The sequence below is a fragment of the Streptomyces sp. NPDC003077 genome, assembly GCF_040611095.1.
Taxonomy (GTDB): Bacteria; Actinomycetota; Actinomycetes; order Streptomycetales; family Streptomycetaceae; genus Streptomyces.
In genome coordinates, this window is the sequence record NZ_JBEXNM010000013.1 from 1 (window position 1) to 115,343 (window position 115,343).

General features: G+C 71.3%; 87 protein-coding genes, 4 tRNA genes and 3 pseudogenes. 68 read left to right on the forward strand and 26 right to left on the reverse strand.

All coding sequences use genetic code 11. The annotated features are described in order from the left end of the window. Positions 1-85: 85 nt before the first annotated feature. Positions 86-904, reverse strand: a complete 819-nt coding sequence (locus ABZX96_RS11790; RefSeq protein WP_355541842.1) for a hypothetical protein — start codon at positions 902-904, stop codon at positions 86-88. A 96-nt stretch (positions 905-1,000) separates the two neighbouring features. Here ABZX96_RS11790 and ABZX96_RS11795 point away from each other — a divergent pair, with 96 nt between their 5' ends. Both ABZX96_RS11795 and ABZX96_RS11800 read left to right on the forward strand, forming a co-directional pair. Beyond that, the gene (locus ABZX96_RS11795; protein ID WP_355541845.1) at positions 1,001-1,381 is read left to right on the forward strand and encodes a hypothetical protein; all 381 of its coding nucleotides are present in this window, start codon (positions 1,001-1,003) and stop codon (positions 1,379-1,381) included. A gap of 809 nt (positions 1,382-2,190) precedes the next feature. Then, positions 2,191-2,679 carry a hypothetical protein gene (locus ABZX96_RS11800; protein ID WP_355541848.1) on the forward strand — a complete coding sequence of 163 codons (489 nt, stop codon included), beginning with the start codon at positions 2,191-2,193 and terminating at the stop codon, positions 2,677-2,679. A gap of 391 nt (positions 2,680-3,070) precedes the next feature. Here ABZX96_RS11800 and ABZX96_RS11805 read toward each other — a convergent pair whose 3' ends face one another. Together ABZX96_RS11805 and ABZX96_RS11810 are read right to left on the reverse strand one after the other, a co-directional pair. Then, positions 3,071-3,403 (reverse strand): hypothetical protein, encoded by a 333-nt coding sequence (locus ABZX96_RS11805; protein ID WP_355541851.1) that lies wholly within the window; start codon positions 3,401-3,403, stop codon positions 3,071-3,073. A gap of 219 nt (positions 3,404-3,622) precedes the next feature. Further along, the gene (locus ABZX96_RS11810; RefSeq protein ID WP_355541854.1) at positions 3,623-6,694 is read right to left on the reverse strand and encodes a beta-N-acetylglucosaminidase domain-containing protein; all 3,072 of its coding nucleotides are present in this window, start codon (positions 6,692-6,694) and stop codon (positions 3,623-3,625) included. A 773-nt stretch (positions 6,695-7,467) separates the two neighbouring features. Between ABZX96_RS11810 and ABZX96_RS11815 the strand changes: the two genes are divergently transcribed. The 10 genes and pseudogenes from ABZX96_RS11815 to ABZX96_RS11860 all read left to right on the forward strand — a co-directional run bounded on the left by ABZX96_RS11815 (position 7,468) and on the right by ABZX96_RS11860 (position 20,239). Beyond that, on the forward strand, positions 7,468-7,782 hold the full coding sequence (locus tag ABZX96_RS11815) for a hypothetical protein (RefSeq protein WP_355541857.1): 315 nt from the start codon (positions 7,468-7,470) through the stop codon (positions 7,780-7,782). Between the two features lie 34 nt (positions 7,783-7,816). Beyond that, positions 7,817-10,612, forward strand: coding sequence for a 4-alpha-glucanotransferase (gene malQ, locus ABZX96_RS11820; RefSeq protein ID WP_355541860.1), 2,796 nt, complete (start codon positions 7,817-7,819; stop codon positions 10,610-10,612). Between the two features lie 350 nt (positions 10,613-10,962). Next, on the forward strand, positions 10,963-11,202 hold the full coding sequence (locus ABZX96_RS11825) for a hypothetical protein (protein ID WP_355541862.1): 240 nt from the start codon (positions 10,963-10,965) through the stop codon (positions 11,200-11,202). A 615-nt stretch (positions 11,203-11,817) separates the two neighbouring features. Then, on the forward strand, positions 11,818-12,792 hold the full coding sequence (locus tag ABZX96_RS11830) for an acyl-ACP desaturase (protein ID WP_355541864.1): 975 nt from the start codon (positions 11,818-11,820) through the stop codon (positions 12,790-12,792). Positions 12,793-12,958: 166 nt separating this feature from the next. Beyond that, positions 12,959-14,083 carry a DMT family transporter gene (locus ABZX96_RS11835; protein ID WP_355541866.1) on the forward strand — a complete coding sequence of 375 codons (1,125 nt, stop codon included), beginning with the start codon at positions 12,959-12,961 and terminating at the stop codon, positions 14,081-14,083. A 29-nt stretch (positions 14,084-14,112) separates the two neighbouring features. Further along, a complete protein-coding gene (locus ABZX96_RS11840; RefSeq protein ID WP_355541869.1) occupies positions 14,113-15,168 on the forward strand; it encodes a LysR family transcriptional regulator in 1,056 nt (351 codons plus the stop codon). A 147-nt stretch (positions 15,169-15,315) separates the two neighbouring features. Further along, positions 15,316-16,470, forward strand: coding sequence for an allantoicase (alc, locus tag ABZX96_RS11845; protein ID WP_355541872.1), 1,155 nt, complete (start codon positions 15,316-15,318; stop codon positions 16,468-16,470). A 305-nt stretch (positions 16,471-16,775) separates the two neighbouring features. Further along, positions 16,776-17,053 (forward strand): annotated as a pseudogene (locus ABZX96_RS11850) (helix-turn-helix transcriptional regulator). Positions 17,054-17,416: 363 nt separating this feature from the next. After that, positions 17,417-17,956 (forward strand): hypothetical protein, encoded by a 540-nt coding sequence (locus ABZX96_RS11855; protein ID WP_355541875.1) that lies wholly within the window; start codon positions 17,417-17,419, stop codon positions 17,954-17,956. 276 nt (positions 17,957-18,232) lie between these two features. Then, on the forward strand, positions 18,233-20,239 hold the full coding sequence (locus tag ABZX96_RS11860; RefSeq protein ID WP_355541878.1) for an ATP-binding protein: 2,007 nt from the start codon (positions 18,233-18,235) through the stop codon (positions 20,237-20,239). Positions 20,240-20,397: 158 nt separating this feature from the next. On the opposite strand, the gene pepN (ABZX96_RS11865) is transcribed toward ABZX96_RS11860, so the two are convergent. Continuing rightward, entirely contained in the window at positions 20,398-22,965 is a 2,568-nt protein-coding gene (pepN, locus tag ABZX96_RS11865; protein ID WP_355541881.1) for an aminopeptidase N, read from the reverse strand. A gap of 574 nt (positions 22,966-23,539) precedes the next feature. Between pepN (ABZX96_RS11865) and ABZX96_RS11870 the strand changes: the two genes are divergently transcribed. Further along, complete coding sequence (locus ABZX96_RS11870; RefSeq protein ID WP_355542137.1) at positions 23,540-24,043, forward strand: DUF1203 domain-containing protein; 504 nt, start codon at positions 23,540-23,542, stop codon at positions 24,041-24,043. A 181-nt stretch (positions 24,044-24,224) separates the two neighbouring features. Here the strand turns inward: ABZX96_RS11870 and ABZX96_RS11875 are convergent, their stop codons facing one another. The 3 genes from ABZX96_RS11875 to ABZX96_RS11885 form a co-directional block, all read right to left on the reverse strand. Beyond that, positions 24,225-25,256: an aspartate-semialdehyde dehydrogenase gene (locus tag ABZX96_RS11875; protein ID WP_355541884.1), complete on the reverse strand. Its 1,032-nt coding sequence runs from the start codon at positions 25,254-25,256 to the stop codon at positions 24,225-24,227. A gap of 406 nt (positions 25,257-25,662) precedes the next feature. Further along, entirely contained in the window at positions 25,663-29,004 is a 3,342-nt protein-coding gene (locus ABZX96_RS11880; RefSeq protein ID WP_355541887.1) for a S8 family serine peptidase, read from the reverse strand. Positions 29,005-29,211: 207 nt separating this feature from the next. Continuing rightward, positions 29,212-29,772: a flavoprotein gene (locus ABZX96_RS11885; protein WP_355542140.1), complete on the reverse strand. Its 561-nt coding sequence runs from the start codon at positions 29,770-29,772 to the stop codon at positions 29,212-29,214. Between the two features lie 198 nt (positions 29,773-29,970). On the opposite strand from ABZX96_RS11885, the gene ABZX96_RS11890 reads away from it, so the two are divergent. The 4 genes from ABZX96_RS11890 (at position 29,971) to ABZX96_RS11905 (ending at position 31,766) form a co-directional block, all read left to right on the forward strand. Continuing rightward, on the forward strand, positions 29,971-30,387 hold the full coding sequence (locus ABZX96_RS11890) for a recombinase family protein (RefSeq protein WP_355541890.1): 417 nt from the start codon (positions 29,971-29,973) through the stop codon (positions 30,385-30,387). 267 nt (positions 30,388-30,654) lie between these two features. Further along, complete coding sequence (locus tag ABZX96_RS11895; protein WP_355541893.1) at positions 30,655-31,044, forward strand: hypothetical protein; 390 nt, start codon at positions 30,655-30,657, stop codon at positions 31,042-31,044. Positions 31,045-31,054: 10 nt separating this feature from the next. Further along, positions 31,055-31,279 (forward strand): hypothetical protein, encoded by a 225-nt coding sequence (locus ABZX96_RS11900; protein ID WP_355541896.1) that lies wholly within the window; start codon positions 31,055-31,057, stop codon positions 31,277-31,279. Between the two features lie 298 nt (positions 31,280-31,577). Then, positions 31,578-31,766: a hypothetical protein gene (locus ABZX96_RS11905; protein ID WP_355541899.1), complete on the forward strand. Its 189-nt coding sequence runs from the start codon at positions 31,578-31,580 to the stop codon at positions 31,764-31,766. Positions 31,767-31,999: 233 nt separating this feature from the next. On the opposite strand, the gene ABZX96_RS11910 is transcribed toward ABZX96_RS11905, so the two are convergent. The 3 genes from ABZX96_RS11910 to ABZX96_RS11920 all read right to left on the reverse strand — a co-directional run bounded on the left by ABZX96_RS11910 (position 32,000) and on the right by ABZX96_RS11920 (position 34,075). Then, positions 32,000-32,536, reverse strand: a complete 537-nt coding sequence (locus tag ABZX96_RS11910) for a GNAT family N-acetyltransferase (protein ID WP_355541902.1) — start codon at positions 32,534-32,536, stop codon at positions 32,000-32,002. 118 nt (positions 32,537-32,654) lie between these two features. Next, positions 32,655-33,218 (reverse strand): CYTH domain-containing protein, encoded by a 564-nt coding sequence (locus ABZX96_RS11915; RefSeq protein WP_355542143.1) that lies wholly within the window; start codon positions 33,216-33,218, stop codon positions 32,655-32,657. 14 nt (positions 33,219-33,232) lie between these two features. Beyond that, positions 33,233-34,075, reverse strand: a complete 843-nt coding sequence (locus ABZX96_RS11920) for a helix-turn-helix domain-containing protein (RefSeq protein WP_355541905.1) — start codon at positions 34,073-34,075, stop codon at positions 33,233-33,235. Between the two features lie 516 nt (positions 34,076-34,591). Here ABZX96_RS11920 and ABZX96_RS11925 point away from each other — a divergent pair. The 3 genes from ABZX96_RS11925 (at position 34,592) to ABZX96_RS11935 (ending at position 36,936) form a co-directional block, all read left to right on the forward strand. After that, on the forward strand, positions 34,592-34,975 hold the full coding sequence (locus ABZX96_RS11925; protein ID WP_355541908.1) for a hypothetical protein: 384 nt from the start codon (positions 34,592-34,594) through the stop codon (positions 34,973-34,975). A 549-nt stretch (positions 34,976-35,524) separates the two neighbouring features. Continuing rightward, positions 35,525-35,848: a helix-turn-helix domain-containing protein gene (locus ABZX96_RS11930; RefSeq protein WP_355541911.1), complete on the forward strand. Its 324-nt coding sequence runs from the start codon at positions 35,525-35,527 to the stop codon at positions 35,846-35,848. Between the two features lie 632 nt (positions 35,849-36,480). Further along, positions 36,481-36,936 carry an HPP family protein gene (locus ABZX96_RS11935; RefSeq protein WP_355541914.1) on the forward strand — a complete coding sequence of 152 codons (456 nt, stop codon included), beginning with the start codon at positions 36,481-36,483 and terminating at the stop codon, positions 36,934-36,936. Between the two features lie 10 nt (positions 36,937-36,946). Here the strand turns inward: ABZX96_RS11935 and ABZX96_RS11940 are convergent. From ABZX96_RS11940 to pepN (ABZX96_RS11950), 3 genes and pseudogenes are all read right to left on the reverse strand, one after another. Further along, positions 36,947-37,747, reverse strand: a pseudogene (locus ABZX96_RS11940) (hypothetical protein); the annotation flags it as partial. 678 nt (positions 37,748-38,425) lie between these two features. Next, positions 38,426-38,695, reverse strand: a pseudogene (locus ABZX96_RS11945) (hypothetical protein); the annotation flags it as partial. 159 nt (positions 38,696-38,854) lie between these two features. Continuing rightward, on the reverse strand, positions 38,855-41,446 hold the full coding sequence (gene pepN / locus ABZX96_RS11950) for an aminopeptidase N (protein ID WP_355541917.1): 2,592 nt from the start codon (positions 41,444-41,446) through the stop codon (positions 38,855-38,857). 112 nt (positions 41,447-41,558) lie between these two features. Between pepN (ABZX96_RS11950) and ABZX96_RS11955 the strand changes: the two genes are divergently transcribed. Continuing rightward, positions 41,559-42,218, forward strand: coding sequence for a DsbA family protein (locus ABZX96_RS11955; RefSeq protein WP_355541920.1), 660 nt, complete (start codon positions 41,559-41,561; stop codon positions 42,216-42,218). Between the two features lie 250 nt (positions 42,219-42,468). On the opposite strand, the gene ABZX96_RS11960 is transcribed toward ABZX96_RS11955, so the two are convergent. Further along, entirely contained in the window at positions 42,469-42,681 is a 213-nt protein-coding gene (locus ABZX96_RS11960) for a hypothetical protein (RefSeq protein ID WP_355541922.1), read from the reverse strand. Positions 42,682-42,818: 137 nt separating this feature from the next. Between ABZX96_RS11960 and ABZX96_RS11965 the strand changes: the two genes are divergently transcribed. After that, the gene (locus ABZX96_RS11965) at positions 42,819-43,463 is read left to right on the forward strand and encodes a hypothetical protein (RefSeq protein WP_355541925.1); all 645 of its coding nucleotides are present in this window, start codon (positions 42,819-42,821) and stop codon (positions 43,461-43,463) included. 140 nt (positions 43,464-43,603) lie between these two features. Here ABZX96_RS11965 and ABZX96_RS11970 read toward each other — a convergent pair whose 3' ends face one another. The 3 genes from ABZX96_RS11970 to ABZX96_RS11980 all read right to left on the reverse strand — a co-directional run bounded on the left by ABZX96_RS11970 (position 43,604) and on the right by ABZX96_RS11980 (position 47,728). Next, complete coding sequence (locus ABZX96_RS11970) at positions 43,604-44,245, reverse strand: superoxide dismutase (RefSeq protein WP_355541927.1); 642 nt, start codon at positions 44,243-44,245, stop codon at positions 43,604-43,606. A gap of 181 nt (positions 44,246-44,426) precedes the next feature. After that, positions 44,427-45,890, reverse strand: a complete 1,464-nt coding sequence (locus ABZX96_RS11975; RefSeq protein ID WP_355541929.1) for an amino acid permease — start codon at positions 45,888-45,890, stop codon at positions 44,427-44,429. 425 nt (positions 45,891-46,315) lie between these two features. Then, positions 46,316-47,728 (reverse strand): amino acid permease, encoded by a 1,413-nt coding sequence (locus ABZX96_RS11980; protein ID WP_355541931.1) that lies wholly within the window; start codon positions 47,726-47,728, stop codon positions 46,316-46,318. Between the two features lie 358 nt (positions 47,729-48,086). Here ABZX96_RS11980 and ABZX96_RS11985 point away from each other — a divergent pair, with 358 nt between their 5' ends. Further along, positions 48,087-48,686, forward strand: a complete 600-nt coding sequence (locus ABZX96_RS11985; protein WP_355541933.1) for a biotin transporter BioY — start codon at positions 48,087-48,089, stop codon at positions 48,684-48,686. Positions 48,687-48,912: 226 nt separating this feature from the next. Here the strand turns inward: ABZX96_RS11985 and ABZX96_RS11990 are convergent, their stop codons facing one another. Continuing rightward, positions 48,913-49,623, reverse strand: coding sequence for a hypothetical protein (locus ABZX96_RS11990; protein ID WP_355541936.1), 711 nt, complete (start codon positions 49,621-49,623; stop codon positions 48,913-48,915). A 198-nt stretch (positions 49,624-49,821) separates the two neighbouring features. Between ABZX96_RS11990 and ABZX96_RS11995 the strand changes: the two genes are divergently transcribed. Then, positions 49,822-51,636, forward strand: a complete 1,815-nt coding sequence (locus ABZX96_RS11995) for a serine/threonine-protein kinase (protein WP_355541939.1) — start codon at positions 49,822-49,824, stop codon at positions 51,634-51,636. On the opposite strand, the gene ABZX96_RS12000 is transcribed toward ABZX96_RS11995, so the two are convergent. Next, positions 51,600-53,072: an amino acid permease gene (locus ABZX96_RS12000; protein ID WP_355541942.1), complete on the reverse strand. Its 1,473-nt coding sequence runs from the start codon at positions 53,070-53,072 to the stop codon at positions 51,600-51,602. The genes ABZX96_RS11995 and ABZX96_RS12000 overlap by 37 nt on opposite strands. 276 nt (positions 53,073-53,348) lie before the next feature. Here ABZX96_RS12000 and ABZX96_RS12005 point away from each other — a divergent pair, with 276 nt between their 5' ends. Then, positions 53,349-53,837 carry a ribose-5-phosphate isomerase gene (locus tag ABZX96_RS12005; RefSeq protein WP_355541945.1) on the forward strand — a complete coding sequence of 163 codons (489 nt, stop codon included), beginning with the start codon at positions 53,349-53,351 and terminating at the stop codon, positions 53,835-53,837. 257 nt (positions 53,838-54,094) lie between these two features. Next, the gene (locus ABZX96_RS12010) at positions 54,095-54,904 is read left to right on the forward strand and encodes a DNA-formamidopyrimidine glycosylase family protein (RefSeq protein ID WP_355541948.1); all 810 of its coding nucleotides are present in this window, start codon (positions 54,095-54,097) and stop codon (positions 54,902-54,904) included. Positions 54,905-55,226: 322 nt separating this feature from the next. Here ABZX96_RS12010 and ABZX96_RS12015 read toward each other — a convergent pair whose 3' ends face one another. After that, positions 55,227-56,516 carry a GNAT family N-acetyltransferase gene (locus tag ABZX96_RS12015; RefSeq protein ID WP_355541951.1) on the reverse strand — a complete coding sequence of 430 codons (1,290 nt, stop codon included), beginning with the start codon at positions 56,514-56,516 and terminating at the stop codon, positions 55,227-55,229. A gap of 127 nt (positions 56,517-56,643) precedes the next feature. On the opposite strand from ABZX96_RS12015, the gene ABZX96_RS12020 reads away from it, so the two are divergent. Further along, a complete protein-coding gene (locus ABZX96_RS12020; RefSeq protein ID WP_355541954.1) occupies positions 56,644-57,786 on the forward strand; it encodes a PP2C family protein-serine/threonine phosphatase in 1,143 nt (380 codons plus the stop codon). 370 nt (positions 57,787-58,156) lie between these two features. Continuing rightward, positions 58,157-58,351, forward strand: coding sequence for a hypothetical protein (locus ABZX96_RS12025; protein ID WP_355541957.1), 195 nt, complete (start codon positions 58,157-58,159; stop codon positions 58,349-58,351). 277 nt (positions 58,352-58,628) lie between these two features. On the opposite strand, the gene ABZX96_RS12030 is transcribed toward ABZX96_RS12025, so the two are convergent. Beyond that, positions 58,629-58,702: transfer RNA gene (locus ABZX96_RS12030), tRNA-Gly, on the reverse strand. Positions 58,703-58,861: 159 nt separating this feature from the next. Here ABZX96_RS12030 and ABZX96_RS12035 point away from each other — a divergent pair. The 5 genes from ABZX96_RS12035 (at position 58,862) to clpX (ending at position 63,981) form a co-directional block, all read left to right on the forward strand. After that, a tRNA-Pro gene (locus tag ABZX96_RS12035) sits at positions 58,862-58,938 on the forward strand. Between the two features lie 537 nt (positions 58,939-59,475). Further along, a complete protein-coding gene (tig, locus tag ABZX96_RS12040) occupies positions 59,476-60,870 on the forward strand; it encodes a trigger factor (RefSeq protein WP_355541959.1) in 1,395 nt (464 codons plus the stop codon). 328 nt (positions 60,871-61,198) lie between these two features. Further along, the gene (locus ABZX96_RS12045; protein ID WP_355542146.1) at positions 61,199-61,801 is read left to right on the forward strand and encodes an ATP-dependent Clp protease proteolytic subunit; all 603 of its coding nucleotides are present in this window, start codon (positions 61,199-61,201) and stop codon (positions 61,799-61,801) included. Between the two features lie 71 nt (positions 61,802-61,872). Then, positions 61,873-62,520, forward strand: coding sequence for an ATP-dependent Clp protease proteolytic subunit (locus tag ABZX96_RS12050; protein WP_355541962.1), 648 nt, complete (start codon positions 61,873-61,875; stop codon positions 62,518-62,520). Between the two features lie 171 nt (positions 62,521-62,691). After that, complete coding sequence (gene clpX / locus ABZX96_RS12055; RefSeq protein ID WP_355541965.1) at positions 62,692-63,981, forward strand: ATP-dependent Clp protease ATP-binding subunit ClpX; 1,290 nt, start codon at positions 62,692-62,694, stop codon at positions 63,979-63,981. Between the two features lie 73 nt (positions 63,982-64,054). Here clpX and ABZX96_RS12060 read toward each other — a convergent pair whose 3' ends face one another. After that, positions 64,055-65,056, reverse strand: a complete 1,002-nt coding sequence (locus ABZX96_RS12060) for a hypothetical protein (protein ID WP_355541968.1) — start codon at positions 65,054-65,056, stop codon at positions 64,055-64,057. Between the two features lie 245 nt (positions 65,057-65,301). Here ABZX96_RS12060 and ABZX96_RS12065 point away from each other — a divergent pair, with 245 nt between their 5' ends. After that, positions 65,302-67,923, forward strand: a complete 2,622-nt coding sequence (locus ABZX96_RS12065) for a valine--tRNA ligase (RefSeq protein ID WP_355541971.1) — start codon at positions 65,302-65,304, stop codon at positions 67,921-67,923. A gap of 81 nt (positions 67,924-68,004) precedes the next feature. Here ABZX96_RS12065 and ABZX96_RS12070 read toward each other — a convergent pair whose 3' ends face one another. After that, a complete protein-coding gene (locus tag ABZX96_RS12070) occupies positions 68,005-69,240 on the reverse strand; it encodes a hypothetical protein (RefSeq protein WP_355541974.1) in 1,236 nt (411 codons plus the stop codon). A 275-nt stretch (positions 69,241-69,515) separates the two neighbouring features. On the opposite strand from ABZX96_RS12070, the gene ABZX96_RS12075 reads away from it, so the two are divergent. The 11 genes from ABZX96_RS12075 to ABZX96_RS12125 all read left to right on the forward strand — a co-directional run bounded on the left by ABZX96_RS12075 (position 69,516) and on the right by ABZX96_RS12125 (position 82,207). Next, complete coding sequence (locus ABZX96_RS12075; protein ID WP_355541977.1) at positions 69,516-70,964, forward strand: penicillin-binding protein 2; 1,449 nt, start codon at positions 69,516-69,518, stop codon at positions 70,962-70,964. A 277-nt stretch (positions 70,965-71,241) separates the two neighbouring features. Next, entirely contained in the window at positions 71,242-72,768 is a 1,527-nt protein-coding gene (locus tag ABZX96_RS12080; RefSeq protein ID WP_355541980.1) for a folylpolyglutamate synthase/dihydrofolate synthase family protein, read from the forward strand. Positions 72,769-72,772: 4 nt separating this feature from the next. Next, positions 72,773-73,120, forward strand: coding sequence for a DUF4233 domain-containing protein (locus ABZX96_RS12085; protein WP_355541983.1), 348 nt, complete (start codon positions 72,773-72,775; stop codon positions 73,118-73,120). 178 nt (positions 73,121-73,298) lie between these two features. Then, positions 73,299-73,712 (forward strand): nucleoside-diphosphate kinase, encoded by a 414-nt coding sequence (gene ndk, locus ABZX96_RS12090; protein WP_355541985.1) that lies wholly within the window; start codon positions 73,299-73,301, stop codon positions 73,710-73,712. 292 nt (positions 73,713-74,004) lie between these two features. Continuing rightward, positions 74,005-75,024 (forward strand): rod shape-determining protein, encoded by a 1,020-nt coding sequence (locus tag ABZX96_RS12095; protein WP_003985182.1) that lies wholly within the window; start codon positions 74,005-74,007, stop codon positions 75,022-75,024. A gap of 528 nt (positions 75,025-75,552) precedes the next feature. After that, positions 75,553-76,491 (forward strand): rod shape-determining protein MreC, encoded by a 939-nt coding sequence (gene mreC, locus ABZX96_RS12100; RefSeq protein WP_355541992.1) that lies wholly within the window; start codon positions 75,553-75,555, stop codon positions 76,489-76,491. A 3-nt stretch (positions 76,492-76,494) separates the two neighbouring features. Then, positions 76,495-77,208 carry a rod shape-determining protein MreD gene (gene mreD, locus ABZX96_RS12105; RefSeq protein WP_355541995.1) on the forward strand — a complete coding sequence of 238 codons (714 nt, stop codon included), beginning with the start codon at positions 76,495-76,497 and terminating at the stop codon, positions 77,206-77,208. After that, the gene (gene mrdA, locus ABZX96_RS12110) at positions 77,205-79,553 is read left to right on the forward strand and encodes a penicillin-binding protein 2 (RefSeq protein WP_355541998.1); all 2,349 of its coding nucleotides are present in this window, start codon (positions 77,205-77,207) and stop codon (positions 79,551-79,553) included. Before mreD ends, mrdA begins: the two co-directional genes overlap by 4 nt. Continuing rightward, positions 79,550-80,758 carry a rod shape-determining protein RodA gene (rodA, locus tag ABZX96_RS12115; RefSeq protein WP_355542001.1) on the forward strand — a complete coding sequence of 403 codons (1,209 nt, stop codon included), beginning with the start codon at positions 79,550-79,552 and terminating at the stop codon, positions 80,756-80,758. Before mrdA ends, rodA begins: the two co-directional genes overlap by 4 nt. Before the next feature lie 214 nt (positions 80,759-80,972). Next, on the forward strand, positions 80,973-81,566 hold the full coding sequence (locus tag ABZX96_RS12120; protein ID WP_355542004.1) for an SUKH-4 family immunity protein: 594 nt from the start codon (positions 80,973-80,975) through the stop codon (positions 81,564-81,566). 68 nt (positions 81,567-81,634) lie between these two features. Further along, entirely contained in the window at positions 81,635-82,207 is a 573-nt protein-coding gene (locus tag ABZX96_RS12125; protein WP_355542007.1) for an SUKH-4 family immunity protein, read from the forward strand. 111 nt (positions 82,208-82,318) lie between these two features. On the opposite strand, the gene ABZX96_RS12130 is transcribed toward ABZX96_RS12125, so the two are convergent. Together ABZX96_RS12130 and ABZX96_RS12135 are read right to left on the reverse strand one after the other, a co-directional pair. Further along, entirely contained in the window at positions 82,319-83,932 is a 1,614-nt protein-coding gene (locus tag ABZX96_RS12130; RefSeq protein ID WP_355542010.1) for a SufS family cysteine desulfurase, read from the reverse strand. Between the two features lie 547 nt (positions 83,933-84,479). Continuing rightward, positions 84,480-85,862: a family 2B encapsulin nanocompartment shell protein gene (locus tag ABZX96_RS12135; RefSeq protein WP_355542013.1), complete on the reverse strand. Its 1,383-nt coding sequence runs from the start codon at positions 85,860-85,862 to the stop codon at positions 84,480-84,482. Between the two features lie 560 nt (positions 85,863-86,422). Here ABZX96_RS12135 and ABZX96_RS12140 point away from each other — a divergent pair. The 12 genes from ABZX96_RS12140 to ABZX96_RS12195 all read left to right on the forward strand — a co-directional run bounded on the left by ABZX96_RS12140 (position 86,423) and on the right by ABZX96_RS12195 (position 105,813). Continuing rightward, positions 86,423-88,057 carry a CYTH and CHAD domain-containing protein gene (locus tag ABZX96_RS12140; protein ID WP_355542016.1) on the forward strand — a complete coding sequence of 545 codons (1,635 nt, stop codon included), beginning with the start codon at positions 86,423-86,425 and terminating at the stop codon, positions 88,055-88,057. Between the two features lie 924 nt (positions 88,058-88,981). Then, positions 88,982-90,907, forward strand: a complete 1,926-nt coding sequence (locus tag ABZX96_RS12145; protein WP_355542019.1) for a TIGR03960 family B12-binding radical SAM protein — start codon at positions 88,982-88,984, stop codon at positions 90,905-90,907. A gap of 322 nt (positions 90,908-91,229) precedes the next feature. Further along, positions 91,230-91,973, forward strand: coding sequence for a TIGR03936 family radical SAM-associated protein (locus ABZX96_RS12150; RefSeq protein ID WP_355542022.1), 744 nt, complete (start codon positions 91,230-91,232; stop codon positions 91,971-91,973). Positions 91,974-92,220: 247 nt separating this feature from the next. Beyond that, positions 92,221-96,354, forward strand: coding sequence for an Rne/Rng family ribonuclease (locus ABZX96_RS12155; RefSeq protein ID WP_355542025.1), 4,134 nt, complete (start codon positions 92,221-92,223; stop codon positions 96,352-96,354). A gap of 738 nt (positions 96,355-97,092) precedes the next feature. After that, positions 97,093-97,413, forward strand: coding sequence for a 50S ribosomal protein L21 (gene rplU, locus ABZX96_RS12160; protein WP_355542028.1), 321 nt, complete (start codon positions 97,093-97,095; stop codon positions 97,411-97,413). Positions 97,414-97,427: 14 nt separating this feature from the next. Next, on the forward strand, positions 97,428-97,685 hold the full coding sequence (gene rpmA / locus ABZX96_RS12165; protein WP_355542031.1) for a 50S ribosomal protein L27: 258 nt from the start codon (positions 97,428-97,430) through the stop codon (positions 97,683-97,685). A gap of 231 nt (positions 97,686-97,916) precedes the next feature. Continuing rightward, on the forward strand, positions 97,917-99,353 hold the full coding sequence (gene obgE, locus ABZX96_RS12170) for a GTPase ObgE (RefSeq protein WP_355542034.1): 1,437 nt from the start codon (positions 97,917-97,919) through the stop codon (positions 99,351-99,353). A gap of 601 nt (positions 99,354-99,954) precedes the next feature. Then, the gene (gene proB / locus ABZX96_RS12175) at positions 99,955-101,073 is read left to right on the forward strand and encodes a glutamate 5-kinase (protein ID WP_355542036.1); all 1,119 of its coding nucleotides are present in this window, start codon (positions 99,955-99,957) and stop codon (positions 101,071-101,073) included. A 263-nt stretch (positions 101,074-101,336) separates the two neighbouring features. Continuing rightward, positions 101,337-101,834: a hypothetical protein gene (locus tag ABZX96_RS12180; RefSeq protein WP_355542039.1), complete on the forward strand. Its 498-nt coding sequence runs from the start codon at positions 101,337-101,339 to the stop codon at positions 101,832-101,834. Between the two features lie 95 nt (positions 101,835-101,929). Further along, positions 101,930-103,201, forward strand: coding sequence for a glutamate-5-semialdehyde dehydrogenase (locus ABZX96_RS12185; RefSeq protein WP_355542042.1), 1,272 nt, complete (start codon positions 101,930-101,932; stop codon positions 103,199-103,201). Between the two features lie 298 nt (positions 103,202-103,499). Continuing rightward, positions 103,500-104,111 (forward strand): hypothetical protein, encoded by a 612-nt coding sequence (locus ABZX96_RS12190; RefSeq protein ID WP_355542045.1) that lies wholly within the window; start codon positions 103,500-103,502, stop codon positions 104,109-104,111. Between the two features lie 403 nt (positions 104,112-104,514). Then, positions 104,515-105,813 (forward strand): hypothetical protein, encoded by a 1,299-nt coding sequence (locus ABZX96_RS12195; RefSeq protein ID WP_355542048.1) that lies wholly within the window; start codon positions 104,515-104,517, stop codon positions 105,811-105,813. On the opposite strand, the gene ABZX96_RS12200 is transcribed toward ABZX96_RS12195, so the two are convergent. Then, complete coding sequence (locus ABZX96_RS12200) at positions 105,776-106,870, reverse strand: M48 family metallopeptidase (protein ID WP_355542051.1); 1,095 nt, start codon at positions 106,868-106,870, stop codon at positions 105,776-105,778. The genes ABZX96_RS12195 and ABZX96_RS12200 overlap by 38 nt on opposite strands. Positions 106,871-107,004: 134 nt before the next feature. Between ABZX96_RS12200 and ABZX96_RS12205 the strand changes: the two genes are divergently transcribed. From ABZX96_RS12205 to phsA, 11 genes are all read left to right on the forward strand, one after another. Beyond that, on the forward strand, positions 107,005-107,268 hold the full coding sequence (locus ABZX96_RS12205) for a hypothetical protein (protein WP_355542054.1): 264 nt from the start codon (positions 107,005-107,007) through the stop codon (positions 107,266-107,268). Positions 107,269-107,522: 254 nt separating this feature from the next. Further along, positions 107,523-107,732, forward strand: a complete 210-nt coding sequence (locus tag ABZX96_RS12210) for a hypothetical protein (RefSeq protein WP_355542166.1) — start codon at positions 107,523-107,525, stop codon at positions 107,730-107,732. 52 nt (positions 107,733-107,784) lie between these two features. Beyond that, positions 107,785-108,423: a nicotinate-nucleotide adenylyltransferase gene (gene nadD, locus ABZX96_RS12215; protein WP_355542057.1), complete on the forward strand. Its 639-nt coding sequence runs from the start codon at positions 107,785-107,787 to the stop codon at positions 108,421-108,423. A gap of 91 nt (positions 108,424-108,514) precedes the next feature. Continuing rightward, positions 108,515-110,506, forward strand: a complete 1,992-nt coding sequence (locus ABZX96_RS12220) for an LCP family protein (protein ID WP_355542060.1) — start codon at positions 108,515-108,517, stop codon at positions 110,504-110,506. A gap of 327 nt (positions 110,507-110,833) precedes the next feature. Beyond that, positions 110,834-111,268, forward strand: a complete 435-nt coding sequence (rsfS, locus tag ABZX96_RS12225) for a ribosome silencing factor (protein ID WP_355542063.1) — start codon at positions 110,834-110,836, stop codon at positions 111,266-111,268. Further along, complete coding sequence (locus ABZX96_RS12230) at positions 111,265-111,918, forward strand: histidine phosphatase family protein (protein WP_355542149.1); 654 nt, start codon at positions 111,265-111,267, stop codon at positions 111,916-111,918. The genes rsfS and ABZX96_RS12230 overlap by 4 nt, the downstream gene beginning before the upstream one ends. Before the next feature lie 278 nt (positions 111,919-112,196). Beyond that, positions 112,197-112,269: transfer RNA gene (locus ABZX96_RS12235), tRNA-Ala, on the forward strand. Between the two features lie 200 nt (positions 112,270-112,469). Continuing rightward, a tRNA-Ala gene (locus tag ABZX96_RS12240) sits at positions 112,470-112,542 on the forward strand. A gap of 215 nt (positions 112,543-112,757) precedes the next feature. Further along, the gene (locus ABZX96_RS12245; protein WP_355542066.1) at positions 112,758-113,012 is read left to right on the forward strand and encodes a hypothetical protein; all 255 of its coding nucleotides are present in this window, start codon (positions 112,758-112,760) and stop codon (positions 113,010-113,012) included. Between the two features lie 3 nt (positions 113,013-113,015). Continuing rightward, positions 113,016-113,249 (forward strand): hypothetical protein, encoded by a 234-nt coding sequence (locus ABZX96_RS12250; protein WP_355542068.1) that lies wholly within the window; start codon positions 113,016-113,018, stop codon positions 113,247-113,249. 246 nt (positions 113,250-113,495) lie between these two features. Next, on the forward strand, positions 113,496-115,244 hold the full coding sequence (phsA, locus tag ABZX96_RS12255) for an O-aminophenol oxidase PhsA (protein WP_355542152.1): 1,749 nt from the start codon (positions 113,496-113,498) through the stop codon (positions 115,242-115,244). Positions 115,245-115,343 lie beyond the last annotated feature (99 nt).

Sequence of the window (115,343 nt, forward strand, 5' to 3'; positions counted from 1 at the left end):
CGTGCGGACCGGTCGGGTCCGCACGCGCGCCGCTGTGTGGGGGCCCGGGCCGGGGCCCCGTACGCGTTGTGTCGTCGGGCTGGGTTCAGTGGTTCCGGTGGCAGTCGGGGAGGTGGGTGGCCTCGACGTAGCCCCACCGGCGGGCGGCCGGGGCGTAGCCGTGCACGTACGCGTGAGGGCCGTGGACGACGCAGGTGCGGGTGCCGATGACGAAGCGGTCGCCGGGCCGCAGGTTCCCGATGACGAACGCGTGGACGGCGTCCCTCAGGGTCGCGTGGCCGCTGACGCGGAGGTGGGCCGCCTTGCGGCCGTCACCGACCGGGTTGAAGTCGACCCGCCGCACCGAGCCGTCGTTGCCGACCCCTTGCAGCGAGGGCAGCGGGAGCTGCTTGGCCAGGCAGGAGCGGTTGACGAACCCGTAGTGCGGGTTGACCTTCGGGCGCTGGGACGCGCGGTCGCGGTCCTGGACGAGGGCCCAGCGGTCGCCGACGTTGTAGCGGACCCCGACGCGGGCCCCGCGGTCGAGGTGCCAGGCCCGGTGCCGCACGCCCTTCATGGGGAAGTTCTCGTAGACCGCGCAGCCGCGCGTCAGGTGGGTGCCCATCAGCCAGTTCGGCGGGTAGGAGCGGACGGCGGGGACGAGGGGGGAGGAGGTGGCGCCCTTGGGGGACGCCGCGGGCTGGGCCGCGTTCGCGGTCGGCAGGGGGACCAGCAGGAGCGCGGCGAGGGCGCCCAGAAGCGTGCGGGCGCCGCGGAGGCCGGGCGCGGCCGGACCGGGGCGCGTACGGGCGGTGGCGGCGTCTCCGTGATGGGGGACGGGGAAGGGCATCGGGTTCTCCTGGCCGTCGGCGAGCGCCGCCCCTTGGTGGGCGGGCGTCTCGCGGACCAGTAAGGGGGCGCCCAATATGGGCGGCCACGGCGTCCGGCGGGGATCACTCGAATGGGCGAATGTCGTTCCGTGACGGAGGGGTACGGAGCGGGGCCGCCTATAAACAGCCGCATGAAACGACCGCTCGCGGGCCGCCCGTTAGGACGAACGAAGCCCGGACCTGAGCCCGTGATGTACCTGGTGCTGTACATCGGCGCGCTCCGCAAGGCACACGACATCACCTACGCCGATGTCGCCCGGTTCATGGGCCTGGAGTACCGGAAGCGGCGGGACATCTCGCGGGCGTTCGCGGGCGGGCGGCAGGTACCCAAGTGGGAGTACGTGGAGGCGACCGTCCGGTGCTGCTGCGGTTCCGGCGCCGAGGCGGAGTGGCGGCTGCGGCACTGCGCGGATCTGCACGCGCGGGCGCTCGCCGGGCGGGAGAGCCCGGACGTGGCGCCGGACGAGGTGAGGGTGGAGCTCGCGCCGTGGGTGTGGGGGAGAGCGGGGTGAGCGGAGCCGGCGGGAGGCGCGGGCGCCGGGGCGCGGGCGGGGAATGCGGGACCGGTGGGGAATCCCGGGGGCCGGTGGGGGAAGATTCCGCGGCGTTCGCCATGCGGCCGTGAGGTGCGCCATTGCGCACGCGTATCGCGGATTCCGATCAATTCACGCGGTCTCACGAAAACAAAAGCGGAGATTTGCTCGGAACCGTTTACTGGTCTGTGCGTACCGGGAATCATCGGCGGAGTGTCGGCGAGCGTAACCACGCGTCGACGGGGCGCGTCATACTAGTCGGATGCACCCGCCGGGTCCGATCGGCGGGGATCACCGCGCGAAGATCGATGCGTGAACGGCACTGTGTGAAACGGCAATGTGCGAACAGCACTGCATGAACAGCACTGCATGAACAGTACCGGATGAAGATCACCGCGTGAACAAGGATCTCACCGCAACGAGCAATCATGAATGAGAAAACGGGGAGGACGGGGCTCATCATGAGAATGGTGGCGATAAGGGAGTTACGGGGCTCCCTGCTGGAAAGGTGGTTCCAACGGGGGGAGATCGTCGGCATCCGGAGCAATCGCCTTCTTATAGCGGTTGTTGTTCCCATGTCGACTTCTTGGATAACACACCTGATTGAACTGAACTGGTCCCGCCTGCAACAAAGTATCGAGCAGGGGGAAGCCGAGCTGGCGGGTGACGGGCCGTTCGTTCCGCTGCGCAAGATAGTGGATCAGTCCGAAGCGGGAGAACGCGCACCGGAAACCGGGCTCCTGCCCCGGGTGGGCGCGTGCGAGGGCGGCGATGAGAATGAGGCGAGAATGGCCCTGGGCATCCCGGCGGAGGCCCTGGCCCGTTACACGGACCGCTTCGTGAGGGCCGCCGGCGGGGCGTCGGGGGGCGCCGGACGGACGGCCGTCCGGTGGTCGGACGAGGCGGCCGACGAGGATCCGGGCGCGGCGCCGACCGGCGGTGAGCCGGGGCGGCCCGTGCGGACCGTGCGGATCGGGGACGTGTCCGCGCACCTGATCGAGGAAGCCGGGCGGGCGGGCCGCTCTCTGGTCCTGACGAACGACCGCGTGGTCATCGGGATCATCGTGCCCATCACGCGTCACCTGGTGGAGTTCCTGGTCGAGGAGAACATGTCGCGGGTGCTGTTCAACATCGATCTCGGCGAGAAGGAGATCGAGGCCCAGTTGCCCTTCGCGTCACTGGAGGAGCTGCTGACCGGGCTCGCCGAGAAGGAGCGCGAGCAGGGGAGCGGGAGCGGGCAGGAGAGCGGGAGCGGGCAGGAGAGCGGGCAGCGCTAGGCGGGGCCGCCGGCCGGCGGTGGCCGCTCACTCCAGGAACGACCGGGGCGGGGGCGGCGCCGGTTGGCGGTTCCTCCGCCTCGGTGAGATCTCTTCCGGGATCTTCTCGGGGGTGGCCTCTTCGTTGGGGCTGCTTCGGCCTTCGGTGAGGCCCCGCAGGGAGGGCGCCGAACGCGGGTGGCGTGCGGTGAGCCGCCGAACGCTGACGGTCTTCGGCGAGGCGCCGAACCCGGGCGGCCTTGGGCGAGGCGCCGTATGCGGGCGGCGTTCGGCGAGCCGCCGAACCCGGGGGCCTTCAATGAGCCGCCGAACGCGGTCGGCCTTCGGTGAGCCGCCGAATACGGACGGCCGCCTTCGAAGTAAATGCCGAACGCGGGCGGCACCGCACGTATCAGATGCTCCGATTACGGAATCCCGAATCCGCTTTGAGGATATCCACGACGAGGAAGACCTTCTCGGCGATCTCCCGCTCCGCCTGATCCGCGTACCGTTTGCATTCGGCTTGAGTCAGCGGCCGGTGCACGGCCGTATACCCCTCAAAACTGAGCGGCGTCGCGACATAGCCGTTGTATCTGTCGATCGTCAATTCCGCGTCGCGGTTCGGGCCGTCGTCCAGCTCCTCCTCCAGGGCGTCCGCCAGCCCTTCTCGGTCGGCTTGGGAAGGCAGGCCGTACAGGACCTGCCGCGCCGCGAAGCCGAGTATCACCTCGTAACGTTCGCTCATCCCTCGTCACCCCACATGAGGAGAGTTGCCGCATCGGCGGCGGTTGCATCATAGCGAGGTGTCCGGTGGCGAGAAGTTCATCCTTCGGTATTGAGCAAGACTCTTTATATTTCCTTGCGTGGGCCGGGGCCGGGAGAAATGGGAGGGGGCTTTTGATTTCCCGGGTGCCGGAGTTCTTCGGGTTTTGGGTTTTCCGTGGGGCGGGGGCGGCGGCGCCGTTCATTGGGCGACCGCGTAGGCCTCCACGGACCAGAGGGAGTATCCGAAGCGGGTGGCCCGCTCGTCGCCCTGGATGCGGACGAAACGGACGTCGGGCGCGTCCATCCGGACCGATTCCCGGCCCCCCTCGCTGTCCCGCACCGTCGCCGCCGTCCGCCACTCCCGGCCGTCGGAGGAGACCTGCACGCGGTAGGCGGCGGCGTGCGCCTTCTCCCAGTGCAGGACCAGGCGGCCCAGACGGGCGGGCGCGGGCAGGGCGAACTGGAGCCAGGCGCCGTCCTCGGCGGGGGAGGACCAGCGGGTGGCCGGGTCGCCGTCGGTGGCGGCCCCGGCCGGGAAGTCGGGGGACTCGTCGCCGGAGGAGGTGGCCGCCGCGCCGCGGGCGAGGTCGGGGCCGCCGGCGCGCGGGTAGGTCCGCACCGTCAGGGTCTGCCGCTGGTCGCCGTAGGAGACGGGGATCTCGTACGTGCCGGACGGGGTGCCCGCCGGGACGGTCACCTCGATGCGGGCGGTGGCGGTGCTGCCGCGCGGGACGGTCAGGTGGCGCGGGGCGCGGACGGTGAGGCCGGGCGGCGCCTTGACCGTCAGCTCGCCCTCGACGTCGCCGGGGCGGCGGGAGAAGATCCGGGCGTCCACGGTCGTGGTGCCGCCGATCTCGGCGTCCGTCTCCGTGCGGGAGAGCTCCAGACCGGCCGGCGGCACGTCCTCGAACCACGGCGTCAGGGCGTGCACCGTGGGCGCCTTGGCGTCCTTGGGCCAGCTCAGCCGGATGGCGTCGGCGCGCAGGCCGCGCGCCTGGGCCTGGGTCCAGCCGGTGTCGGACAGCCCGGCCAGCCGCCGCCACCCCTCGCCCGGGACACGCGCCTCCAGGGAGACGCCGGCCGCCGAGGGGGTGGGGTCGGTCAGGGCGGTGACCGCGGTGAGCGGCCGGACGCGGTTGAACGGCACGGTCAGCGCGGTGGGCCGGTCCTTCTCCTTGGGCGCGGCCTCTGCGCTCTTGGGGCGGTTGTCCTGCGCGGCCCGGTCGTCCTTCCTGGGGGCCGCCTTGGGCAGCGGGGCGGCGGCGCGGGCACCCGTCCACGCGTCCGACTCGGTCATCGCGCGCTCCAGGAAGGGCGCCAGGACGCCCTTGCCGACGGTCGCCGAACTGCGGCCGATCTCCGCGCGCAGCTTCTGGACGGTGCGCTGGGCGGCCCACGCCGCCGCGCCGTCGCCGCGCGCCTGGGCGAGCAGCATGTCCACGGCGTTCTCGCCGGCCTCGCCGTACCGGGCGAGCTGCTGCGCCCAGGGCCCCACTTCGGCGGCGAGCGGGGCGGAGAGGTGGTCGGGGGTGCCGCTCATGGTGCGGAAGGCGGCGCGCAGCTCGCGCCCGGCGTCCGCGAACGCGGTGTCCCGCCCGGGGGCGCCGCTGTTGGTGGCGGCGGCGCGGGACGCCCAGAACGCGTCGATGAGGGGACGCAGGTAGGCGGACTCGTCGTCGTCCAATACGGAGGACGCGTCGTTGCCGGCCAGCGCGTGCACCGCGGCGCGCGCCCGCTTGTCCCCGCCCGACAGGTCGTCGATGGCGGCCTCCCAGGACTCCTGCGGGCGGTAGCCGCGCGGGTTCCAGGCGTAGTCGGCGGCGGTGAACAGCGGGATGCGGGAGGCGGTGGGCTGGGCCATGGCGTTGCTGAGCAGCCCGGCCGAGCCGGTGGCGACGGCGGGCTCGCGGCCGGTGTAGGGGCCGAGGAAGATACGGTCCTGCGCGTAGTCGTTGACCGGATAGTTGTCCATCGTGACCACCGGGTGGCCGAAGGCCTCGCGGGCCGTGGCCAGTTCCCCGCCGGTGATCGTGCGCGGGACGACGCCGACGCCCGTCCACGCCACCTCCACCCGGTCCGACAGCGCCTCGTTCAGCGCCTTCCGGTAGGCCGTCGCGCCGTCCTGGTAGTACTCGGTCGGCATCAGCGTCAGCGGCGGGGCGTCCGGGTGCCGGCGCGCCAGATGGCGGGCGAGCGCGTCGGCGACCTTCGCCTGTGCGGTCGCGGCGGCCTTCGGGCCGGAGCCGAAGGCGTCCTCGTCCCCGTCGCAGCGCCACTCGCTGTAGCTGACGTCCTGGAACTGGAGCTGGAAGGCCCGCACGCCCAGCGCCCACATGGCGTCCACCTTGCGGGTCAGCGCCCGGACGTCGTCCTGGGAGGACAGGCACATCGCCTGGCCGGGGGAGACCGCCCAGGCCAGCGTGACGTGGTTGGCGCGGGCGCGCTCGGCCAGCTCGCGGAACGCGGCCCGCTGCGCCGCCGGGTAGGGGTCGCGCCACTGGGACTGCCGGTACGGGTCGTCGCCGGGCGCGTAGAGGTAGCGGTTCTGCTTCGTCCGGCCCATGAAGTCGAGCTGTTCCAGGCGCTGCGCATGGGTCCACGGCTCGCCGAAGAACCCCTCGGCCGTGCCGCGCACCGCCGTCCCCGGCCAGTCCCGCACCACCACCGACGCCAGCCGCGCGCCGCCGCCGTCCTTTTGGGCGGGGTTGTTCTTCTGGGCGGGGTTGTCCTTTTGGGTGAGGCCGTTCTTGTGGACGAGCTGGCGCAGCGTCTGCGCGGCGTGGAAGAGGCCGTCCGGGCCGACGCCCTCCAGCGCGACGGTGCCCCGCCCGGCCACGTGTCCCACGGCGAGCCGGTACCCGCCGGAGGGCAGGTCGCCGCGCGCGGGCGCGCGCAGCGCCCGCAGGGCGTCCTCGGCCCGCTCCCCGCCGGCCAGCAGCACCGGGCCGGCGGCGGGCAGCGGCGCGCCGGGCCGGGGCTCGTGGACGGTGCGCACGCCGGCGGAGCGCAGCAGCGCGCGGAGCGCGTCCAGGGCGTACGGATCGGCGTCCGCGCCGGCCACGAGTGTGACGTCGGTCCCCAGGGCGACGGGGGTGCCCAGCGCCCGCAGCGACTGGGGGCGCGGCCAGACGGCGGGCGTCCGGTCGGCTTCGGCCGCCTGGTCGGGGGCGCCGACCGCGGGCTCGGCGGGCACCGCGGGCGCCGCCTGCGCGCCGGGCGCCCCGAGCAGCCCGCCGATGACGGCGGCGGCCAGCGCGGTGGCACCCGCCACCCGGGCCCCGCTCGCGCCGCTCCTGTAGGGCCGGCCGAATCGCCCGCCGCCCCGAACGCCACGGACTCGCACGGTCTCTCCTGTCCCCGTCGTCACCGTGCCCACCGATGGGCTCATCGGTGGGCCGCCGGGCCGCGGTCGTCCGCCGCCCGGCCGTGTTCCGTCGGCCGCTCTCCAGTGAGGTGGTCGCCCGCCGTGGCGCCCGTACCGATCGTGGCGTACGGGCGCGAGCCGGGTGGACGGTGCTCGTGGACGGCGGTCGACGCGGTCGCCGTGGGGGTGGCCGCCGGACTCCGCCGCGTTCGGCGGTGCCGCTTCGGAACCCCCGTCAGGGGCCCGTCGTGCGCCCGCCGGGGTTGCCGCCGGGTGTTCGCCGTGCCTCCCTGGGGCGCGCGCCGGGCGCTGCCGGAGCACCGGGGCCGGGCGCCGTCCGGAGTACCGTCCGGTCGTCGTTGCGGCCCCTGCGATTCCCTACCGGAAAAGCCTTCGGCTGTGAGCCCACCATTCGAGCGGTGAGGGTGTCAACGACGGTAACCGAAGTGCCTGCTTTGCCCGGTGTGATGATCGGTGCGGTTGGGGTGAGGGGCGAAGGAAAAATGCCGGTTGCCTGCCGTATATGCCCGTGTTCTCTCTGTGCGCAGGCGGTCGCGGCCGTGGAATCGCCCGCGCGGATGCCGGTGTGACCTGGACCACGTTGCTTCAATGGAAGGGTCTGTGCCGAGCCCCAGTGGGTAGGGCAGCCGTGTCCCACTGCCGACGAACGGGAGGCCCTCGTGGCCGCGTCCGCTCAACTCCTCCTCGACGCACTGACCCCCGATCCCCCGGAGGCCGAGCCGGTGTCCGGACCGGTGGCCGGGCCGGTGGCCGGGCCGGTGTCCGAGCCGGTGGAGCCGCCCCTCTTCGCCGGGCTCTCCGACCCGGACGTCCCGCTGACCGGCTCCGGCTCGGCCGGCTTCTCCGAGCCACCGCTGACCAGCGAGCCACCCCTCGCCGCACCGCTCACCAGCGAGTCCCCGATCGCCGCCGAACTCCCGCTGACCAGCGAACCCACCGCGGCCGGCCTCGGCGCGGAGCCCGCGGACGTCTGATGGGCCGCCGCCCGCGAGGACCGGAGGACACCTGATGGGCCGCGCGGAGGAACTCCCCGACCGCGTCCGGCTCGCCCGGCTGCACGGCGTGGCCACCTCCTACGAGCCGTCGCCGGGACGCACCGTCCACGTCGGCGACGAGACCGTCGTCGCCGTGCTGGCCGCGCTCGGCGTCGACGCCTCCACCCCGCGCGCCGTCCGCGCCGCCCTGGAGGCGTACACGCGGGAAGCGAGCCGCTCACTGCTGCCGCCCACCGTCGTGTGGCGCCCCGGCCGCCCGCCCGGCCGCTCCCGGCCCCCGGACTTGGCCCGGCCTCCCGATCCGGCCCGGGTGACCCCGTTCTCCCCGGCGTCCGACCTCTCCGGCCTGCCCGAGGGCACCGAGCTTCGGGTGGAGACGGGGGAGGGGCGGACGTACGAGCTGCCGCCGGGGTCCTGGGACGGGCCGCCGTCCTCGACTCCGCACGGGCCGCCGCGCAAACCTCCCTCGTCCGCGGCTTCGTACGGAACCTCGGCCTCGGCTCCGTACGCATCCGGCGCGAAGGCCGGGACGGGCCGCGCGCCCGAAGGGGACGAAGAGGACGAAGCCCCCGGCGACCGCTACCGGCCCCCGCTCGGCGTGCACGCCCTCCACGCCCGCGCACCGGACGGCCGCACCGCCCGCGCGCACCTCGTCGTCGCCCCCGACCGGATGCCCGCGCCCCCCGAACGCACCCACGGCTTCATGGTGCAGCTCTACTCCCTCCTCTCCGCCCGCTCCTGGGGCATGGGCGACCTCGGCGACCTCGCCGACCTGGCCGCCTGGTCGGGGCGCACCCTCGGCAGCGGCTTCCTCCAGATCAACCCGCTGCACGCGGCGGTCCCCGGCGCCCCCACCGACCCTTCCCCGTACCGCCCGTCCTCACGGCGCTTCCCCGACCCCGTCCATCTGCGGATCGAGGACATTCCCGAATTCACCCGGTTGGCGGGTCCCGCTCGCGCCCGGGCGCAGGAACTGCTCGCCCGAGGCGGTCGGCTGCGCGAGGCGGCCCTGCGCCCGGACGGCCGGATCGACCGCGACGCGGTGTGGGCGCTGAAGAAGGAAGCCCTGGAACTGCTGTACGAGGTCCCGCTGAGTCCCGGCCGCCGCGCCGCCTACGAGGACTTCCTCGCGGAAGAGGGCCGTTCGCTGGAGGACCACGCCACCTGGTGCGCGCTCGCCGAGGTGTACGGCCCGGACTGGCGCGCCTGGCCCGCCGGGTTGCGCGACCCGCGCTCGGCGCACACCGCGCGCGAGCGGGGCGCACTCCACCGCCGCGTGGACTTCCACCGCCGCCTCGCCTGGCTCACCGATCAGCAACTCGCCGCCGCCCAGCGGGCCGCGCGGGACGCAGGCATGGGCATCGGGCTGGTCCACGACCTGGCCGTCGGCGTGCACCCGACCGGCTCCGACACCTGGGCCCGGCAGGACGCGTACGCCGCCGGCATGTCCGTCGGCGCGCCCCCGGACGCGTTCAACTCCCGCGGCCAGGACTGGGGCCTGCCCCCCTGGCGGCCCGACGCGCTCGCCGACGCCGGCTATGCCCCCTACCGGGATCTGCTGCGCGGCCTGCTGCGCCACACGGGAGCGCTGCGCATCGACCACGTGATGGGCCTGTTCCGCCTGTGGTGGGTGCCCGAGGGCCGGCCGCCGACCGAGGGCACGTACGTCCGGTACGACGCCGAGGCGATGCTCTCCGTCCTGGCCCTGGAGGCGCACCGGACCGGCACGACCGTGATCGGCGAGGACCTGGGCACGGTCGAGCCGGGCGTGCGGGACGCGCTCGCCGCCCGCGGGGTGCTGGGCACCTCCGTCCTGTGGTTCGAACGCGATTACGACCGGCCGGAGCACCCGCCGCTGCCACCCGAGACCTGGCGCCGCGACTGCCTGGCCACCCTCACCACCCACGACCTGCCCACCACGGCCGCTCGCCTGACCGGCGACCACACGGCCCTGCGCCACCGCCTGGGCCTCCTGGACGGCCCCCTCCAGGAGGAACGCGCGGCCGAGCGCGCGGAGGTGGGCGGCTGGCTGGTGTGGCTCCGCGCCCTGGGCCTCCTCCCGGGGCGGACGGCGGGGATCGAGGACCTGCCGGGTGCGTCCTGGGGGCGGCCGGTTACGCCCTCAGGGGAGACGGACGTCTTCCCTGAGGACGTCGACACGTTCGGGCGCGACCCGGAAGGACCGGAGGAGGAGGCGGCGGACCCGGACGCGCTGAGGGAGCCGCCGGACGAACTCCGGGGGCCGGGGTCGGGGCCGGGACCGCGTGGGGAGCCCGACGGCCTCACCGAGGCATTCGGGAACCTTCCCCGCGTTCCCGACGACGGCTTCGAGGACATGCCGCTGACCGAGGGGCCGTGGTCGGAGGAGGAGAAGCGGCTGACCGAGGGGCCGGGGCCGGAGGAGAAAAGCAGGCTGGTCGAGGGGCCGGGGTCCGCGCCCGGAGAGGCGGACGCGGGGCCTCGGGCCACCCCCGAGGAGGTGGACGCCTTGTTCGGCCGGTACGGAGGATCGGACGCGTTCCGCGCCGCTCTCGGCGAAGAGGCGGACGCGTTCCTCGGCGGGCCGGACGAGGAGGCGGCGGTCGCCGCGCTGCACCGCTACCTGCTGCGCACCCCGGCGCGCATGATCGGAATCTGGCTGCCGGACGCGGTGGGGGACCGCCGCCCGCAGAACCTCCCCGGCACGTCGGACGAGTACCCGAACTGGCGGCTCCCCATCAGCGACCCGGACGGCCGGCCGCTCACCCTGGAGGACATCGCCGCCTCACCCCGCCTGCGCCGCCTGATGCGGGCGCTGACGGAGGAGTGAGCGCGGGCGCGGGCGCTGGGGCGTGCGCCCGCGCCGAGGGGAGGCCGGGCGCGGGCGCGTACGTCGGCGCGGGAGTGCGGTCGAGCCCCGGCGGACGAGCGAGGGCAGGCACCGGCAGACGAACCGGCGCAGGCGCTGACGAACGAGCCGGGGTCGGGCTGACGAACGAGCCGACGCGGCGGTGACGAACGAGCCGACGCGGGCGCCCGGGCCCCATCCGGGAGGAATTCGGGGATAAAACGGGCGTCCGTGCGGCCGGAGCCCAAGGGCCGGGCGTGGCCGGGCCGTCCGGGCAGCCGTTAGGCCACCCCGGGCGCGCGGTCCGTACGTGCGTCCGATACGTTGAGGCCGTGAGCAATAAGGTCAACAAGAACGCCCTGCGCGCCGGAACGATCACCGCCGGCACCGCGTTGCTGCTGCTGATGTCGTCCTCCGCGTTCGCGCTCACCCGCGACGACGGTGACGACCCGGGTCCGGGCCTGAGCGTCGGCGAGACGCTCGGCCTCTACGTGGCCGCGCCCATCGTCCTGTTCCTGGTCATCGCCGGCCTGGTCATGATCGGCGACAAGTCGCGCAAGACCAAGGGCTGAGACCCGCACCCGACCTCCGGCTCGCCGGACCCGTGCCTTGCCGGGCGGCGCCTTTCCGGTTGCCCGATCAAGGTCGGCGTCCGCCCGCCCGCTTCCTCGGTCTGGTCCTCGACGTCCGGGACCCGGCTTCCCTGCGAGTTCCGATCCGCGGCTTTCCGCTGCCTTTTTCGGAGCGCCCCGGAGCCATCCGGAGCCATTCAGGACCACCGGGGGACTCTGCCTCCAACCCGCTCGGTGCTGCCGCGCCGCGCCGGTGACCCATACCCGTCACCGGGCTGTTCGCGACTACTGCCGTCAGGCCGTTGACCATGCCATAGGGCCGAGGGCCGTCCGGCCCTGTCGGCGATCGGTACTCAAGGCGCCTACTGGTTCGCACGAACCAGTAGGCGCCTTTTGCTTTCCCGGACCGGCCCCAACGGCCCACTGACGCACTCCACGCCCTCCCCACCATCTCCCCATCACCACTCCACCCGCGCAAGTGTGCCCAGATGCCTGCGGATTCCCGACGGAGGACGCTTTAACGCGAGCTAACCTACGATGTCGTAACCTACGGTTCCGTAAGCGTAAGTAGCTCTCTTCCCCGTAGCCCTCGTCCCTCTCGTCTCAGGAGTACGCGTGACCATCGCCCCCGCCCGCCACGACGGAGAGCGCGGCCAGGCCGCCTGGAGCGACACCCGACTGCTCTACGCCCTCGAAGAGGTCGTGGAGAAGGAGATCAACCGGCACCTGAAGGTCGCCAAGGACTGGATGCCGCACGAGTACGTCCCCTGGAGCGACGGGCGGAACTTCGACGGGGTGATGGGCGGCGAGCCCTGGGCGCCCGAGCAGTCCAAGGTCACCGACATCGGCCGGATCGCGCTCGTCGTCAACCTGCTCACCGAGGACAACCTGCCCAGTTACCACCACGAGATCGCCACCCTCTTCGGGCGCGACGGCGCGTGGGGGACCTGGGTGCACCGCTGGACGGCGGAGGAGGGCCGGCACGGCATCGTGATGCGGGACTACCTGCTCGCCAGCCGGGCGGTGGACCCGGTGGAGCTGGAACGTTTCCGTATGGCGCACATGTCGGCGGGCTTCGAGTCGGACAACGCGCACAGCATGCTGCACTCGGTGGCGTACGTGGCGTTCCAGGAGCTGGCGACGCGCATATCGCACCGGAACACGGGCCGCCACTCCGGCGACCCGGTCTGTGACCGGATGCTGGCCCGCATCGCCACGGACGAGAACCTGCACATGGTCTTCTACCGGAACCTGCTCTCCGCGGCGTTCGAGCTGGCGCCCGATCAGACGATGAGCGCCGTACGGGACGTCGTGGTGGGCTTCCGGATGCCCGGCCACGGGATGCCCGGCTTCGAGCGCGCCGCGGCCCGGATGGCGATCGGCGGCGTCTACAACCTGCGCATCCACCACGACGACGTCATCCAGCCGGTGCTGCGGTACCTGAAGGTGCTGGAGATCGGCGGCCTGGGCCCGGAGGGGCTGCGGGCCCAGGAGGAACTGGGGCTGTTCCTCGGCGGGCTGGACGACCAGGCCCGCAAGTTCGACGAGCGGCTGGCCGCGCGCAACGCCCGCAAGGCGGCGCGAGGCTGACGCGGACGGGGGGCGCCGGGCGTGCACCCGGGGTCCCGCGCACGCGCTTCCTTTCGCTTTCCCTTAAAGAAACGATCGAAAGTATTCGATAGACCTGATGAGTCCATTTCTGTCACGTTGATCTCCGACAGGCCGGAGTGATGAACGACGCGAGGGAGAGGCCGACGTGGCAGTCACGGACGCATCGATACGTACGGCGGAGGGCCGGGGCGCGGGCCCGGACGGGGACGCGAAGCCGGACACGAACGCGAACGCGAACCCGAACGGGACCGCGAACCCGAACGGGACCGCGACCCCGAACGGAGACGCGAAGCCGATCGAGCCCGCGAACCCGAGCAACGCCCCCCACACGCAAGCCCCCACTCCCACCAAGAAGACCCTCGCCCCCACCGCCCAGCTCATCGGTCTCGGCCTGGCGCTCCTGGCGACCGTCATCTGGTCCGGGAACTTCGTCATCGCCCGCGCCCTGCACGACACCATCCCGCCCGTTCAGACGGCCTTCTGGCGCTGGGTGATCGCCCTGTGCGCGGTCGCGCCGATCGCGCTGCCGCAGGTGCGCCGGCAGTGGCCGGCCATCCGCCGCCACCTCGGTTATCTGACGGTGGCCGCGCTGCTGGGCGTGACGCTGTTCAACACCCTCATCTACCAGGCGGGCCGCAGCACCTCCGCCACCAACATGGCCATGATCGCCGCCGCCTCGCCCATGATGATCGCGGTCTTCGACCTCGTCGGACGCCGTCGCGGCGAGGCACGCGAACGGCTCGGCGGCCGGCGGACCGCAGGCATGATCATCGCCCTGGCCGGTGTGGTGACGCTCGTCGCCAAGGGCTCCCCGGCGGCGCTGCTGGAGCTGGACTTCGCCACCGGCGACCTGTGGATGCTGGCCGCCACCGCCACGTTCGCCGGTTACAGCGCGCTGCTGCGCCGCAAACCCGCCGATCTGGGTGGTCTCGCCTTCCTCTTCATGACGTTCGCCCTGGGGGCCGTCATGCTGCTGCCCGCCTACGGGGTCAGCCTGGCCGTCGAGGGCGGGTTCGCGCCCACCGCCGGGACCGTCGGCCCGCTGCTCTACATCGGCGTCCTGTCCTCCGCCGTGGCCTACTTCACCTGGAACAAGGCGATCGCCACCGTCGGCGCCGCCCGCGCCGGGGTCATCTACTACCTCCAGCCGGTGTGCGTGGCGCTGCTGTCGCCGGCCGTGCTCGGGGAGGCGATCGGCGTCACCCAGGTGGTGTGCATGGCACTGATCGTCGCCGGGGTGGCACTGGGAGCCGCGGGCGGGCGGCGGTGAGCCCCGCGGGCGGTGCGTACGCTGCCCGCATGGCCGACTGGGACATCAAAAAGCTGCGCATCCTGCGCACCCTCCAAGAGCTGGGCACGGTCACCGCGACCGCCGAGGCGCTGCACATGACGCCCTCGGCGGTCTCGCAGCAGTTGACCGGCCTGGCCAAGCAACTCGGGGTGACCCTCTTGGAGGCCCACGGCCGGCGGGTCCGCCTGACGGACGCCGCCCACCTGGTGCTACGCCATGCCGAGGCCGTCTTCGCCCAGTTGGAACGCGCGGACGCCGAACTGCTGGGCTACCTCCGGGGCGAGGCGGGCCGGGTGCGGGTCGGCGCGTTCTCCACCGCGATCCCGGCGCTGGTCGTCCCCGCAGTCCAGGAACTGCGGCGCAGCCACCCGAACCTGTCGGTCTGCGTACGGGAGGCGGAGGCGGCGGAGGCGTACGCGCTGCTGTCCGAGGGGAGCGTGGACCTCGCGCTGTCGCTGGCCGCGCACGCCCCGACGCCGCGCGACCCGAAGTTCTCCCGGCTCTCGCTCCTCGCCGACCCGCTGGACGTGGCGCTGCCGGCCGGCCACCCGCTGGCCGCCGAGCCGGGGCTGCGGCTGGCCGATCTGGCGGGCGAACCGTGGATCTTCGGCAGCAGCGGCCCCTGGTCGCAGATCACCACGACCGCGTGCGAGCACGCCGGATTCGTCCCCGAGCAGGCGCACGCCGCCGCCGACTGGGGCGCGATCCTGGCCATGGTCGCGGCGGGGATGGGCGTCGCGCTGGTGCCCCGGATGGCGATGACGGGCGAGCGCAACGGCGCCGGCGTCGCCGTACGGGTCCTGCACGCCGACCAGCCGCGCCGCCACGTCGTCGCGGCCGTCCGCCGCGGTTCGGAAAGCGCCCCGGGCCTGGCCCGCGTCCTGGCGGCCCTCCAGCAGACCGCCGCCGTCCAAGCACGCACGCAAACGGGCCAGCCGGCCGCCACGGTCCACCCGTGTACGCAAACGGGCCAGCCGGCCGCCACGGTCCACCCGTGTACGCAAACGGGCCAGCCGGCCGCCACGGTCCACCCGCGTACGCAGACGGGCGAACCGGCCGCCTAAGCCCACAGCCACGGGCGGATCATTCACATCCCCTACAAACACATCTCAGAATCTTTCGATGGACCTGCTGTAACGCCTCTGCGAAAGTCGAAGTGCCCCGGCCCACCGACCGGAACGGAAGCCAGCAGTCCCCACCGAAAGGCAGAGATGACCACCACCCCGGCCGCCCAGTCCAACGATCCGCACGCCAACGACGCCAACCCGTACGGGGGCGGCGACCCCTACGCCGACTACCGCGGCGGGGACTTCGCCTTCACCTCGCTGGTCGACCTCGCCGACCGCCGCTTCGGCGCCGGCGTCATCGCGGCGAACGACGAGTTCTTCGCCGAGCGCGAGAACCTGCTGAAGCCCAACCCGGCGGTCTTCGACCCCGAGCACTTCGGCCACAAGGGCAAGATCATGGACGGCTGGGAGACCCGGCGCCGCCGCGGCGCGGACGGGGACCACCCCTTCCCGACCGACGACGAGCACGACTGGGCGCTGATCCGGCTCGCCGCCCCCGGCGTGATCCGCGGCGTCATCGTCGACACCGCCCACTTCCGCGGCAACTACCCGCAGCAGGTCACCCTGGAGGCCACCGCCGTCCCCGGCAGCCCCAGCCCCGAGGACCTGCTCGCCGACGACGTGAAGTGGGAGGAGATCGTCCCCCGCACGCCGGTGCGCGGCCACGCCGCCAACGGGTTCGAGGTCTCCGTCGAGCGCCGCTTCACCCACCTGCGCCTCAAGCAGCACCCGGACGGCGGCATCGCCCGCCTCCGCGTCTACGGCGAGGTCGTGCCGGACCCGGAGTGGCTGGACGTGCTCGGCACCCTCGACCTGGCCTCCGTCATGCACGGCGGCACCGTCGAGGACGCCTCCGACCGCTTCTACTCCTCGCCCACCCAGATCATCCAGCCCGACCTGTCCCGCAAGATGGACGACGGCTGGGAGAACCGCCGCCGCCGCGTCAAGGGCACCAACGACTGGGTGCGCTTCCGCCTCGCCGCGCAGGGCGAGATCCGCGCCATCGAGATCGACACCGCCTACCTCAAGGGCAACTCGGCCGGCTGGGCCGCCCTCTACGGCTGCGACGCGTCCGCCAACGACCCGAGCGACGACGCGTCCTGGTTCGAGATCCTCCCCAAGACCAAGCTCCAGCCCGACACCCCGCACCGCTTCAAGCTGGACACCCCCGCCACCGCCACCCACGTCCGCCTGGACGTCTTCCCCGACGGCGGCCTCGCCCGCATGCGCGTCCACGGCTCCCTCACCGAGTCCGGCCGCGCCGAACTCGGCCGCCGCTTCGACGAACTGAACGGCTGACACTCCCGACGAACTGAACGGCTGACACCCCCGACGAGCCGAACGGTTGACACCCCGACAAGCCGAACCGCTGACACACCCCCTTCCGCCGGGCCCTGACGAGGGGGCAGGGCCCGGTCCCCGGACTCGCCCGGCAGGCGGCGCGCACGAACGCCCGCCTGCCGGGCGGATTCATTTGGGGGCGTCCTTCAAGAAAGGGACGGGGCACGCTCCTCGCGTTGGTATGCCTCCACCGGGTGCCGTGCGCGTCCGCGGCGGCCGTGGCCCGCGCGCGGTGCCCACGCCCGGCGCGCGAAGGAGGCCCCGTGAACCACTCCCAGTGGAAAACCCGCAGGACCAGGAAACTCCTGGGCGAGACGGTCGAGGAACCCGCCGCCTACACCGAGGCCGGTTACGCGCTCGCGCTCGGCCAGGCCGTTTACGACCGGCGAACCGCCCTCGGACTCTCCCAGACCGAACTGGCCCAGCGCGCCGGAATGACCCGGACCCAGATCTCCCGCATCGAGGGCGGCGACACCGTGCCGACCCCCTGCCGCTGCTGACCCGCCTGACCAAGGCTCTGGACACCTCGCAGCAGCCCTGACCTGCCACGCGAAATTCGCCGGAATCGCCGGACGAAACGGCCTTTCAAAGGCAGGTATCGGTCCGCCCTCAGTAGTACCGAGGGCGGACCTTCGTGTGTTCGGAAGCCGTGACCGTTGCCTGCGCCCTCTCACGGCTCCACCCGCGTTGCACTCTTCGCTGCAATTTCGTCACGTTGCGTAGCGTCAGGCTGGTGCGCATGGAAGACCCGCGACCGCGCGAACGGTCTCGTGGTGTGACCAACGTGAGTAAGTGCCACGCCCATCGGGGGCCGCTCCGCCGAGGTGCTACGCCACCACGTCGCTGGGCAGGATGCCGCAGGGTTGAAAGGCTCGACCACTCTGGAGGATCGATGGGGGACGCCTTGATCGGGCTGACCGCGGCGATAGTCGGTGTAGCCGGCACTCTCAGTGCGCCGGTGTTATCGCAACGCCTGATGGGCCGCGTTCAAAAAGAGCAGTTCGACCGCCAACAGCAGGTCGAGGAAGCTCAGTGGATCCGTGAGCAGCAAGTCGCGGAGCTGAACCGCAGGCGCGACTGCTACATGTCGGTGAATGCGGTCTTCCGGAAGTACCGAACTCACCTGATGAACTTCCTGTGGCTCGTACACAAGGAAGGGGTAATACCAGAAGCCCGTGAAGAGATGGAGGAGGCCAGGCACGCCCACCATGCTGCCTTCGCCGAGGCTCAAATGATTGCCTCCCCAGAGGTGCTGATCGAGCTTGACGGGATGACGATGGCCCTCTCCGAGGTGTATCGCCGGACGATGTGCCTGGAGGAAGGGAATCCGGATCCGGACGGCTCTTTCAACGAGATCCGAGCGGACTTCCAACGACTTTGGCTTCGTTGGGAAAGGATGCGTGACGTCATGCGCGCCGACCTCGGAGTAGCTACAGGTTCCTGACACGGCTGGTCAGACCGGCCAGGCAAGCTTGGAGCCGTCTGGCCGGTCCGTGCGAACCCCATCTCGATCACAGAGTCGGATAGCTGGGGCACAGCGAAAACGGACGTGCGCAGACACTTTCGGCGGGACTGTGTCGATCAGGGCAAAGGTGGTGTCGCTGCCTCTCCTTCGGTGGACCCTCACGCTGAACAGCCAGGCACAAGTGGCTTGTTCGTCAGCAGGTGTACCGGTAGCTGCTCTCTACCGCCCGTTATGGACCGCTGTCACAATGACGCAATGAGACGAGTGCACTTGGAAGCGGCTGAAGACCACGTTGAGCGCCTCGCGCGCGAGGGGGATCCCGTCGGGGCGGTCAAGGAGCTGATCTGGAATGCGTTGGACGCGGATGCGACGCGCGTAGAAGTAGAGATCGAGCGTTCACCGACCGATGCAGTGGACAGGGTCGTCATCAAAGATGACGGTTCCGGCATGACGCCTGCGGTGTGCTCGTCCACGTTCGGCCGGATCGGCGGGAGCTGGAAGAAGGCCGCTCGTGTTTCTCCTGGCCGTGGACGCCCCTTACATGGACAGGCGGGGCAGGGGCGACTGAGGGCCTTCGCCCTTGGTGCTTTCGTGCGCTGGTCGACGGTGGCCGACGATGTCGATGGACGGCGGAAGACCGTAATCTCAGCCCATAATGCCTCACGAAATGACTTCCAGATTGCTGATCCGCAACCCACCTCTAAGGAAACAGGCACAGTAGTTGAAGCGTGGGGGCGCCAGTCGTCCGTGTTGAATAAGCTGCTGGTGGACAAGGCGCGCACTCAGATCACAACGGAATTCGCGCCTTACCTGGCGATGTATGCGGACGTAGAGATAATGTACGACGGTCAGAAGATCGTCCCTCAAGCTGTGATGCAAAAAGAAACCCCTTATGATATCGAGTTCGAGCACGATGGGGTGATGAATAGAGCGCTGCTGCGTGTCGTCGAGTGGGACATGCGTGTGGATCGCGAATTGCATTTATGTGATGCCGACGGGGTGACAGTGGACATCACTGAGATGCGCATACAGGCGCCGGGGTTCGACTTCACGGCGTACGTGCTCTGGCGTCACATGCCGGAGCATCGGGGAGATTTCCTCCTCGGAGAGGCATCTGATGGGCCGATCGCTTCTCTGCTCTCTTCGGTCCGCCAGTCCCTGCGTGATCACTTCAAGAGGCGCACAGTGGAGCGCCGCAGGGAAGTCGTCGAAAAGTGGAAGGATGGCGGCCTGTATCCCTATGAAGGGGAGCCGTCTTCGGAGGCGGAGAAGGTGGAGCGGGAGACCTTCGATATTGTCGCCACCACTGTGCAGAGGCATATGCCTCGTCCTGCTAAGCATCAGAAGGCAACGCTTGCGCTACTGAGGGAATCTGTAGCGCATCAGCCGTCGCATGTGAACAGGATCCTGGACGAGGTTTTTCGTCTTAATTCGGAGGATAAAACAGAGCTGGACCGCCTCCTTAACAGGACCAGCCTGTCGAGCATCATCAAGGCATCCAGCAGTGTCGCTGATCGGTTGGATTTTCTGGCTGCCCTGTCGCACATGGTCTTTGATGCGGAGGCCCGAAAACTTGTCAGGGAAAGAACGGAGCTTCACAAGATTCTGGAGAACGAAACTTGGATTTTTGGTGAGCACTATCAGCTCCTGGTGAGCGATAGGTCGCTCGATCAAGTGCTGGATCGCCACCTTCATGTCATGGGAAGAGATAATCGCGCCCCCGCGCCCGTCAAAAGGGAAGATGGGTCGGTCGGGATCGTCGACCTTATGTTGTCCAGGTCACGCAAAGATCATGACAGAAGGCAACATCTGGTCGTCGAGCTGAAGGCTCCCAAGGTCAAAGTCACAGACAAGGAACTGCAGCAGATCAAGAGCTACGCCCTGGCGGTGATCGAAGACTCTCAGTTTGCCGATGTTCGTGTCGAGTGGGATTTTTGGCTCGTCACAACGGAAATGAACAGGTTGGTGAGGGCTGAAACGCGCCAGAAGGACAAACCTCGCGGATTGGCGTGGGATATATCCGACGGAGAATATTCCGTGCGCGTGTGGGTGAAGACGTGGTCCGATCTGATCGAGGAGAGCAAGGGAAGGCTGCAATACTTCAAGGAGCACTTCGACCACGACCCCTCGGTTGAGCAAGCTATGGATTACCTTCGGCATGCCCATGCGCAGTACACGCCAGATGCTCTGGCGATTCCAGCGCAGCCGAGCGGGAGCAAAGCATCAGGGCAAGGCGGGAACGCCGGGGAAAATCCTGAGTAGGGAGCTTCGGAGTCTGGCTGACGACGGCCATTGCGTTTCCACGTCATCACCTTGAAAACTGCGCTTCTTCGATGTGCGCGGCCGGGCGCCCTCGCGCGGAGGGTTCCGTCCTTCGGAGTGGCCCGGAGCCCAAAAACCCCGGGCCACCCCTCGCTCTCTTACTCGGAAGCCGCGGCGTCAGCCGCCTGCGCCTTCAGCGCACGCTCGACGCCCGCGCGGGCCTCGGTCACCAGGCGGCGGAGGGCCGGGACCGGCTCGGTGGAGGAGAGCCAGGTGTCCGTGGCGTCCAGGGTGTCCTGGGAGACCTGGAGGGACGGGTACAGGCCCACGACGATCTGCTGGGCCATCTCGTGGCTGCGGGACTCCCAGACGCCCTTGATCGCCGCGAAGTACTTCGCGGTGTAGGGGGCGAGCAGTTCGCGCTGGTCGGTCTGGACGAAGCCGCCGATGACGGCCTCCTGGACGGCGTTCGGGAGCGTGTCGCTCTCCACGACCGACGCCCACGCCTCCGCCTTGGCCTCGGAGGTCGGGCGCGCGGCCCGGGCGGTGGCGGCGTGCCGCTCACCGGCCGAGGTCTTGTCGCGCTCCAGCTCGGCCGCGATGGCCTTCTCGTCCGCGCGGCCGGTGGCGGCCAGCCGCTGGAGCAGCGACCAGCGCAGCTCCGTGTCCACGACCAGGCCCTCGACCGTCTCCGTACCGTCCAGCAGACCCTGGAGCAGGTCGAGCTGCGCGTCCGTGCGCGCCGCCGCGGCGAACGCGCGGGCCCACGCGAGCTGGTGGTCGCTGCCGGGCGCGGCGGAGCGCAGGTGCTCCAGCGTGGCGTCAGTCCACTTCGCGAGGCCGGTCTCGCGCCAGTCGGGGGCCGCGTACAGGTCCAGGGCCAGCTTGACCTGGCGGTGCAGCGACTGGACGACGCCGATGTCCGACTCCTTGGCGATACCGGACAGCACCAGCTCCAGGTAGTCGCGGGTGGCCAGCTCGCCGTCCCGCGTCATGTCCCAGGCCGAGGCCCAGCACAGGGCGCGCGGCAGCGACTCGGTGAAGTCGCCGAGGTGCTGGGTGACCACGCGCAGCGACTCCTCGTCCAGCCGCACCTTGGCGTAGGAGAGGTCGTCGTCGTTGAGCAGGATGACGTCCGGACGCGGGGTGTTCGCCGGGAACGGGACCTCGGTCAGCTCGCCGTCCACGTCCAGCTCGATCCGCTGCGTGCGGACCAGCTTGCCGTCCTTGAGGTCGTAGCAGCCGATCGCGATCCGGTGCGGGCGGAGGACCGCCTCGCCCTTGGCGCCGGCCGGCAGTGCGGGGGCCTCCTGGCGCACGGCCAGGGAGGCGACCGTGCCGTCCTCGGCGAGGGTGATCTCCGGGCGCAGGACGTTGATGCCGGCGGTCTCCAGCCACGCCTTGGACCAGGTCTTCAGGTCGCGCCCGCTGGTCTGCTCCAGGGCGCCGAGCAGGTCGCTCAGCCGCGTGTTCTTGAACGCGTGCGCCTTGAAGTACGCCTGCACGCCCTTGAAGAACTCGTCCATGCCGACGTACGCCACGAGCTGCTTGAGCACCGAGGCGCCCTTCGCGTACGTGATGCCGTCGAAGTTGACCAGCACGTCGTCCAGGTCACGGATCTCGGCCATGATCGGGTGCGTGGAGGGGAGCTGGTCCTGCCGGTACGCCCAGGTCTTCATCGAGTTGGCGAAGGTGGTCCAGGCGTGCGGCCAGCGGCTGCCCGGGGCGTGCGCCTGGCAGGCGATGGAGGTGTAGGTGGCGAACGACTCGTTCAGCCACAGGTCGTTCCACCACTCCATGGTGACCAGGTCGCCGAACCACATGTGCGCCAGCTCGTGCAGGATCGTCTCCGCACGCACCTCGTACGCGGCGTCCGTCACCTTCGAACGGAACACGTACTGGTCGCGGATGGTCACCGCGCCCGCGTTCTCCATCGCGCCCGCGTTGAACTCCGGCACGAAGAGCTGGTCGTACTTGGCGAACGGGTACGCGTAGTCGAACTTCTCCTGGAACCAGTCGAAGCCCTGCCGCGTGACCTCGAAGATCGCGTCCGCGTCCAGGTGCTCGGCGAGCGAGGGACGGCAGTAGATGCCCAGCGGGACGGTGCGCCCGTCCTTCTCGTACGTGCTGTGCACGCTGTGGTACGGGCCGACGATCAGGGCCGTGATGTACGTCGAGATGCGCGGCGTGGGCTCGAAGGTCCACACGTCGTCCCGCGGCTCCGGCGTCGGCGAGTTGGAGATCACCGTCCAGCCCGCGGGCGCCTTCACCGTGAACTGGAACGTCGCCTTCAGGTCCGGCTGCTCGAAGCTGGCGAACACCCGGCGCGCGTCCGGGACCTCGAACTGCGTGTAGAGGTACGCCTGCTGGTCCACCGGGTCCACGAAGCGGTGCAGGCCCTCGCCGGTGTTGGTGTACGCGCAGTCCGCTACCACCCGCAGCTCGTTGCGGCCCGCGCGCAGGCCGGGCAGCGCGATCCGGGAGTCCGCGAAGACCTCCGCCGGGTCCAGCGCCGCGCCGTTGAGCACCACCTCGTGCACGGTGGGCGCCACGAGGTCGATGAAGGAGTCCGCCTCCTCGGCGGCGTCGAACCGGACCGTGGTCACGGACCGGTAGGTGCCCCCCTCCTGCGCGCCGGAGAGGTCGAGCTCGATCTCGTAGGCGTCCACCGTCAGCAGCCGCGCCCGCTGCTGCGCCTCGTCGCGGGTCAGATTCGTGCCAGGCACCCGTTCCACTCCTTCAAGCCATTGCTGGGGACTGTTTGGCCATCCTTCCACGCCGGTGGGCGGGCGAGCGGTGGCCCGGGGGCCGTGGCCGGGGTTGTCGTATGGGCTTTCACGGGGGTGGGCGGGGGCTGTACGGGACTTTCCGTATGGAATACCCGTACGGGTTTCTACTATCGGGGTTGGCCCTGGGGGGTTCCGGGTCGGGTTTGCCCTTACGGGATTCCCCCGCCGGGTTTGCCCTTACGGGATTCCACTACCGGGTTTGCCCCGCCGGGTTTGCCCCTACGGGGTTTCCCTGCCGGGTTTGCCCCTACGGGGTTTCCCTGCCGGGTTTGCCCTTACAGGTTCCCCCTGCCGGGTTTCCCCTGCCGGGTTTCCCCTTACTGGGCCGACGGGACTGGCGGGGCTGCGGGTCGGTGCGGGTCGGTGCGGGGCGGCGAGGGTCGCTGAGAGAAGCCGCGGGCGCTGCGTCGGGGCGGGCCGCCGCGCGCATCTCGACGTCCGAATACCGCCGGACCGGACGCCCCACGCCGCCGACCCTTGACGCATGAACGCGAACGCCTCGCCCAGCGACATGCCCCTCACCCACACCCCCCTCCCCATCCCACCCGCCACCCTGAAGGAACTCCGCACGGCGGACGACGCCGGGCGCGCCCTCCGGCCGTTCACCGATCCGGAAGGCGGCGATCCGCTGCGCTGCTGCCTGCGCCCGGCGCGGTCGGGGGAGCGGATCGCGCTGGTCTCGTACGCGCCCCTGCGCCGCTGGGCCGCCGAGACGGGCGCGGACCCCGGCGCGTACGAGGAACTGGGACCGGTCTTCATCCACGCCGACGCGTGTGCGGGCCCGGAGGCGGGCGCGACGGGTTACCCGTTCTCGCGGGCCGGTGCGCTGCGGAACGTCCGCCGTTACAACGCCGAAGGGCACATCGTCGGCGGGCGGCTGCTGGAGATCCCCGAGGACGAGCGTGCCGGGTTCGACCGGGCGCTGAGCGAGGCGTTCGCCGACCCGGAGGTGGTGCTGGTGCACGTCCGGGCGGTGGAGTACGGCTGCTTCCACTTCGAGGTGCGTCGGCCGTAGGAGTGCGCCGGCCGTAGGGGTGCGCCGGGCCCGGCCCGCCCCCTCAGCGCGGATGCCCGCCCGGAGAAACCTCCGGACGGGCATCCGTCACATTCAGGACCCACAGGCTCACCGGCCCGCAGGAGGGCCCCCGCGACTCAGCCGCGACCAGCCCCACGACCGACTCAGCCCCACGACCGACTCAGCCCCGCAGCTCCGCCGCCACCAGCTCCGCGATCTGCACCGCGTTCAGCGCCGCGCCCTTGCGCAGGTTGTCGTTGGAGACGAAGAAGGCCAGGCCGTTGTCCACCGTCTCGTCGGCGCGGATGCGGCCCACGTACGACGCGTCCTGACCGGCGGCCTGGAGCGGGGTCGGCACGTGCGAGAGCGCCACGCCGGGGGCGCCGCCCAGCAGCTCCTGGGCGCGCTCGACGCTGATGGGACGCTCGAAGCGCGCGTTGACCTGGAGGGAGTGGCCGGTGAAGACCGGGACGCGGACGCAGGTGCCGGAGACCTTCAGGTCCGGAATGCCCAGGATCTTCCGGCTCTCGTTGCGGAGCTTCTGCTCCTCGTCCGTCTCGTGCAGACCGTCCTCGACGATCGAACCCGCCATCGGCAGCACGTTGAAGGCGATCGGGCGGACGTACTTGACCGGCTCGGGGAACTTCACGGCCGAACCGTCGTGCGTCAGCCGGGTCGGGTCCTGCTCGATGGCCTCGCGGACCTGGTCGTGCAGCTCGGCGACGCCGGCCAGGCCGCTGCCGGAGACCGCCTGGTAGGTGGAGACGACCATGGAGACCAGCCCGGCCTCCTCGTGCAGCGGGCGCAGCACGGGCATGGCGGCCATGGTGGTGCAGTTCGGGTTGGCGATGATGCCCTTGGGGCGCTCGGAGATCGCCTGCGGGTTCACCTCGGAGACGACGAGCGGGACCTCGGGGTCGCCGCGCCAGGCGGAGGAGTTGTCGATCACCACGGGACCGGCGTCCGACACCTTGGGCGCCAGGGCCTTGGAGGTCGCGCCGCCCGCCGAGAAGAGCACGATGTCCAGGCCGGAGTAGTCGGCGGTGGCCGCGTCCTCGATCGTGATCTCGGTGTCCTGCCAGGGCAGCGTGCGGCCGGCGGAACGGGCCGAGGCGAACAGGCGCAGCTGCTCCACCGGGAAGTTCCGCTCGGCGAGAATGCCCCGCATCACGCTGCCGACCTGCCCGGTGGCGCCGACGATTCCGATCCTCATGGGACTCCTTCTTCCGTACCGGCAGCGATCTGCCTGGAAAAACCTGCTCCGAAGCGAGTCCATCATGCGTGTGCACCCCGTCTCTTTGTCCAATTGGTTGACGGGGACGGCGCTGGTGGGGGGCCCGGTGTCCACATGCTGGTCGTAGGGGCGGATCCGGCCCCTGGGGAACATCCCGGACGGGAGGGCGAGGGGGAGCGGAAGAGGGCGGGCGGCGCGGATACGGCGACGGGCGGGGTCCGTACCGCGTAACCGTGGTACGGGCCCCGCCCGCGCGGGAGGAAACCGGCTTCGACGGATCAGGAAGACGAATCAGACAGACGGATCAGACAGCCTGCCCGTCAGGCTCGGGGCGGGGCGAGCCCGTCAGGGACCCATGAGCCCCGGACTCGTCACCCCAGCCCCCTCAGCCCTCCGTCACCTTCCCGATCCGGACGCTGCCGGTGCCGGTGACCGTCCCGGCCGCGTCCACCAGCCGGACCTCGCCGAAGAGCTTGCGGCCCTCGGGCGTCGGGCCGGCGGCCACGACCTCGGCGGTGACCTTGGCGGAGACGCCGGTGCCCAGCTTGACCTGGTGCGCCGGGTCGGTCTTCACCTCGCCCAGCGTGGAGGAGTAGTACACGTCCTGGTAGTCGTAGGCGGTGCTGCCCGCGGGGACGGAGTAGCCGCTGACGACGACGGTGTAGGTGCCGGGCTCCGGCGAGGTCAGCGTGACCGTCTCGTCCGAGCCGCCGGAACCGGAGGAGCCGACGACCTTGCCGTCCTTCAGGACGCTCAGGTCCAGGTCGGCCTTCGGGTCGGCAGTGCCGCCGATGGTGACGTTGAACCGGGAGACGCCCTTGCCGATGACGACCTCGGTCTTCTGCTCCTCACCGTCCTTGATGGTGGGGCGGGTGACGTGGGACGAGCCCAGCTCGCCGCCCTTGAGGGTGCCGTTCACGGCCGCGAACCGGTTGTTCACCAGCCACTCGACGGGGGCCGGGGTCCCGGCCTTCGCCTCGGACAGGGTGGTCACCTCGGGGTCGAAGACGGTGCCCAGGGTGGTCGCGGTGACCGTGTAGCGGTTGTCCAGCAGCGGGGACGTGCGGCGCGCCTCGACCTCGATCTCCCAGACGCCCGGCGCCGGGTTCGCGTACGAGCGGCGGGTCGGGTCGCAGGTGTTGGACGGGTTCGGGTAGTTCGGGTAGCAGTTCGGCGTGCTGGTCGTGTCCATCGGGACGCCCTGGGGGCTGATGGCGATCCAGCGCGTCTGGCTGCCCTCGGCCAGGCCGCTCATGGAGACCTGGAGGGCCTTGGCGCCCTCGGGGACGGTCACGAAGTACGAGGTGGTGGAGTTGCGCTGGACCACGCCGGACTTGGTGACGGTGTGGCGGGGCGCCGCGATCGGGTCGGCGGCCACGACGGTCGCCAGGATCTGCCGGTCCACGCCCTCGGTGCGCGGGTCGTCCAGGTCCACGATGGTGCTGTGGATGCCGGCCGTCCGGGCCTTGGCGGTGATCTTGAAGGTCACCGGCTTGTTCAGCGGCAGGGAGATCCAGCCCTTGCCGGGCAGGTCGAAGCTGCCGTCGTTGTTGCGCAGGTCCAGCTCGTGGCGGACCGGGCGGTCCGGGCCGGTGGTACGGGTAACGGTCACGTCGTACGTACGCGACTCCCGGACCTTCAGCCCGCCCTCGCGGTCGTAGACACCGGTGCCGAAGCCGGGCGTCTTCAGGTAGGCGGACAGCGCGGTCTTCACCGGCGCCTTGACCGTGTACTCGTGCGCGGTGGCACCGTCGCGGATCGACTTCCACGCCTTGCGGATGTCCATCAGGCCCGAGCCCTGCTCGTACGCCTGGAAGCCCTTGATCTTCTTGGCGGTGGAGGTCAGCGCGGTGCGCAGGTCCGCCGGGGTCAGCTCGACGCGCTGCTGGCGGGCGGCCGACAGCAGCAGCGCGGCGGCGCCGGCGGCCTGCGGGGAGGCCATCGACGTGCCCTGGAGCATCCCGTAACCGGGCGGGAGCTGGTAGCCGGCCTCCGCGGTCGGGGCGCCGGGCTCCCAGGTCGGGGTGGTGTTGACGGACGCGCCCGGGGCGCTGATCGTCGGTGTGAACCCGCCGTCCTCACGCGGCCCGCGCGAGGAGAAGGGGAACATCGCGTACTTCTTCTCGACCGCCGAGCCGTAGTTGGCGGCCCAGGTCTCCTTGCTCACGGACGCGCCGACGCTGATGACCTTGTCGGCCAGGGCCGGGTCACCGATGGTGTTGGTGCCGGGGCCGCTGTTGCCCGCCGAGATGACGAGCTGCACGCCGTAGGTGTCGATGAGCCGGGTGTACAGCTCGGAACGCGCGTTGTTGCCGTCGTTGAGGGCCGGCAGGCCACCGATCGACATGTTGACAATGTCTACGCCGCGCTTGGTGACGAGGTCGATCATGCCCTCGGTCAGCGCGATGTTGGTGCAGCCACCGCTCCAGGTGCAGGCCCGCGAGGAGACGATCTTCGCCCCCGGCGCCGCACCGTTCATCTTCCCGCCGAACAGCCCGTTCGCGGCGGTGATGCCCGCCACGTGCGTGCCGTGCTCGGACTCGATCACACCAATATTGACGAAGTCCGCCTTGCCACCGGGCGCACCATTCAGCGGCACGTCCTTCCGGATTTCGATGGTGAACGGAATCCGCTCGGCAATCTCGGTCTTCGGATCATCCGTCCCGAAGTAACCGATATCAAACCGATCCTTGTACGGCTTCATCGGGGTCTCGTCGGTGAAGTCCCCGTCGTCGTCCAGGTCCACGCGGACCGTGCCGGCGGCCGGGTCGTACAGCACGCCCCACGAGTCGGTGGTGTCCCCGTCCCGGTTGAGGTCGCCCTTCATGTCGCCGCCGGTGGTGGCGCTCTCCGCGAACCGGCTGACGAAGTACGAGCCCGCCGGAGCCTTGTAGCTCCGCCCGCCATAGGTGAACTCCGGACCGGTCACGGCGCTGGTCATCGGACGCCAGGTCTGGTCACCGTCGATCACGGGGTCGGTCGCGGTCACCCAGTCGACGATCTTGCGCTCGCCGGTGGTCGTCTTCTGCAGCGCCGGGTGCCCGAGGTCCACACCCGAGTCCAGCACACCGATGGTGATGCCCCGCCCGTCCGCCTTCGGGTGCTCCCGGACGAAGTCCACGGCGCCCGTCTCGAAGGACGGCTGGTAGGGGTTCTTGGCCGGGGTGTTCTTCCCGGGCGCCGGGTAGCTGCCGGCGGTCCGGTGCCCCTTGGCCCCGTCCGCACGCGGCGTCGGGTCCGGAAGCTTGATCTCCTGCCGCAGGTCGATCGCGTGCACCGCGTCCGACTTCTGCAGCTTCGCGATCGCGGCATCCGCCTTCGCGATCGGCACGGTGACGCGAACGTAACCGAGCTTGTCGTCCTTGCGCCCGACCGTGGCACCGTCAATGGCGTCGATGTCGGCGGCCGGCCGCGCGGTCTGCCCGGGCGCGGTGGCGACCATCATCGAGACGGTCTTCGCCCCGTCCGTCTTGGCCTTCTCCAGCAGCGCCGCATCGGTCGAACCGAGCTTGTCCTGCCCGCTCTTGGGCGTCTCGCTCGGCAGGTTCCCACCGTTGGCCGGGCCGTTGCCAGTGCCGTTGCCCGTGCCGGGCGCGTCGGCGGCCATGGCGATCGACGGCCCGGTCGCGGTAGCGGCCACGACGGCCACGGCTATCGCGGTCCGCGCCAACCGTCTGGCACGTCCGGCCCCGCCCGTTCCGGGCGAGGATGGTGCGTCGGGGGTCATATGTCCCTCTCCCATACATACGGAAGGCTCCGGAATCCGGAGCCGTATGACCGCTCAATATGACGTATGGGAGGGGATTTTGGGGAGGGGGTGTGATCTTTTGGTGATGGGTGGGGGTGTCCCTGTCTGCCGGGCGCGGGCGGTTCGCGGGGCCTCAGCCCACTTTGCGACCCACGCCCTGCCGCCGCGCTCGCAAGCGGCGGGACGCTATGCGCCGTCCCGCTCCCTGCGCCCTTCCCCGATCATTCCCGTGACCGTTTCCAGAGCCAGCCGCCACGGATACGACGCCAGGTGCTCGCCCCCGGTACCGGGAGGGTGCGGCTCCCACTCACCCGGCCCATACAGAACCCGCACCCCCACCGCCCGCAGCACCCGCACCGCACGCCTCGTCGCCGGATGCCCGTCCAAAGCCGTCGACCAAAACGGCACCGCCACCACGGGCAGCCCGAGGCCGACCGCTTCCACCAGCAACCCGAGCGCGTAGGTGTCGGCGATGCCGGCGGCGAACTTGTTGGCCGTGTTCATCGTCATCGGCGCCACGATCACCGCGTCCGCGGGCGGATTCCGCTTCGCCTCCCCCGAGCGCCGCCAGTCACAGCGCACCGGCCGCCCGGTCGCCTCCTCGACGGCCCCCATGTCGACGAATCCCCCCTGACATGCGGCGGGAGTACCGATCACGCACACCTCCCAGCCGTCCGCGACCGCCGCCTCCACCAGGCGCGGCACCTCAGCCGCGGGCCCGGCAGCGCAGGCGCTCTTCCTGCGTATGAAAACCGGCTGTGATGCGTGCCCGAACGAGTGCTGGGTTTCCCGGCAGTGCTGCCATATGCGCCTCCGCATGGGGACTATCACTCACCGTAGGGGCCCACGAGAACCCAGGCCGCAAAAATGTCCTCCGCGATGTCCTGAAGAGTGGCCTCCTGCGTTACCTCGTCCTGCCACGCCTTCCTCGGTGTTCTTGGACCCATGGAGATTCCCGCACCACGACGGCCCACACCGCATATGCCGCCGCTCGCCTTCATTTACGACCGCAACGCCACCTTCAATCACCGGCTGCTGGACATGAGACTCGACGGCTGCCGCACCTACGCCGAACGGCAGGGCTGGGACATCGCCGGAACGTGGACCGACCACGGGGACGACGCCCTCGATTCCGACCGGCGTCCCGAGTTCGACCGCCTCCTCCACGCCATGCTCGAAGCATCCCGGAGCCGGACGGTGCTGTGCCTGATCCACAACTGGGATCGATACGCCCACAACGGTCCGTCGCGCACCACCTTCCAGCAGCGCGTCGCCCTGGCCGGTGGTTACACGGCGACCACGTTCGACGAAGCCGACCAAGGCGCGGTCGCCGTGCTGGTCGGCGAGCAGCACCCCCGCTGACCGACAGCTCCCGCCCGCTCCCATCCTCACGGCGGCGGCGCGAGCCAGGCCCGGTCGTCGGGCGGCGGCCGGCCCACCCCAGGAAGATCCACCGCTCCGTCTCTCCTGCCCGAACCAGCGGCTTCAGACGGCATCCCAGCCTCACCGCGGGGCATCCGCCGCCCCCGAACAGGATTCCCCGATCGACTTACGGAGGGCCCATTGCGACTTCTCACCGACACTCAGTTCCTATCCGTCCGGACCACTGTCCGGGACGCCAACCCCGGGATGGACGAGGACACGGCCGGCCGCGTCGTCACCGAAGGGGTCAAGTTCGTCGTGACCTGTGCCCAGGTGGGCCGACAGGTTCCCATGGCGCCGTCCCGCGTGGTGGACGAAGGCTGGCACGCTCTCCTTCTGCACTCGCAGCTGTACGCCGACCTGTGCGGACGCTTCGGCGAGTTCGTCCATCACTATCCGGGATACGACCCGACGCACTATGACCCCGAGATCTTGTCGCACACCCGAGAAATGATCACCAAGGTCGTGGGGGAACCGCCCGACCCAGACCTGTGGGGGCCACCCACTGAAGGGCTGGCGACCACAGTCGGTGCTCAGTGCCAGCACTCGCCGCCAGACTGCGCCATCCGGCCGATGCCCAAGCCTGAGTGGCCCTAGTGTGAGCGGCATGACCGAAAGCGAAGCCCGCCTGGTGCAGAAGTACGCCCGCCTCCAGGGCATCGCCGTGGAGGCGGGCCCGGCGGACACAGCACATCCGGAAGGACCATGGCGCCTCTATGGCCGAGTCGCGGAAACCCGAACGGATGTGACCGCGAGAGTGCTGCGCACGTTGAAGACCGGCCCGGCGGGGCCGCGCCACCCGGTTACGCCTTTCCGCGGATTCGTCATCTGAGGCTGCGCGGCATCAATCGGTGTAGCGCCCGGGGCGGCGGCCTTTCCCACAGGGACCTGCGCGGACGAACAGGCCACCGAGGAGAGATACGGGAGACGGAACAGCGGATTGAGACCGCGCTCGGGGGACGTCCGAGACCGTGCTCCTCAAACCGGAGGGGCTGAGTCGGAAGCTCAGGCAGAGCATTGCTTTGACCTGCGCTTTCCTCTGCATTCACGAGGCGGAACAGGTGAGTGCAGGTTGTCGAACCGGAGACATCTGCTTTGTAAGAGCAGCGCTCAATCGTTCCTGTTCCCGCGTGGACGTCGCTCGCCACGCACAGCTTTTCTCGTCCGAGCGCGGCCCGCTTGGCGCGCACGACGAATGGGTGACCGCCTTTGAGCGGCCAGGAGCCACGCTCGCCGACCTCACCACCCCCTCCAAAGCCCTCGCCGAGGCCGAGCTGACGATGTCCTCGCTGGAGTGGCAGAACAACTTCCTGCGCTGAGGTGCCGGGCGTGCGTAGACCGGCGATGGAGAGCCGCACCCGTGACTTCACGGTCTTGGGCGTTAGGAGTGGGACCGAACCCTTCCGGAAGCTGCTCGAACCTGCCGTGTGCTGTTGTTTCCCCTGATGAGAGCGATGCCGCCGGCGCAGCAATCCTGGCGACGGCGCTCTGCGCAGGACAATCCGCTCACGCGCGTAGTTTGGCTTGGCTCAAGGGTTGTGGTGTCCAGGTATCAGATGGCTCGGATCATCACCGTAAGCACCGGCGAGGCTGCCGACGGCTGGCTCCCCCCGATGTCCTCATACCCCCACGCCTTGTAGAGCGCGTGGACCTTTCCGTCCCCGGCGGCAGGGTTGACCATGAGCGTGACGAACGGCTCGTCACGTGAGGCGAGGAGGGCGTCGTGGATACGGCGAGCGGTGCCGGTCTTCCGCCAGGCCGCGCGGACGCCGATTTCCTTCAGGGCCAAGACGGGGCGCGCGGTGTACTTCTCGGCCGGCGCAGGGTTCGTCCGCTGCCAGTAGCGGTCGCCGTCCTCGATGACGTTGCCGTAGGCGTAGCCGACCGGATGCCCGTCGGCGTACGCGAGTACGGCCGTGAAGCCCGGCTCGGTGCCGTGCCGGTCAAGGCGCTCGCCGAAGGTGGTGACCGCGTAATTCGGCAGGTGAAGCAATGGGGCGCGCACGTCGGCGTACACGTCGAGGAGGTCGCCGCGGGCGGGGCCGAGGGTGATGAACGTGCGCAATTCGGTGGTGGGCGCCGTGGTCATGCCGTGGTCCTCCATGTGGCGGCGTGTAGGGGCCATGCCTGGGCTACGACCTGCTCCCGCTGGCAAATGGTTATGGGCGAGGCAAATTACTCACTCTGCCGCCAAGGGCTTCCATGCATTACGACCTGGTTGCACGTTTGGCTCGGACCGCATCGGTGTATTGCTCGGTCGTCAGGTCTGCCTCACCGATCCCCAGTTCTTCGAGGACGGCCCACACATCGTCAAGCGCATCTTGTAGCTCGTCTTGTTCTGCTTGCGTCTCCAGCTCGATAAAGGTCCCGGTGATCTCCGGCACGCGAACAAGAGTGGCGATCATCGCACGGCCACGCGCTACGAATTCGAAATTACGGCACCGCTTCTCGAAGGAAATCGCCTCAACGTAGCCCAGGCCCTGCAGCAAGGCGCGAATCACGCGAGGGTCGCTCACCTGGGTTTCATGCTCGGGCTTGGCCCCAGACGCCTCGTCTACGCGCGCCGTCTTGTACGTCAACAGAGACCGCGTCTCATTCGGCCCATGTACGGTGCGGACTCGCACCTCGCAGTCCATACTCGCCAACGCACCTTCCGGTGTGTCGAAATAGGTGTCCTGATACACCTCGGAGCGCCCGACGGCCCGCTCCTCAAGGCTTGTCAATACAGCCTCCGGTGCCCGCACCCGCGCCTTCAGCTCAGCTTCGATCACCATTGCCCCCAGTACTACACTGTGCGCTCCCCTTCAACCGTGAGCGCATCGAACATGCGCCGGAAGCCCCGATACAGCGGGCCGTGCGGCGTCTCCATCACCTTGTATGTCGCCGACTCGTGGCCTTCCCACCCAGTGTCGAACGCAGACACGAACAGGGTGGAATCCAACCGGATGATGCGCCATGTCGGTAGTGATCGATACCGGTACACCATCACGTCGCACTCTGCGGTCAGCTCGCGTAAGCGTGCCTCGGTAAGCCTGACGCCACTCGCCAGCGACTCAGCCGATTCTCCGATCTCCGCCGCCCGCTCGGCGAGCGCTGGGGACTCGGGGTCAAGTAGCAACACCCGAGCCTTCAAGCGTGGTCCCTCCCGGCGAATCAGAGCTGTCCGCAAAAGCGAGTCGTTCAATCCGATTAGGCCGAGCCCCCGCACGGCCAGGAGGTCCAGCGTGCTCGCGACAAGGGCTTGCTGCTGAATTTCTTCCGCTGCCGATGCTTGCGTTTGGTAGACGCGCACCACTTCGGGGAAAGCAGCGAGGTCGAATGCCGTCCCTCCAACACGCCTCTCACGACCGGCCGCCAGCCCCACCAAATGACGGGCGTCATCGGGCATGCGCAGGCCGTCGGTGATCCGCTCGTACACGTCCAGGCGCATCACTTGGCGTCGCCCGTTGATGACCTCGTTAACCCGGGCCTGTGTCATGCCGACTGCTGTGGCGATTCGCGCCTGGCTGGCACCGCCGTACTGCTGGACGTAGCGAAAGATCGCACCAACGTCCTGCCTACGCAGCGCCTGCCGCACCTCGGCGCGTTGCCATGCCCACTCGGGCACTTCGACCGGCACCGTTGCCATTTCCACTTTTACTGACCCCGCTTCGTCGCGGGATGGAAAGTCATCCCACCGTGAGATTACCGATCGGGGATCGAATCGTCCGGACTATCAGGAAGACCCTGACCGGGTGAGTGAAACCATCCATTCTCTCGACTGGCTGCCGTCCGGGCACGTTGTGGTCATGTGCGCTGCCGGCCAGTGGTGGGATGCCGTGCGTGTCCCCCGTCGGCTCGGCAAAGCGGCTCTACAGCAACTCGGTGACAACTCGGGAGCGGTCATCGAGGATCCACAGGGAGCGTTGTTGTACTGGCTGATCCCTGTAGGCGCCGCGTCCGATTGGCAGTTCGAACCGATTTCCGGTGTCCGGGTGGAAAGCGTTACCGCGTACATTGCCGTGCCAGGTCCCCGGCGGACAGCAGGGCCGCACTGGCGTGTTCCGCCCACCCGCACACGCGTCTTCACTGATGCGGCGGCACTGCATACTGCGCTTCGGGATGCCGTGAACAGCCATTTCGCCCCGCGAGGAGCAGGATCATCATGATGCGGCCCCTCGCCTTCATCTACGACCGCGATGCGGTCCGCTCCTGCCGTCTCCTCAACATGCGACTCAGCGGCTGCCGCAACTACGCCGAGCGGCAGGGGTGGGACGTCGCGGATGCCTGGATCGACCGAGGGGACGACGCCCTCAGCAACAGCCATCGTCCCCAGTTCGACGGTCTCCTCGACGCGATGCTCGAAGCGTCCCAGGGGCGGACGGTGCTGTGCCTGATCCACAACTGGGACCGGTACACCCACGACCTTCCGTCCCGCGTCGGCTTCCAGCAGCGCGTCGCCCTGGCGGGCGGCTACACGGCGACCACGTTCGACGAGACCGATCAGGGGTCCGTCGTCGAGCTGGTCAGTCGGCAGCAGTCCCGCTGACCCACAGTTCCCGCGCCCGTCCCACCCCCTGGCGGTGGCGCGGGACGGGCCGGCCGTCGTTCGGAGAAGGCGGTCGGCCCACATGCAGAAGGGAAGGGTTGTGAGCGACTACGACGACTACAAGGACAAGGCCAAAGAGAGGGGACATAAGAAGCCAGGCCCGGGCGGTGATCAGAGCCATGGGCAGACGAGCGGCTGTATGGTCGTGGGCCTACTGGCACTCCTGCTGTGGAAGGTGCGTGCGTATGGCCCACGGTCTTCGTGAGCATCGGTGCCCGGAGTGTGGCAGCCCGACGTGCAGCCTCCCGGACCCCGCGACGCTCGGCGTGCCGAACTGGGTCCTTGCCCTCGGCGCGATGGTGGCCGCAACGATCACCGTGATCACGTACACCGTCGTCAGTCGCTGACCGTCAGGCCAGCCTCTCGGCTCCTCGTGCCCGAGCCGGGCGGCTGTGCGGCGGAAGTCGAGCGTGCGCACCAGGCCCAGAAGGTCTGCGAGGCCGCGCATGATCATGCGCGGCACACGTACGAGCGGCGCAAGGAGAACTGATGAATCACAGTACGTGGAAGACGCGCCGGGCCCGGCAGCTTGCGGGTGAGGCGGTGGAGTACGACCAGGAGTACGTCGCCGCGCGGCTGGCCGGCGATCTCGGGCAGGCGGTCTACAGCCGTCGGATTGAGCTCGGCCTGTTCCAGACGGAGCTGGCGGAGCGGGCTGGGATGACTCAGCCGCAGGTCTCCCGGCTGGAGGGTGGCGACACTGTGCCGACTCTCTCGCTGCTGCGGCGCTTGGCCAAGGCGCTGGAGGGCACGCTGGACCTGACCATCGACGAAGGTGGTTCGCATATCACCTTCACTCCGCGCGCCGCCTGAGCCGCTGGCAGGCAAGCTGTCGGCCAGTCGGCCATATATCGCGAAGGGCACCTCCAAGGTTCGTAGGTGCCCTTCTTCTGCGTCCCGGTCCCGGCAGGTTTCGAACCCGCGACACCCGCTTTAGGAGAGCGGTGCTCAGCTGCTCCCATGCCTGCCCGGACACCCTTGATAGGCGCCCTTCCCCCCGCTTGACCGGGACCCGACACCCGATTCGCTCCAACATCTGGAAAAATGTTTCCAGAGGGACGTCAGGGAAGCCGTCCCGCGCCCGTGCGGTACAGCCGGGGGGCCCGTGATGAGTGTGGGCCTCCAGGCATCGTCGGCTTCCGGAGCGTCGTCGGCATGGCGGCCTGCGGACGGCCTGCCGCGTCGGGCGAGACCGCAGACCAACGCAGGGCCGTCCGGCCCGTTCGTCCCTGGAGAAAGAGCTCACCGTGCCGTCCGCCGCCGTGTCCGAGGTGCCCGCTGCCGTTTCCGACGTAGCTGTTGGGCGGTGTGCGCACTGTGGTGGGATGGCGTCCGGGGGTGGGGCCGATCCTGGTGTTTCGGAGGAGAAGGCGGACGCGCCCGAGGCCAGAGCTGGGCGGCGGCTGCGGTCGGGCGCGCCGCCTCGGCCGCGGCACCGTCACACGGTGGCCACGACCGGGATCGCCGTGCTGGCGTTTCTGCTGCTCACGGGTATCGGGGCGTTGATGGACCGGCCGCTGCTGATACCTCCGCTCGCGGCGAGCATGGCCTTGATCGTCAGCGTTCCCGATCTGCCGTTGAGCCAGCCGCGTAGCGTCGTCGGCAGTCACCTGCTGGGTGCGCTTACCGGCTTCGCGGCGGTGGCCGTGGCCGGGCCGGGGGCTTGGGGGGCGGCGGTCGCGAGTGGGGTGACGCTCGGGGTGATGGCGTTGGCTCGTACGCCGCACTCGCCTGCGGCGGCGACCGCGCTGTTCGTCGCCCTTCAGCCGCCGACCGGGCCGGTCCTTCCCGCGTATGCGACCTTCCTGGGGCTGCTCGTGCTGGCCACCTGCCTGGTGGTCGTGCTCGGGTGGGCGGGTAATCGCGTGCTCGGGCGGGCGTACCCGCGTTATTGGTGGTGAGCCGTCCGGCCTAACGCGGCAGGGCGCGTACGTACGGGCCCGGGTCGTTGTCCGCGGAGGCCATCAGGGCCGTACGGATCACCGTCGCCTGCTGGGCCGGGGCTTCGCGCAGGGCCTTGGGGGTGACTTCGATGAGGGTGATGCCTGCCTGGGCGAAGCGTTCGCGGCGGCGGGAGGTTCCCGGGCGGGTGACGTCGGGGGCCGGCTCCGGCGGATCGGTTTCGGGTGCTTCGGGTGGGGTGGCGTCCGACTGCTGCGTCGTCAGTGGGATGCGGATGACGATTTCCAGGGCCACCCCGTGGTCGGGCCAGTAGGCGTCCACGCCGCCCAGTGGTGGGCCGTCCGGGAGCCGTAGGTCCACGTTCCACAGCGGGTCCGGGAGGGCGTGGCCGGCCACCAGCATGTACAGGCGGCCCTCGGCGAGGGCGCGGCCTTCGGCCAGCATGGAGTCCACCGCCGCCGCCACGTACGGGCGGTCGAGCAGGCGGGCCCGGCAGAGTTCGCGGACGGCGGGTTGGGGTTCGCAGTGGCCGCCGCGTACCGCTTCGACCAGCAGGCGGCGCACGGCCACCGCGTCCGTCAGCCGGTCGACGGCGTCGGCGAGGGCTCTGGGGACGGGGGCGACCGGCACGCCGCCGATCAGTTCGGGGCGGGGCAGCACCTGGACGCGCAGGACGCGGGCGCAGCCGGCGGAGCGTACCCGGCAGGTGGCGGGTACAAGTACGTCGATGTGGTCGAGGCAGGCCAGTGGGGGGATGGAGCGGAAGCCGTGGAGGGCCAGTGCTGCGGCTCCGGTGATCACGGCTTCGGGCGCTGGTTCGGTGGGTGAGGGTGTGGCGGGGCCCTCGTTCGGCGCGGCCGGTCGCGCGGGGTCGGTGATGGGTGGCTCTGGCCCCGGACCCGGGGGTTGGAGCTCCGGTGACTGCGCCGCCACGGTGGCGTTTGGCTGTTCCGCGGTGGCGTTTGCCTGTTTCGCGGTGACGTTTGGCTGTTCCGTGGTGCTGCTTGGCTGTTCCGCGGTGACGTCCGGGTGTGGCGGGGGCGCCTCCGGCGTAGCGCCGTCCGTCTGCGTCGGGACTGCCGTTTCGGCCGGCTGTGCCGGAACGGTCACCGGCCCCTGACCGTCCGCCTGGGCCGGGATCGCCGTGTCGTTCTGGGCTCGGACCGTTGTCATGCCTTGACCGTCCGGCTTCTCCAGGAGCGCGCGCTGATCGTCCGCCTGGGCCGGGATCGCCGTGTCGTTCTGTGCCGGGACTGCCGTCGTCACCCCCTGACCGTCCGGCTTCTCCAGGAGCGTGCTCTGACCGTCCGCCTGCGCCAGGACCACCGTGTCGTCCTGTGCCGGGACCACTGTGTCGTTCTTCGCCGGGACCGCAGTCACCCCCTGACCGTCCGGCTCCTCCAAGAGCGCCCTCCGACCGCCCCCCTGCGCCGAAACTGCCGTGTGGCCAGGCTGCCCCGAACCCCCCGCCACCCCCCGCCCACCGACATACGCCAACACCGCGTGCACTCGTTCCTCCCCCGTAGGCGGCGCCGAGTGCAGCAGATACACCCCCGGCAGGAACTGCTGCCAGGGGCCGCCGGGGCGGCAGCGTTCGGTGGCCTCGGTGGGGGAGACGCCGTGTGCGCGCAGTTGTTCGGTGGCGAGGACGCGGAAGCCGGGGCCGGACGGGTGGCGCTGGGGGAGGGGCGGGAGCGAGGTGGAGGGGTGCTCCCCAGAGGTGAAGGGGTGGTCGCCGGAGGGGGAGGTGTGGTTCATGCCCGGGCCTTTTCCCGGGGCCGCCCCGCGCCCTAACCGCTGTGACAGGCTCGTCGACGAATCCGGACGAGCCTGTACTAAAGAACGGATGTTCGGTGGCCGAGGGGCGGGTGGGAGATGGGGGGCGGACCCTCGTCCGCCCCCTCATTTCCCTAACCCCTACGCTCCCGCGTCACACCCCTGCGCCCGCAGCGCCCGCGCCAGGTCGTCGCGGGACTCGGCGACCAGGCGGCGCAGAGCAGGAGCGGCCTGCTCATGGCTCGCCAGCCACTCATCCGTGGCCCGCAGCGTCTCCTCGTTGTCCTGGAGCATCGGGAACAGGCCGCGGACGACGGCCATGCCGATCTCGATGGATCGTTCCTGCCAGAGGCGTTCGATGGCGGCGAAGTAGCGCGGCGCGTACGGGGCCAGGAGTTCGCGCTGGCCGGGCTGGTCGAAGCCGGAGATGGTGGCCTCGACCAGGGCGTTGGACAGGGCGTCGGACTCGACCACGTCGGCCCAGGCGCGGGCCTTGACCTCGGGGGAGGGGCGGGCGGCCAGGCAGCGGACGTGGTGGCGCTTGCCGGAGGCGGTGTCGTCGCGGGCGAGTTCGGCGTCGAGCAAAGCTTCGTCGGCGGCGTCGTGGGCGGCCAGCGGTTCCAGGAGGGTCCAGCGCAGTTCCTGGTCGATGTCCAGGCCGTCGATGCGGGCCGTGCCGTCGAGCAGGCCGCGCAGGAGCTGGAGGTCGGCGGCGGTGGAGGCGACCGAGGCGAAGAAGCGGGCCCAGGAGAGCTGGTGGCCGCTGCCGGGTTCGGCGATCCGCAGTTCGTGCAGGGCGCCCTGGGCCAGTTCGCGGGCGGCCGTCTCGCGGTGGTCGGGCGCCGTGTAGTGGTTCAGGGCCGTGCGGGCCTGGGCGTGCAGGGACTGCAGGACGCCGATGTCGGACTCGCGGCCGGCGAACCGCAGGACGAGGGCGAGGTAGTCGCGGGCCGGCATCAGCCCGTCCCGCGTCAGCCCCCACACCGCGGACCAGCACAGGGCGCGGGCCAGCGGGTCGGTCAGGTCGCCGAGGTGGTCGCGCAGGGTGTCCAGCGAGCGCTGGTCGAAGCGGACCTTGCAGTACGTCAGGTCGTCGTCGTTGACGAGGATGAGGTCGGGGCGCTCGGCGCCGGCCAGCTCGGTGACGACGGTGCGCGGCCCGGAGACGTCCAGCTCGGCGCGGGCGTACCGGACCAGCGAGGAGTCCGCGTCCTGGCGCCGGTACAGGCCGACCGCGACCCGGTGCGGGCGCAGCTCGGGGTGGTCGGGCGCGGCCTCCTGGTGGAGGACGAGTTCGGTGATCCGGTCCTGGGCGTCGTACGTGGCCTGGGGCGTGAGGGCGTTGACGCCCGCGGTCTGGAGCCAGGAGCGCGACCAGGCGGCCAGGTCGCGGCCGGAGGTCTCCTCCAGGACGGACAGCAGGTCGCCGAGCTCGGTGTTGCCGTACGCGTGGCGCTTGAAGTAGCGGCGCGCGCCCTCCATGAAGGCGTCCCGCCCGACGTACGCCACGAGCTGCTTGAGGACGGACGCGCCCTTGGCGTACGTGATGCCGTCGAAGTTGAGCTTGGCGTCCTCCAGGTCACGGATGTCGGCCGTGATCGGGTGGGTGGAGGGGAGCTGGTCGGCGCGGTAGGCCCAGGCCTTGCGGCCGTTGGCGAAGGTGATCCAGCCGTTGGTGAAGCGGGTCGCCTCCACCAGGGACAGGGCGCCCATGTAGTCGGCGAAGGACTCCTTGAGCCACAGGTCGTCCCACCACCGCATGGTGACGAGGTCGCCGAACCACATGTGCGCCATCTCGTGCAGGATGACGTTCGCCCGGCGCTCGTACGAGGCCGTGGTCACCTTGCCGCGGAAGACGAACTCCTCGCGGAAGGTCACGCAGCCCGGGTTCTCCATCGCGCCGATGTTGTACTCGGGGACGAAGGCCTGGTCGTACTTGCCGAACGGGTACGGGTAGTCGAAGTGATCGTGGAAGAAGTCCAGGCCCTGCTTGGTGACGAGGAAGATGTCGTCCGCGTCGAAGTGCTTGGCCAGGCCCTTGCGGCAGAGCGCGCCGAGCGGGACCTCCAGCTCGGTGCCGTCCTCGAAGGTCCGCCGGTAGGTGTCGGAGACGTAGTGGTACGGGCCCGCGACGACGGCGGTGATGTAGGTGGAGATGGGGCGGGTGGGGAGGAAGCGGTGGGTCGTGCCCGGTCCGTCCCCGGCCGGGGCGGTGCTCTCGGTGGCGCCGTTGCTGAGGACCACCCAGCCCTCGGGGGCCGTCACCTCGAAGTGGAACGGGGCCTTGAGGTCGGGCTGCTCGAAGTTGGCGAAGACCCGGCGGGCGTCGGCCGGCTCGTACTGCGTGTAGAGGTAGACCTCGCCGTCCTCGGGGTCCACGAAGCGGTGCAGGCCCTCGCCGGTGCGGCTGTAGGCGCACTGGGCGTCGACGGTCAGGGTGTTCTCGGCGGCCAGGCCGTCCAGGGCGATCCGCGCGCCGTCGAACACGGCGGACGGGTCCAGCTCGCGGCCGTTGAGGGTCACGGCGGTGACGGACGGCGCGACCAGGTCCGCGAAGGTGGCGGCGCCGGGCTCGGCGCAGCGGAAGCGGATGGTGGTGCGCGAGCGGAAGGTGCGGGCGGCCTCGCCGCTCCCGACGGCCGACCGCAGGTCAAGCGCCACGTCGTACCCGTCGACGCGCAGCAGCCCGGCCCGCTCGTGGGCCTCGTCTCGGGTCAGGTTCTCTCCGGGCACGACGCGACTCCCTCGTCCTCGTCTCGTATCTCGAACACTGGGAATCATGGCACGCCCACCCATGGTTGAAGCGGCCGGTAACCGGCCCTCCTGAGGAAAGATCGTGTCTGTGATGTCTCCTGACGCCCCCGCCGCCCCGCAGACCCCCGTCACCCCCGCCGACTTCTGGTTCGACCCGCTGTGCCCGTGGGCGTGGATGACCTCCCGCTGGATGCTGGAGGTCGAGAAGCTGCGTCCCATCAAGGTGCGCTGGCATGTCATGAGCCTGGCGGTCCTCAACGAGAACAAGCTCGACACGCTGCCCGAGGAGTACCAGGAACTCATGAGCGGCCCCGCGTGGGGCCCGGTGCGGGTGTGCGTCGCCGCCGCGCAGCGCCACGGTGAAGAGGTGCTCGGCCGCCTCTACACCGCGCTCGGCACCCGCTTCCACAACCAGGGACTGCCGCAGAACCGCGAGACCGTGGTGGCCGCCCTCGAAGAGGCCGGGCTGCCCGCCGACCTGGCGGACTTCATGGAGTCCGAGGAGTACGACAAGGAGCTGCGCGCCTCGCACGAGGCGGGCATCGGCCTGGTCGGGCAGGAGGTCGGCACGCCCGTCATAGCGGTCCCCGGCCCGGACGGCGAGCGGATCGCCTTCTTCGGCCCGGTCGTCACCCCGGCCCCCAAGGGCGAGCTGGCCGCGCAGCTCTGGGACGGGACCCTGCTCGTCGCGTCCGTCCCGGGCTTCTACGAGATAAAGCGGACGCGGACGCAGGAGCCGATCTTCGACTGAGTCCGGGGTGTGGGGACGGGGACGCGGGAGCCGGGCTTCGGCTGAGGCTGTCGTGTGAGGGCTGGGACGGGGGAGTCGATCTTCGGCTGAGGCTGTCGTGTGAGGACGGGGACGCGGGAGCCGATCCGAGCTTGTCCTGTGCCTGTCCTGTGCCTGTCTTACAGGGACGAGGACGCGTGATCCGTCCTCGACCGAGCCCGGCCGGGGGAGCGGTCCGCCCGACCGGCCCCCCGGCCGCCGCCCGGGGCCGTCAGTCGAAGTCCGGCATCGGGATCGGCGGATCGTAGACCTTCCGGGCGTAGCGGACGTTGCGGCAGTCGGGGACGGTGCAGATCCAGTAGTCCTCGACGTATCTCTTGTGGAAGGTGTGCCGGAGCCATTCCCGTTCCCGCTCGGTCTCCGGCGCGCGGTGCGGCTCGTACGCCCCGCAGGTCGTGCAGTAGTACGGCTTCGTGTTCCCCATGGCGCCACCGTGCCACCCGTGTCCCCATCCGTTAAGACGGGACGGGACCACTCCGCCTCCCGGGCCCGGGAGGCGCCCCCACCCCCGGTCGCCCACTCCGACAGGCGCCCCCGTACGCCCTTGCTTAGGGTCCCGGCATGGGCACTTCCGAGGCCGGGCGGCCGGTGGGACGGGACGGTGGCCGGTCCGCGCCGGGGCTGCCGAGTGGGAACGCGCCCTGCGGGGCGCTGCCCGTCCGGCCGCGGGACCGGGTGGTGCGGGCGGTGTGCCGGGCGCTGCCGCCGCTGTGGGCGGCGTGCGGGTGGCGGCGGGCGGCCGGGATGCTGCGGCACTACCTGCGGGGTGGCGGGGAGCCGTACGAGGTGGACGCCGAGGAGGTGCTGCGGCTGCCGGTGGTGCGGGCGTCCGTGGCGCGGCATCTGCGGCGCTGGCGGGCGGAGGCCGCCGGGCGCGGCGTGGGCACGCACCGCGCGGACAGCGGCTGGCGCGGGGCGCTGATCACCCGGCGGGGGAGCGTGGACTGGTGGCTGGCCCTGCGTGGGGTGCAGTACCGGCTGAGCGGTACCGTCCGGGTGGCGGAGGACGGCCGTATGGAGGTGGCGTACCGCTTCCAGGTGCACAAGAGCTGGAACTTCGACCGGGGACAGTCGGAGTTCGGCGTGCCGTTCGCGCCGTTCGCCCGCCTCCACGAGACCGGGCTGGCCCGGGAGTTCGTGGTCATGGGTACGGCCCCCGCGCGAGTCGACCGCGCGGGGGCCGCACCACTTCCCCCTGCCGCGTGACGGGTGAGAAGACGATCACGAGCAGGGCGCTGTGGGGGGTGGCGTCTCCGGGTGCCGGGACAACCGGCTTACCGGGTTGCCGGGGTTGCCGGCGTTATCGCGGTAAACGGGGGTCACCGCGATAACAGGACTTACCGGTCTTACGGGGCCAGCAGCAGGTTGTTGGCGCGCTCCTTGGCGGCGGCGTAGCGCTTGGCGACGTCCTGCCAGTTGACGACCTTCCACATGGCCTCGATGAAGTCCACCTTCTGGTTCTTGTACTGCAGGTAGAAGGCGTGCTCCCAGGCGTCGAAGACCAGGATGGGCACCGAGCCCTGGCCGACGTTGCCCTGGTGGTCGTAGATCTGCTCGACGATCAGGCGGCCGGTGACGGGCTCGTAGGCGAGGACGCCCCAGCCGGAGCCCTGCGTGGTGGCGGAGGCCTTGCTGAGCTGGGCCTTGAACTTGGCGAAGGAGCCGAAGTTCTCGGCGATGGCGTCCGCGAGCTCGCCCACGCCGTCCTTCTCCAGCGGCTCGCCGCCGCCGTCACCGGTCATGTTGTGCCAGTAGATGCTGTGCAGGATGTGGCCGGAGAGGTGGAACGCGAGGTTCTTCTCCAGGCCGTTGATGGCGCCCCACTGGTCCTTGTCGCGGGCCTCGGCGAGCTGTTCGAGGGTGTCGTTGGCGCCCTTCACGTACGCGGCGTGGTGCTTGTCGTGGTGCAGCTCGATGATCTCGGGGCTGATGACCGGAGCGAGCGCCGCGTAATCGTACGGAAGTTCAGGAAGTGTGTAGGTGGCCATACCGGAACCCTCCAACTGCTTACGGCTTCTTATTGCAACTCAATTGCAGCAGCACGCTATCAGCAACAGTGATCATCGGCAGGACGCAGGGCCGGTCCTGGGACAAAAGAAGGAGGCGGTGCGGGACTCCGGAAGGAGATCCCGCACCGCCTCCGCGCGAACCGGGGCCGGTGCGTCCCTTTTATCCCCGCTCGGCCGGCTCCTGGGCCGCCGGTTCCTCGGTCCGGCCCCGCCCGGCCTTCTGCCGCAGCAGCCCGACGACCGCCAGGACGAGGCTGAACCCGCCGGTGAAGACCAGCTGCACCCGCTGGTCCTGGTCCCGCAGCATCAGCAGCAGCACGCCGACGATCCCGGCCAGCGCCACCCACGTCAGGAACGGGTACGCCCACATCCGCACGACGAGCCGCTCCGGGGCCTCCCGCTCGATCCGGCGGCGCATCCGCAGCTGCGAGACGGCGATGAAGCCCCAGACGACCAGCGTGCCCGCGCCGACGATGTTGAGCAGCCACAGGAAGACGGTGTTCGGCCACCAGTAGCTGAACAGCACCGCCATGAAGCCGAAGGCGGAGCACAGCACCACCGCGCGGCGCGGCACCCCGCCGCTCACCTTGGCGAGGAAGGCCGGGCCCTGACCGCGGGAGGTGAGGGAGAAGGCCATCCGCGAGGCGCCGTAGATGTTGGCGTTCATCGCGGACAGCAGCGCCACCAGGATGACCACGTTCATGATCTGCCCGGCCGCCGGGATCTTCAGGTAGTCCAGCACGGCGACGTACGGGCCGCTCTCGGCGATCGAGGGGGCGCTCCACGGGATGACGGTGACGATGATCGCCATCGAGCCGACGTAGAACAGGGCGATCCGCCACATGGCCGTGCGCACCGCCCGCGCCACGCCCCGGACCGGGTCCTGGGACTCGGCGGCGGCGATCGTCACCGTCTCCAGCCCGCCGTACGCGAACACGGACGCCAGCAGGCCGCTCACCAGGCCCTCCATGCCGTGCGGCAGGAAGCCGCCGTCCCCGGTCAGGTGCGAGACGCCGGGCGCCGAGGTGCCGGGCAGCAGGCCGAGGATCGCCAGCACGCCCAGGACCAGGAAGAGGCCGATCGCGGCGATCTTCAGGGCCGCGAACCAGAACTCGAACTCGCCGAAGTTGCCGACCGCCGCCAGGTTGGCGCCACAGAAGACGATCATGAAGAGCAGGACCCACATCCAGGGCTCACTGCCCGGGAACCAGGTCGTCATGATGCCGGCCGCGCCGATCGCCTCGGCGGCCACCGCCACGCACAGGATCGTGAAGTACATCCAGCCCGCCGTGAACCCGGCCCACGGGCCGATGGAGCGCCCGGCGTGCACGGAGAACGAGCCGGAGGCCGGGTTGGCAGCGGACATCTCGCCCAGCATCCGCATGATCAGCAGCACCAGACCGCCGGAGAGCGCGTACGCGATCACGACGGACGGACCGGCCGCCGCGATGCCCCCGCGCGAGCCGACGAACAGGCCCGCGCCGATCACGCCGCCCAGGGCGATCATCGACAGATGGCGTTGCTTGAGGCCGTTGGAGAGCGACGGTCCGCCGTCCAGGCCGGCGCCCGGGACCTCGTCGGTCCGCTCGTGCGCGGGCACGGCGGACGAAGGTGACCGATTCATGGGGGTACCTGTCCCAGTTGGTGAGAACGGAGCGGAGCGTGGTGTAAAGCGCGCTCAGTTTGTGGGCGCCTGTCCGCTGAGGGCAACAGTCGTGCAGCGAATGTTCGCTATTCAGACGTGATCGTGACCGTGCGTGCTCATTCCGTTAAGGAAGGGGCGAGAAGTGACGCAGCGCACCGCACGATCCGGCCGTTAAAAGATGGCGCGTAAACGGGGCGCGGGGCGGTGGGGCGCGAACGGGGCGTGCGACGCGGCGGTGGGTGGCAGGGCGGGCGCGCCCGGTCGCGAAGGGGGCGTACTCGGTCGCAAAGGAGTCGTACTCCGTCGCGAAAGGGTCGTACTCGATCGCGAACCCGCCGTGACGCGCCTCGAACCCGCTGCGGCCCGCCCCGGACCCGCCGCTCCCCGCCGCCCGTGGTCCCCGTTCAGTCGCGCACCCGCCGTGCGCGCAGCTCCCGGAGCCCCGCCACCGCCAGCACCACACCCGTCGCCACGCCCGACCACAGCACCTGCGGGCGCGACCCCTCGTCCATCAGCATCAGGACGAGGACGGCGCCCATGGCGGCCAGCGCGGCCCACGTCAGATAGGGGAAGCCCCACATCCGCAGGGTCAGCGTCTCCGGAGCCGTGCGCTCGATCCGGCGGCGCAGCCGCAGCTGCGAGACGGCGATCAGGCCCCAGACGAAGAGCAGCACCGCGCCCACCGAATTGAGCAGATAGAGGAAGACGGAATCCGGCCATTTGAGATTGAGCAGGACCGAGACGAAGCCGAAGGCGACCGATGCGAGCACCGCCCGGCGCGGCACCCCGCCGCCCGCGATCTTCAGCAGCGACCGCGGCGCCTCACCGCGCTCGGCCAGCGAGAAGATCATCCGCGAGGACCCGTACAGGTTGGCGTTCAGCGCGGAGAGCAGCGCCACGAACACCACCACGTTCATGATCTGGCCGGCGCCCGGCACCCCGACGCTGTTCAGCACCGCCACGTACGGGCTCTTGCCCGGCTGCTGCGAGGACCACGGCAGCAGCGTGACGATCACCAGCATCGACCCGACGTAGAAGAAGAGGATGCGCCACACGGCGCTGCGCACCGCCCGCGCCACGTTGCGCACCGGGTCGGCCGACTCCGCGGCGGCGATCGTGACGACCTCCAGGCCGCCGAACGAGAACACCACCGCCATCACCCCGGAGATCACCCCGTCCCACCCGCGCGGCAGGAAACCGCCCTGCCCGGTGAGGTTGGTGAAGCCGACCGGATCGGTGTCCGGCAGCACCCCGAAGATCGCGAGCAGGCTCAGCCCCAGGAACAGCACGATCGCGCCGACCTTCAGCGTCGCGAACCAGAACTCGAACTCGCCGAAGTTCTTCACCCCGGTCAGGTTGGCCGCCGTGAAGACGACCATGAACAGCAGCACCCAGCCCCACTGCGGCACCGCCGGCAGCCACCCGTTGGCGATCTGCGCCGCGCCGGTGGCCTCCACCGCCAGCACCACGACCAGCATGAACCAGTACAGCCAGCCCACGCTGAACCCCGCCCAGCGCCCCAGCGCCCGTTCCGCGTGCACCGAGAACGCGCCGGAGGCGGGCATCGCGGAGGACATCTCGCCGAGCATCCGCATGATCAGCATGGCCAGCGCGCCGGCGATCAGATACGAGACGACGATGCCCGGACCGGCCACCGAGATCCCCGCCCCGGACCCCACGAACAGGCCCGCGCCGATCACCCCGCCCAGGCCGAGCATCGTCAGGTGGCGCTGTTTGAGCCCGGCGGACAGCGGTTCTGCCTCGCCGGCGCCGCCGCCGGCAGAGGTCTTCCCGGCGGCGGTCGGTGCGTCGTGCATGGGCTCGTACTCTCGTAAGGGGCCAGGGGTCCTCGCCGAGGGCCGAGGGGCTGTCGTGCTCTCGCGCTCTCGTGCTTCTCGTCAAGGGCCTGGGACGTCGTCCGTCCCCGTATCGCCCTCAGTTTCCCCAAAAGTTCAGCGCTACCACAAAACGGGCCCCCGCCGACCGCACCCGTCGTGACGAGCATCACGTGACCTGCGCAAACGTGGTCGGGGCCGGGTCGCCCGGGCAGGCTCAGCGATGTTCGGAAGTCTCCAAGAGGGCCGGTGGGGCTTTGTCGCCGCCACACGATGATCGCCACGGGCCCGCTGGACTAACGTCGACGCGTCCCTTCCCGTCTCACCCCGCGGAGTCCCGATGAGCACTGCTGCCGCCCCCACCCGCACCGGAGCGGTCCTCGCCGACCTGCTCCCCGCCGCGACGGCCTCCCGCGCCCGCGTCCGCGACGCCGCGCTGGTGCTCGGCGGCGCCGCGCTGACCGGCGTCGCGGCGCAGATCGCGGTGCCGATCCCCGGCTCCCCGGTCCCGGTCACCGGCCAGACCTTCGCCGCCCTTCTGGTGGGCACCGCGCTCGGCGCCCGCCGCGGCTTCCTGTCCATGGCGCTGTACGCGCTGATCGGCGTGGCGGGGCTGCCCTGGTTCGCGGACGGCAAGGCGGGCGCCGGCGGCGCGTCCTTCGGCTACGTCCTGGGCATGCTGCTCGCCGCCACCGTCGTGGGCGCGCTGGCCCGGCGCGGCGGCGACCGGGGCGTGCTGCGCACCGCCGGCACCATGGCGGTCGGCACCGCGGTCACCTACGCGATCGGTGTCCCCTACCTGGCCCTGAGCACCGGCATGTCCCTCGGCCAGGCGGTCGCGGCGGGCCTGGTGCCCTTCCTGATCGGCGACGCGCTCAAGGCGGCGCTGGCGATGGGCGCCCTCCCGACGGCTTGGAAGCTCGCGGGGCGCCGCGGCTGAGCGGCCGGATCGGGTCGATAGCGGATCGGATCGAGATCAGGTCGGTACCGGATCGATCGTGACCGGGTCTCGTGCCACCGGGGGGTGGCGCGGGGCCCGGTTTTTTTCTTACGGGGATGTGGGCAACCCCCAGCGGAACGGGGACGGGAACGGGCTCCGCCCGCGCACGCGCGCCGGGTGGTCGGCCCGGCGCGCGCGGGCGGTGGCGTCCGGAGCGGGCGCGGCCTCAGTGGCGACGGGCCCTCCGGGAGGTCCACCACACCCCCGTGCCACCCGCCGCGACCAGCGCCGCGGCGAGCGCCGCCATCGGCAGCACGTCCGGCGCCCCGGTGCTGGGCAGTTTCTGGGCGGGCGGCTGACTCGACGGCGACCCGGCTCCCGGCGCGCCGGCCGGTACGTTCGCCGTGCCCAGGAGCAGCGGGGTGTCAGGGGCGTCGGGAATCGGCCTGGTGGTACCGAAGTCCACCGGTCCCTGCTGCCACAACAACGTGGTGGTGTTGCCCAGGGTCACCGGCAGGCAGATCTTCCCCTGTTTCTTCAGATCGAATCGCGCGGTGACGTTGTAGGAACGGCTCTTACCGCTGTCCAATTTGTCGATGGCACACACGAACCCGCTGTTCGACCCCTTGGGGAGCCTTCCTTCGGGTATGGGCATGCAGCCATCGACGTTTTTGACCGTCATTCCTTTGTAGCCGACCACCGACATCCGTATGGCATCGGTCGCCTTGTCCCCCTGATTGACGACTTTGGCAGTGAGTGTGGTGGCTCCGGAGTCGGTGTCGACATTGATGGTCTTCGGCAGTTCGGTCGTCACCCGATAACCGGACGGGGCGCTCGGGCCGGGCGATCCGCCCTGGCTGCTGCCCGGTGCGGGCTCGGCGGCCCACGCCACCGACCCCAGCGGCAGCACCAGCGCGGCAGTGCCTGCGGCCACCATGAACGCGTGTTTTCCCCGGTGTTTGACGAACATTCCTGAACCCCCCTATCTGCATCCTCTCCAGAGGTATTTGATGGGTACCACAAGATTCCGCCGGTGCTGTGGGGGCTGGGCATGGTGGGGAATTCGAGCGGTCTGGGTCACGGGCGTTTGGCTGCCGGTCGCTACCGTCTGACGGAATTGATCGGTCAGGGCGGAATGGGCCGCGTTTGGCGCGCCCGGGACGAAACCCTGGACCGGTGGGTGGCGGTCAAGGAAATCCGCATCGACGAACTCGCCGGCGAGGAGGGCGCGATCCAGCGCGAGCGCAGCCTCCGCGAGGCGCGCGCCACCGCCCGGATCGACCACCCCAACGTCGTCCGCGTCTACGACGTGGCCGAGGAGGGCGACCGGCTCTGGATCGTCATGCAGCTGGTGCCCTCCCGCTCCCTGGAGCAGGTCCTCGTCCAGGACGGGCCGCTCACCCTGGTCGAGGCCGCCCGGATCGGCCGCGGGCTGGTCCGCGCGCTGCGCGAGGTGCACGCGGTGGGCGTCCTGCACCGCGACATCAAGCCGGGCAACGTCCTGATCGACGACCGCGGCGGGGTCGTGCTGACGGACTTCGGCATCGCGGCCGTCCAGGACGCGGCGGCGCTGACCATGGCCGGGATGCTCATCGGCTCGCCCGACTACATGGCGCCCGAGCGGGTCGAGGGCCGCACCCAGGGCCCGCCGTCCGACCTGTGGTCGCTGGGCGCCACGCTGTGCGCCGCGCTGGTCGGCGAGTCACCGTTCAGCCGGGGGACGACCCTGGCGACCCTGCACGCGGTGCTGTACGAGGAGCCGCAGATTCCGCCCGCCGCCGGACCGATGACCGGCATCCTGACCGCCCTCTTCCGCAAGACCCCGGAGGACCGCCCGGACCTGGCCGCCGTCGAGGCGGCCCTGGCCCCGCTGGCCGAGCCGGTCCCGGACACCGCCGCCGCGCCCGCCCCCTCCGAGCCGCCGCAGGCCCGCACCCCGACGGTCACGGACGTACCGGCGGGGACGACCCCCGGGTGGGCGGAGCCGGAGCCGCCGGAGAAGGCCGAGGACGCGTACGAGAAGTCAGGCGGCACGGCCGGACGGGAGGGGACGGCGGACGAGACGGACAAGACGGACGAGACGGCGGCCGGGACGGGGCAGGCAACCGCACCCGAGCGCGAACGGACCGCACCCGAGGCCGCACCGACCGGCGCCCCCGCCGAACACGACGCCACCGTCAAACTCGGCCACCGACCCCCCACCGAGCCCCCGAGCCCCCCACCCGAACCAGCGGAAGCCGCCACCCCCGAAGCCCAGGCCACCCCACCCAAACCCGCCGAAACGCCTGAAACGCCAGAGCTCCCCGCCACCACCACAGCCCCCACTCCCCGCCGCCCCCCACGCTCCCGCCGCGGCAAGCGCACCGCCCTGGCCGCCCTCGCCGCGACGCTGGTCGCCGGGGCGGCGGTGGCCGGCATCCTCGTCACGCAGGACGACGGCCGGAAGGGCGCCCCGCCCGCGGCGGAGAGCAGCGGCCCGCAGAGCCCGCCCACCCGAACCGAGCCGAGCGCCGGCACCACCACCCCACGGGGCGAGCGGCGCACCGAGGACGGGTTCAGCTGGGTGCCGCCGGCCGGCTGGAACCGCACCGCGGAGTCGCCCAGCGACGTCACGTACAGCACCACCGACGGCGCCGTCCTGATCTCGGCCCGCCAGAACGCCTCCTCCGGCGGCGACCTCCTGGCCATCTGGCGGCAGTACGAGCGGGAGCAGCACGACGTGCCGGGCTACCGGAAGATCCGCCTGGAGCGCTCGACGTTCCAGGGGCACCCGGCCGTTGTCTGGGAGTTCGCCTACCTGAGGGACGGCGACAAACCGGCCCACGGGCGGCAGCTCGGCTTCCGCACGAAGTACCGGACCTACCAACTCAACGTCTGGTATCTCGACTCCGTCGAGGCGCCGGCCCTGCGCGCCTACGAGCGGGTCAAGGCGTCCTTCCGCACGTCCTGACCGGGCTCGCCGCCCGTGCCGCGCGCCCGGCGCCGCCGGTCCCGCACCAGCCCGACGGCCAGCACCAGCACGCCCGCCACCACGGACAGCACCATCTGCTCGCGCCCGTCAGGGTCGTAGAACATGTAGCCCACCACGAACAGGATCAGCGCGATCGTGGCGTACGTCAGGTACGGGTACATCCACATCCGCACGGTCAGCCGCTCCGGCGTCTCGCGCTCGATGACCTTGCGCATCCGCAGCTGCGAGAAGCAGATCACCAGCCAGACGAAGAGGGCCACCGCGCCCGAGGAGTTCAGCAGGAACTGGAAGATGGTGTCCTTCGAGGTGTAGCTGAAGATCGTCGCGACGAATCCGAAGGCGACCGAGGCCCAGATGGCGACCGCCGGCACGCCGCCCTTGTTGACCCGCGCGAACGACCTCGGCGCGTCCCCGCGCTCGCCGAGCGAGAAGGCCATCCGGGACGCGGTATACAGGCCGGAGTTCAGGCAGGACAGCACGGCCGTCAGCACGACCACGTCCATGACCGTGCCCGCGTACGGGATGTCCAGCGACCGCAGCACGGCCACGTACGGGCTCTCCGCGACCGCCTTGTCGTCCCACGGCAGCAGCGTGACGATCACCGTGATCGAGCCGATGTAGAAGAGCGCGATCCGCCAGATGACGCTGTTGACGGCCTTGCGGACGGCCCGCACCGGGTCCGGCGACTCGCTCGCCGCCAGGGTGACGATCTCGCTGCCCATGAAGGAGAAGACCACCAGCAGCATCCCGGAGAGGATCGCCCCGGGCCCGTTCGGCAGGAACCCGCCGTGTCCGGTGAGGTTGCTCAGGCCCACCGCCTCGTCCCCCGGCGGCAGCCCGAAGATCGCCAGCGCGCCGACCAGGATGAAGACGACGATCGCCACGACCTTGATCCCGGCGAACCAGAACTCGAACTCGCCGAAGGACTTCACCGAGACCAGGTTGGTGCCCGTCAGCACGATCATCACCAGCAGCGCCCAGGCCCACTGCGGGACGGCCGGCACCCAGTTGGTGAGGATCGCCGCGGCGGCGGTCGCCTCGACGGCCAGCACCACCGACCAGAAGAACCAGTACAGCCAGCCGATCGTGAACCCCGCCCAGCGCCCCAGCGCCCGGTCCGCGTACGCGGAGAAGGACCCGGAGGTGGGGGAGGCCGCGGCCATCTCGCCGAGCATCCGCATCACCAGGACGACCAGCAGGCCGGTCAGCGCGTACGAGATCAGGATGCCGGGACCGGCGGCGGAGATGCCGGCCCCGGAGCCGACGAACAGCCCCGCGCCGATCACGCCGCCGATGGCGATCATCGACAGGTGGCGGTTCTTGAGCCCGGCCTGGAGGCCGTCCGGCGGCGGGGAGCCGCCGCCGGTGTGCTCGGTCGTCCGGCCCGTCGTCGGAGCGGGTGGAAGCGCGCCCATGTGTACCGTCCTTGTGTGGATGGTCCGACTTGCGTGGATTCCTCCGCGTGGTGTGCGGGGTTCCCGCATTAGAAACCGGTTGGCGTCCGTTAAGGAAGAAACGATTCCAATTCGTTGTACGAATGTCCTGACGTGCACGGGCCGCCGAGCGGGTCGCGGGCCGCCCCGGACCGGCCTCCCCAGCCCCTCGCGTAACACACGTCACATTCCCCGGCCGTTCCCCGGTACGCCGACCCGCGGCGCCCGTCGCGCACGCTTCGTGCCACACTCGGACTCATGCGCGTGTATCTCGGCTCCGACCATGCCGGTTATGAACTGAAGAACCACCTCGTCGACTGGCTCAAGGCCCAGGGCCACGACCCCGTCGACTGCGGCCCCCACATCTACGACGCCCAGGACGACTACCCGCCGTTCTGCCTGCGCGCCGCCGAGAAGGTCGCCGCCGACCCGGAGGCCCTGGCCGTCGTCATCGGTGGCTCGGGCAACGGCGAGCAGATCGCCGCCAACAAGGTCAAGGGCGTCCGGGCCGCGCTGGCCTGGAGCGAGGAGACCGCCCGCCTGGGTCGCGAGCACAACAACGCGAACGTGGTCGCGGTCGGCGCCCGGATGCACAGCCAGGACGAGGCCACCAAGTTCGTCGAGGTCTTCCTCGCCACCCCGTACTCGGGTGACGAGCGGCACACCCGCCGCATCGACATGCTCGCCGCCTACGAGACCACCGGCGAGCTGCCCCCCATCCCGGCGCACCACCCGCAGCAGCCGTAACGCCGCCGCGCGCTCCGTAAGGAGCCGCGCCCAGCCGTGACGGGCCCCGCGCGCTCCACCGGGAGCCGCGCCCGGCCGTGACAGGCCGCGCGCCCCACCGCGAGCCGCGCCCGGCCCCGCGTTCCCGTCCGCCCACCGAGGCGGGCGGGAACGCGTCGCTCCGGCCCCCGACCCGCCGCCTCCGGCCCCCGACCCGCCCGCCTCCGGCCCCGAGCCCATCCGGCTCCGGCGCCGGCCCACCCGAGGAGCGCCGTCCCATGCCCGAAGGGCACACGATCCACCGCCTCGCGCTGGACCACCGTGCCCGCTTCGAGGGCGAACGGCTGCGGGTGAGCAGCCCGCAGGGCAAGTTCTCCGACGGCGCGGCGCTGCTGGACCGGCAGGTCATGACCACCGCCGAGGCGCACGGCAAGCACCTCTTCCTCGGGTTCGGCGGGACCGGCTGGGTCCACGTCCACCTCGGCCTCTTCGGCAAGCTGGACTTCGGCGCGGGCGCCGCGCCGCCGCCCGCCGAGACCGTCCGGCTGCGCCTGGCCACCCCCACGGCGTACGCGGACCTGCGCGGCCCCACCACCTGCGCGCTGATCACGGACGAGGAGAAGCGCGCGATACACGACCGGCTCGGCCCGGACCCGCTGCGCCCGGACGACGACGGCGAACGGGCCTGGAAGCGGATCTCCCGCAGCCGCACCACCGTCGCCGCCCTGCTGATGGACCAGAAGGTCATCGCGGGCGTAGGCAACGTCTACCGCGCCGAGGTCCTCTTCCGGCACGGCATCGATCCATACCGCGCGGGCCGCGACCTCACCCGGTCCGAATGGGACCTCATCTGGTCGGACCTGATCGAGCTGATGCGCGAGGGCGTCCGGAACAACCGGATCGACACCGTCCGCCCCGAACACACCCCCGAGGCCATGGGCCGCCCGCCGCGCGTGGACGACCACGGCGGCGAGGTCTACGTCTACCGCCGCGCCCGCCAGGCCTGCCACATCTGCGGGGACGAGATCCGCACCGCCGACCTCGCCGCCCGCAACCTCTTCTGGTGCCCCACCTGCCAGCGGCCCTGACGCACGGCCCGCACGGGCCGACACCGGACCTGAACGGCCCTACGGACCCGAACAGCCCACGGACCCGAACGGGCCTAAGGACCTGAACGGCCCCACGGTCGGTCACCGGCCGCCGCCGGGCCGCCGCGACCCCGCGACCCGCGACCCCGCGCCTGCGCCCCCGCCCGCAGGCCCGTCGGCGGCCACGCGAAACCCCACGGCCGACAGCGGCAACCGGCCGGCAGGCGCGCCCGCACGGGTCCTCCCCGGACCCGCGTCAGCCGCCCCGGCCCCGCGTCAGCCGCCCCGGACCCGAGCGGCCCGCCCGGCCCCGTCCACCGGCTCAGAACCCGTGCGGCAGCCACGGCTTGACGTCCGACCCGAAGGCCACCGACGCCTCCCGCAGCGCGCCCTGCCGCACCTCCCGCACCCGCCCGGCAGCCGCCAGCGCGGTCAGCGCGTAGCCGCCCAGGTAGACCGAGCCCAGGTCGCGGGCGGACAGCGTCAGCTCGGCCGGGTCCGAGGTGCGCTCGCACACCGCGCCCTTGCCGTCGCCGGACAGCCGCCAGCGGCCCTCGTTCCACGGGCAGAACGGGTCGGTGACGTCCAGCACCACGTCCACCGGCGTCGCGTACGTCCGCGCCGCCAGCGCCGCGCCGACGTCCACCGTCCGGACGAACATCGACTCGCGGACGCCGACCTGGCACCGGCGGATGTCCGACACCAGATGCAGCACCGGGTCGTCCGCGGGCAGGTTGCGTACGAAGACCTTGGTGGTCAGGTCGATACCGGCCAAGTAGCGCCACAGGGCCGCGTACACCACCGGATCCAGCGCCTCGACGTCCCGGACCAGCACCGTGCCGTCGGCCCCGCCCGGGCCCCAGTCCGACTTGATCGCGTACCGGGCGTAGCCGCGCGGTTCCCCGTCCACCTCGGCCAGCACGCACAGCAGCACGCCGGCGCCGTGGCGCTCGCTCTCCGGGTCGAGGATGGGCTCGCGCTCCCAGCCGGGCTGCCGGGCGAGCATTCCCGGCCGCCGCGGGACGAGCCGGGCGTAAACCCGCTCGCACGCCTCCAGCCCCTCCTCCGGCGTGACGAGCCGCATGCGTACCTCGTCCACGTGGTGGGCGGGACGGCCTCCGTCGGCGCCGTGGCCGTCGGGCAGGGTGCCGGGCTCCTTGATCTCCGGTGTGGCGAGCGTCACGCGCGTCGTGTCGACGGTCACCGAGATGGCCTCGGTCGCCGCGCCGTACCCGAATCGGCCGTAAATGGCCGGTTCCGACGCGGTCAGCACGGCCAGCGGCTCGTTCCGCTCCCGTACGTCCGTCAGTTGACGCCGCATCATCTGGCGCAGCAGCCCCCGCCGACGGTGCGTGGACTGCACGCTGACCATCGTCACACCGGCCGTCGGGACCAGCGCGCCACCCGGCACCGTCATCCGGAAGGAGAACGCCCCGGCCGTGCCGACGCACTCGTCACCGTCCCAGAGCGCGAGGGACCGCTCGGTCTCGGTCAGTTCTTCATACAGCCCGCGTTCCTCGGGCGACTCCACCACCGCTCCGAAAGCACGTTCCAACCTTCCGTACCAGTGGTCCCACTGTTCCGGCCGCAGTGTCCGTAACTCCGTCGTCATGCGTCATGGCTAGCAGGACGCCTTCCGTCCGCGCGACCGTATTTCGAACGTGATTTCCGCGGAAACGCCCGTAGAGGCGTGCCGCGAATCGACGCGTCCCCGAACGGGTGGATAAGGTCCCAGAGCAATGGCGAGCGGTACGGGAGCGGAGTCCCTGACGGCCCGGATGCGCAAGGCGATGCACCGGGTCCGCATCGGCGTGCGCAAGGCCGGGGTCGACTACTTCCGCGGCGACGGCTCCGACTGGGTGGCGCTGGTCGCCCTCCTGCTCGCCATTCCGGCCATCGCCTGCGGCACCATCTGGCGCCCCGACTGGATCGCGCCGGCCGCCCTCGTCCTCCCGGTGATCGCCGGCGGCCTGCTGCTGCGGCCCGCCAACCTGCTCACCCTGTACGGGACCTCGGCCGCCGCCCTGATCGTCGAGGCGTCGCTGCTCGGCCCGTACGACGAGGGCCCGGAACGCATCACTCCGGGCACCGTCCTGGTGATGGCCGCCGTCGGGCTCTTCGGCCTGCTCATCGCGCAGTTCCGCAGCCGGGTCGGGGTGCCCTGGCGGCGCGGCGGCACCATGCTCTTCGACCTGCGCGAACGCATCCGCGTCCAGAGCAAGCTGCCCAAGCTCCCCAAGGGCTGGCACCACGAGATGGCGCTGCGCCCGGCCGGCGGGCAGTCCTTCTCCGGCGACTTCGTGGTGGCCTCCCGCACCCACGGCGGCAACATCCTGGAGGTCGTCCTCACCGACGTCTCCGGCAAGGGCATGGACGCCGCCTCCCGCGCCCTCCTGCTGTCCGGCGCCTTCGGCGGGCTCCTGGGCTCCCTGCCCCCGCACGGCTTCCTCCCCGCCGCCAACGGCTACCTGCTGCGCCAGGACTGGGACGAGGGCTTCGCGACCTCCATCCACCTCGTGCTGGACCTGGAGTCGGGCGACTACGAGCTCCTGTCGGCCGGTCACCTCCCGGCCCTGCAACTGAGCGCGGGCACCGGCCGCTGGGAGGAGAAGGCCGCCGAGGGCCCGCTGCTCGGCGTGTACGACGGCGCCCAGTTCGACCCGGTGAAGGGGACGCTGCGCCCCGGCGACGTGCTGATGCTCTTCACGGACGGCCTGGTGGAGGCCCCGGACCGGGACATCGCCGAGGGCATCGACCGCCTGACGGGCGAGGCGGACCGCTACGTTCCCGGCGGGTTCGCGGGCGCGGCCTGGCACCTGATCGAAGCGGTGGCCAAGGACGTCAATGACGACCGTGCGCTCCTCCTGATCTGCCGGGACTGACACCGGCGCCCCCGCCGTCCCACCGGACGGACGGGTTCCGGCGTTCCCCGCGGCCCCATCCAGCACACCCGTAAAGGCCGATTTCCCCGGCCCGTCCGGTAATGTCCCACCGATTCCCGGCCAGCGGGAGCGAAACGATCCGGCCGATCACCCGAACCCGGTCTCCACCTCGTCACCACGCCCGCACGGCCCTCATGCACGCGTCTCAGGGGTCACAACTGCACACAGGATGTGCAAAGCCTTGGCCGATGATTCGCCACCCGCCTCCACTGGGCAGGGAGTTGGTGGCACGATGGGTGCCGAGCGGGGGTATGCGCGGCTGCATGCTTCCGAGGCCGGCGAGGCGATCCGACCAAGGGTGTGATGAGTTGTGGCTCTTTCGCTTTCAGTGGTGCTGCTGTTGGGGATCATCATGATCGTCCTGATACGGGGCAAGTCACTCAAGGCGGGACCGGCGTTCGTCGCCGTCCTTTTCGGTTTCTTCCTGGCGTCCACCGGCATCGCCCCGTCCATCAACCGGTTCTTCAACTCGGTCGCCGAGACCATCAACAACATCAGCTTCTAGCGCCTTCGCCTCCGCCGGCGCCCCGCCCCGCCCCGCCATCCGCACGACCCGCAGGACGTGCGGTTCGCCGGCGCCCCCGTTCCCGGACGCCGGGACGGCCACGGGGCGGACGACGAGAGGGCCGCGCCCGACCGGGGGCGGCCCGCCTTCCATGAAGGGCGTCCCGCAGTCCGGGGTGTGGTGGTTGCCACACCCCTCTTCCGTGCTGGTCGGGGCCGGGTGCCGCCTCCGGCCGCCGACGCGAGAAGGCCCCCTGGAACACCAGGGGGCCTTCTGCTGGAGCGGGCGACGGGAATCGAACCCGCGTAGCCAGTTTGGAAGACTGGGGCTCTACCATTGAGCTACGCCCGCGAGCGCCACCGGTCACAGGGACCTCGGCACGCACTGCATCGTAGCGGGTCCGGGCGGTTCATCGCACACCCCCTCCGTGTGCTTCCGTGCGCTCCCCCTCCCGTCGCAACAATTGGCGGTCGGGCAGCCCGCGGCCATGTACCCTACGTGTCGCACCGACGGGGTGTGGCGCAGCTTGGTAGCGCGTCCGCTTTGGGAGCGGAAGGTCGTCGGTTCGAATCCGGCCACCCCGACCAGGAAGCCGGGAGCTCAGGCTCCCGGCTTCACGCATGACGTCCTTCGCGAAGGATCGCGGACGTCCGAAACCATGCGGTCCCCTCGGGCCCATGGTGTATGGCGCACCGGCCCGGGTTTCCCGGTCCCGGCGCTCCGCACGGAGCCCTCGGACCGTACGGCACCGGGCCGCCGCCCGGTAGGGGCCGGATGGCCTACGCCGGGTCACCGGGGAGCGCGTCGCCCGGCGGCGGAGGGCCGCCGGGGCCAGGCCCGCGGGCGGCGCCCGGAAAGCGGCCCGTGAGGGCGTGTGACGGCGGAGCCCGCAGGCCGTGCGCGGGGCGCCGGCCGCCGCACGGGTGGCCCGGAGCCCCGGGAGGGGGCGGCCGGGTGCGGAGGCGGGCGAAGATCACGTTGTGGGGGGCCTCCCGCTTGCGGTTACTATGCAAGCTGCTTGCCCGTGTGTCTTTCTCCCGGGCGCGATCCGCCGGAAACCTGGCCGACAGGCACCGGAAGATCCCAAGCGAAACCCCAGAAGTCAGCCCCAAGGAGACCGAACCGTGAAGAGCGCCGTGGAGACCCTGAACCCGACCCGGGTTCGGCTCACTGTCGAGGTGCCCTTCGAGGAGCTCAAGCCCAGCCTCGACGCGGCGTACAAGAAGATCAACCAGCAGGTCACGGTGAAGGGCTTCCGTCAGGGCAAGGTCCCGGCCCGGGTCATCGACCAGCGGTTCGGTCGTGGCGCCGTGCTCGAAGAGGCCGTCAACGACGCGCTCCCGAAGTTCTACACCGAGGCTGTCAACGAGGGCGAGCTCAACGTCCTCGGCCAGCCCGAGGTCGACATCACCGAGCTGAAGGACGGCGAGCTGCTGACCTTCACCGCCGAGGTCGACATCCGCCCGGCCCTGGAGATCCCGGACTACTCCGGCATCGAGGTCGAGGTCGACTCCGTCGAGGTCTCGGACGAGGACGTCGAGAAGTCGGTCGAGCAGCTCCGTGAGCGCTTCGCCTCCACCTCCCCGGTCGAGCGCGCCGCTGAAGAGGGCGACGTCGTCACGATCGACCTGGAGGCCAAGGTCGACGGCGAGGTGCTGGAGGACGGCGTCGCCAAGGACGTCAGCTACACCATCGGCTCCGGCGAGCTGCTGGACGGCATCGACGAGGCCGTCAAGGGCCTGGAGGCCGGTGGCTCGGCCACCTTCACCTCCGAGCTGAAGGGCGGCTCCGCCGCCGGCAAGGAGGCCGAGGTCACGGTCAAGGTCTCCGCCGTCGCCGCCCGTGAGCTGCCCGAGCTGGACGACGAGTTCGCCCAGATGGCGAGCGAGTTCGACACGCTGGACGAGCTGAAGGCCGACAGCCGCAAGCGCCTGGAGCGCATGAAGAAGTTCGACCAGGCCACCCAGGCTCAGGAGAAGGTCCTGGACGAGCTGCTCAAGCTCGTCGAGGTCCCGATGCCCGAGAAGCTGCTTGAGGACGAGATCCGCACCCGCAAGCACAACCTGGAGCACCACCAGCTCGGCCAGATGGGCCTCGACCTCGCGAAGTACCTGGAGATCCAGGGCAAGACCGAGGAAGAGTTCGACGCCGAGACCAAGGAGCAGGCGGAGAAGGGCATCCGCACCCAGTTCATCCTGGACGAGCTGGTCTCCAAGGAGAAGCTGAACGTGAGCCAGGAGGAGCTGACCGAGCACCTCCTGCGTCGCGCCCAGTCCTCCGGCATGTCCCCCGACCAGTTCGCGCAGGCGGTCGTCGAGGGCGGCCAGGTGCCGATGCTCGTCGGTGAGGTCGCCCGCGGCAAGGCCCTGGCGCTGGTCGTCGAGGCCGCCACCGTCAAGGACACCAACGGCGAGGTCGTCGACCTGGACGACGACGAGGACGAGACCGCCGAGACGGTCGAGGCCGCCGCCGAGGACGAGGCCAAGGACGAGGCCGCCGCGGAGAAGAACGAGGGCTGAGCCCCCCGCCTCCCGGTCACCCGGTGACCTGAGGACGGGCCCGGACACGCACGCCCGCGTGTCCGGGCCCGTCGTCGTCCCGGGAGGGCCGGCCCGGGCCGCCCGTCCGTGCCGCGTGCGGCGGGCGAGCCTGCGCTCACAGCGAACAGTTATCGATGCGGGATGGCGTTGCCCTACCTGCGCGTTAGGGTCCGTAGATACGAGGGCAGGGGAGTCCCCGAATCCGCGCCGGGCGCACGAGACGGCGCGACTCCCCGCGCCCCAGAAGACGACGCTGAGACGGCCGTCGGCCGTCCGACAACGAGCAGGTGGACACGTGACGATCCCGATGCCTTCCGCCGCCGCTGAGCCGACCTTCGGTGGCCTCGGCGACCAGGTCTACAACCGGCTGCTCGGCGAGCGGATCATCTTCCTCGGCCAGCCGGTCGACGACGACATCGCCAACAAGATCACCGCGCAGCTGCTGCTCCTGGCGGCGGACCCGGACAAGGACATCTTCCTCTACATCAACTCACCGGGCGGCTCGATCTCGGCCGGCATGGCGATCTACGACACCATGCAGTACATCAAGAACGACGTGGTGACGATCGCCATGGGCCTGGCGGCCTCGATGGGCCAGTTCCTGCTGAGCGCCGGCACTCCGGGCAAGCGGTTCGCGCTGCCGAACGCGGAGATCCTCATCCACCAGCCCTCCGCGGGCCTGGCGGGTTCGGCCTCGGACATCAAGATCCACGCCGAGCGGCTGCTGCACACCAAGAAGCGCATGGCCGAGCTGACGGCCCTGCACACCGGCCAGACCGTCGAGCAGATCACCCGCGACTCCGACCGCGACCGCTGGTTCGATGCCCACGAGGCCAAGGAGTACGGCCTCATCGACGACGTCATGACCACCGCCGCCGGCGTTCCGGGCGGGGGCGGCACCGGAGCCTGAGCAGCCCCGGGCCACGCGCCCCGCAGCCGACCCCAGCCCACTTGATCGCCATCAGGACGGTGAACCCCCAGATGAACAACACCAGCGGCCTCTACGAGGGCCCCAGCGCCGAGTCCCGCTACATCGTTCCGCGGTTCGTGGAGCGCACCTCGCAGGGTGTGCGCGAGTACGACCCGTACGCGAAGCTCTTCGAGGAGCGGGTGATCTTCCTCGGCGTGCAGATCGACGACGCCTCGGCCAACGACGTCATGGCGCAGCTGCTGTGCCTGGAGTCGATGGACCCGGACCGCGACATCTCGATCTACATCAACTCGCCCGGCGGCTCCTTCACGGCGCTCACCGCCATCTACGACACGATGCAGTTCGTCAAGCCCGACATCCAGACGGTCTGCATGGGCCAGGCGGCCTCCGCCGCGGCCGTGCTGCTCGCCGCCGGCACGCCCGGCAAGCGGATGGCGCTGCCCAACGCGCGGGTGCTGATCCACCAGCCGTACAGCGAGACCGGCCGTGGCCAGGTCTCCGACCTGGAGATCGCCGCCAACGAGATCCTGCGCATGCGCGCGCAGCTGGAGGAGATGCTGGCCAAGCACTCCACCACGCCGATCGAGAAGATCCGCGACGACATCGAGCGCGACAAGATCCTGACCGCCGAGGAGGCGCTCTCCTACGGTCTGGTCGACCAGATCGTCTCGACGCGGAAGACCTCCGTCTCCGCCTGACCGCGCTCCCGGCGAACGATGCCGGGAAGACGCCCCCTTGGACCGGGGAGGACCGAGTGAACCAAGTCGGTCCAAGGGGGGCCCGAACGGGGGGCCCAGCAAGGTACCGTCGATAGGCAAGCACCCGGGTCCGCGGAGCAATGCGGATCCCAGGCGAAGGGGAAGCACCTCGTGGCACGCATCGGTGACGGCGGCGACCTGCTCAAGTGCTCGTTCTGCGGAAAGAGCCAGAAGCAGGTGAAGAAGCTCATCGCGGGACCTGGTGTGTACATCTGCGACGAGTGCATCGACCTCTGCAACGAGATCATCGAGGAGGAGCTCGCCGAGACCTCCGAGGTGCGGTGGGAGGAACTGCCCAAGCCGCGCGAGATCTACGAGTTCCTGGAGAGCTACGTCGTCGGGCAGGAGCCCGCCAAGAAGGCGCTCTCCGTCGCCGTCTACAACCACTACAAGCGGGTGCAGGCGGGCGAGAACGGCGGCGGGCGCGGCGGCGACGACGGCATCGAGCTGGGCAAGTCCAACATCCTGCTGCTGGGCCCCACCGGCTCCGGCAAGACGCTGCTCGCGCAGACGCTCGCCCGGATGCTCAACGTCCCCTTCGCGTTCGCCGACGCCACCGCGCTGACGGAGGCCGGGTACGTCGGCGAGGACGTGGAGAACATCCTCCTCAAGCTCATCCAGGCCGCGGACTTCGACATCAAGAAGGCCGAGACCGGGATCATCTACATCGACGAGATCGACAAGGTCGCCCGCAAGAGCGAGAACCCCTCGATCACCCGCGACGTCTCCGGCGAGGGCGTCCAGCAGGCCCTGCTGAAGATCCTGGAGGGCACCACCGCCTCCGTACCGCCGCAGGGCGGGCGCAAGCACCCGCACCAGGAGTTCATCCAGATCGACACGACGAACGTGCTGTTCATCGTGGGCGGCGCGTTCGCCGGGCTGGAGAAGATCATCGAGGCGCGGTCCGGTGCCAAGGGCATCGGCTTCGGCGCCACGATCCGCTCCAAGCGCGAGATCGAGACCCGCGACCCGCTCCGGGACGTCATGCCCGAGGACCTGGTCAAGTTCGGCATGATCCCGGAGTTCATCGGCCGGCTGCCGGTGCTGACCTCGGTGCACAACCTGGACCGCGAGGCGCTGCTGCAGATCCTGGTCGAGCCGCGCAACGCGCTCGTCAAGCAGTACCAGCGGCTGTTCGAACTCGACGGCGTGGAGCTGGACTTCGACCGCCCGGCGCTGGAGGCCATCGCCGACCAGGCCATCCTGCGCGGCACCGGCGCGCGCGGCCTGCGCGCCATCATGGAGGAAGTCCTGCTGTCGGTGATGTACGAGGTGCCGTCCCGCAAGGACGTGGCCCGCGTCGTGATCACCGCCGACGTCGTCCACTCGAATGTCAACCCGACGCTGGTCCCGCGCAGCCGGGGCGGCGAGTCGGGGGAGCACCACGAGAAGAGCGCCTGACGCTCGCTGTGTACGCGTAGGAGGGGCCGCCCGGGATCGGGCGGCCCCTCCTTGTGTCAGCTGTGCGCGGTGCTCAGAGTTCCTTGCGCATTTCGGTGCGGATCTTCGCGGTGGTCTCGGCGAACTGTTCGGCGCTGGGGGCCTTCTCGGTGGGGGCGACGCCGCTGACGACGCCGATGGCGCTGGAGTCGCCCCAGACGCAGGTGTAGCCCACGAAGCTCTTGCGCTGTCCGTCGGGCGTCGCCGCGGTGCTCTTCTTCGCACCGCACTTCATGATCGCGCCGTCGAAGCCGCTGGGCGAGTACTCGGTCATCGGCGTGATCGTCTCCACCGCCGCGCCCTTGGACTGCTTCTTCTGCGAGTCCTCCACCTGGGCGAAGGTCTGGGTGACCACGCTCTCCGGGTCGCCGATCGTGCCGTAGATGCCCGTCATGGACAGGATCTCGGACTTGTCGGAGCTGCCGTAGGTGGCGGTGACGCCGGTGCTGTCGGTGATGCCCATGGCCTTGAGGTCCTTGTCGTTGGACAGGCCCGTCTTGCCCTCCAGCCCGCCGCCGTCGGGGTTCTGGATCTTCGTGTACTTCCCGGCGAGCAGGGTGTCCGCCGCGACGAGCTTGTACGGCTTGACCTGGCCGCGTGCCCCGAAGGCGAAGTACGCGCCCACGGCGACGGCCACGACCACGGCCACCCCGCCGATGATCAGCTTGGTCTTCTTGCTGCCGCCCGGCCGGCCGTTCGCGTTGCCCGCGCCGCCGTTGGCGGCGGGCGGGGTCTGCCCGTAGGGGGCCTGGCCCTGCTGCCCGTAGGGGCCCGGCTGCTGGCCGTACGGCGTCTGGGGAGCCTGCTGCCCGTAAGGAGCGGCCTGCGGGCCGTACCCGCCGCCCTGCTGGGGGTGGGCCGCCGGGGGCGCCTGGTGCGGGGAGGCGTAGCCGTGCTGCGGGGGAAGCTGGCCGCCCTGGGACGGGTAGCCGGGGCCGGGCTGGGCGGCCGGCTGGCCGTACGGGGCCTGCTGCCCGTACGGGCCGGGCTGCGGCTGCTGGCCGTACGGCCCCGGCGGCGGCTGGTTGTAGCTCATGGAGCGGTTCCCCTCGTGACGGCGGTGCATGACGGTGGTGCGTGACCACGTGCCCGTGAGCACGTCGGAATGACCGCACGGGCGGCGGTCCATGATCCACCCGCGCGACGGCAGGTCAGAAGTGACGGGTGTGACCGCGGGGGCCCGTTGGGTCCCCCACATCCTGTACGACGCGGCCGGCGGCCGGGGCTCCGGGGGCGAAACCGATTCGAGGCCGCGACTTCCGCGCCCGTACAATCTGCCTCGTGACCGAGAACACTCAGCATCAGCCAGCCAGCCCCCCCGAACTGCCGACCCAGTACGCGCCGGCCGAGGTAGAGGGGCCGCTGTACGAGCGCTGGGTAGAGCGGGGTTACTTCGAGGCGGACGAGAAGAGCGAGAAGCCGCCGTACACCATCGTCATCCCGCCGCCGAACGTCACCGGCAGCCTGCACCTCGGCCACGCGTTCGAGCACACGCTGATCGACGCGCTGACCCGCCGCAAGCGGATGCAGGGCTACGAGACGCTGTGGCAGCCCGGCATGGACCACGCCGGCATCGCCACCCAGAACGTCGTCGAGCGCGAGCTCGCCAAGGACGGGCTGTCCCGGCACGACCTGGGCCGCGAGGCGTTCGTCGAGCGGGTGTGGCAGTGGAAGGCCGAGTCCGGCGGGCAGATCTCCGGCCAGATGCGCCGCCTGGGCGACGGCGTGGCCTGGTCGCGCGAGCGCTTCACCATGGACGAGGGCCTGTCCAAGGCCGTCCAGACGATCTTCAAGCGGCTCTACGACGACGAGCTGATCTACCGCGCCGAGCGCATCATCAACTGGTGCCCGCGCTGCCTGACGGCCATCTCCGACATCGAGGTGGAGTACCAGGACGACGACGGCGAGCTGGTCTCCATCCGCTACGGCGAGGGCGACGCGTCCATCGTCGTGGCCACCACGCGCGCCGAGACGATGCTCGGTGACACCGCCGTCGCGGTGCACCCCGAGGACGAGCGGTACGCCCACCTCGTCGGCACCGAGATCGAGCTGCCGCTGACCGGCCGCCGCATCCCCGTCGTCGCGGACACCCACGTGGATCCCGCGTTCGGCACCGGCGCCGTCAAGGTCACCCCGGCCCACGACCCGAACGACTTCGAGATCGGCCGCCGCCACGACCTGCCCAGCCTCACCGTCCTGGACGAGCGCGGCGTGATCACCGCGCACGGCCCGTTCGAGGGCCTGGACCGCTTCGAGGCCCGGTCGGCCATCGTGGCCGCGCTGCGCGCCGAGGGCCGCATCGTCGCCGAGAAGCGTCCGTACACCCACTCGGTCGGTCACTGCTCGCGCTGCAAGACGACGATCGAGCCGCGGCTGTCGATGCAGTGGTGGGTCAAGGTCGGCCCGCTGGCCAAGGCCGCCGGGGACGCGGTGCGCGACGGCAAGGTCGCCATCCACCCCAAGGAGATGGAGTCCCGCTACTTCGGCTGGGTGGACAACCTGCACGACTGGTGCATCTCGCGCCAGCTGTGGTGGGGCCACCGCATCCCGGTCTGGTACGGCCCGAACGGCGAGGTCGTGTGCGTCGGCCCGGATGACGAGGCGCCCACCGGCGAGGGCTGGACGCAGGACACCGACGTCCTGGACACCTGGTTCTCCTCCGGCCTGTGGCCGTTCTCCACGCTGGGGTGGCCCGAGAAGACGCCGAGCGTCGAGAAGTTCTATCCGAACTCCGTGCTGGTCACCGGGTACGACATCCTCTTCTTCTGGGTCGCCCGGATGATGATGTTCGGCCTGTACGCGATGGACGGCACCCCGCCGTTCCACACGATCGCGCTGCACGGCATGGTCCGTGACCAGTTCGGCAAGAAGATGTCGAAGTCCTTCGGCAACGCGGTCAACCCGCTGGACTGGATGGACAAGTACGGATCGGACGCCGTCCGCTTCACGCTCGCCCGCGGCGCCAACCCGGGCGTGGACGTGCCCATCGGCGAGGACTGGGTCCAGGGCTCCCGCAACTTCGCCAACAAGATCTGGAACGCGACCCGCTTCGCGCTCATGAACGGCGCCACGGTGGAGGGCGACCTGCCGCCGGCCGAGGAGCTGTCGGCCACCGACCGGTGGATCCTCTCCCGCCTGAACACGGTCGTCGCCGAGGTGGACGCGTACTACGACGACTACCAGTTCGCCAAGCTCTCGGACACGCTCTTCCACTTCGCGTGGGACGAGGTCTTCGACTGGTACGTCGAACTGTCCAAGACCACCTTCGCCGCGGGCGGCCCGGCCGCCGACGCCTCCCGCCGGGTGCTCGGCGAGGTGCTGGACGTCACGCTGCGGCTGCTGCACCCGATCGTCCCGTTCGTCACCGAGGCGCTGTGGACGGCGCTGACCGGCCGCGAGTCGGTCGTCGTCGCCGAATGGCCCAAGGACAGCGGCTTCCGCGACGCGGCGGCCGAGCGGGAGATCGAGACGGTCCAGCAGGTCGTCACCGAGGTCCGCCGGTTCCGCTCCGACCAGGGCCTCCAGCCCGGCCAGAAGGTCCCGGCCCGCCTGGACCTGGACGGCACGGCGCTGGCCGCGCACGAGGCCGCGATGCGCTCGCTGCTGCGCCTCCAGCCGGCCGAGGAGGGCTTCACCGCCACGGCGTCGCTGCCGGTCGCCGGGGCCACGGTGGCCCTGGACCTGTCCGGCGCCATCGACGTCGAGGCGGAGCGCAAGCGGCTGACGAAGGACCTGGCCGCCGCCGAGAAGGAGAAGGCGCAGACCACCGCCAAGCTCGGCAACGAGGCGTTCCTCGCCAAGGCGCCGGACCAGGTCAAGGACAAGATCCGCAAGCGGCTGGAGACGGCCGAGGCGGACATCGCCCGCATCACGGCGCAGCTGGAGTCGCTGCCGAAGGCGTGACGCCAGGGCCTTGAGACGGACGCGGGGCGCGGTCGGGATTTCCCGGTCGCGCCCCGTTCGTATGGGGAGGCGCCGGCCCCGTCAGCGCCCGGGCGGCGTCCCCGGTGCGGGGGCCGACTCCGGTGCCGGCTCCGTCGCCGGGATGCTCGGTGTCGGCTGCGGCTCCGTGGGGAACACCCGGGAGAGCGTGCGCGCGGGCAGGCCCGGTGGGCGCTTGCCGGTGCCGCGTTCCCGTACGGGCCACAGCAGGACGTAGGCCGTGGAGAGGGCGACGAAGCCCAGCCGGATCAGGCCGCGGGCCGAGTCGCTGGGGACGACGAAGACGCTGCCGTACAGGATGATCAGCGCCAGCCAGCTCCACCACGGGACCAGCCACCGTTGCCCGATCACGTCCCACAGCAGGGTGCCCAGCAGGACGGACGCCGTGTAGTACGTGTAGACGCTCGGGTCCAGGACGATGCGGGCGTTGGCGCCCAGCAGCACCACGGCCGCCCACCGGCCGCGCCACACCGCCAGGCACCCCAGCACCAGGCCGAGCGCGAACTGCGCGGGCCGGTCCCAGCCGGGGGTCTCCGGGTCGCCGACGCCGAGCCAGCGCAGCGCCGACGCGGGGTGGTTCGGTATGGCGAACTTCGCGGCTGCGAACGATTGCGCGTCCACGATGAAGAACGGCAGCCACGCCACCGCCACCAGACCGGCGCACCACAGTGCGGCCCGCAGCCACTTCTCCTTCGGGAGGGCGAGCAGCAGCGGGACGAAGGCCAGCGCGGTGGGCTTGGAGTCCATCGCCAGGGCGAGGAAGACGCCGGTCAGCGCGGCGTTGCCGCGGGTGAGCGAGCGCACGGCCAGGGCCGTGAAGAACAGGGCGAGGACGTCGTCCAGGTGCCCGAAGCGGACCGCGACCTCGATCCACATGGGGATGAAGGCGAGCCCGGCTATCAGGACGCGCTGCCGCAGCCGCTGGTGGTTGATGCCCGAGCCCAGGAACCGCTGGGCGGCGCTGCGGCCCGCGAGCACCAGGATGACGAGCCCGAGGAAGGACATCAGGGCCGCCGCCAGGAACTGCCCCGTGTGCTCCGGGAACGGGTTGAACAGCCCCGCCACCAGGAAGCTGACCGGGCCCATCTGGAGCTCGGGGTGGTGCGCGTAGAGGTTGAGGCCGCCGGTGCCGTCACCGGAGGAGCCCTGGTAGATCAGCTCGCCGCCGGTGCGCAGGTAGTGCCAGGAGAAGCCGCCGTTCGGCTCGACGACGGCGAACCAGAGGATGGTCCAGGCGGTCAGCAGCACCAAGTGCATCCGCTGACTGATGGCCGGCATACGCACGCTGTTCCGCTCCCGCTCTTCCGCTGAGGTCTTCCGGGGCCGCGCCGGGTCTCTCTCGGGGCCCTGGGGGATTCTCCCTGGGGGGAGTGGCCCGGTGATCAGGAGGGGTGGAGGTTTCCGCTGGGCACCGGTGATTTCTCACTTTCCGTTACGAGGCTTTCTCACCCACCTCTCATGTAGCGGCGGAACCATAGGGCTGTTTCCGGCCGTTTTCCGGGAAAAGCGCACGAATGCCCTTTCGAGAGCACAGCGAGGAGTCGCCGCCCCCTATGAACAGAGCACTGCGCCGTGTCTCGGTCTTCTGTCTCGCGTTGGTGCTCGCGTTGCTCGCCTGGACCACCTGGATCCAGGGGGCGACGGCGAGCACGTACCAGAAGGACCCGCACAACCCCCGGGTGACGATCGCCAAGTACGCCCGCCCCCTGGGCAACATCCTGGTCGGCGCGCAGCCGGTGACGGGCTCCGCCGCGACCTCCGGCAACCTGAAGTACAAGCGCACCTACACGGACGGGCCCCTGTACGCGCCCGTCACCGGGTTCTCGTCCCAGGTGTACGGCAGCACCCAGCTGGAGAGCCTGTACGCCGACGTCCTCGACGGCACCGACAGCCGTCTGAAGAACCCGGCCGGCGCGCTGACCCGCGAGCGCCCCAAGGGCGGCGACGTGGCCACCACCATCGACCCGAAGGTCCAGAAGGCCGGCTACGAGGCGCTCGGCGGCAAGACCGGCGCGGCCGTCGCCCTCGACCCGGCGACCGGGCGGATCCTCGGCATGGTCAGCACGCCCTCGTACGACCCGGGGAAGTTCGCCGGGTCCGGCACCGCCGACCAGAAGGCGTGGCAGGCGCTGGAGCAGGACGAGGCCAAGCCGAACGTCAACCGGGCGCTGCGGCAGCCGTTGCCGCCGGGGTCCACCTTCAAGCTCGTGGTGGCCGCCGCCGCGCTGGAGAACGGCCTGTACACGTCCGTGGACCAGCCCACCGCCAGCCCCGACCCGTACACCCTGCCCGGCACCCGGACCGTGCTGCGCAACGAGAGCGCGTCGGCGCCCTGCGAGAACGCGACGATCCGCACCGCGCTCCAGTACTCCTGCAACACCGTCTTCGGCAAGATGGCCGCCGACCTCGGCCAGAAGAAGGTCGCGGCCCAGGCGGAGAAGTTCGGCTTCAACGACGGGAAGGTGGACACCCCCGTACGGGCCGCCAAGAGCGTCTACCCCTCCGGCATGGACCAGGCGCAGACCGCGCTGTCCGGCATCGGCCAGTTCGACGACCAGGCGACGCCGCTCCAGATGGCCATGGTCGTCTCCGCCCTGGCCAACGGAGGCGAGCTGAAGACTCCGCAGCTGGTCGACAAGATCACCGACGGGGACGGCAACACCATCGAGGAGAAGGCCCCGAAGACGTACGGCACGGCGGTCTCCGGACGCACCGCCGAGCAGCTCCGGTCGGCGATGCAGACGGTGGTGGAGAAGGGCACCGGCTCGAACGCGAAGATCGGCGGGCTGACGGTCGGCGGCAAGACCGGTACGGCCCAGCACGGGGTGGACAACGCGGGCACGCCCTACGCGTGGTTCGTCTCCTACGCGCAGGACGACGCGGGGCACCAGGTGGCGGTGGCCGTGGTCGTGGAGGACGGCCACGCGGCCCGCAACGAGGTCTCCGGCAACGGGCTGGCGGCGCCGATCGCGCGGGCGATGATGGCGGCGGCGTTGAAGTAGGGGGCTGAGGGGGTGCCCGAGGGGGGCTGCGGGGGTGCTTCGCTTCGGGTGACGGGTGACGGGTGACGGGTGACGGGTGACGGGTGACGGTGATGGGTGACGGGCGGCCGGCGGCCGGGTGACCCCTGGCTTCCGGCCCTGCCGCCCGTCCCCGCGCCGCCCGGCCCCCGCCGTCCCGCCCCCGCCCCCGGCCCGCCGCCTGGTCCCCGCCCCCCGGAGCCCGGCGCTCCGCAGCGCGGCGCGACCGCTGTCAGTGGTCCCTCGTAGACTGTTCCGCGTGAGCGAGCGCCCCCAGAACGACGATCCCGACCCGATTCCCGACCCGGCCGACGCCTTCGACGAGCTGGTCGAGGCGGAGACCGACCGTGACCCCGATCTGGCGGTGATCGAGGCCGGCAGCCGGACGCTGCGCGCGCAGACCGGCCCGCCGCAGGGCGACGGCGTCCCCGCCCGCCCCACGGACCCCGAGCTGGACCGCGCGCTGCGCGAGGTCGAGACCGAGCTGGCGGGCCGCTGGGGCGAGACCAAGCTCGACCCGTCGGTGGAGCGCATCGAGAAGCTGATGGACATCCTCGGCTCCCCGCAGCGCTCGTACCCCTCCATCCACATCACCGGCACCAACGGCAAGACGAGCACGGCCCGCATGATCGAGGCCCTGCTGTCCGCCTTCGACCTGCGCACCGGCCGGTACACCAGCCCGCACGTCCAGTCGGTCACCGAGCGGATCAGCCTGGACGGCGCCCCGATCTCCGCCGAGCGGTTCATCGAGACCTACCGGGACATCGAGCCGTACATCCGGATGGTCGACGAGCAGCAGCAGTACCGCCTGTCGTTCTTCGAGGTGCTCACCGCCATGGCGTACGCCGCGTTCGCGGACGCGCCGGTGGACATCGCCGTCGTCGAGGTCGGCATGGGCGGCACCTGGGACGCCACGAACGTGATCGACGGGTCGGTGGCCGTCGTCACCCCGATCTCGCTGGACCACACCGACCGGCTGGGCACCACGCCCGAGGAGATCGCCGGCGAGAAGTCCGGGATCATCAAGAAGGACGCCACGGTCGTGCTGGCCCAGCAGCCGGTGGACGCCGCGTCCGTCATGCTCAAGCGCGCCGTCGAGGTGGACGCCACGGTCGCCCGCGAGGGCATGGAGTTCGGCGTGCTCTCCCGCGAGATCGCGGTCGGCGGGCAGCTCCTGACCCTGCGCGGCCTGGGCGGCGAGTACCCGGATGTCTTCCTCCCGCTGTACGGCGCCCACCAGGCGCACAACGCGGCGGTGGCGCTGGCCGCCGTCGAGGCGTTCTTCGGCATCGGCTCGCAGCACGCCCGCACGCTGGACATCGACACCGTGCGCACCGCCTTCGCCGCCGTGTCCTCGCCGGGCCGGCTGGAGGTGGTGCGCCGCAGCCCGACCGTCGTGCTGGACGCGGCGCACAACCCCGCGGGCGCGCGGGCGACGGCCGACGCGGTCACCGAGGCGTTCGGCTTCAGCCGCCTGATCGGCGTGGTCGCGGCCAGCGCCGACAAGGACGTCCGCGGCCTGCTGGAGGCGTTCGAGCCGATCTTCGCCGAGGTCGTCGTGACGCGGAACTCCACCGACCGGGCCATGGATCCGGACGAGCTCGCGGCGATCGCCGTGGAGGTGTTCGGCTCCGAGCGGGTGCAGGTCGAGCCGCGGCTGGACGACGCCCTGGAGGCGGCGATCACGCTGGCCGAGGAGGAGGGCGAGTTCTCCGGCGCGGGCGTGCTGGTCACCGGCTCCGTGATCACGGTCGGCGAGGCCCGACTGCTCCTGGGAAGGAACTGACACCATGCGCACGCTGTGTTCGAGCACGCTGATCGGCGAGTTCTTCGTCATCGGGTTCGCGGCTCTGGTGGCGCAGCGGCTGTACGACGTGCCCGTCGGCACGGTCTGGACGGTCAGCGGCATCGCCATGCTGCTGTCCGTCCTGCTGTGCGGGATGATCGGCCGGCCGGGTGGCGTGGCCCTCGGGTGGGCCCTCCAGATCGGGCTGATCGCCAGCGGCTTCGTCGTGCCGACGATGTTCTTCCTCGGCCCGGTCTTCGCCGCCCTGTGGTGGGCGTCGGTGCACTTCGGCCGCAAGGTGGACGAGGCCAAGGCGCGGTGGGCCGCGCAGGCGGGGGCGGAAACGGCGTAGGGGCGGCGCGGAGGCGGGGTCTGCGGTGCGGCGGGGTCGCCGAGCGGCCCGCGCCCGCGCCGGAGCGGCCGGGCGCGCCCCCGGCCCGGATGACGCTCCCGGTCCGGATGACACCCCGTCACCGCCCCCCTGTACCCTTCGCTCACCGCAATCGATTTGCCTGCAAGGAGCCGCACCGATGAGCCAGCGCACCCTCGTACTCCTCAAGCCGGACGCGGTCAGGCGCGGCCTGATCGGCGAGATCATCGGCCGCATCGAGAAGAAGGCGGGCTGGACGGTCAGCGCGATGGAGCTGCGGACCCTGGATCGCGCCATCCTGGAGCAGCACTACGCCGAGCACGTCGGCCGCGATTTCTACGAGCCGCTGGTGGCGTTCATGTCATCCGGCCCGGTCGTCTCGCTGGTCGTGGAGGGTGAGCGGGTCATCGAGGGCGTCCGCGCGCTCGCCGGGCCGACCGACCCGATCAAGGCGCCCAGCGGTTCCATCCGGGGCGACTACGGGACCATCACGCGGGAGAACCTCATCCACGCCTCGGACAGCGAGGAGTCCGCGGAGCGGGAGATCAAGATTTTCTTCCCGGGCCTGTCCTGATCCGCCGCCCATCGCTTCCCACCTGACCAGGGGCGACCGTGCGAAAAACGGTCGCCCTTTGGCATATGCAACGGAATGTGGGGAACGCATCGGCGCGACACGGCGTCCCCATTAAGGAAGGCGGATCCGTGTACCGCCGACAATGGCGGAGGAACCTCGCACCGTGTTCGAGTGGGTGAGACCACGAGACTACGATGGAAGCTTCCGCGCCCAAGGGCGCACCACACCTGCCGACCTCAAGTAAGCATTCGCTCCAGTTGGGAAGGCCAGACGTATCCTCATGGGGAACAACATGTCGTTCATCGGCCGTGACATGGCTGTCGACCTCGGGACCGCCAACACGCTGGTGTACGTCAGGGGTCGTGGGATCGTCCTCAACGAGCCGTCGGTCGTGGCCATCAACACCAACACCGGCGGCATCCTCGCCGTGGGCGCCGAGGCGAAGAAGATGATCGGCCGGACCCCCGGCAACATCGTCGCGGTACGGCCTCTGAAGGACGGCGTGATCGCCGACTTCGAGATCACCGAGCGGATGCTCCGGTACTTCATCCTCAAGATCCACAAGCGCCGTTACCTCGCGCGTCCGCGGGTGGTGGTCTGTGTGCCGTCCGGCATCACGGGCGTCGAGCGGCGCGCCGTGATCGAGGCGTCCACGCAGGCCGGTGCCCGCCAGGTGCACATCATCGAGGAGCCGATGGCCGCGGCGATCGGCTCGGGCCTGCCCGTCCACGAGGCCACCGGCAACATGGTGGTGGACATCGGCGGCGGCACGACCGAGGTCGCGGTGATCTCGCTCGGCGGCATCGTCACCGCCCAGTCCATCCGGGTGGCGGGCGACGAGCTGGACAACGCGATCATCCAGCACATCAAGAAGGAGTACAGCCTTCTGCTGGGTGAGCGCACCGCCGAGAGCATCAAGATCACCATCGGCTCGGCGTACGACCTCGAACAGGACGAGCACACCGAGATCCGCGGCCGGGACCTGGTCTCCGGGCTCCCCAAGACCGTCGTCATCTCGGCGGCCGAGGTCCGCAAGGCCATCGAGGAACCCGTCAACTCCATCGTCGACGCGGTCAAGACGACGCTGGACAAGTGCCCGCCGGAGCTGTCCGGCGACGTGATGGACCGCGGCATCGTCCTCACCGGCGGCGGCGCCCTGCTCCGCGGCCTGGACGAGCGGCTGCGCCGCGAGACCGGCATGCCGATCCACATCGCCGAGGACCCGCTCGACTCGGTCGCGCTGGGCTCCGGCAAGTGCGTCGAGGAGTTCGAGGCGCTCCAGCAGGTCCTGGACTCCCAGCCGCGCAGATAGCGGCTCGCCCGATCCGCCGTACGGGTGGCTGCCACTCCGTACGGCGGATCGCTGATATACAGGCACCCCGCCGCCCGGGAACGAACGGGGGAGCGAGAACCGCACCCCCGGCCCCGTCCCCGCGCGGCCCACCCCCACCGGTCCGACCGACACCACCGCACCCCGCTCCCCGGCCGCCCCGCACCCTCCGCTCCGTACCCCGTCCTCCGCACCACCGCTCCGCGCACCGGCCGCGGCACCCCCGGCCCGACCTCGTCCGCGACCGGTCCCGCGGCTCCGCACACCCCCGCACCACCCCCACCTCCACAAGCTCCGCACCCCCGCACCACCCAACGGCACGACAACGGCACGACCCACCCGGCGCTCCGCCTCGTTCGGGTCCGTGCCACCATCCAGGCACAACGGCAGGAGCCACCGGCCCCACCCCAGGGGACGCACCCGGCGCCCGCCGCTCCCCAAGCTCTCCCAGCGAGACCGGCCCGGACCCGCAGCCGGCCGGTCCTACGAGGAAGGACACGGCCGCCGCACGTGAGGGACACACGAGAGAGCCGGCTGCTCCTGGTGCTGCTGGTCGCGATCGCGTTCGCACTGATCACGGTGGACATCCGCGGCGGCGAGCAGTCCCCGCTCGACGGTGTCCGGCAGGTCGCGGCCTCGGCCTTCGGCCCGGTCGAGAAGGGCGTCGCCACCGTCGTCGACCCCATCGGCAACGCCGTGGGCGCGGTCCGCGACTCCGGCGAGCGCCACACCCGCATCAGCGAACTGGAGCGTGAGAACGCCGCCCTGAAGGCGCGTCTGGGCTCCTCCGACCGCAACCGCAACCGCGCCGCCGAACTGGACAAGCTCCTGAAGACCGCCGGCGCCGGCCAGTACGGCATCAAGGGCGCCCAGGTCATCGCCGTCGGCGCGGCCCAGGGGTTCTCCTGGACGGTCACCATCGACGCCGGGTCCCGGGACGGCATCCGCCGCGACATGACCGTGCTCAACGGTGACGGGCTGGTCGGCCGGGTCACCACGGTCGGCCCGAGCACCGCCACCGTCCTGCTCGCCACCGACCCGGACTTCACCGTCGGCACCCGCATGGAGAAGACCAACGAGATCGGCTTCGCCACCGGCCAGGGCGACCGCACGCTGCGCGTCCAGCTCCTCAACGGCCGGGCCGACGTCAAGCGCGGCGACCGCCTGGTCACGTTCGGCTCCAGCGCCGACCGGCCGTTCGTCCCGGGCGTCCCGGTCGGACAGGTCGTCAAGGTCGAGCCGTCCAAGGGCGATCTGACCCGGACCCTCCAGGTGCGGCCGTACGTCGGCTTCTCCCAGCTCGACGTCGTCGGCGTGGTCGTCCAGGCGCCGCGCACCGACCCGCGCGACACCGTCCTGCCGCCGAAGCCCGCCAAGCCCAAGCCCGCGCCGACGGTCACCGTGACCGCCTCCCCCAACCCCTCCGCGAGCGCTTCCCCCAGGAGCTGACCGATGCGCATCAACCGGATCCTGCTCTCCACGGCGCTGGTGGTCGTGGCCCTGGTCCTGCAGGTCGGCGTGCTGGCACGGCTCCAGCTGCCCGGCGCGGTCCCGGACCTGGTGCTGCTCACCGTCCTGGGGCTCGCGCTGGTCTACGGGCACGTCGGCGGCGCGCTCGTCGGCTTCGGCGCCGGGCTGCTCGCGGACCTCACGCCGCCCTCCGACCACGCGGTGGGCCGGTACGCGCTGGTGCTCTGCGTCATCGGCTACATCGCCGGCCTGACGAGGCCCGAGAACGGGCGGCACCGCTCGGCCACCATGCCGCTGATCGTCGTGGTCGCCGCCGCCATCGGCTCCACCCTGCTGTACGCGGGCGTCGGCGCCCTGGTGGGGGACACCGCGGCCCGTCATGTGGGGCTGGTGAGCCTGCTGTTCACCGCCGCGCTCTACGATCTGCTGCTCGCGCCGTTCGCCGTGCCGCTGGTCATGGCGCTGGCCCGGCGTTCGGAGAACGACCCGCTGGCCGGGGACGGCTCCGGCTCCTCCGGCGGCACCGCCACCAAGGCGGACAACGCCTACGGCTGGCTGGGCAACAGCAAGGGCCTCAAGGCGAGCCGCACGATCCGCACGTCCAAGGTGGACCGCGTCGGCGGCCGGCGTGGCGGGCTGCTCGGCGGGTCCTCCCGGGACAAGGCCGGACGCATCAAGGGGGTCAAGCGACTGTGAGCAACCTTCCCGAGACCGGGCGCACCCCGCGCGTCCGGACCCGCCTGATCACCATCCAGATCCTGGTCTTCTCGCTGCTGCTCACCCTCGGCGGGCGGCTGTGGTACCTCCAGATCCGCAACGGCCAGGAGTACGCGGACGAGGCCGCCAGCAACCACGTCCAGCAGGTCGTCGACCCGGCCCCGCGCGGCGCCATCCTCGACGCCCGGGGCGTGCCGCTCGCCGACAACGAGACCCGCCTGGTCGTCTCGGCCAGCCGCACCGAGCTGCTGAAGATGAAGGACGACGGGAAGGCCGTCCTCGGCCGGCTGGCCAAGGTCCTGGGCATGCCGGAGCAGGAGATCCGCAACAAGGTCCGGCTGTGCGATGCCAAGACCCCGCAGCCCTGCTGGAACGGCTCGCCCTACCAGCCGATCCCCATCACCGACGAGGCCACCACCCAGCAGGCCCTCCAGATCCGCGAGCGCGCCGAGGACTTCCCCGGCATCTCCGCCGAGCCCACCGCCGTCCGCCGCTACGCCGCCCCCGGGAAGGCCAACACCGCCCAGGTCCTCGGCTACCTCTCGCCCGTCACCGACGAGGAGATCCAGAAGGCCAAGAACTCCCGCTCCCCGCTGCTGCGCTCGGACCAGATCGGCCGCTCCGGGCTGGAGCGCACCTACGACAGCGAGCTGCGCGGCAAGGCGGGCGTCACCCGCTACGAGGTGGACAACCTCGGCCGCGTCATCGGCAAGGCCAAGAGCGACCCGGCCGTGCCCGGCGCCAACGTCGTCACCAGCATCGACGCCCGCGTGCAGGCCATAGCGGAACGGGAGCTGAACCAGGCGATGAAGGACGCCCGCAAGGAGTTCGACCGCAACACCGGCCGCAAGTACGAGGCGGACGCGGGCGCCGTCGTGGTGATGGAGAACAAGACCGGCCGGGTGATCTCCATGGCCTCCAACCCCACCTACGACCCCAACTCCTGGGTCGGCGGCATCTCCGCCAAGGACTACGCCAAGCTCACCGGCAAGGACTCCAACTACCCGCTGCTCAACCGCGCCATCCAGGGACAGGCCGCGCCCGGCTCGATCTTCAAGGTCGTCTCGACCTCGGCGGCGGTCAACGCGGGGTACGACTTCGACGGCCGCTACGACTGCTCCAGCTCGTTCAGCATCGGCGGCCAGGTGTTCAAGAACTTCGAGTCCAAGAGCTACGGACCGATCAGTCTCGGTCGCGCCCTGGAGGTCTCCTGCGACACCGTCTTCTACAGCCTCGCCTACCAGCAGTGGCAGAAGGACGGCGGCAACAAGGCCAAGGACCCCCGCGACTGGTTCTACAAGACCGCCCACCAGTTCGGGCTGGGCAAGGAGACCGGCATCGACCTCCCCAACGAGGTCACCGGCCGGGTCCCGGACCGCGAGTGGAAGAAGAAGTTCTGGGAGGCCAACAAGGACGTCTGGTGCAAGGTCGGCAAGAAGGGCGGCACCTACATCCAGCAGCTCTCGTACGAGAACTGCCTCGAAGGCAACAAGATGCGCGCCGGTGACTCCGTCAACTACTCCATCGGCCAGGGCGACACCCTCGTCACGCCGATACAGATGGCGACGATCTACGCGGCCATCGCCAACGGCGGCACGCTCTACAACCCCACCGTCGGCAAGGCGGTCGTCAGCCCCGACGGCAAGCACGTCCAGGAGATCAAGCCCACCTCCCACGGCAGGCTCCCGGTGAACGCCCGGACGCTGCGCCAGATCGACGGCGCGCTGGCCGGCGTCGCCACCCGCGGCACGGCGGCCTGGCGGTTCGGCGGCTGGCCGCAGGACAAGATCCCGATGCACGCCAAGACCGGCACCGCCGAGGTCCACGGCAAGCAGACGACGTCGTGGTTCGCCACGTACACCAAGGACTACACCGTCATCATGACCATCAGTCAGGGTGGTACGGGCTCGGGGGCCTCCGGCCCCGCCGTCCGCAAGATCTACAACGCGCTGTACGGCGTGGACGACAAGGGCAAGATCGACAACAAGCGCGCGCTGCTGCCGAAGCCCGAGTCCAAGCTGCCCGCCATCCAGGACGACGGGACGATCAAGGCCCAGCCGGTCACGTCGGTGGATTACGTGGGGGCGTCCGGGGACGGTCGTGCGTCCGGGGACGGGGGCGGGGCGGGCGCGCAGGCCGGTGCGGGCGAGCCGTCCGGTGGGCCGTCGGACGGGCCGTCCGGTGGGCCTTCGGGTGGCCCTTCGGGGGCCGCTGCCACGCCCGCGAGCGGCCAGTCCCCAGGCACCGGCCCCGATGCCGGTCTGCCGCCCGGCGAACCCTCCAGCGCCGGGCAACCCGCGACAGCCGGGAGGCGGGACCGATGACCAGCTCCTCCTCCGTCAGCCGCTACACCGTCCGCCGCTACAGCCCCGACCGCGGCACCTGGAGCAAGCTCACCGCCCGCGACTCGGTGGTGCGGCGCCTGGACTGGGTCATGATCCTGGCCTGCCTGGCGCTGTCCCTCATGGGCGCGATCCTGGTCTACTCCGCCACCCGCAACCGCACCGAGCTCAACCACGGCGACCCGTACCACTTCCTCTTCCGCCACCTCCTCAACACCGGCATCGGCCTCGCCCTGGCCGCCGGCGCCGTCTGGCTGGGCCACCGCACGCTGCGCGGCGTCATCCCGGTCCTGTACGGCCTGTCCGTCATCCTCGCCATCCTCGTCCTGACCCCGCTCGGCGCCACCATCAACGGCTCGCGGTCGTGGCTGGCGATCCCCGGCGGGTTCTCCCTCCAGCCGGCCGAGTTCGCGAAGATCACCATCGCGCTCGGCATGGCGATGATCCTGGCCTCCCGCGTCGACGCGGGCGACCGCCCGCACCCCGACCACCGCGCCGTCATCCAGGCCCTGGCCCTGGCGGCGCTCCCCGTCGCCATCATCATGCTGATGCCGGACCTCGGCTCCGTCATGGTCCTCGGCGCCATAATCCTCGGTGTCCTGCTCGCCTCCGGCGCCTCCAACCGCTGGATCCTCGGCCTCCTCGGCGCCGGCGTCGTCGGCTGCCTGCTGATCTGGCAGCTCGACCTCCTGGACGAGTACCAGATCGCCCGCTTCGCCGCCTTCGCCAACCCGAGCCTGGACCCCGCGGGCGTCGGCTACAACACCAACCAGGCCCGCATCGCCATCGGCAGCGGCGGCCTGACCGGCTCCGGCCTCTTCCACGGCAGCCAGACCACCGGCCAGTTCGTCCCCGAACAGCAGACGGACTTCATCTTCACCGTCGCCGGCGAGGAACTCGGCTTCCTCGGCGCGGGCCTGATCATCGTCCTCCTCGGCATCGTCCTGTGGCGCGCCTGCCGCATCGCCCACGAGACCACGGAGCTCTACGGCACGATCGTCGCCGTCGGCATCATCGCCTGGTTCTCCTTCCAGGCCTTCGAGAACATCGGCATGACGCTGGGCATCATGCCGGTGACGGGCCTGCCGCTGCCGTTCGTGTCCTACGGAGGCACGTCGATGTTCGCGGTGTGGATCGCGATAGGGCTGCTGCAGTCGATTCGGGCGCAGCGGCCGGTGTCGGCTTAGGGGCGTTGATTGCCGGGCGAGCGGGGGCGGACGGTTATGTCGTTCGTCCTCGCTTCTTTTCGTGAAACTCGCTGCGCGCGGACGCACTGGCGCACATGTGCCGCATGGGCGGGTTTCCGGTGCACAGGGGCCGACTTACGGGCTCCGGGCGGCATGGCAGAGTAGCGGGGGTTCGGCTTGACGCGCTTCCAGTACGAAAGTTGTGAGGGTCTGGATGCTGTGCCCCATCAGCCCCGGCGACCGGGATGTCTTCGGCGAGGCCGGACACGTACTCCGCGTGCCCACCGGCATGCAGCCCCCGCAGTTGACGCATACCGGAACGCGGGAGTTCCTGGCCGACGTGGGCATACCCGTCATCACGGGAATGCCTTTCGCGTTCCCTGGGCCACCGTGGCGTTTGCCGCCGCTCACCGCGTCCGTTGCCGCGTACGAAGTGGAGGCTTTGGGCGAACCCCCCGTTCCTTTGGATCGACTGTTCCTGCTCGGGCGCGCGGTCGACAATCATCTGACCCTGGACGGAGCTTCCGGAGCGGTCTATCTGGCCGACACGCTCGGCGGCACGTGGGAGCTGGTGCACAGTGACCTCTCGTCCCTGACGTACGGGATATGTCTGCTCCACAAGTGCTATGCACGCGAACTGGCCGCCATGGACGACGCCGAGGTGGACGGAGACGCGTATGTCGACGCGTTGGAAGAAATCGCCGAGCGCGTCGAACGGGAGCTGGCACGGGTGGACGGCGCGGCCTTCGAGCCGCTCAATTCCCTGTGGGACGCGATTCTGACGGATGTGGCCGGTGGAATTCTGTAGGGTGCTTGGCTTTGGCTGAGGACACGCATGGCGCGGCGTCGTGTGAGCTGCGCGGGAGGGGTAATTGCATGTCGGCGGACATGACACGGTCGTTGCTGGAGTCGGTCTACGCGGCGGAGAAGATTCTGCGGCTGTCGTCTTCCCAGATCGAGGGAATAGCGCACGCGCCCACGCGAACGTTTCTGACCGAAGTCGGCCTTCCCGACAGTGACGCGTGCCCTTTCTGGTGGGCCGAGGAGTTGGACGGAGGATTGCGGCGGCTCGGGGATTTCCTGGACGCGGAGGAGGACGAGAACGGGGAGGACGGCCTTCCGCCGGAGGCGAGGGGCTGGTTCCGGTTGGGAGGTATCGGTTACGACGATGTGGTCCTCGACGGCTGTTCGGGGCGGGTCTACTGCCTTCCCGAAGAGGCCTTCGAGCCGTATACGTTGAACCGGGATGTCGATTCTTTCGCCCGTTTCCTCTACATCGTCGGTGTGAAGTGGATGAATGCCCATCCGGGGGGCGGGGTCCCGTACCGACAACCGCCGGAGGACATCCCTGACGCCCTGGCGCGTATGCGCGAGGTGGATCCGGTGGGTTTGGAGGACCCGGACTCGCTTTGGCATCGCTGGGCCAGGAAGCCCGGGTGGGCCTACTGAAGCTCGGCTGAACGCCGGGCGGACGAGCACGGCTGCCGTCCGGTTCGCCCCCGGCCGAGCCGCCCGCCTTCCCAGGCGGGCGGCTCGGTCATGAGTCGGGAGCGGCGGAGGTCAGCCGGTGGTCTGTTGGAGTCGGCGTAGCGACTCCGTGAGCATGTCCACCTCCTGGGTCGTGTTGTAGAGGGCCAGGGAGGCGCGGGCGGCGCTGTCCAGGCCGTAGTGGTTGAGGGCGGGTTGGGCGCAGTGGTGGCCGGAACGGATGGCGATGCCGTCGCGGTCGAGCCAGTCGGCGATGGTGGCCGGGTCCACGCCCGCCAGGGTGAAGGTGAGGACGGAGATCCGTTCGGGGGCCGTGCCCAGGATGCTCAGGCCCGGGACGGTGGCCAGGGCCTGCTGGGCGTACTGCGTCAGGGCGGTCTCGTACGCGGCGACGGCCTGGCGGTCGAAGGACGTCAGCCAGTTCAGGGCCGACAGCAGGCCGACCACGCCCGAGATGTGCCCCGTGCCGGCCTCGAAGAGGTGCGGTTCGGGGGCGTAGGTGGTGCGGTCGAAGGAGACGGATTCGATCATGTTGCCGCCGCCCTGCCAGGGCGCCATGGTGGCCAGCACCTCCGGCTTCCCGTACAGCGCGCCGATCCCCGTGGGGCCGAAGAGCTTGTGGCCGGAGAAGGCGTAGAAGTCGGCGTCCAGGGCCTGGACGTCCACCGGGAAGTGGGCCACCGCCTGCGCCCCGTCGACCAGGACCTTCGCCCCGTAGCGGTGCGCCAGCGCGGTCATCTCCCGGACCGGCGGGACGGTGCCCAGCACGTTGGAGGCATGGCTGAGCGCGACGAGCTGGGTCCGGACGGACAGGAGGTCGGCGTAGGCGTTCAGATCGATCTGGCCGTCCGGCAGCAGGGGGACCGGCACCACGCGCGCGTGCCGGTCCGCGGCGAGCATCTGCCACGGGACGATGTTGGAGTGGTGTTCCAGGACGGGGACCAGGATCTCGTCCCCGGGACCGATGTTCGCCTTGCCCCAGGTCTGCGCGACGAGGTTGATGGCCTCCGTGGTGCCGCGCACGAAGACGATGGAGTCGGGTGAGGCGGCGCCCAGGAAGTCGGCGACCGCGGCCCGCCCCCCTTCGTACGCCTCGGTGGCCTCCCTGGCCATGGTGTGGGCGCCCCGGTGGATGTTGGAGTTCATCACGCCGTAGTACGCGGCGAGCGCCTCGATCACCTGGCGGGGCTTCTGGGTGGTGGCGCCGTTGTCCAGCCAGACCAGCGGGTGCCCGTTCACGGTCCGGTGCAGGATCGGGAAGTCCTGCCGGGCCGTTTCCGGGGTGAAGGCGCCGGGCGCGTGCGGGCCGGAGGGGGTCGGGTTGGCGTACGGGGTCCCGTAAGGGGTGGAGGTTCCGGTCCCGGTTCCGGTGACCGCCCCGGTGGGGATCGTGGAGGGCGTCCCGTAGGGGATGCCCGTGGTCGTGGACGCGTCACCCGCCGTCGGGACCGCGCCCGTGGTGGGGACGGTGGCCGGGACGGTCGGGGTGGCCATCGGCGGGGCCTGCGCCGTCGCCGTACTCGGGAGCGATGTGAGGAGGGCGGTGACGAGGCCGGTCAGGGCGGTGATGTCCATGGGTGAGGGCACGCCGGGGGCGGTGGGTGCGCCGGGCACGGTCGGCGTTCCCGGTAGGGAGCCGGTGTTCGGCAGCCCTGGCACGGAGCCGGTGTTCGGTATTCCTGCCATGGACCCGTTGCTCGGCAGTCCCGCCACGGAGCCGTTGCTCGGCATCCCCGTCGTCGAACCCGTAGGGGCCGTCCCGGAGGGCGTGACGCCCGGCACCGAACCCGTAAGGGGTACGCCCGGCACCGAACCCGTAGGGGCCGTCATCCCGGCCGCCGTGCCCGTGCCGGACGGCGCTCCCGGCACCGCGCCCGCAGCCGCTGTCGTCCCCGGCACCGATGCGCCAGGGACGGAGGCGCCGGGGACCGATGCGCCGGGGAGCGAGCCCAAGCCCTGCACTCCCGGGACCTGGACCCCGGGCACTTGCACCCCCGGGACCTGAAGCCCCGGCACCTGGCCGGCCACCGGAGCGGCCTGCGTCTGCCCGGCCTGCCCGGTCTGCCCGTTCGGCGCGGCCGTGGACTGCCCGTTCGGCGCGGCCGTGGACCGGCCGTTCACCGCGGGCTGGTTCGCCTGCGGGTCCGCGGTGCCCGGGGCCGGAGTCGTGGTCGTCCGCGTCTCCTGCTTCGGTTGCGGATCGGCCGGAGGCCGCCCGAAGAGCCCCGAAAGATCAGGAATAGTCATGGTAGTTGGACACCTCGACACCCTGGAGCACCGCGAGCGCGTCCTCGACCAGGACGGCCGCGTTGAAGTAGGCCGTCACCAGGTACGAGGTGATGGCCTTCTGGTCGACGCCCATGTTTCGTATGGACAGGCCCGGTTCGGCCTCGTCCGGCACCGAGGACGGGCGCAGGCCCACCACGCCCTGCTCGGCCTCGCCGACCCGCATCAGCAGGATCTCCGTCGTCCCCGCGCCGTCGGGTCCGTTGAGGCCCACCTTGTCCGAGGGGAGCAGCGGCACGCCGCGCCAGGTCAGCAGCGGACTGCCGAACCGGCTGTCGGTCACCGGGGGCACACCCCGGCGGGTACATTCCCGCCCGAACGCCGCGATCGCCCGCGGGTGCGCGACGAAGTAGGCGGGCTGCTTCCAGACCTTGGCCAGCAGTTCGTCCAGGTCGTCGGGGGTGGGCGAGCCGGTGCGCGCCTGGACGCGCTGGCCCGGCGCGACGTTGTTGAACAGGCCGAAGTCCGGGTGGTTCAGGATCATCGCCTCTTGGCGCTCGCGCAGCGCCTCGACGGTCAGGTTGGTCTGCGCGCGGGTCTGGTCGATGGGCTGGTTGTAGAGGTCGGCGACCCGGGTGTGCACGCGCAGCACGGTCTGCGCCAGGCTCATGTGGTACTCGCGCGGCGCGTCCTCGTACTCCACGTACGTGCCCGGCAGCGCCGGTTCGCCGACGTGACCGGCGGCCAGGTCCACCGGGACCTCGGCGCCGGGCGTCGGCCCCTCGCCGCTGCAGTGCCGGTCCAGCGCCGTGCGCAGCGTCTCGTCCCGCTCGGCGACGCGGGCGAGCGCGGAACGGTCGATGCGCAGCGCGACGCCTGGCGTCAGCGCCCGTACGCGGTAGGGCATGGCTTCGTTGCGGGACCAGGCGTCCAGGTCGAAGAACTGGCCGTCGCCGACGACCTCCAGCAGCGCGTCCTCGCCGTAGCGTCCGGTCACGCGCTTCTCGGCCCGGCCGCGGACGAGTATCCAGAGGTGGTCCGCCTGGTCGCCCTCGTTCAGCAGCATCTGGCCGGCCTCGAAGCTGACTTCGTGACAGGTGCGGGCGAGTTCGGTGAGCAGCCCCTCGTCGGCCTGCCGCAGGTACGGCACCTCGCGCAGGTCCTCGGGGACGAGGTGGTGGGTGCCCTCTTCGGTGTACGTGCTGATCCGGTCGTCACCCAGGACGAACGTGCGGCGGCGGTTGACCCGGTAGACGCCCGACTCGACGTCCACCCAGGGGAGCGCGCGGAGCAGGTAGCGCGGGGTGATGCCGCGCATCTGGGGCGTGGTCTTGGTGGCGGTGGCGAGCTGCCGTGCCGCATCAGGACTGAGTGTCAGTCGGTCGTTCATGGGGAACTCCTTGTGGAGAAGGGCGAATTCGTTCGCTCCGTGACGCCTGCTTCGTCCGGTGACGACCGCACACGCGGCTGACGACCGCATCTGCGGTTGACGACCGCGTCCGCAGCCGACGACCGTGTCCGCGCTGACGGCCGCCTCGTCGGGAGGCGGTTGCCGCGCATGGTGGTGGTCGCGGCGGGGCGGGAGCGCGGTCGCCGTTCCGGCCGCGCCGATCGCCTCGCCGCGTGGTGCGCTCCGTTCGCGGCGTAGCCGTGGTCTCCGCGGGTGTGCGCGGTCGCCACGGCCGTCACCGTTGTCACGTCGACGGGAATTCGCATGGGATCGAGTGCCCCGATCGTGCGAGCCCTCCGCGCCGTCTACAAGACGGCGCATGTCCGAACCAGGCTGGAAATGCGCGTTGGGTAAGAGGTGGGACTTTGCGGACACGTGTGCGATGCGCGCGGCAGGTGCCGCATGGCCTTGCCCGGCGCCTCCCGCCCCTTGTCCGGTCGGGGCCCCGTCCGTCCGTCCGGGGGCTGCCTGCGCGCCGCGCACACGACTAAATTCGATCCATGGCGGACACCGTGCGAGAAATCGAGCGGAAGTACGAAGCGACGGCCGGGGCGCGACTGCCCGACCTCACGGCCGTGCCGGGCGTGGCCGACGTGGTGGACCAGGCCGCCGTCGACCTCGACGCCACCTACTACGACACCGCGGACCAGCGCCTGGCCGCCGACGGCATCACGCTGCGACGGCGCACGGGCGGGGACGACGCGGGGTGGCACCTCAAACTCCCGGTCGGCCCCTCCGTACGCGAGGAGATCCGCGCTCCGCTGGGTGACGAACTGCCCCGCTCGCTCGCCGGACTCGTCCGCTCCCGGGTGCGCGGCGCGGAACTGCGGCCCGTCGTACGGCTCAGGTCGCGCCGCGAAGTCCGCCAACTGATGGGCACGCAAGGCGAGTTGCTGGCCGAGGTCGGCATCGATGCGGTGCGCGCCGAGCGGTGCGGGGACGGCCGGGCCAAGGGCGTCACCTGGACGGAGATCGAGGCCGAGCTGAGCGAGGGCGCCACCCCCGGACTCCTCGACGCCATCGACGGCTGCCTGCGCGCCGGCGGGCTCCGCCCCAGCTCCGCCCCGTCCAAACTGGCCCGCGCGCTCGCGGAGACGGCCCCGGGGGAGGGCGGTGAGGACGGGGCGGGAAGGCGGCGGGGCAAGGGCGGCAAGGGCGGCAAGAGGGCGGGGCGTGTCAGAGGCGTGACGCGAACTGGGGCCGTTCCAGGTTCCGGTCCAGGTTCCGGGAAGGGGCGGGCCGCCGCTCCGGAGACCGCCGGTGACGTGGTCATGGGGTACGTACGGACCCAGGTGCGGGCGCTCGTCGAACTCGACCCCGCCGCACGCCGGGACCAGCCGGACGCCGTGCACCGGATGCGGGTGGCGACCCGTCGGCTGCGCAGCGCCTTCCGGTCCTACGCCCGGGTCCTCGACCGCGCCGTGACCGACCCCCTGGGGGACGAACTCAAGTGGCTCGCCGGTGAGTTGGGCGTCGACCGGGACCGGGAGGTGCTCACCGCACGGCTTCAGGAGGGGCTGGCCGGTCTGCCGCGGGCGCTGCACCTCGGGCCCGTGCGGACCCGGTTGCGTACCTGGTCGGCGGCCCGGCGCACGGGGTCCCGGCGGCACCTGATCGCGGTGCTGGACGGCGCGCGGTACCTGGCCCTGCTGGAGGCGCTGGTGGCGCTGGCCGCCGCGCCGCCGCTGCGCGGGGCCGCGCGGCGGGCGCCCGGCGCCCTGCTGCCCAAGGTCGTCGAGCGGGACTTCGGGCGGCTGGCGGCGCGGATGAGCACCGCGCTGGCCGAGCCCGCGGGTCCCCGCCGGGACGTGGCGATGCACGAGGCGCGCAAGGCGGCCAAGCGGACGCGGTACGCGGCGGAGGCGGCGCGCCCGGCGCTCGGCGCGCCGGCCAAGAAGTTCGCCGCCCGGATGACCGCCGTGCAGGAACTGCTCGGCGACCACCAGGACAGCGTGGTCGCCCGCGAGGCACTGCGGGACATCGCCGTGCAGGCCCATTCGGCAGGGGAGAGCGGCTTCACCTTCGGGCTGCTCTACGGGCGGGAGGAGGCCGTCGCGGCCACCCGGGAACGGGAGCTGCCGGAACTGTGGGAGGACGTGGCCCGGCCGGAGCATCGGGCGGCGCTGCGGGGGTGAGGTCTGCCGGGGGTGAGGTCCGCGGGGGGTGAGGTCCGCGGGGTGGGGCGAGACCCGAGTGCGAGTCCCCGGGGGTGCGCTGAGGGCGGGCTTCGTCGCGCTGGGGAGTGGGCGGGGCGGCGGCGTCAGGCCGTGGTGCTCGGCGCGCCCGGGTGAGACGGCGGCGGTGAGCCTTTGGCGTGCACCGGGAGCCGGCCGGGCCGGGCGCGGCATCGATGCGGAGCCTCCGTCATGGCCTGCGTCACGCGCCCCGGCCTCCTGCCCGGACGACCACGGCCTTCGTCACGCACCACGGCCTCCGGCCCGGACGGCCACGGCCTCCGTCGCGCATTACGGCCTCCGGCCCGCACCTGCCCGGGCCGGGCCCTGCGGCGTGACCTCCTCCGCGGCCCCTCGTTGCTCCTCGTAGATTTTTCGACGCAAATCGATGCTTTTGGTGGCTTTGCCGTTTTTGTCGATCACCGTGCCGAGTGACGTGACAGGAGGTCCGGGCGGCGTTGAGGGTGAGCTTCGCTACCGCGTCCGTACGACGCCGGCCCGCGCACACGGAGCGTGACGTACGCCGGTCCGCACGCCGGCGCCCCCACCGGCCTGTCCGCCCGCGCGCACGCCGGACCACCCGCCGTCCCGAGCGCCGCCGCCCCACAGGGTGCGGCCCCGGCCCCGCCCGCGGTGGGATGCCTCACTCCACCAGCAGGGGGACGCCTCACTCCACCCGCCGTGGGGCGCGCCCCCTCGTCCACCGCGAGGCGCGTCCCCTCCGCCACCGTGGGATGCGCCACTCCGCGTGCACCGCCCCATCCCAGGTCACCGGCCCGCGCGGGCGCCGTGGTCACGTGCGGTCACGGAACACCGGTACGAGTCCCGGTCCCGACCGCGTTAGGCTTGAGGGTCGCTCCTGCCGGCTCACGAAAGTTCGCGAGTATGTCTGCCGATTCGGTCTTCCCGCAGCTCGAAGCTCTGCTCCCGCATGTGCAGAAGCCCATCCAGTACGTCGGTGGAGAACTCAACTCCACGGTCAAGCCGTGGGAAAGCTGCGACGTGCGCTGGGCCCTGATGTACCCGGACGCCTACGAGGTCGGGCTGCCCAACCAGGGCGTCATGATCCTCTACGAGGTCCTCAACGAGCGTGAGGGCGTCCTCGCGGAGCGCACCTACAGCGTGTGGCCGGACCTCGAAGCGCTGATGCGCGAGCACAACGTGCCGCAGTTCACCGTGGACGCGCACCGCCCGGTCGGCGCGTTCGACGTCTTCGGCCTCTCCTTCTCCACGGAGCTCGGCTACACCAACATGCTCACGGCCCTCGACCTGGCGGGCATCCCGCTGCGCGCCGAGGACCGCACGGAGGACCACCCGATCGTGCTGGCGGGCGGCCACGCCGCCTTCAACCCGGAGCCGATCGCGGACTTCCTGGACTGCGCGGTGATCGGTGACGGCGAGCAGGCCGTCCTGGAGATCACCGACATCATCCGCGCCTGGAAGGCCGAGGGCCGCCCGGGCGGCCGGGACGAGCTGCTGTTCCGCCTGGCCAAGACCGGTGGCGTGTACGTCCCCAAGTTCTACGACGTGGAGTACCTGGCCGACGGGCGGATCGCGCGCGTCGTCCCGAACCGCTCCGGCGTCCCGTGGCGGGTGTCCAAGCACACCGTCATGGACCTGGACGAGTGGCCCTACCCCAAGCAGCCGCTCGTCCCCCTGGCCGAGACCGTCCACGAGCGGATGTCGGTCGAGATCTTCCGTGGCTGCACCCGCGGCTGCCGTTTCTGCCAGGCCGGCATGATCACGCGTCCCGTCCGGGAGCGAAGCATCACCGGCATCGGCGAGATGGTCGACAAGGGCCTGAAGGCCACGGGATTCGAGGAGGTCGGCCTGCTGTCGCTGTCCTCCGCGGACCACACCGAGATCGGCGACATCGCCAAGGGGCTCGCCGACCGGTACGAAGAAGACAAGATCGGTCTGTCGCTGCCGTCGACCCGAGTCGACGCGTTCAACATCGATCTCGCCAACGAGCTGACGCGCAACGGCCGCCGGTCCGGCCTGACGTTCGCTCCCGAGGGCGGCAGCGAGCGCATCCGCAAGGTCATCAACAAGATGGTCTCGGAGGAGGACCTGATCCGCACGGTCTCCACCGCGTACGGCAACGGCTGGCGGCAGGTGAAGCTGTACTTCATGTGCGGCCTGCCGACCGAGACCGACGAGGACGTGCTCCAGATCGCCGACATGGCGGTCAACGTCATCGCCGAGGGGCGCCGCGTCTCCGGCAAGAACGACATCCGGTGCACCGTCTCCATCGGCGGCTTCGTCCCCAAGCCGCACACGCCGTTCCAGTGGGCGCCGCAGCTCAGCGCCGAGGAGACCGACGCCCGCCTGGAGAAGCTGCGCGACAAGATCCGCGGCGACAAGAAGTACGGCCGCTCCATCGGCTTCCGCTACCACGACGGCAAGCCCGGCATCGTCGAGGGCCTGCTCTCGCGCGGCGACCGCCGCGTCGGCGCGGTGATCCGCGCGGTCTACGAGGACGGCGGCCGGTTCGACGGCTGGCGCGAGCACTTCTCGTACGACCGCTGGATGGAGGCCGCCGAGAAGACGCTGCCCGAGTACGGCGTCGACGTCGACTGGTACACCACCCGCGAGCGCACCTACGAGGAGGTCCTGCCCTGGGACCACCTCGACTCCGGGCTCGACAAGGACTGGCTCTGGGAGGACTGGCAGGACGCCCTGGACGAGACCGAGGTCGAGGACTGCCGCTGGACGCCGTGCTTCGACTGCGGGGTGTGTCCTCAGATGGACACGAGCATTCAAATCGGACCTACCGGGAAGAAGCTCCTGCCGCTCACCGTCGTCAAGTAGGGGCGCCTCGATCGTCCGCGTCCGCCTTGTCGATGGGCGCGGGCGAGCGCTCCCGGCTTCCGGCCCGGTCCCCGCTGTTGTGCGGGGACCGGGCCGGTCGCCGTTCGGACGGCATCCCGGCGTCCGGCATTCGGCATCCGGGACGCGTGCGCCGCAAGGGCTCCCCGGGCCCCGTCAACGGGCCGGGTGACCCCCCGCCCAACCCCTCCGGGAACCCGGGGGCCCCCGGGCACGTACTCTTGGTAGCAGTACGACCGCACTCACGAAGGACTGAGCGACACTGGGCAAGCGACAGCCCGAAGGCCCGCCGCCCGCACCCGCGGTGCAGCGCATCCGACTGCGTTACACCAAGCGAGGCCGCCTCCGGTTCACCAGCCACCGCGACTTCCAGCGCGCTTTCGAGCGGGCGCTGCGCCGCGCCGAGGTCCCCATGGCGTACTCGGCGGGTTTCACGCCGCACCCCAAGGTGTCGTACGCCAACGCCGCCCCCACGGGTACCGGCAGCGAGGCGGAGTACCTGGAGATCCAGCTCGCCGAGCGCCGTGACCCGGCGCCGCTGCGCGAGCTGCTCAACGTGTCGCTGCCCGACGGCCTGGACATCGTCGACGCCGTCGAGGCCCACACGAGCGGCCTGGCCGACCGGCTGGAGGCCTCGGTGTGGGAGATCCGCCTCGACGGTGTCGAGGTGGAGGAGGCGCGCCGCGCCGTCGAGACGTTCCTCGCGGCCGACGAGGTTCCGGTGGAGCGGCGGACGAAGAGCGGGATGCGCACCTTCGACGCCCGGGGCGCGGTCGCGTCCCTGGAGGCCGCCGCGTACGCGGGCGATAGGCCCGGTGGTGGTGCCTGTGCGATACTGCGGCTGGTTGTTCGGCATTTGACACCTGCCGTACGACCCGACGACGTCCTGTCCGGTCTCCGCGCTGTGGCCGACCTGGCGCCGCCGGTCCCCGCTGCGGTGACCAGGCTGGCGCAGGGGCCGCTCGATGAGGAGACCGGCGCGGTGACCGATCCGCTCGCGCCCGACCGCGACGCTGCCCCGGCCGCCCCATCGACGGCCGCCGGCTGAGTGTCGCGAAGGCGCCGGACGGTGCTGTAGCAGGACCGCCGTCGCCGCGCCGCCGGTCGACCAGGGAGCCACCCCGGTTCGGCGGACGCACTGACCAGTAGACTTTCGCCGGTCCCGGCACGGGCCCGGCGAGCGAGACGACAGCTCCCGCGCGGCGCCCGCGCCCCGGAGAGCGGCACCGCATCTCACGCGGGCCGCCACCGGAAGAAGGCGCGGCGCCCGGGAGCGTGACGGGAGAACCGCCCGCATGCTCGAACCCATTGAGCCCACGGAATCCAACGAACCCACGGGGCAGCGCCCCGCGGACTCCACCCCCAGTGACACCCTGCCGCCGCGAAGGCGTCGCCGCGTGGCCTCCCGCCCGGCGGGTCCGCCGATGGCGGCGGGCGTCGCCGAGTCCGGCGCGACCGGCGGCCCGGCCGAGAGCACGCCGCGGCCCGCCGAGGCCGCCGCGGAGAGCGCCGCGCCGACCACCCCCGCCGAGGACGAGACCAAGCCCGCGCGTACCCGCCGCCGGGCGACCCGCAAGGCCACCGCGCCGGCGGGTTCGCCGCGAGCGAACGAGGGCGCGGAGGAGACGCCGGCGGAGCAGCCCGCCCCTGAGGCCCCCGCTGCCGCCGAGCCGGTCGCCGAGGACGAGGCACCGCGCCGCCCGCGCCGCCGGGTCACCCGCCGGGTGTCCGCGCCGGCCGGTCCGCCGCAGGGCGAGGCCGCCGAGGCCGCCGCCCCGGCTGTTTCCGAGAGTGCCGCCGCGCCGGTCGCCGAGGCGCCCGCAGAGGCCGTCGCTCCTGTAGAGGAGACGAAGCCGGCCCGTACCCGCCGCCGGGCGACCCGCAAGGCCACCGCCCCCGCCGGGGCCCCCCGTGCCGCCGCCGACGAGGCCGAGGCGCCCCGCGCCGCCGCCGAGCCGGTTCCGGCCGCCGAGGTCCCCACCGCAGACGCCCAGGCCCCCGAGCCGGAGGCCGCCGCGCTCGCGGACGAGGCCAAGCCGGCCCGTACCCGCCGCCGGGCGACCCGTAAGGCCACCGCTCCGGCCGGGGCGCCGCGCACGGCGGAGGTCGCCGAGCAGCCGGTGACCGCGCCCGCCGAGCCGCTGGACGCCGCGCAGCCGGAGGCCGCGCCGCTCGCCGCGCCCGTCGTCGAGGAGGAGGCGCCGCGCCGCCGCACCCGCCGCCGCGCCGAGCGCGCCGCCGAGCCGGTCCAGGCCGAGCGCGCCGCCGAGGAGCCGCGCGCCGAGGAGACCCCCGAGCCCGCCGGTCGCGGGCGCCGTCGCGTGCAGAAGCCGCCGACGGCCGTGTTCCAGGCCCCGGTCTTCACCGAGCCGACGTTCCAGACGCCGGAGAGCGCCGCCGCTGCCGCCGCGGCCGAGGCCGCCGCCGCGCAGGAGGAGCGCGCCCAGGAGCGGGACGAGCAGCCCGCCGCCGGGTCGCGCCGCCGTCGCCGCCGGGGTGCCGCCGCCGAGCCCGAGCAGGTCACCCCCGTCGTGCCCGACGAGGAGACCGACGAGGACGAGGACGCGTACACCGCCGAGGACGAGGAGGCGGGCGAGGCCGCGCAGGCCGAGGACGAGTCCGGCGAGCGCCCCTCGCGCCGCCGTCGCCGGGGTGGCCGTCGCCGCCGCCGGGGCGAGGCCGCCGAGAACGAGGAGCAGACCGCCGAGGGCGAGGAGCCCGCGGAGGCCGAGGAGCCGGCCGCCGAGGAGAGCGCCGAGTCCGCCGCCGAGGAGGACGAGGAGCAGCAGGTCAGCGGCTCCAGCAGCAGCCGCCGCCGTCGCCGTCGCCGTCGCCGCAGCGGTGAGGCCGCCGAGGCGGAGGCGCCGGGCGACGACCCGGAGCGCACCGTCGTCAAGGTCCGCGAGCCGCGCAAGCGGGACGAGGCCGCCTCGGACGAGGTGCAGTCCATCAAGGGCTCCACGCGCCTGGAGGCCAAGAAGCAGCGCCGCCGCGAGGGCCGCGAGCAGGGCCGCCGCCGGGTGCCGATCATCACCGAGGCGGAGTTCCTGGCGCGCCGCGAGGCCGTCGAGCGTGTCATGGTGGTCCGCCAGAACGGCGAGCGCACCCAGATCGGTGTCCTTGAGGACAACGTGCTCGTGGAGCACTACGTCAACAAGGAGCAGGCCACCTCGTACGTCGGCAACGTCTACCTGGGCAAGGTCCAGAACGTGCTGCCCTCGATGGAGGCCGCGTTCGTCGACATCGGCAAGGGCCGCAACGCCGTCCTGTACGCGGGCGAGGTCAACTTCGAGGCGCTGGGCATGGCCAACGGGCCGCGGCGCATCGAGACCGCGCTGAAGTCCGGCCAGTCGGTGCTCGTCCAGGTCACCAAGGACCCCATCGGCCACAAGGGCGCCCGTCTGACCAGCCAGGTCTCGCTGCCGGGCCGCTACCTGGTCTACGTGCCCGAGGGCTCGATGACCGGCATCAGCCGCAAGCTGCCCGACACCGAGCGGGCGCGTCTGAAGCAGATCCTCAAGAAGATCGTCCCCGAGGACGCGGGCGTCATCGTCCGTACCGCCGCGGAGGGCGCGAGCGAGGAGGAGCTGGCGCGCGACGTCACCCGGCTCCAGGCGCAGTGGGAGGAGATCCAGAAGAAGGCGAAGAGCGGCACCGCTCCGACCCTGCTGTACGGCGAGCCGGACATGACCGTCCGCGTCGTGCGCGACATCTTCAACGAGGACTTCTCCAAGGTCATCGTCAGCGGTGACCAGGCCTGGGAGACCATCCACGGCTACGTCTCGCACGTCGCCCCGGACCTCACCGACCGGCTCCAGAAGTGGACCTCGGACGTCGACGTCTTCGCGACCTACCGGATCGACGAGCAGCTGATGAAGGCGCTGGACCGGAAGGTCTGGCTGCCCAGCGGCGGTTCGCTGGTGATCGACAAGACCGAGGCCATGGTCGTGATCGACGTCAACACCGGCAAGTTCACCGGCCAGGGCGGCAACCTCGAAGAGACCGTCACCAGGAACAACCTGGAGGCGGCCGAGGAGATCGTGCGCCAGCTCCGGCTGCGCGACCTGGGCGGCATCGTCGTCATCGACTTCATCGACATGGTGCTGGAGTCCAACCGCGACCTGGTGCTGCGGCGGATGCTGGAGTGCCTGGGCCGGGACCGCACCAAGCACCAGGTGGCCGAGGTCACCTCGCTGGGCCTGGTGCAGATGACCCGCAAGCGGGTCGGCCAGGGGCTGCTGGAGTCCTTCTCCGAGCCGTGCGTGCACTGCAACGGGCGCGGCGTGATCGTCCACATGGACCAGCCGACGTCGTCCGGCGGTGGCGGCAAGCGCAAGAAGAAGGGCAAGGCGGCGGGCGGTCAGCACGACCACCACGCGCACGCCGAGGCCGAGCAGGCCCCGGCCGCCGTGGAGGACACCGCCCCCGAGCTGGAGCCGGCGCCGGTCACCGAGGCCGAGCTGCGGCCGGCGGTCGCCGACACCGACGAGTGGTTCAGCAGCCCGGCCGAAGCCGAGGCCGCGGCCGGGGTGCGCGGACGGGGCCGCCGCCGGGTGAGCCGGAAGGCGTCCGCCCCGGCGGGCGCGCCGAAGGCCGCCGAGGAGGCCGCCGCGATCGTGGTGCCGGCGTCGGAGCCGGTCGTCGCGCCGGAGGCCGAGTCCGCGCCGGTCGAGGAGCGTGCGGCTGCCGCTGACGCTTCGGGTGCCGCTGCCTCTTCGGGTGCTGTGGATTCTTCGGTGGTCGCGGACTCCGCCGCCGTCGCGGAGCCGGAGGCCGTGGCGACGGAGCCGGTCGTGGAGGCCGCGCCGCCGCGTCCGCGCCGTCGGGTGACCCGTAAGGCGACCGCTCCGGCGGGGCCGCCGCAGGTCTCCGGGGACGCGCCCGCGAACGCGCTGCCCGGCACGGACGCCGAGACGGCGGAGCCCGTCCCGGCGGCGCCGGTCACGCCGGCGGAGCCCGTTGCCGAGCCCGCGGAGCCTGTCGCCGAGGCGGCCCCCGAGGGCGCGCCGGTGACGGAGGTCGCCGAGGCCGGGGAGGTCGCGGAAGCGGCGCCCGCGGCCAAGAAGACCGCGAAGAAGGCGACGCGCAAGACGGCCGCCAAGAAGACGACCGCGAAGAAGGCGACTGCCAAGAAGGCCGCGGAGCCGGCCGAGGAGGCAGTCGGCGAGGCGGCCGGGGAAGCCCCGGAGGCGGCGGCCGAGGAGAAGGCTCCGGCCAAGAAGACGGCGGCCAAGAAGACCACCGCCAAGAAGGCCGCGGCCAAGAAGACGGCGGCGAAGTCGACGGCGGCGAAGAAGACCACCGCCAAGAAGACGACGGCGAAGAAGACGACGAAGAAGGCGGCGGCCAAGAAGACCGCCGTGGCGGCCGAGCAGCAGTCGGCGCCGTCGGTGTCGTCGGACTCTTCGGGGTCGTCCGAGAGCGCCTAGGGGGTTGGGGGTCCGGGGCCTTCGGGTTCCGGGCCTTCCTCTGGGGCTCGGGGCTTGGGGGCTTGGGGCTTCGAGTCGCGGGTCGCGGGGCTTCAGGTCGGCCTCGGGCCTCTGGGGCTCCGCTCTCCGGGCCTTGCCTTCGGGTCGGCTTCGGTGGAGGGGTAGGTCCCTCCGGGTTCGTCCCTGCGGGATCGGCCCTCACAGGGTGGTCCCTTACGGGACGAGCCCTTACGGAGCGGTCCCTTACGGGACAGGCTCCTACGGGTACGCGTTCGCGCCCCGGGTGCAGATGGTGCGCCCGGGGCGCGGGCTTTTGGTGGCCATGGGGTGCTGCCTTGTGGGGGCGATCCCGTAGGGGCCGGCTTCCCTAGGGGCACGACCCGTACGGGCCGGCCCCCTGGGGACGTAACCCGTAGGGGGCGGTGCGGACGCGGACGGTCCCCTGGGGACGTGTCCCCTACAGGCGATTCACGGCCCGGCCCACCCCCGTGAGCACCGCCCGGCGATCAGGCCTCCCACCCGGCCCACCGTGCCCGGACCCGGTTTGACCCGCTGGTCGGTGCCCCGTAACCTTGACCTTCGGCGTGTGCGAATACGCCACACCATCTGAGCAAACACCTCCCGGCCCGTCCGGGAGAGGCCGCTCGTCCTCTTGGATGTACCGGGTCCGTTCCCGTATGGGTCCGCGTGGGCGGCTGGCATCAGTGGTCCCGTTTCTAGCGAGAGAGTGAGAACCGCGTGTACGCGATCGTGCGCAGCGGCGGCCGTCAGCACAAGGTTGCTGTCGGTGACGTCATCGAGGTTGACAAGATTTCCACCGGCAAGGTGGGCGACGCGGTCGAGCTCTCGACGCTGCTCGTCGTCGACGGCGAGTCGGTTACCAGCGACCCGTGGGTGCTGGCCGGGGTGAAGGTTTCGGCGGAGATTGTGGACCACCACAAGGGCGCCAAGATCGACATCCTGAAGTACAAGAACAAGACCGGCTACCGCAAGCGGATCGGTCACCGCCAGCAGTACACGGCGATCAAGATCACCGGCATCGACTCGCCGGCGAAGTAAGGGACTGAGGAGACATGGCACACAAGAAGGGCGCATCGTCCACTCGGAACGGTCGCGACTCCAACGCTCAGCGGCTCGGCGTGAAGCGCTTCGGCGGTCAGGTCGTCAACGCCGGTGAGATCCTGGTCCGCCAGCGCGGCACCCACTTCCACCCGGGCTCGGGCGTCGGTCGCGGTGGCGACGACACCCTGTTCGCGCTGTCCGCGGGTGCGGTGCAGTTCGGCACCCACCGTGGTCGCAAGGTCGTGAACATCGTCCCGGTCGCTGAGTAATCAGCCGCACCGCGCGATAGCAACACCACTCCGAGGGCGGACCGCCTTTTCCCGTGCGAACGGGAAGGCTGGTTCGCCCTCGGGCGTTAGTAGAGACATACCCGTACGGAGACCCGCGCCGCCCGTCGGCGCCCGGCCGCGTCCGGCGCTCGGAGCGCCCCGCTGCCCGGGACGGCCCTCCGTACCGAGAAGTACCGCACGATTTCCGTACGTATCTGGAGGCACCTCACCATGACCACCTTCGTGGACCGCGTCGAGCTGCACGTCGCCGCGGGTAACGGAGGCCACGGCTGTGCCTCCGTCCTGCGGGAGAAGTTCAAGCCGCTGGGCGGCCCGGACGGCGGCAACGGCGGCCGGGGCGGCGACGTCATCCTCGTCGTCGACCAGGACGTCACCACGCTGCTGGACTACCACCACCACCCGCACCGCAAGGCCACCAACGGCCAGCCGGGCGCGGGCGACAACCGCGAGGGCAAGAACGGCAAGGACCTGATCCTGCCGGTCCCGGACGGCACGGTCGTCCTGGACACCAACGGCGAGGTGCTGGCCGACCTCGTGGGTCAGGGCACCACCTTCATCGCGGGTCGCGGCGGACGCGGTGGCCTGGGCAACGCGGCGCTGGCCTCCGCCCGCCGCAAGGCGCCCGGCTTCGCGCTGCTGGGCGAGCCCGGCGAGACGCGGGACGTGGTCCTGGAGCTGAAGACCGTCGCGGACGTGGCGCTGGTCGGTTACCCGAGCGCGGGCAAGTCCTCGCTGATCTCGGTGCTCTCGGCCGCCAAGCCGAAGATCGCCGACTACCCGTTCACGACCCTCGTGCCCAACCTCGGTGTGGTCACGGCCGGCTCGACGGTCTACACGATCGCCGACGTGCCGGGCCTGATTCCGGGGGCCAGCCAGGGCAAGGGCCTGGGGCTGGAGTTCCTGCGGCACGTCGAGCGCTGCGAGGTGCTCGTCCACGTCCTGGACACCGCGACGCTGGAGTCCGACCGCGACCCGGTCTCCGACCTCGACGTCATCGAGGCGGAGCTCGCGCAGTACGGCGGCCTGGAGGACCGGCCGCGGGTGGTCGTGCTCAACAAGATCGACATTCCGGACGGCAAGGACCTCGCCGACATGATCCGCCCCGACCTGGAGGAGCGCGGCTACCGCGTCTTCGAGGTGTCGGCGGTCTCGCGGACGGGCCTGAAGGAGCTCTCCTACGCGCTGGCCGGCATCGTCGCCGAGGCGCGCGCCGCCAAGCCCGTCCAGGAGGCGACGCGCATCGTCATCCGGCCCAAGGCCGTGGACGACTCCGGCTTCACGGTGACGCGCGAGGACGACGGCCTCTTCCGCGTCCGCGGCGAGAAGCCCGAGCGCTGGATCCGGCAGACCGACTTCAACAACGACGAGGCCGTCGGCTACCTCGCGGACCGGCTCAACCGCCTCGGCATCGAGGACGCCCTCCTCAAGAAGGGCGCGCGGGCCGGTGACGGCGTGGCCATCGGCTCGGAGGACGACGCCGTGGTCTTCGACTGGGAGCCGACGATGTCGGCCGGTGCCGAGATGCTGGGCCGACGCGGTGAGGACCACCGCTTCGACGCGCCGCGCCCGGCCGCGCAGCGCCGTCGCGATCGCGACGCGGAGCGGGACGAGGTGGAGCGGGAGTACGACGGGTTCGAGCCGTTCTGAGGCGGGGCGGGAGCGGTTCCGGGGGCTTGAGGGCTTTGGGTTCCCCGAGGGCGTGAAGCGCTGAGGAGTGAGGTCCCGGTGGGTGGTCGTGAAGATCGCCTGCCGGGGCTTTCCCGTAGAGGGGCCGGTTGCCGCGTCTCCTACGCCCATTCGTCCGCCGTCCGGATCTCGTTTGCTTGGGTGGTCGCGCCTTGTCTTTGTACGGGGTGCGGTCTGTCGGCGGGTGCGGTCCGGTGGTCTGTACGCCTTTTGTTTGTACGGGGTCGGGGCCGCCCCGGGGTACCTCCTCGCGGCAGTTGCGCCTCCCCGACGCGATGTAGGTCACCGGCCGCCGCGCCCCAGTCCGCTGCGGGGGCACCCCGGGACGTCCCCTTCCGTCGGTTTGGCGGCTGATCGCCGGTGGGGGTTTCCGTGTTTCAGGCGGACGAGATCCGGGCGGAGTACGGATGAGGCGTACGTCGCGGCGACCGTCCACCCACCGATATCCCCGGCGTCCGGCTGGTCGGCTGCCGTAGATTTGCGCCTTGTACGAATCCGTCCGTACGAATTCGCCGGAGCGCCGGCCCGTACGGGGGGCCAGGCGAGAACAGGGGTTACGCAGGTGGCAGGCACAAGGCAGGACGTGACGGACGCCCGCAGGATCGTGGTCAAGGTCGGGTCCTCGTCGCTGACCACGGCGAGCGGTGGCCTGGACGCGGACCGGGTGGACGCGCTGGTGGACGCGCTCGCCAAGCACCAGGACAAGGAGATCGTGCTGGTCTCCTCCGGAGCCATCGCGGCCGGGCTGGCGCCTCTGGGGCTGGACCGGCGTCCCCGCGACCTGGCCCGGCAGCAGGCTGCCGCCAGCGTCGGCCAGGGGCTGCTGGTGGCCCGTTACACCGCGTCCTTCGCGCGGTACGGCCGCCGGGTCGGGCAGGTCCTGCTCACCACCGACGACACCAGCCGCCGCGCCCACTACCGCAACGCCTACCGGACGCTCGACCAGCTCCTCGCCATGGGCGCCGTGCCGATCGTCAACGAGAACGACACCGTCGCCACCGACGAGATCCGCTTCGGCGACAACGACCGGCTGGCGGCGCTCGTCGCCCACCTGGTCCGGGCCGACCTGCTGGTGCTGCTGTCGGACGTGGACGGGCTCTACGACGGCGACCCGTCCCGGCCGGGCACCTCGCGCATCGATCTGGTGCGGGGGGACCAGGACCTGGAAGGCGTCTCCATCGGCAGTGCGGGCCGGGCCGGGGTCGGTACCGGAGGCATGGTGACGAAGGTCGAGGCGGCCCGGATCGCCGCCGCGGCCGGCATCCCCGTCGTCCTCACCTCCGCTGTGCACGCCGCCGAGGCGCTGGCCGGGGGCCCCACCGGCACCCACTTCCTGCGCACCGGCCGCCGCAGCTCGGACCGGCTGCTCTGGCTTGCGCACGCCTCCACCCCCCAGGGCGCGCTGGTCCTGGACGACGGGGCGGTACGGGCGGTCGTCGAGGGTCATTCCTCGCTGCTGCCCGCGGGGATCGCCGCCGTGGACGGGGAGTTCAGCGCGGGGGACCCCGTGGAGCTGCGGGACACCGAGGGGCGCGCGGTGGCGCGCGGGCTGGTCAACTTCGACGCCCGGGAGATCCCCCGTTTGATCGGCCGTTCGACCCGGGACCTGGCACGCGAACTGGGCCCGGCGTACGAGCGCGAGGTCGTGCACCGTGACGATCTGGTCGTACTGCACCACTGACGATCGGCACCTCGGGTAAATACCGCAGAAGACGGAAGAGGAGCGTTCGGGGAGCAGCCTTTCAACGGGGACCTTCGCGAAAACACCCCCGCGACGGCCCTCGGGCTGGTCAACTTTGTTGCGGGGACGCCGTCCGGTGAGCGGCGTCCGCGGCGCGTGAGCGCGTGCCGCGTCCGAGGAACCGAAGGAACTGGCCGAGGAAACACCGCACCAATCGGCTCCGCCTCCGGGCGAGCGGAGCCACGCGAACAGGGAGGCCGCCGGTGAGACGAGGGCGCCCAGGGGCACCGCCCCGAGGAACGGCGGAGCGCACGCTGACCAGCGTCGGGACCGGCGGCGAAGCCGGCCGGGCGCGGCGCGAGGACGGCGCGGGGCGAGGCGCCACGCCCCGGGACCAGGCGGTCGCGGACCGGCGGGACGTCTCCCGCCTGTGGCACGTCACCCTGAACGTCTCCGGGGCCGAGGCCCCGTTGCAGGAGGTGCGGCGGGCACTGGAACAGCTCGCCCACGACCACCCCTTCCTGCTGACCAGCCGCTACGCCAACGACCACGCCGAGATCCGCTACTGGGAAGAGGCGCGCGACCTCCACGACGCCGCGGCGGTCGCCCTCCGGCTCTGGGGCGAGCACCGCTCCTCCGCCCGGCTCCCTCCGTGGGAGATCGTCGGCCTGGAGGTCATCGACCGGGAGACCTACCACCAGCGCGTCGCCGAGGGGTACGGACCGCCGCCCGCGTCGCCGGTCGGGGTGCATCCGTACTGAGGGGCGTCCTGTGTGGCCGGTGGGCTGCCCCCGGGGCCGTCCCGCTGAGTGGAATGGAGTCCGTCCTCCGGCGACCGCCCGGTTAGGCTGCGGCCATGACCAGCAGCGCATCCAACGCCTCGCCCGTCCTTGAGACCGCCCGCCGCGCCCGGGAGGCAGCGGCCGTGCTCGCGCCACAGCCGCGTACCGTCCGTGACGGCGCGCTGCTCGCCATCGCCGACGCGCTGGTGGCCCGTACGGAGGAGATCGTCGCCGCCAACGCCGAGGACGTCGCCAAGGCGCGGGCCGCCGGAACGAGCGAGTCGGTCGTGGACCGGCTGACGCTCACGCCGGAGCGGGTCGCGGCGATCGCCGCGGACGTGCGCCACGTGGTGGCGCTGCCCGACCCGGTGGGCGAGGTGGTCCGCGGCTCGACGCTGCCCAACGGGCTCGACCTGCGGCAGGTCCGGGTGCCGTTCGGCGTCGTCGGGATCATCTACGAGGCGCGGCCGAACGTGACGGTGGACGCCGCGGCGCTGTGCCTGAAGTCGGGCAACGCGGTGCTGCTGCGCGGTTCCTCGTCCGCGTACGCCTCCAACAGCGCGCTGGTGGCGGTGCTGCGGGACGCGGTGTCCGGCGCCGGGCTGCCCGCCGACGTCGTCCAGCTCGTGCCCGGCGAGAGCCGCGACTCGGTGCGCGAGCTGATGCGGGCCCGCGGCCTGGTCGACGTGCTGATCCCGCGGGGCGGCGCCGCCCTGATCCGTACGGTGGTGGAGGAGTCCACGGTCCCGGTGATCGAGACCGGCACCGGCAACTGCCACGTGTACGTGGACGAGGCCGCCGACCTCGACATGGCCGTGGACATCCTGATCAACTCCAAGGCGCAGCGCCCGAGTGTGTGCAACGCGGCCGAAACGGTTCTGGTGCACGCGGGGATCGCGGACGCCTTCCTGCCGCGCGCCTTGGAGGCGCTGACCCAGGCGGGTGTGGTGGTGCACGGCGACGCGGCGTGGCAGAAGGCGGGACCCGGCCTGGTCGCGCCGGCCACGGACGAGGACTGGGCGACGGAGTACCTGTCGTACGACATCGCGGCGGCCGTGGTGCCCGACCTGGACGCGGCGGTGGCGCACATCCGCCGCTGGTCCTCCGGCCACACCGAGGCGATCGTCACCACCTCGCAGGCCGCGGCCCGCCGGTTCACGCAGCTCGTGGACTCCACGACGGTGGCGGTCAACGCCTCCACCCGCTTCACGGACGGCAGCCAGTTCGGCTTCGGCGCGGAGATCGGCATCTCGACGCAGAAGCTGCACGCCCGCGGCCCGATGGGGCTGCCGGAGCTGACGTCCACCAAGTACATCGTCACGGGGGACGGGCACACCCGGGGCTGATCGGGAAATCGTTCCCGGGGGAGCGGCGGATGACGGGGGACGGGCATGGCTGGAGTCGACCGGCGGGCCGCGTTCTGGGGTCGGGGGACGGTACGCGCGGAGTCGGCCGGAAAGCCGTCCCCGGAGCCGCCGGACGACGCGGGCGGGTATGCCCGGAGCCGACAGGTGATCCGCACTCCCGGACCGGCGGACGAAACGGAAACCGGCTGGTCGCGGCGGAGGCGGGCGCTCCGCCGCGGCCGGTGCCGAATTCCCTTTCCGCCTGCCCAATTTGACCGTTCGGGGCTAACCTGGACAGGTGCCGGACGACATGGGGGGAAGGCCGTTCCCGGACGGTGAAGGGCCTGATGAGCGCGATCTCGGTCACCACGGGGAAGCGGACGACGCGTTCGACTCCGTGGTCTTCGACGAGGACTTCGTACGGTCCGCGCCGTGCCATGAACCCACCGCGATGGAGCGGATGTTGGCGGCGGCGCGCGCACGCGCCGAGGCCGACGCGGCCCGTCTCCGCTCCGGCTACGTGCCCGACCCGGAGGCGGAGGGCACGCCCGATCCGGCCACCGCGTCCGGCAGGTCGTTCGGGCCCGACGCGGCGGGAGCACAGGGGCCGGGTGAGGAGTACCCCGGCTACCAGGCGTACGGGCCCTACGGGCAGCCGCACGCCTACCGGGGGAGTCTGCGCTGGCACCGGCCGGTGGCCTGGGTGCTCGCCGTCCTGATGGGCATCGGCATGGTCGCGCTGGCGTTCAGCGCCGTCTACCGCGGCGCCTCGGGGCGGTCCCATGCCCCGGTGATGCCTCCGGCCTCCAGTGGCGTCGAGGGGGCGCAGCCGGTCCGGCCGGGTGTGCTGCCGTCGGCGTCGGCCGATTCGGCGCCGCCGTCGGCCCCCGCCACCCCGCGCGCACACTGACAGGGGTGGCGCGTGTGTGAGCCGGCGCGCTTGTTGGTGGGACGCGTGTGCGCCGGGGCGTGCCTGTATGCCGCGCGCTTGTACCGGTCTCCGAGCGCGGGTACCGTCCCGGTCGGCGCCCCCGGTGGCGGTCGGTGGCCCGCGGTCTGGGCTGGGTGAACGCAAGTTCTTCGGGGGCCGCGCCGGGCATGTGCCCTGCGGGGACTGACCGGACCGGGCGTGTACGGACCACATGGCGACCAGGTTTGACCGTGCCCGGAAGGCGGCCGTGGAGCGTGGGGTCCGGCCTTCGGGGCGGGCGCGGTGGGGGCTGTTCGGAGGCTGGGTGGTTCCGGGGCAACCCGTCAGAAGTTGTCGTGTACCGGGGCGTTTACCTTGGCCTCGTCAGACCTACTCTTGTTGTATGGCCGGGCCTGGCGACCCTCCCGAAGGGGCCCCCGAGGGTCCCGCGGGCGGAGGAGAGGACGAATACCGATCCGTCGTTTTCGACGAATCGTTCATACGGGCTGCGCGTTTGCAGGAGTACTCGGCGCGGGAGCGCATGGGCGAGCACGCGCGCGCCGTCCGCACCCGGCACGCCTGGTCGCGGCACAGCGGCTCCCGGCAGGCCGTCCTGCTGGTCATGCTGATCGCCCTCGCCTTCGGCACCGCCATCTACCTGGGGGTACGCCATCCGTACAAGGCGCCGGAGCCACTGCGGGCGGAGCAGTTGCGGTCCACGATCGTGCCGCTGGCGCCCCGCGACGCGGTGCCGGGCGCCGGACCGGCGGACCTGTTCACGCACAGCCCGGCGGCGCAGTTCCGGATCGGGGCGGCGGGCATCAACCTTCCCGCCGTCGACCGGACCGACCACTTCTCCGACGGGCAGATCGTCACGGCGCTGAGCATCGTCAAGGACTACCTCGTCCGCTCCTCCATCGACCCGGCCACGCTGACGGGCGGGTCCGTGCGCCCCGTGCGGCTGCTGCTGGACGTGGGCCAACTCGACCAGTTCGACCGGAGTGTGGAGCGTCCGGCCGACGACGGGCGGCACGCCGCGACCGGCTGGCTGGTCCGCTTCGACCCGGCGCGGGTGGAACTGGCGGACCCGGGCGTCCGGGTGGACGGCGCGCTGAGCGTGGCCGAGACCAACGCCGACACGCTGGAGATCGCCGCGGACTACACCTTCGTCTACGCCGTCCGGGCGGTCGCCGACGGCACCCGTGCGGCGCGCGGCGCGGACGACGGGAGCGACGACGGCGCGGTGGAAGAGGCATCCGGGGCGTCCGCCACGCGGACGACGGCCCTGGGGACGGCCACCGCCTCGCCCGTGGCCACCCTCTCGTCCACCGCCGGCACCTCGCCCGCGAGCAGCGTCGCCGCGTCGGCCGCCACCACCCTGCCGACGGCGGGGGAGCGCGCCGACCGAACCGGCGCCCGCCCGGCCTCGCTGTTCACCGTCCGGCGCCAACTGCGCTTCCGCGTGGACCGCGACGGCCTCACCGACCACCGCCTCCAGGTGGTGCTGAGCAACCTCCAGGCCGGGCCGCTGGCCTGCTCCCCCTCACCGGCCCGCGAGCTGCGACCCCTGCTCGCGGGCCAGCGCGCCGGCCACGACGGGCCGGCCGGGACCGACCCGTACGCACACGGCCGGGCGAACACCGCGCTGTGCGGGGTGATGGCGGCTAGCGCCCAGCCGAGCCCTCGTCATCCGGTCCGTTAGTGCCGTTGCTGCCGCCGCCGTTCGGCCGGCCGGTGCGGAAGACCGTGTCGCGGAGCTTGCCGCCCAGGTCGCCGGCGCCGCCGGCTATGTCGCGCACCAGGCCCATGAGCGGGTCCTTGCTGGTGCGCACCGACTCGGCGTAGTGCGCGGCGGACTCCCGGAAGGAGTCGGAGACCGAGGTGTCCTTGTCCTCCGAGCGGCGCGGGTAGTGGCCGTCCATGATCCGCTGGTAGTCGCGGCCGGAGGCCCACTTCTTCAGCTCGGCGGCCCGCACGGTGGTGAACGGGTGGCTGCGCGGCAGGACGTTGAGGATCTTCAGGACGGAGTCGCGGAGGTCGCCGCCGGACTCGTACTCCTCGGCCTGCTTGAGGAAGGCGTCCACGTTCATCTCGTGGAGGTGGTTGCCGCCCGCGAGCTTCATCAGGCCGCGCATGGAGGCCCGCAGGTCCTGGCCGACCAGGAGACCGGCGCGGTCCGCGGACAGCTCCGACTTGCGGAACCACTCGCGCAGCGCGGTCACTATGGCCATCACCGCGACGTTGCCCAGCGGAATCCAGGCGATCTTGAGCGCGAGGTTGGTGAGGAACAGCAATATCGTGCGGTAGACCGCGTGCCCGGACAGCGCGTGGCCCACCTCGTGGCCGATGACCGCGCGCATCTCCTCCTCGTCGAGCAACTCGACCAGGCCCGTGGAGACGACGATGATCGGCTCGTCCAGGCCGATGCACATCGCGTTCGGCTGCGGGTCCTGATTGACGTACATCGGCGGGACCTTCTCCAGATCCAGGATGTAACAGGCGTCCCGCAGCATGTCGTTGAGGTGGGCGAACTGCTGGTCGCTGACCCGGACCGAGTCCGACAGGAACAGCAGCCGCAGGCTGCGCTCCGGCAACAGGCCGCTGAGCGCCTTGAAGACGGTGTCGAACCCGCTCAGCTTGCGGAGCGCCACCAGCGCCGAACGGTCCGCCGGGTGTTCGTACGCGCGGGAAGAGATGCCCGGGAACCGCGTGCGGTCCCGGCTCGGTACGTGCTCGCTGCCGCCTGGGTTCTCCGTCATGGTGGGGCCTCCCCCTCGTCGACTGCGGATGTTCAGACTAGAGGACGCCACTGACAGGCGAATGGATGCGCGGGCGTAGGCTGGCCAGCACACCAATGCCCGTACAACCCCGTACAAAAGGGAGCACAGGAGCCATGCTGGACACGAGCGCGCTGCTCATCGCCGCGCAGCAGACGTCGCAGAACGACGGCCCCGGCTGGCTGCTGCGGACCGTGCTCATCGTCGGGGTGCTGGGCGCGGTGTTCCTCGCCTGGGTCCTGCTGCGCGGGTACGGCGACGGCAAGGACGACGGGACGAGCGGTGCCTCCGGTTCCGGCTCGGCCGGGTCCTCCTCCGCGGCCGGGGGCGCCTCCGGGAACGGCGGTGCTTCCGCCGGCGGAGCCGGTCGGCGGGGCTGATCGGGACTTCGGCCGCGAGGGGGCGGCTACGGGGCGACGTGGGGCCCGTCCGGGTGTGCCCTCGTCCGCCTGCCTGATGGTCCTGGAGACGCGGGCCTGACGGCCTTCGGGGCACCGGGCCCGGCGGCCCTGGAGACACCGGCCTGACGGCCCTGCGGGCGCGGGCCGGGCGGACCCGCCGGGCCGCCGTACGGCTTGCGGTGGGGGCCGGGGGTGGAGTCGGCGTGAGGTTCCCGGGGCCGCACGCTTACGATGTGGCGGAAGTCTCTGCCCGCATCCAGCCCGGATTGGTCTCGCCGACGATGAGCCTGCACACCACCGCCCAGCACCTGGTCTCCCTCGCCGAAGCCGGAAAGGGGGGCGGCGGCCACGAGAGCCTGAGCCCGTACGTCACCGGCGGTGGCGCCCTGATCGCGCTGCTCCTGCTGCTGTGGATCACCACCCGCTTCAACCGGGACCGCTGACAGCGGGCACCCGGCGCCCGGCAGCGCGCGGCGCCCAGTAGGGTCTGCACGCATGGAAGAGCAGACAGGGCCGGTGAAGCGGCGGCTCGGGGTGATGGGCGGAACGTTCGACCCGATCCATCACGGACACCTGGTCGCCGCCAGCGAGGTCGCGAGCCAGTTCCACCTGGACGAGGTCATCTTCGTGCCGACGGGACAGCCGTGGCAGAAGAGCCACAAGAAGGTGTCCCCGGCCGAGGACCGGTACCTGATGACGGTCATCGCGACCGCGTCCAATCCGCAGTTCTCCGTCAGCCGCATCGACATCGACCGCGGCGGCAAGACGTACACGATAGACACCCTCAAGGACCTGCGGGCCCTGCACCGGGACGCGGACCTTTTCTTCATCACCGGTGCCGACGCGCTGTCCCAGATCCTGACCTGGCACGACGCGCAGGAGCTGGTCTCCCTCGCGCATTTCATCGGCGTGACCCGGCCCGGGCACGTCCTCGCCGACCCCGGGCTCCCCGAGGGCGGCGTCTCGCTGGTCGAGGTGCCGGCGCTCGCCATCTCCTCGACCGACTGCCGGGCGCGCGTCGCCCAGGGGGAGCCCGTCTGGTACCTGGTGCCGGACGGAGTGGTGCGCTACATCGACAAGCGTGAGCTCTACCGCGACGGTGGGTCCGACCGGGAAGAGCGCGACCGGCGCTGACGGCGACCGCCGGCGGCGACCGCTGGCGGCGGGCAGTGGTCGCGGTGCCGACGAGCCCGTGCCCGCCGCCGGACCGACGGAAGGGACACCGGTGAACGATCGACACGACCCGTACGCGCCGCAGGACCCGTACGCCCACGATCAGCACGGGCAGCAGGGCCACGCCTACGACGCCTACGGGCAGCCGGTGTACCACCAGGACGCGCCGCAGCAGCCGCCGTACGACCCCTATGGGCAGCAGGCCGCCTACGACCCTTACGGCGGGCAGCCGACCGCGGGCGCGTACGACCCGTACGGCGGGCAGCACGGCGGCGCTCCGGGGCAGGACGCCCACCAGGACTACGCCCAGCAGGCCGGGTACCCGGCCACGGGCGGCCAGGACGCCCAGACGCCCCCGCACGATCCGTACGCCCAGCAGGGGTACGGCTACGACCCGTACGGCGGGGATCAGCAGGGCTACCAGCAGACCGCGTACCACCAGGGCCAGTACGGGCACGAGGGCTACGGACAAGGGGGCCAAGCGGGCCAAGGGAGCCAGGAGGGCTACGAACAGGCCGGGTACGGGCAGCAGGACGCCTTCTCCGCCCCCTACGACGCGTCGTACGCCCAGCCCGGGGGGTTGCCCGACGCGATGGCGAACGCGGCGCCCCAGCAGGCGCCCCAGCAGGTGTCCCCCCTGGAGGCCGGTCCCGAGGCACCCCCCGCGGCACCGCCTTCCGAAGAGGAGCGGGACCCGGGGAACGGGCTGAACGCTCCGCGAGAGGGGAAGGGCCGTCGGCGCCGCCGGGCGGCCCCGCCGTCTTCCGAGGCACCCTCCCCGGATTCCCCGGACGCCTCCGCCGCCCCTGATTACCGCACCGAGCAGTTCTCCTTCATCAAGGAGCCGGCCGAGGACTCCGAGGACGTCATCGACTGGCTGAAGTTCACCGAGAGCCGTACCGAGCGCCGCGAGGAGGCCAAACGCCGCGGGCGCAGCCGCCTGGTCGTGCTGTGCGTGGTGGTGGCGCTCCTGGTGGTGGGCGGCGTCGGCTTCCTGGTGTTCGGCGGGTCGGACGGGGACGAGGACGCCTCCGGGGGCGCGGGGCAGAAGCGGGACGTCCTGGTGGTGCACCTCCGGGACACCAAGAGCGGCAACAGCGCGACGGCGCTCCTGGTGGACAACGAGTCCACCCACAAGGGCACCACCGTCCTGCTGCCCAACAACCTGGTCGTGGCCAAGGAAGACGGCGGCACCACCACCCTCGGGAAGTCGGTGAAGGAAGAGGGCACCGGGCCCACCCGCGAGGCCCTGAACACGCTGCTCGGCGCCAACATGAAGGCCACCTGGCGGCTGGACACCCCGTACCTGGAGAACCTGGTCGAGACGGTCGGCGGCATCACCGTGGACGCCGACACCACCGTCCCCGCCGTCAAGAAGGACGGTCCGCCCGCCGTCGAACAGGGGCAGGGGCGGGAGCTCAACGGCCAGGCGGCCGTCGCGTACGCCACCTACCAGGCGAAGGGCGAGCCGCAGACCAAGCAGCTGACGCGCTTCGGCCAGGTCATGCAGGCCACCCTGAAGAAGGTCTCCAGCGATCCCGACGGCGCCACGGCCACCGTGAAGTCGCTGTTCCAGGTGCTGGAGGCGCCGCTCACCGAGGGGCAACTGGGCAGTTCGCTGGCCCAGCGCGCGAAGCTCGTCAAGGAGGGCGCGTACGCGACCACGCTCCTGGCGGTGCAGCCGGACGGCACGGTCGGCCGGGAGGCGGCGCAGAGCGTCATCAAGGACGTCCTCGGCGGCACCGTCAAGAAGGCCGACGCCGGGGCCACTCCCCGCGTCAGCGTGCAGAACGCCACCGGCAAGAAGGACGCGGCGGGCCGGGCCCAGGCCGCGCTGATCAACGGCGGGTACACCTACGTCGACGGCGGCGGCGCCCCGAAGGAGCGGGACACCTCCGAGGTGACCTACGGGGACGCGGCGCAGAGGGCGCGGGCCGAAGAGGTCGCCAAGACGCTCGGCCTCCCCGCCGGCGCCGTCAAGCAGGACGAGGGCGCCCCGAACGCCGACGTCACGGTGGTCCTGGGCAAGGACTACCGGGGCTGACGAGGACGGCGACGGCCCCGGCGGGCAGCCGGTGCCGCCCGGCCGACGGGGCCGATGGAGAGGGCGACGGCCGGCCGCCCGAGGTCCGGAGGGTCCGGTGGCCGGCCAAGGCCCCGCAGGCCCGGCCCCCGAGGCCGGTCCCGGCCCGCGCGGAGGCGGCCCGGAGCGGCGGCTCCCCGGCAGGGGAAGGCCGGGCGGAAAGCCAGGTGGGAGTGTCGGCGGTCCGTGAGACCCTTGGTGGGTACCTGACCGCCGACCCGTCCGCGGTCCGTGGGGCCCGCCCCGCGGCGCCGGACGGGGAGGCTCCCTCGACCCGGAAGACCGCTTGTGACCGCCACCGACCGCTCCATCGAGCTCATCAACGCCGCCGCCCAGGCCGCCGCCGACAAGCTCGCGCACGACATCATCGCGTACGACGTCAGCGACGTCCTCTCGATCACCGACGCCTTCCTGCTGGCCTCGGCGCCCAACGACCGCCAGGTCAAGTCGATCGTCGACGAGATCGAGGAGCGGCTCAACAAGGACCTGGGCGCCAAGCCGGTGCGCCGCGAGGGCGACCGCGAGGCCCGCTGGGTGCTGCTCGACTACGTCGACATCGTCGTCCACGTCCAGCACAGCGAGGAGCGCGTGTTCTACGCCCTTGAGCGCCTGTGGAAGGACTGCCCCGAGCTGGACCTCCCCGAGGACGCCAAGGCGACCCGCGGCAAGGCGGACGAGCACGCCCGGGCGGCGGCGGCCGAGCAGGACGGAGAGCTGCTCTGAACGGCACCAAGGGCGGCCGGGGCCGCCGCATAGTCCTGTGGCGGCACGGCCAGACCGCCTGGAACCTGGAGCGCCGCTTCCAGGGCTCCACGGACATCGAGCTGGACGCCACGGGCGTGGCGCAGGCGCGCCGCGCGGCCCGGCTGCTGGCCGCCCTCAAGCCGGACGCGATCATCGCCTCCGACCTGAAGCGGGCCGCCGCCACGGCCGGCGAGCTGTCCGCCGTCACCGGCCTCGACGTGACCCACGAGGAGGCGCTGCGCGAGACGTACGCGGGCGCCTGGCAGGGCCTGACCCACGAGGAGATCATCGAGCGGTACGGGGAGGAGTACGCCGCCTGGAAGCGCGGCGAGCCCGTGCGGCGCGGCGGTGGCGAACTGGAGAGCGAGGTGGCCGACCGCGCGGCGCCGGTGGTCGAGCGCGCCGCCGACAAGCTGCCGGACGGCGGGACGCTCGTCGTCGTCAGCCACGGCGGCACGATCCGTACGACCATCGGGCGGCTGCTGGGCCTGGAGTCCCACCACTGGGAGGGGCTGGGCGGCCTGTCGAACTGCTGCTGGTCCGTCCTGGGCGAGGGCGCCCGCGGCTGGCGCCTGCTGGAGCACAACGCCGGCACGCTGCCGGAGCCGGTGCTCGGCGACGACGACTGACCACGGCGTGGCGACGGTCGACGGGGCACCGTTCGGACGGGCCTGCAAAGGCTGCTGGTTGTTGGGCGCGCTGCGGGGCCCGTCGTCCGTACGGGCGGGCCGGTAAGGCGCCGAGGAGCCCGCGCCGGCACGGGCCCGCAGGGCTTGCCGAGGGCGCGCCGCGCGGTCCGTCGCGCGGAGCCGGCCGGGCCGGATTTCACATCCGGCCAGGTCACAGGCTAAAGTTCTTCTTGTTCGAGGCGCTGCCGGGAAGACCGGCGGGGCCGAGGACGAGACCTGGGGCTATAGCTCAGTTGGTAGAGCGCCTGCATGGCATGCAGGAGGTCAGGAGTTCAATTCTCCTTAGCTCCACAGCCCGGAAGATCCCGTCTCCCTCACAGGGGGCGGGGTCTTTCGCTATTCCGGTACGGGTGTGTCCGTCACGCCCTTCGGTCCGTTCCGTCCCCCGGCCCCGCCCTTCCCGTCCGTTTTCGCATTCGGGCAGGTCGCGGGTTAGAGTTCTCTTGTTCGAGGCGCTGCCGGGAAGACCGGTGGGGCCGAGAGCGAGACCTGGGGCTATAGCTCAGTTGGTAGAGCGCCTGCATGGCATGCAGGAGGTCAGGAGTTCAATTCTCCTTAGCTCCACAGCCCGGAAGATCCCGTCTCCCTCACAGGGGGCGGGGTCTTTCGCTATTCCGGTACGGGTGCGCCCGTCACGCCCTTCGGTCCGTTCCGTCCCCCGGCCCCGTCCTCCGCGTTCCGGAATGCGGCACTCGGTTCGGTTCGTGCGCGGGCGGGACTGACCGGGCCGCAGGTACGTGGCAGAATCGGACGGCGCCGCCAGGGGAGGAGAGATCGCGATGCCCATGAGCATCTTCGGGGAGGTCCACGGCCTGCCCGACGCTTCCGCGGCGCATCCGGGCGATCACCTTCAGTCCCGGCCCTCCCGCCTCATTGGCGCCTTTTCCGCGGGCGAGACCGGCGGGCCCTCCGACGGCGCGCGCGGTGTCACCCTCCAGTGCCCCTCGTGCGGCTCGGCCCACGTGGCGCAGGTCCTGGGCGACAACGGCGGCATTTCCTTCGTCTGCACGGCCTGCGGCCACAGCTGGAGCTGAGCGATGGGCGCCCACAGCAGGAAGTGCGACTGGTGCGGCAGCGGCACCCCGATCGTCCGCGACATGGAACCGCTCAACCCCGACTACCAGTACTGGTGCGAGGAGTGCGCGCGGGCGCTGATCATAAAAGGCGACCCCATCGAGACGTACCGGGAACTCGACGGCGAACCGATCTACGGGCGGCTGCTGGACGAGCACTGCACGCTGAAGCGCTTCTATTCCTTCGCCACCGCCTGACCAGCGCTCCTCACAGACCCGTCGGAAATCTGTCCGTACGAGGCAACCCCCCACGATGCACGGGGCGTTGTAGAGAGTGAGAGCTGCCGCCGGAAACGGCCGGCGGCACGGGGGAAGCGACACGGGGGTCGCACGTTGTCCGACACGACACTCAATCCTGTCCAGACCATTTCGTCATCCGACGGTTTAGACGCGAGCCCGGCGGCAGCCACCGCCGAGGCGCCCAAGAGGGAAGCCGTCGCCGAACTGACGCCGTTCATCGACGCGCTGCGCGTCCCGCCCACCCTGCGGCCCGGCCGCAAAGAGGCGCTGCGCGGCATAGAGATCAACCTCACCGCCACCTGGGTGCGGCTGCACTCGCAGCTCCCGCCCACCAAAGTGTGGGCCTACGAGGGGCTCTTCCCGGGGCCGACCATCGAGGTGCGCCGCCGGCAGCGGCTGCGCGTCTCCTGGGTGAACCGCCTCAGCGGGCGGTTCCCCGTGACGGCGGTCGAGGTGAAGGCCGACGGCAACGAGCCCACGCCGCCCACCGACGTACCGGGCCGCAAGAACAGCACGCCGGTCGAGGGCGTGGACCAGCTCCCGGCCTGGTGCGTCACCCATGTGCACGGCGCCCTCACCGGGGGCGGCAACGACGGCTGGTCGGAGAACGGCGTCGCGCCCGGAGACGCCCAGCTGTCGGAGTACCCGAACGACCACCGCGCGACGTCCTGGTGGTACCACGACCACGCGATGGACATCACGCGCTGGAACGTCTTCGCCGGTCTGGCCGGGATGTACCTCATCCGGGACGACGAGGAGGACGCGCTGCGCCTCCCGAGTGGGGAGCGGGAGATCCCGCTCGTCATCCAGGACCGCAACTTCGACACCGACGAGGACGGCCGGCTCACGGGGCGGCTGCTCCACAAGACGCTCATCGTCGACAAGGACAGCAACGGCGGCAACGTCACGCGGCCCTTCACGGGGCCGTACACGCTCGTGAACGGCACGATCTGGCCGTACGCGAACGTGGACGCGCGCTGGTACCGCTTCCGGCTGCTGAACGCCGCGAACGCCCGCACGTTCGAACTGCGCCTGGTGGACGACGAGACGGGCAAGCCGGTCACGGGGGCGGTGTACCAGATCGGTTCGGACGGCGGGCTGCTGCCGCGGCCGGTGCCGTCCGACGCCGGGCTGTCGCTGGCCCCGGCCGAGCGGATGGACGTACTGGTCGACTTCGGGAAGCTGCGCGGCCGTACGCTCCGCCTGGTCAACACCGATCCCACGGCGACGTACCCGCAGGTCATGCAGTTCCGCGTGGGGACGGGGCCGGTCCGCGACCCGTTCGTGCTGCCCGAGGTGCTCTCGTCCTTCGAGCGGCTCACGCACGACACGGCGCCCCAGCACGAGCACCGGCTGATCGTCCTCACCCCGCCCGGACCGGTCGGCAACGGCCACCCGGAGATGTGGGAGACGCGTGAGATCAAGCCCGACGGCCTCACGTTCCCGGCCGAGGGGATCATCCAGGTCACGGGCGCCGACGGGAAGACGCGGACGTACCAGCGCACGGCCCGGATGTTCGACGACACCCTGGGGCACCTCGTCAAGCTCGGCGACTGGGAGCAGTGGAGCTTCCTGAACCTGGGCGGGCCGATGCACCCGATGCACATCCACCTCGTCGACTTCCAGGTCCTCAGCCGGGACCTCTATCCGACCGGCGACAAGAGCCCGTACGACAACCGCGTCGGCGGCACGAGCAAGCCGCTGGCGTTCCTCGGCCGGGCGCCGATAGCGCCGGGGGACCAGGGCTGGAAGGACGTCATTCAGGTGCCCGCGGGCCAGATGGTCAACGTGATCGCGCAGTTCCAGGGCGCGCGGGGGCGGTTCATGTACCACTGTCACCTGCTGGAACACGAGGACATGGGCATGATGCGGCCCTTCGTCGTCATGCCGCCGGAGGTGCTGAGGTTCCATCACCACACGCCGGGCGGCGGCCACGGGCACGACGGGCACTGAGCCCGCGCCTGTGGAGTGCACCGGTCCCCGGGTGTGCTGCGCAGGCGGGGCGGAGGGTGCCGGGCCCGTGGCATCCGCCGACGGGCGGGGCTCCCGTCG

What these genes read in the sequence shown, in the direction of transcription:
- ABZX96_RS11800 (WP_355541848.1), top strand. Translation starts at nt 2,191, where the DNA reads ATGGCCCTGGGCATCCCGGCGGAGGCCCTGGCCCGTTACACGGACCGC.
- ABZX96_RS12010 (WP_355541948.1), top strand. Translation starts at nt 54,095, where the DNA reads ATGCCCGAAGGGCACACGATCCACCGCCTCGCGCTGGACCACCGTGCC.
- ABZX96_RS11995 (WP_355541939.1), top strand. Translation starts at nt 49,822, where the DNA reads ATGGGCCGCGTTTGGCGCGCCCGGGACGAAACCCTGGACCGGTGGGTG.
- malQ (WP_355541860.1), top strand. Translation starts at nt 7,817, where the DNA reads ATGGGCCGCGCGGAGGAACTCCCCGACCGCGTCCGGCTCGCCCGGCTG.
- ABZX96_RS11900 (WP_355541896.1), top strand. Translation starts at nt 31,055, where the DNA reads ATGACCGAAAGCGAAGCCCGCCTGGTGCAGAAGTACGCCCGCCTCCAG.
- ABZX96_RS12095 (WP_003985182.1), top strand. Translation starts at nt 74,005, where the DNA reads ATGTCGTTCATCGGCCGTGACATGGCTGTCGACCTCGGGACCGCCAAC.
- ABZX96_RS12140 (WP_355542016.1), top strand. Translation starts at nt 86,423, where the DNA reads ATGGCGGACACCGTGCGAGAAATCGAGCGGAAGTACGAAGCGACGGCC.
- ABZX96_RS11965 (WP_355541925.1), top strand. Translation starts at nt 42,819, where the DNA reads ATGGGCACTTCCGAGGCCGGGCGGCCGGTGGGACGGGACGGTGGCCGG.
- nadD (WP_355542057.1), top strand. Translation starts at nt 107,785, where the DNA reads ATGGAAGAGCAGACAGGGCCGGTGAAGCGGCGGCTCGGGGTGATGGGC.
- ABZX96_RS11895 (WP_355541893.1), top strand. Translation starts at nt 30,655, where the DNA reads ATGGACGAGGACACGGCCGGCCGCGTCGTCACCGAAGGGGTCAAGTTC.
- ABZX96_RS12085 (WP_355541983.1), top strand. Translation starts at nt 72,773, where the DNA reads ATGCGCACGCTGTGTTCGAGCACGCTGATCGGCGAGTTCTTCGTCATC.
- ABZX96_RS12070 (WP_355541974.1), bottom strand. Translation starts at nt 69,240, where the DNA reads ATGCCGGCCATCAGTCAGCGGATGCACTTGGTGCTGCTGACCGCCTGG.
- ABZX96_RS12135 (WP_355542013.1), bottom strand. Translation starts at nt 85,862, where the DNA reads ATGAACGACCGACTGACACTCAGTCCTGATGCGGCACGGCAGCTCGCC.
- ABZX96_RS12020 (WP_355541954.1), top strand. Translation starts at nt 56,644, where the DNA reads ATGGCGAGCGGTACGGGAGCGGAGTCCCTGACGGCCCGGATGCGCAAG.
- ABZX96_RS11910 (WP_355541902.1), bottom strand. Translation starts at nt 32,536, where the DNA reads ATGACCACGGCGCCCACCACCGAATTGCGCACGTTCATCACCCTCGGC.
- ABZX96_RS12125 (WP_355542007.1), top strand. Translation starts at nt 81,635, where the DNA reads ATGTCGGCGGACATGACACGGTCGTTGCTGGAGTCGGTCTACGCGGCG.
- ABZX96_RS11985 (WP_355541933.1), top strand. Translation starts at nt 48,087, where the DNA reads ATGAGCACTGCTGCCGCCCCCACCCGCACCGGAGCGGTCCTCGCCGAC.
- ABZX96_RS11870 (WP_355542137.1), top strand. Translation starts at nt 23,540, where the DNA reads ATGCCCCTCACCCACACCCCCCTCCCCATCCCACCCGCCACCCTGAAG.
- ABZX96_RS12195 (WP_355542048.1), top strand. Translation starts at nt 104,515, where the DNA reads ATGGCCGGGCCTGGCGACCCTCCCGAAGGGGCCCCCGAGGGTCCCGCG.
- rpmA (WP_355542031.1), top strand. Translation starts at nt 97,428, where the DNA reads ATGGCACACAAGAAGGGCGCATCGTCCACTCGGAACGGTCGCGACTCC.
- ABZX96_RS12045 (WP_355542146.1), top strand. Translation starts at nt 61,199, where the DNA reads ATGCCTTCCGCCGCCGCTGAGCCGACCTTCGGTGGCCTCGGCGACCAG.
- ABZX96_RS12075 (WP_355541977.1), top strand. Translation starts at nt 69,516, where the DNA reads ATGAACAGAGCACTGCGCCGTGTCTCGGTCTTCTGTCTCGCGTTGGTG.
- ABZX96_RS11990 (WP_355541936.1), bottom strand. Translation starts at nt 49,623, where the DNA reads ATGGTGGCCGCAGGCACTGCCGCGCTGGTGCTGCCGCTGGGGTCGGTG.
- alc (WP_355541872.1), top strand. Translation starts at nt 15,316, where the DNA reads ATGACCACCACCCCGGCCGCCCAGTCCAACGATCCGCACGCCAACGAC.
- ABZX96_RS11840 (WP_355541869.1), top strand. Translation starts at nt 14,113, where the DNA reads ATGGCCGACTGGGACATCAAAAAGCTGCGCATCCTGCGCACCCTCCAA.
- ABZX96_RS12060 (WP_355541968.1), bottom strand. Translation starts at nt 65,056, where the DNA reads ATGAGCTACAACCAGCCGCCGCCGGGGCCGTACGGCCAGCAGCCGCAG.
- ABZX96_RS11880 (WP_355541887.1), bottom strand. Translation starts at nt 29,004, where the DNA reads ATGACCCCCGACGCACCATCCTCGCCCGGAACGGGCGGGGCCGGACGT.
- ndk (WP_355541985.1), top strand. Translation starts at nt 73,299, where the DNA reads ATGAGCCAGCGCACCCTCGTACTCCTCAAGCCGGACGCGGTCAGGCGC.
- ABZX96_RS12205 (WP_355542054.1), top strand. Translation starts at nt 107,005, where the DNA reads ATGCTGGACACGAGCGCGCTGCTCATCGCCGCGCAGCAGACGTCGCAG.
- ABZX96_RS11955 (WP_355541920.1), top strand. Translation starts at nt 41,559, where the DNA reads ATGTCTCCTGACGCCCCCGCCGCCCCGCAGACCCCCGTCACCCCCGCC.
- ABZX96_RS12120 (WP_355542004.1), top strand. Translation starts at nt 80,973, where the DNA reads ATGCTGTGCCCCATCAGCCCCGGCGACCGGGATGTCTTCGGCGAGGCC.
- ABZX96_RS11925 (WP_355541908.1), top strand. Translation starts at nt 34,592, where the DNA reads ATGATGCGGCCCCTCGCCTTCATCTACGACCGCGATGCGGTCCGCTCC.
- ABZX96_RS12005 (WP_355541945.1), top strand. Translation starts at nt 53,349, where the DNA reads ATGCGCGTGTATCTCGGCTCCGACCATGCCGGTTATGAACTGAAGAAC.
- ABZX96_RS12245 (WP_355542066.1), top strand. Translation starts at nt 112,758, where the DNA reads ATGCCCATGAGCATCTTCGGGGAGGTCCACGGCCTGCCCGACGCTTCC.
- ABZX96_RS11860 (WP_355541878.1), top strand. Translation starts at nt 18,233, where the DNA reads ATGAGACGAGTGCACTTGGAAGCGGCTGAAGACCACGTTGAGCGCCTC.
- rodA (WP_355542001.1), top strand. Translation starts at nt 79,550, where the DNA reads ATGACCAGCTCCTCCTCCGTCAGCCGCTACACCGTCCGCCGCTACAGC.
- ABZX96_RS12250 (WP_355542068.1), top strand. Translation starts at nt 113,016, where the DNA reads ATGGGCGCCCACAGCAGGAAGTGCGACTGGTGCGGCAGCGGCACCCCG.
- ABZX96_RS11805 (WP_355541851.1), bottom strand. Translation starts at nt 3,403, where the DNA reads ATGAGCGAACGTTACGAGGTGATACTCGGCTTCGCGGCGCGGCAGGTC.
- ABZX96_RS12050 (WP_355541962.1), top strand. Translation starts at nt 61,873, where the DNA reads ATGAACAACACCAGCGGCCTCTACGAGGGCCCCAGCGCCGAGTCCCGC.
- ABZX96_RS11890 (WP_355541890.1), top strand. Translation starts at nt 29,971, where the DNA reads ATGGAGATTCCCGCACCACGACGGCCCACACCGCATATGCCGCCGCTC.
- ABZX96_RS12200 (WP_355542051.1), bottom strand. Translation starts at nt 106,870, where the DNA reads ATGACGGAGAACCCAGGCGGCAGCGAGCACGTACCGAGCCGGGACCGC.
- ABZX96_RS11875 (WP_355541884.1), bottom strand. Translation starts at nt 25,256, where the DNA reads ATGAGGATCGGAATCGTCGGCGCCACCGGGCAGGTCGGCAGCGTGATG.
- obgE (WP_355542034.1), top strand. Translation starts at nt 97,917, where the DNA reads ATGACCACCTTCGTGGACCGCGTCGAGCTGCACGTCGCCGCGGGTAAC.
- ABZX96_RS12130 (WP_355542010.1), bottom strand. Translation starts at nt 83,932, where the DNA reads ATGGCAGGAATACCGAACACCGGCTCCGTGCCAGGGCTGCCGAACACC.
- ABZX96_RS12015 (WP_355541951.1), bottom strand. Translation starts at nt 56,516, where the DNA reads ATGACGACGGAGTTACGGACACTGCGGCCGGAACAGTGGGACCACTGG.
- ABZX96_RS12145 (WP_355542019.1), top strand. Translation starts at nt 88,982, where the DNA reads ATGTCTGCCGATTCGGTCTTCCCGCAGCTCGAAGCTCTGCTCCCGCAT.
- ABZX96_RS11930 (WP_355541911.1), top strand. Translation starts at nt 35,525, where the DNA reads ATGAATCACAGTACGTGGAAGACGCGCCGGGCCCGGCAGCTTGCGGGT.
- ABZX96_RS12185 (WP_355542042.1), top strand. Translation starts at nt 101,930, where the DNA reads ATGACCAGCAGCGCATCCAACGCCTCGCCCGTCCTTGAGACCGCCCGC.
- ABZX96_RS12155 (WP_355542025.1), top strand. Translation starts at nt 92,221, where the DNA reads ATGCTCGAACCCATTGAGCCCACGGAATCCAACGAACCCACGGGGCAG.
- ABZX96_RS11975 (WP_355541929.1), bottom strand. Translation starts at nt 45,890, where the DNA reads ATGAATCGGTCACCTTCGTCCGCCGTGCCCGCGCACGAGCGGACCGAC.
- ABZX96_RS11960 (WP_355541922.1), bottom strand. Translation starts at nt 42,681, where the DNA reads ATGGGGAACACGAAGCCGTACTACTGCACGACCTGCGGGGCGTACGAG.
- ABZX96_RS11980 (WP_355541931.1), bottom strand. Translation starts at nt 47,728, where the DNA reads ATGCACGACGCACCGACCGCCGCCGGGAAGACCTCTGCCGGCGGCGGC.
- ABZX96_RS11970 (WP_355541927.1), bottom strand. Translation starts at nt 44,245, where the DNA reads ATGGCCACCTACACACTTCCTGAACTTCCGTACGATTACGCGGCGCTC.
- mreD (WP_355541995.1), top strand. Translation starts at nt 76,495, where the DNA reads ATGCGCATCAACCGGATCCTGCTCTCCACGGCGCTGGTGGTCGTGGCC.
- ABZX96_RS11795 (WP_355541845.1), top strand. Translation starts at nt 1,001, where the DNA reads ATGAAACGACCGCTCGCGGGCCGCCCGTTAGGACGAACGAAGCCCGGA.
- ABZX96_RS11920 (WP_355541905.1), bottom strand. Translation starts at nt 34,075, where the DNA reads ATGGCAACGGTGCCGGTCGAAGTGCCCGAGTGGGCATGGCAACGCGCC.
- ABZX96_RS12000 (WP_355541942.1), bottom strand. Translation starts at nt 53,072, where the DNA reads ATGGGCGCGCTTCCACCCGCTCCGACGACGGGCCGGACGACCGAGCAC.